General features: G+C 61.0%; 92 protein-coding genes and 2 pseudogenes (2 of these 94 cut by a window edge). 48 read left to right on the top strand and 46 right to left on the bottom strand.

The genetic code is table 11. The features are described 5' to 3' along the window. Positions 1-196 carry the 3' portion of a bifunctional nitrate reductase/sulfite reductase flavoprotein subunit alpha gene (locus tag P3S72_RS14660; RefSeq protein ID WP_276192801.1) on the top strand. Its footprint begins 3,860 nt before the window's first position, so only the last 196 of its 4,056 coding nucleotides appear in the window; its start codon lies beyond the left edge, outside the window; the stop codon is at positions 194-196. A 25-nt stretch (positions 197-221) separates the two neighbouring features. On the opposite strand, the gene P3S72_RS14655 is transcribed toward P3S72_RS14660, so the two are convergent. Then, positions 222-1,013 (bottom strand): nucleotidyltransferase domain-containing protein, encoded by a 792-nt coding sequence (locus P3S72_RS14655; RefSeq protein WP_247402709.1) that lies wholly within the window; start codon positions 1,011-1,013, stop codon positions 222-224. Positions 1,014-1,602: 589 nt separating this feature from the next. Here P3S72_RS14655 and P3S72_RS14650 point away from each other — a divergent pair. Next, on the top strand, positions 1,603-2,523 hold the full coding sequence (locus P3S72_RS14650) for a bifunctional helix-turn-helix transcriptional regulator/GNAT family N-acetyltransferase (RefSeq protein ID WP_276192800.1): 921 nt from the start codon (positions 1,603-1,605) through the stop codon (positions 2,521-2,523). 33 nt (positions 2,524-2,556) lie between these two features. On the opposite strand, the gene P3S72_RS14645 is transcribed toward P3S72_RS14650, so the two are convergent. Beyond that, positions 2,557-3,960: an MFS transporter gene (locus tag P3S72_RS14645; protein ID WP_276192799.1), complete on the bottom strand. Its 1,404-nt coding sequence runs from the start codon at positions 3,958-3,960 to the stop codon at positions 2,557-2,559. Positions 3,961-4,112: 152 nt separating this feature from the next. After that, on the bottom strand, positions 4,113-4,634 hold the full coding sequence (locus P3S72_RS14640; protein ID WP_276192798.1) for a GNAT family N-acetyltransferase: 522 nt from the start codon (positions 4,632-4,634) through the stop codon (positions 4,113-4,115). Between the two features lie 153 nt (positions 4,635-4,787). On the opposite strand from P3S72_RS14640, the gene proP reads away from it, so the two are divergent. Then, the gene (gene proP, locus P3S72_RS14635; RefSeq protein WP_276192797.1) at positions 4,788-6,290 is read left to right on the top strand and encodes a glycine betaine/L-proline transporter ProP; all 1,503 of its coding nucleotides are present in this window, start codon (positions 4,788-4,790) and stop codon (positions 6,288-6,290) included. 233 nt (positions 6,291-6,523) lie between these two features. On the opposite strand, the pseudogene P3S72_RS14630 reads toward proP, so the two are convergent. Then, a pseudogene (locus P3S72_RS14630) lies at positions 6,524-7,012 on the bottom strand (MFS transporter); the annotation flags it as partial. A gap of 350 nt (positions 7,013-7,362) precedes the next feature. Here P3S72_RS14630 and vgrG point away from each other — a divergent pair. The 4 genes from vgrG (at position 7,363) to P3S72_RS14610 (ending at position 15,939) form a co-directional block, all read left to right on the top strand. Continuing rightward, positions 7,363-10,080 carry a type VI secretion system tip protein VgrG gene (vgrG, locus tag P3S72_RS14625; RefSeq protein WP_276192796.1) on the top strand — a complete coding sequence of 906 codons (2,718 nt, stop codon included), beginning with the start codon at positions 7,363-7,365 and terminating at the stop codon, positions 10,078-10,080. After that, positions 10,077-11,888 carry a phospholipase gene (locus P3S72_RS14620; protein ID WP_276192795.1) on the top strand — a complete coding sequence of 604 codons (1,812 nt, stop codon included), beginning with the start codon at positions 10,077-10,079 and terminating at the stop codon, positions 11,886-11,888. Before vgrG ends, P3S72_RS14620 begins: the two co-directional genes overlap by 4 nt. Next, positions 11,888-13,171 (top strand): DUF6396 domain-containing protein, encoded by a 1,284-nt coding sequence (locus P3S72_RS14615; protein WP_276192794.1) that lies wholly within the window; start codon positions 11,888-11,890, stop codon positions 13,169-13,171. The genes P3S72_RS14620 and P3S72_RS14615 overlap by 1 nt, the downstream gene beginning before the upstream one ends. A 191-nt stretch (positions 13,172-13,362) precedes the next feature. Then, a complete protein-coding gene (locus tag P3S72_RS14610) occupies positions 13,363-15,939 on the top strand; it encodes an EAL domain-containing protein (RefSeq protein WP_276192793.1) in 2,577 nt (858 codons plus the stop codon). An 18-nt stretch (positions 15,940-15,957) separates the two neighbouring features. Here the strand turns inward: P3S72_RS14610 and P3S72_RS14605 are convergent, their stop codons facing one another. Then, the gene (locus P3S72_RS14605; protein WP_276192792.1) at positions 15,958-16,779 is read right to left on the bottom strand and encodes a helix-turn-helix transcriptional regulator; all 822 of its coding nucleotides are present in this window, start codon (positions 16,777-16,779) and stop codon (positions 15,958-15,960) included. Positions 16,780-16,882: 103 nt separating this feature from the next. On the opposite strand from P3S72_RS14605, the gene P3S72_RS14600 reads away from it, so the two are divergent. Continuing rightward, complete coding sequence (locus tag P3S72_RS14600) at positions 16,883-18,094, top strand: MFS transporter (RefSeq protein ID WP_276192791.1); 1,212 nt, start codon at positions 16,883-16,885, stop codon at positions 18,092-18,094. 92 nt (positions 18,095-18,186) lie between these two features. Here P3S72_RS14600 and P3S72_RS14595 read toward each other — a convergent pair whose 3' ends face one another. After that, a complete protein-coding gene (locus P3S72_RS14595) occupies positions 18,187-18,609 on the bottom strand; it encodes an MAPEG family protein (RefSeq protein WP_276192790.1) in 423 nt (140 codons plus the stop codon). Next, on the bottom strand, positions 18,602-18,907 hold the full coding sequence (locus tag P3S72_RS14590) for a DUF2834 domain-containing protein (RefSeq protein ID WP_276192789.1): 306 nt from the start codon (positions 18,905-18,907) through the stop codon (positions 18,602-18,604). Before P3S72_RS14590 ends, P3S72_RS14595 begins: the two co-directional genes overlap by 8 nt. Before the next feature lie 83 nt (positions 18,908-18,990). On the opposite strand from P3S72_RS14590, the gene P3S72_RS14585 reads away from it, so the two are divergent. Together P3S72_RS14585 and P3S72_RS14580 are read left to right on the top strand one after the other, a co-directional pair. Then, positions 18,991-19,779: a helix-turn-helix domain-containing protein gene (locus P3S72_RS14585; RefSeq protein ID WP_276192788.1), complete on the top strand. Its 789-nt coding sequence runs from the start codon at positions 18,991-18,993 to the stop codon at positions 19,777-19,779. A 54-nt stretch (positions 19,780-19,833) separates the two neighbouring features. Beyond that, positions 19,834-21,543 carry an amidase gene (locus P3S72_RS14580; protein WP_276192787.1) on the top strand — a complete coding sequence of 570 codons (1,710 nt, stop codon included), beginning with the start codon at positions 19,834-19,836 and terminating at the stop codon, positions 21,541-21,543. A 57-nt stretch (positions 21,544-21,600) separates the two neighbouring features. Here the strand turns inward: P3S72_RS14580 and P3S72_RS14575 are convergent, their stop codons facing one another. The 3 genes from P3S72_RS14575 to P3S72_RS14565 all read right to left on the bottom strand — a co-directional run bounded on the left by P3S72_RS14575 (position 21,601) and on the right by P3S72_RS14565 (position 24,013). Beyond that, positions 21,601-22,338: a CPBP family intramembrane glutamic endopeptidase gene (locus P3S72_RS14575; RefSeq protein WP_276192786.1), complete on the bottom strand. Its 738-nt coding sequence runs from the start codon at positions 22,336-22,338 to the stop codon at positions 21,601-21,603. Beyond that, a complete protein-coding gene (locus P3S72_RS14570; protein WP_276192785.1) occupies positions 22,335-22,547 on the bottom strand; it encodes a DUF6434 domain-containing protein in 213 nt (70 codons plus the stop codon). Before P3S72_RS14570 ends, P3S72_RS14575 begins: the two co-directional genes overlap by 4 nt. Before the next feature lie 140 nt (positions 22,548-22,687). After that, complete coding sequence (locus P3S72_RS14565; RefSeq protein ID WP_276192784.1) at positions 22,688-24,013, bottom strand: PLP-dependent aminotransferase family protein; 1,326 nt, start codon at positions 24,011-24,013, stop codon at positions 22,688-22,690. An 89-nt stretch (positions 24,014-24,102) separates the two neighbouring features. On the opposite strand from P3S72_RS14565, the gene P3S72_RS14560 reads away from it, so the two are divergent. After that, the gene (locus P3S72_RS14560; RefSeq protein ID WP_276192783.1) at positions 24,103-24,993 is read left to right on the top strand and encodes a DMT family transporter; all 891 of its coding nucleotides are present in this window, start codon (positions 24,103-24,105) and stop codon (positions 24,991-24,993) included. Positions 24,994-25,047: 54 nt separating this feature from the next. On the opposite strand, the pseudogene P3S72_RS14555 reads toward P3S72_RS14560, so the two are convergent. The 9 genes and pseudogenes from P3S72_RS14555 to P3S72_RS14515 all read right to left on the bottom strand — a co-directional run. Then, positions 25,048-25,200: pseudogene (locus P3S72_RS14555) on the bottom strand (transposase); the annotation flags it as partial. A gap of 81 nt (positions 25,201-25,281) precedes the next feature. Further along, on the bottom strand, positions 25,282-26,133 hold the full coding sequence (locus tag P3S72_RS14550; protein ID WP_276192782.1) for a VOC family protein: 852 nt from the start codon (positions 26,131-26,133) through the stop codon (positions 25,282-25,284). A gap of 62 nt (positions 26,134-26,195) precedes the next feature. Further along, complete coding sequence (locus P3S72_RS14545; RefSeq protein WP_346429955.1) at positions 26,196-27,524, bottom strand: FAD-binding oxidoreductase; 1,329 nt, start codon at positions 27,522-27,524, stop codon at positions 26,196-26,198. Next, on the bottom strand, positions 27,521-28,252 hold the full coding sequence (locus tag P3S72_RS14540; protein WP_276192781.1) for an ABC transporter ATP-binding protein: 732 nt from the start codon (positions 28,250-28,252) through the stop codon (positions 27,521-27,523). The genes P3S72_RS14545 and P3S72_RS14540 overlap by 4 nt, the downstream gene beginning before the upstream one ends. Further along, positions 28,249-29,049 carry an ABC transporter ATP-binding protein gene (locus P3S72_RS14535; RefSeq protein WP_276192780.1) on the bottom strand — a complete coding sequence of 267 codons (801 nt, stop codon included), beginning with the start codon at positions 29,047-29,049 and terminating at the stop codon, positions 28,249-28,251. Before P3S72_RS14535 ends, P3S72_RS14540 begins: the two co-directional genes overlap by 4 nt. Position 29,050: 1 nt before the next feature. Beyond that, positions 29,051-30,037: a branched-chain amino acid ABC transporter permease gene (locus P3S72_RS14530; protein WP_276192779.1), complete on the bottom strand. Its 987-nt coding sequence runs from the start codon at positions 30,035-30,037 to the stop codon at positions 29,051-29,053. A gap of 10 nt (positions 30,038-30,047) precedes the next feature. After that, positions 30,048-30,965 carry a branched-chain amino acid ABC transporter permease gene (locus tag P3S72_RS14525; RefSeq protein WP_276197878.1) on the bottom strand — a complete coding sequence of 306 codons (918 nt, stop codon included), beginning with the start codon at positions 30,963-30,965 and terminating at the stop codon, positions 30,048-30,050. Next, positions 30,962-32,077, bottom strand: a complete 1,116-nt coding sequence (locus tag P3S72_RS14520; protein ID WP_276197877.1) for an ABC transporter substrate-binding protein — start codon at positions 32,075-32,077, stop codon at positions 30,962-30,964. The genes P3S72_RS14525 and P3S72_RS14520 overlap by 4 nt, the downstream gene beginning before the upstream one ends. 391 nt (positions 32,078-32,468) lie before the next feature. Further along, positions 32,469-33,218, bottom strand: coding sequence for a GntR family transcriptional regulator (locus P3S72_RS14515; protein WP_276197876.1), 750 nt, complete (start codon positions 33,216-33,218; stop codon positions 32,469-32,471). 108 nt (positions 33,219-33,326) lie between these two features. Between P3S72_RS14515 and P3S72_RS14510 the strand changes: the two genes are divergently transcribed. The 4 genes from P3S72_RS14510 to yghX all read left to right on the top strand — a co-directional run bounded on the left by P3S72_RS14510 (position 33,327) and on the right by yghX (position 37,520). Next, positions 33,327-34,445 carry a DUF2817 domain-containing protein gene (locus tag P3S72_RS14510; RefSeq protein WP_276197875.1) on the top strand — a complete coding sequence of 373 codons (1,119 nt, stop codon included), beginning with the start codon at positions 33,327-33,329 and terminating at the stop codon, positions 34,443-34,445. Between the two features lie 54 nt (positions 34,446-34,499). Continuing rightward, on the top strand, positions 34,500-35,681 hold the full coding sequence (gene metC / locus P3S72_RS14505; protein WP_276197874.1) for a cystathionine beta-lyase: 1,182 nt from the start codon (positions 34,500-34,502) through the stop codon (positions 35,679-35,681). 412 nt (positions 35,682-36,093) lie between these two features. Continuing rightward, complete coding sequence (locus tag P3S72_RS14500) at positions 36,094-36,588, top strand: hotdog domain-containing protein (protein ID WP_276197873.1); 495 nt, start codon at positions 36,094-36,096, stop codon at positions 36,586-36,588. A 44-nt stretch (positions 36,589-36,632) separates the two neighbouring features. Continuing rightward, positions 36,633-37,520: a YghX family hydrolase gene (gene yghX, locus P3S72_RS14495; protein WP_276197872.1), complete on the top strand. Its 888-nt coding sequence runs from the start codon at positions 36,633-36,635 to the stop codon at positions 37,518-37,520. Positions 37,521-37,543: 23 nt separating this feature from the next. Here the strand turns inward: yghX and P3S72_RS14490 are convergent, their stop codons facing one another. Together P3S72_RS14490 and P3S72_RS14485 are read right to left on the bottom strand one after the other, a co-directional pair. Continuing rightward, positions 37,544-38,728, bottom strand: a complete 1,185-nt coding sequence (locus tag P3S72_RS14490) for a DUF2252 family protein (protein WP_276197871.1) — start codon at positions 38,726-38,728, stop codon at positions 37,544-37,546. Positions 38,729-38,788: 60 nt separating this feature from the next. Then, positions 38,789-39,667 carry a LysR family transcriptional regulator gene (locus P3S72_RS14485; protein ID WP_276197870.1) on the bottom strand — a complete coding sequence of 293 codons (879 nt, stop codon included), beginning with the start codon at positions 39,665-39,667 and terminating at the stop codon, positions 38,789-38,791. A gap of 128 nt (positions 39,668-39,795) precedes the next feature. Between P3S72_RS14485 and ampC the strand changes: the two genes are divergently transcribed. Beyond that, positions 39,796-40,947 carry a class C beta-lactamase gene (gene ampC / locus P3S72_RS14480; RefSeq protein ID WP_276197869.1) on the top strand — a complete coding sequence of 384 codons (1,152 nt, stop codon included), beginning with the start codon at positions 39,796-39,798 and terminating at the stop codon, positions 40,945-40,947. A gap of 130 nt (positions 40,948-41,077) precedes the next feature. After that, a complete protein-coding gene (locus P3S72_RS14475) occupies positions 41,078-41,566 on the top strand; it encodes a GFA family protein (RefSeq protein ID WP_276197868.1) in 489 nt (162 codons plus the stop codon). A gap of 75 nt (positions 41,567-41,641) precedes the next feature. Here P3S72_RS14475 and P3S72_RS14470 read toward each other — a convergent pair whose 3' ends face one another. From P3S72_RS14470 to miaE, 3 genes are all read right to left on the bottom strand, one after another. After that, positions 41,642-42,919, bottom strand: a complete 1,278-nt coding sequence (locus tag P3S72_RS14470; protein ID WP_276197867.1) for an ATP-binding protein — start codon at positions 42,917-42,919, stop codon at positions 41,642-41,644. Beyond that, complete coding sequence (locus P3S72_RS14465) at positions 42,920-43,627, bottom strand: winged helix-turn-helix domain-containing protein (protein WP_276197866.1); 708 nt, start codon at positions 43,625-43,627, stop codon at positions 42,920-42,922. It lies immediately after the preceding gene. 187 nt (positions 43,628-43,814) lie between these two features. Beyond that, on the bottom strand, positions 43,815-44,417 hold the full coding sequence (miaE, locus tag P3S72_RS14460; RefSeq protein WP_276197865.1) for a tRNA isopentenyl-2-thiomethyl-A-37 hydroxylase MiaE: 603 nt from the start codon (positions 44,415-44,417) through the stop codon (positions 43,815-43,817). A 149-nt stretch (positions 44,418-44,566) separates the two neighbouring features. On the opposite strand from miaE, the gene P3S72_RS14455 reads away from it, so the two are divergent. Continuing rightward, positions 44,567-45,430: a universal stress protein gene (locus P3S72_RS14455; protein WP_276197864.1), complete on the top strand. Its 864-nt coding sequence runs from the start codon at positions 44,567-44,569 to the stop codon at positions 45,428-45,430. Positions 45,431-45,433: 3 nt separating this feature from the next. Here the strand turns inward: P3S72_RS14455 and P3S72_RS14450 are convergent, their stop codons facing one another. Beyond that, a complete protein-coding gene (locus tag P3S72_RS14450) occupies positions 45,434-45,904 on the bottom strand; it encodes a DUF1289 domain-containing protein (RefSeq protein ID WP_276197863.1) in 471 nt (156 codons plus the stop codon). Positions 45,905-46,300: 396 nt separating this feature from the next. Between P3S72_RS14450 and acnB the strand changes: the two genes are divergently transcribed. After that, the gene (gene acnB / locus P3S72_RS14445) at positions 46,301-48,901 is read left to right on the top strand and encodes a bifunctional aconitate hydratase 2/2-methylisocitrate dehydratase (RefSeq protein WP_247401616.1); all 2,601 of its coding nucleotides are present in this window, start codon (positions 46,301-46,303) and stop codon (positions 48,899-48,901) included. A 51-nt stretch (positions 48,902-48,952) separates the two neighbouring features. Here acnB and P3S72_RS14440 read toward each other — a convergent pair whose 3' ends face one another. Both P3S72_RS14440 and P3S72_RS14435 read right to left on the bottom strand, forming a co-directional pair. Beyond that, positions 48,953-50,605, bottom strand: a complete 1,653-nt coding sequence (locus tag P3S72_RS14440; protein ID WP_276197862.1) for a SulP family inorganic anion transporter — start codon at positions 50,603-50,605, stop codon at positions 48,953-48,955. Between the two features lie 144 nt (positions 50,606-50,749). Continuing rightward, a complete protein-coding gene (locus tag P3S72_RS14435; RefSeq protein WP_276197861.1) occupies positions 50,750-52,027 on the bottom strand; it encodes a serine/threonine transporter in 1,278 nt (425 codons plus the stop codon). Positions 52,028-52,512: 485 nt separating this feature from the next. On the opposite strand from P3S72_RS14435, the gene P3S72_RS14430 reads away from it, so the two are divergent. The 5 genes from P3S72_RS14430 (at position 52,513) to P3S72_RS14410 (ending at position 57,694) form a co-directional block, all read left to right on the top strand. Beyond that, on the top strand, positions 52,513-53,037 hold the full coding sequence (locus P3S72_RS14430) for a cysteine hydrolase family protein (protein ID WP_276197859.1): 525 nt from the start codon (positions 52,513-52,515) through the stop codon (positions 53,035-53,037). 141 nt (positions 53,038-53,178) lie between these two features. Beyond that, positions 53,179-54,132: a 2-hydroxyacid dehydrogenase gene (locus P3S72_RS14425; RefSeq protein WP_276197858.1), complete on the top strand. Its 954-nt coding sequence runs from the start codon at positions 53,179-53,181 to the stop codon at positions 54,130-54,132. A gap of 129 nt (positions 54,133-54,261) precedes the next feature. Beyond that, on the top strand, positions 54,262-55,329 hold the full coding sequence (locus tag P3S72_RS14420) for a phosphotransferase family protein (protein WP_276197857.1): 1,068 nt from the start codon (positions 54,262-54,264) through the stop codon (positions 55,327-55,329). A 31-nt stretch (positions 55,330-55,360) separates the two neighbouring features. Next, complete coding sequence (locus P3S72_RS14415; RefSeq protein ID WP_276197856.1) at positions 55,361-56,128, top strand: SDR family oxidoreductase; 768 nt, start codon at positions 55,361-55,363, stop codon at positions 56,126-56,128. A 132-nt stretch (positions 56,129-56,260) separates the two neighbouring features. After that, positions 56,261-57,694 (top strand): PLP-dependent aminotransferase family protein, encoded by a 1,434-nt coding sequence (locus tag P3S72_RS14410; RefSeq protein ID WP_276197855.1) that lies wholly within the window; start codon positions 56,261-56,263, stop codon positions 57,692-57,694. Between the two features lie 18 nt (positions 57,695-57,712). On the opposite strand, the gene P3S72_RS14405 is transcribed toward P3S72_RS14410, so the two are convergent. Continuing rightward, positions 57,713-58,342 carry a DNA-3-methyladenine glycosylase I gene (locus tag P3S72_RS14405; protein ID WP_276197854.1) on the bottom strand — a complete coding sequence of 210 codons (630 nt, stop codon included), beginning with the start codon at positions 58,340-58,342 and terminating at the stop codon, positions 57,713-57,715. A gap of 217 nt (positions 58,343-58,559) precedes the next feature. Here P3S72_RS14405 and P3S72_RS14400 point away from each other — a divergent pair, with 217 nt between their 5' ends. From P3S72_RS14400 to P3S72_RS14390, 3 genes are all read left to right on the top strand, one after another. Then, a complete protein-coding gene (locus tag P3S72_RS14400; RefSeq protein ID WP_276197937.1) occupies positions 58,560-59,885 on the top strand; it encodes a C4-dicarboxylate transporter DctA in 1,326 nt (441 codons plus the stop codon). A 169-nt stretch (positions 59,886-60,054) separates the two neighbouring features. Then, positions 60,055-60,756 (top strand): FCD domain-containing protein, encoded by a 702-nt coding sequence (locus P3S72_RS14395; RefSeq protein ID WP_247401638.1) that lies wholly within the window; start codon positions 60,055-60,057, stop codon positions 60,754-60,756. Between the two features lie 17 nt (positions 60,757-60,773). Beyond that, complete coding sequence (locus tag P3S72_RS14390) at positions 60,774-61,460, top strand: GntR family transcriptional regulator (RefSeq protein ID WP_276197852.1); 687 nt, start codon at positions 60,774-60,776, stop codon at positions 61,458-61,460. 130 nt (positions 61,461-61,590) lie between these two features. On the opposite strand, the gene P3S72_RS14385 is transcribed toward P3S72_RS14390, so the two are convergent. Then, on the bottom strand, positions 61,591-66,459 hold the full coding sequence (locus P3S72_RS14385; RefSeq protein ID WP_276197851.1) for an NAD-glutamate dehydrogenase: 4,869 nt from the start codon (positions 66,457-66,459) through the stop codon (positions 61,591-61,593). Between the two features lie 1,084 nt (positions 66,460-67,543). Here P3S72_RS14385 and P3S72_RS14380 point away from each other — a divergent pair. From P3S72_RS14380 to P3S72_RS14330, 11 genes are all read left to right on the top strand, one after another. After that, positions 67,544-68,557 (top strand): DUF6543 domain-containing protein, encoded by a 1,014-nt coding sequence (locus tag P3S72_RS14380; protein ID WP_346429967.1) that lies wholly within the window; start codon positions 67,544-67,546, stop codon positions 68,555-68,557. An 84-nt stretch (positions 68,558-68,641) separates the two neighbouring features. Then, positions 68,642-68,992 carry a hypothetical protein gene (locus P3S72_RS14375; protein ID WP_276197849.1) on the top strand — a complete coding sequence of 117 codons (351 nt, stop codon included), beginning with the start codon at positions 68,642-68,644 and terminating at the stop codon, positions 68,990-68,992. A 147-nt stretch (positions 68,993-69,139) separates the two neighbouring features. Beyond that, positions 69,140-70,099, top strand: a complete 960-nt coding sequence (locus P3S72_RS14370) for a MoxR family ATPase (RefSeq protein ID WP_017739127.1) — start codon at positions 69,140-69,142, stop codon at positions 70,097-70,099. Positions 70,100-70,104: 5 nt separating this feature from the next. After that, positions 70,105-71,037, top strand: coding sequence for a DUF58 domain-containing protein (locus P3S72_RS14365; protein ID WP_276197936.1), 933 nt, complete (start codon positions 70,105-70,107; stop codon positions 71,035-71,037). Beyond that, positions 71,034-71,528, top strand: coding sequence for a DUF4381 domain-containing protein (locus P3S72_RS14360; RefSeq protein ID WP_276197848.1), 495 nt, complete (start codon positions 71,034-71,036; stop codon positions 71,526-71,528). The genes P3S72_RS14365 and P3S72_RS14360 overlap by 4 nt, the downstream gene beginning before the upstream one ends. Continuing rightward, positions 71,521-72,609, top strand: a complete 1,089-nt coding sequence (locus tag P3S72_RS14355; RefSeq protein WP_276197847.1) for a VWA domain-containing protein — start codon at positions 71,521-71,523, stop codon at positions 72,607-72,609. Before P3S72_RS14360 ends, P3S72_RS14355 begins: the two co-directional genes overlap by 8 nt. Then, a complete protein-coding gene (locus tag P3S72_RS14350) occupies positions 72,606-74,345 on the top strand; it encodes a tetratricopeptide repeat protein (protein ID WP_276197846.1) in 1,740 nt (579 codons plus the stop codon). The genes P3S72_RS14355 and P3S72_RS14350 overlap by 4 nt, the downstream gene beginning before the upstream one ends. Next, positions 74,342-75,982, top strand: a complete 1,641-nt coding sequence (locus P3S72_RS14345) for a BatD family protein (protein ID WP_276197845.1) — start codon at positions 74,342-74,344, stop codon at positions 75,980-75,982. The genes P3S72_RS14350 and P3S72_RS14345 overlap by 4 nt, the downstream gene beginning before the upstream one ends. A gap of 966 nt (positions 75,983-76,948) precedes the next feature. Continuing rightward, complete coding sequence (locus P3S72_RS14340; protein ID WP_276197844.1) at positions 76,949-78,190, top strand: exonuclease SbcCD subunit D C-terminal domain-containing protein; 1,242 nt, start codon at positions 76,949-76,951, stop codon at positions 78,188-78,190. After that, positions 78,187-81,825, top strand: a complete 3,639-nt coding sequence (locus tag P3S72_RS14335; RefSeq protein ID WP_276197843.1) for an AAA family ATPase — start codon at positions 78,187-78,189, stop codon at positions 81,823-81,825. The genes P3S72_RS14340 and P3S72_RS14335 overlap by 4 nt, the downstream gene beginning before the upstream one ends. Continuing rightward, positions 81,822-82,415 carry a glutathione S-transferase gene (locus P3S72_RS14330; protein ID WP_276197842.1) on the top strand — a complete coding sequence of 198 codons (594 nt, stop codon included), beginning with the start codon at positions 81,822-81,824 and terminating at the stop codon, positions 82,413-82,415. Before P3S72_RS14335 ends, P3S72_RS14330 begins: the two co-directional genes overlap by 4 nt. A 45-nt stretch (positions 82,416-82,460) precedes the next feature. On the opposite strand, the gene P3S72_RS14325 is transcribed toward P3S72_RS14330, so the two are convergent. The 3 genes from P3S72_RS14325 to P3S72_RS14315 all read right to left on the bottom strand — a co-directional run bounded on the left by P3S72_RS14325 (position 82,461) and on the right by P3S72_RS14315 (position 84,245). Next, entirely contained in the window at positions 82,461-82,640 is a 180-nt protein-coding gene (locus tag P3S72_RS14325; RefSeq protein ID WP_247407075.1) for a hypothetical protein, read from the bottom strand. A gap of 155 nt (positions 82,641-82,795) precedes the next feature. Then, on the bottom strand, positions 82,796-83,971 hold the full coding sequence (locus tag P3S72_RS14320) for a lactonase family protein (protein ID WP_276197841.1): 1,176 nt from the start codon (positions 83,969-83,971) through the stop codon (positions 82,796-82,798). Beyond that, a complete protein-coding gene (locus P3S72_RS14315) occupies positions 83,958-84,245 on the bottom strand; it encodes a DUF5629 family protein (RefSeq protein WP_276197840.1) in 288 nt (95 codons plus the stop codon). The genes P3S72_RS14320 and P3S72_RS14315 overlap by 14 nt, the downstream gene beginning before the upstream one ends. A 141-nt stretch (positions 84,246-84,386) precedes the next feature. On the opposite strand from P3S72_RS14315, the gene P3S72_RS14310 reads away from it, so the two are divergent. The 3 genes from P3S72_RS14310 to P3S72_RS14300 all read left to right on the top strand — a co-directional run bounded on the left by P3S72_RS14310 (position 84,387) and on the right by P3S72_RS14300 (position 90,533). Then, a complete protein-coding gene (locus tag P3S72_RS14310; RefSeq protein WP_276197839.1) occupies positions 84,387-88,376 on the top strand; it encodes a DUF6543 domain-containing protein in 3,990 nt (1,329 codons plus the stop codon). Positions 88,377-88,427: 51 nt separating this feature from the next. Next, positions 88,428-89,590 (top strand): IS3 family transposase gene (locus tag P3S72_RS14305; protein ID WP_276194115.1). Its coding sequence is split into 2 segments (ribosomal slippage): positions 88,428-88,683 and positions 88,683-89,590, totalling 1,164 coding nucleotides; the frame shifts between segments, so codons are not numbered across the junction. A 40-nt stretch (positions 89,591-89,630) separates the two neighbouring features. After that, positions 89,631-90,533, top strand: a complete 903-nt coding sequence (locus P3S72_RS14300; protein ID WP_276197838.1) for a hypothetical protein — start codon at positions 89,631-89,633, stop codon at positions 90,531-90,533. Between the two features lie 49 nt (positions 90,534-90,582). Here the strand turns inward: P3S72_RS14300 and P3S72_RS14295 are convergent, their stop codons facing one another. Together P3S72_RS14295 and P3S72_RS14290 are read right to left on the bottom strand one after the other, a co-directional pair. Next, complete coding sequence (locus tag P3S72_RS14295) at positions 90,583-92,958, bottom strand: RND family transporter (RefSeq protein ID WP_276197837.1); 2,376 nt, start codon at positions 92,956-92,958, stop codon at positions 90,583-90,585. 15 nt (positions 92,959-92,973) lie between these two features. Then, positions 92,974-94,014 (bottom strand): YCF48-related protein, encoded by a 1,041-nt coding sequence (locus P3S72_RS14290; RefSeq protein ID WP_276197935.1) that lies wholly within the window; start codon positions 94,012-94,014, stop codon positions 92,974-92,976. Between the two features lie 310 nt (positions 94,015-94,324). Here P3S72_RS14290 and P3S72_RS14285 point away from each other — a divergent pair, with 310 nt between their 5' ends. Beyond that, positions 94,325-95,440 (top strand): Gfo/Idh/MocA family oxidoreductase, encoded by a 1,116-nt coding sequence (locus P3S72_RS14285; RefSeq protein ID WP_276197836.1) that lies wholly within the window; start codon positions 94,325-94,327, stop codon positions 95,438-95,440. Between the two features lie 54 nt (positions 95,441-95,494). Here P3S72_RS14285 and P3S72_RS14280 read toward each other — a convergent pair whose 3' ends face one another. The 11 genes from P3S72_RS14280 to P3S72_RS14230 form a co-directional block, all read right to left on the bottom strand. Continuing rightward, entirely contained in the window at positions 95,495-97,198 is a 1,704-nt protein-coding gene (locus P3S72_RS14280; RefSeq protein ID WP_276197835.1) for an AMP-binding protein, read from the bottom strand. Positions 97,199-97,229: 31 nt separating this feature from the next. Next, on the bottom strand, positions 97,230-98,528 hold the full coding sequence (locus P3S72_RS14275; protein WP_276197834.1) for an acetyl-CoA C-acetyltransferase: 1,299 nt from the start codon (positions 98,526-98,528) through the stop codon (positions 97,230-97,232). Further along, complete coding sequence (locus tag P3S72_RS14270) at positions 98,525-99,415, bottom strand: MaoC/PaaZ C-terminal domain-containing protein (protein ID WP_276197833.1); 891 nt, start codon at positions 99,413-99,415, stop codon at positions 98,525-98,527. The genes P3S72_RS14275 and P3S72_RS14270 overlap by 4 nt, the downstream gene beginning before the upstream one ends. A 3-nt stretch (positions 99,416-99,418) precedes the next feature. Next, complete coding sequence (locus P3S72_RS14265) at positions 99,419-100,762, bottom strand: 3-oxoacyl-ACP reductase (protein WP_276197832.1); 1,344 nt, start codon at positions 100,760-100,762, stop codon at positions 99,419-99,421. A 71-nt stretch (positions 100,763-100,833) separates the two neighbouring features. Then, the gene (locus P3S72_RS14260) at positions 100,834-103,359 is read right to left on the bottom strand and encodes an acyl-CoA dehydrogenase (protein WP_276197831.1); all 2,526 of its coding nucleotides are present in this window, start codon (positions 103,357-103,359) and stop codon (positions 100,834-100,836) included. A gap of 280 nt (positions 103,360-103,639) precedes the next feature. Then, complete coding sequence (locus tag P3S72_RS14255; protein ID WP_276197830.1) at positions 103,640-105,094, bottom strand: outer membrane protein transport protein; 1,455 nt, start codon at positions 105,092-105,094, stop codon at positions 103,640-103,642. Between the two features lie 69 nt (positions 105,095-105,163). Continuing rightward, the gene (locus P3S72_RS14250; RefSeq protein ID WP_276197829.1) at positions 105,164-105,670 is read right to left on the bottom strand and encodes a protein activator; all 507 of its coding nucleotides are present in this window, start codon (positions 105,668-105,670) and stop codon (positions 105,164-105,166) included. Between the two features lie 130 nt (positions 105,671-105,800). Then, a complete protein-coding gene (gene praB, locus P3S72_RS14245) occupies positions 105,801-106,295 on the bottom strand; it encodes an alkane oxidation protein activator PraB (RefSeq protein ID WP_276197828.1) in 495 nt (164 codons plus the stop codon). A 134-nt stretch (positions 106,296-106,429) separates the two neighbouring features. Then, the gene (gene praA, locus P3S72_RS14240; RefSeq protein WP_276197827.1) at positions 106,430-106,924 is read right to left on the bottom strand and encodes an alkane oxidation protein activator PraA; all 495 of its coding nucleotides are present in this window, start codon (positions 106,922-106,924) and stop codon (positions 106,430-106,432) included. Positions 106,925-107,058: 134 nt separating this feature from the next. Further along, positions 107,059-108,339: an alkane 1-monooxygenase gene (locus tag P3S72_RS14235; protein ID WP_276197826.1), complete on the bottom strand. Its 1,281-nt coding sequence runs from the start codon at positions 108,337-108,339 to the stop codon at positions 107,059-107,061. A gap of 294 nt (positions 108,340-108,633) precedes the next feature. Beyond that, positions 108,634-109,632, bottom strand: a complete 999-nt coding sequence (locus tag P3S72_RS14230) for an alpha/beta hydrolase (protein WP_276197825.1) — start codon at positions 109,630-109,632, stop codon at positions 108,634-108,636. Positions 109,633-109,898: 266 nt separating this feature from the next. Here P3S72_RS14230 and P3S72_RS14225 point away from each other — a divergent pair, with 266 nt between their 5' ends. The 5 genes from P3S72_RS14225 (at position 109,899) to P3S72_RS14205 (ending at position 114,144) form a co-directional block, all read left to right on the top strand. Continuing rightward, the gene (locus tag P3S72_RS14225) at positions 109,899-111,437 is read left to right on the top strand and encodes an NAD(P)/FAD-dependent oxidoreductase (protein ID WP_276197824.1); all 1,539 of its coding nucleotides are present in this window, start codon (positions 109,899-109,901) and stop codon (positions 111,435-111,437) included. After that, positions 111,434-112,324, top strand: a complete 891-nt coding sequence (locus tag P3S72_RS14220; protein WP_276197823.1) for an SDR family NAD(P)-dependent oxidoreductase — start codon at positions 111,434-111,436, stop codon at positions 112,322-112,324. The genes P3S72_RS14225 and P3S72_RS14220 overlap by 4 nt, the downstream gene beginning before the upstream one ends. 14 nt (positions 112,325-112,338) lie before the next feature. Beyond that, complete coding sequence (locus tag P3S72_RS14215) at positions 112,339-113,193, top strand: metal-dependent hydrolase (RefSeq protein ID WP_276197822.1); 855 nt, start codon at positions 112,339-112,341, stop codon at positions 113,191-113,193. 333 nt (positions 113,194-113,526) lie between these two features. Beyond that, positions 113,527-113,793: a hypothetical protein gene (locus P3S72_RS14210; protein ID WP_276197821.1), complete on the top strand. Its 267-nt coding sequence runs from the start codon at positions 113,527-113,529 to the stop codon at positions 113,791-113,793. A 21-nt stretch (positions 113,794-113,814) separates the two neighbouring features. Beyond that, positions 113,815-114,144, top strand: coding sequence for a DUF6388 family protein (locus P3S72_RS14205; RefSeq protein WP_276197820.1), 330 nt, complete (start codon positions 113,815-113,817; stop codon positions 114,142-114,144). Between the two features lie 44 nt (positions 114,145-114,188). Here P3S72_RS14205 and P3S72_RS14200 read toward each other — a convergent pair whose 3' ends face one another. Continuing rightward, positions 114,189-115,010 (bottom strand): aldo/keto reductase, encoded by an 822-nt coding sequence (locus P3S72_RS14200; RefSeq protein ID WP_276197819.1) that lies wholly within the window; start codon positions 115,008-115,010, stop codon positions 114,189-114,191. Positions 115,011-115,116: 106 nt separating this feature from the next. Here P3S72_RS14200 and P3S72_RS14195 point away from each other — a divergent pair, with 106 nt between their 5' ends. Continuing rightward, positions 115,117-115,343, top strand: partial view of a DUF1543 domain-containing protein gene (locus P3S72_RS14195; RefSeq protein ID WP_276197818.1) — the beginning only. Its footprint extends 268 nt past the window's final position; only the first 227 of its 495 coding nucleotides appear in the window; it begins with the start codon at positions 115,117-115,119; the stop codon falls past the right edge of the window.

Genomic DNA, 115,343 nt, shown 5'->3' with positions numbered 1-115,343 from the left:
CGGCGCCGAGCTGTGGCGCTGGCTGCAGGAAGGCGCGCAGTTGTACATCTGCGGCGATGCCAGCCACATGGCCAAGGATGTCGACCAGGCCTTGCGCCAGGTTGCGCATCGTCACGGCGGGCTGGGCGTCGAGAGCGCCGTCGATTACTGGCGGCGGATGAGTGAGCAGAAGCGTTATTTGCGGGATGTCTATTGAGCCGCGACAGCCGCCGTCGTGCCGGTTACGAGGCAGCGTCGCTAGCCTGGCAGGCGACCATCCAGGTCACAAACGTCAGCAGGCGCGTGGAAAAGGCCTCGCGCTCGGCGCTGGGGTTTCGTGCCTCGAACAGGAAGAAGGCAATCGTGATCCGCATCGCCGGGTATTGCTGAATGAACATTGCGACGTGCTCTTCCAGTGTTTGGGGCCACATCAGCGCCTCTTGCGCACGTAATATCTGCGTGGCCCGGATCAGTTTACGTGCGGCCTCGCGCTGCAAGGGCAGTCGCTCTGAGTCAGTGCCGGCCTGGGCGATACGCGAGTGGTAGTCGCTGAGCACCTGCTTGAAGTCGCCATTGACGGCCAAGGCAATTGCACGCGACGGCCGGAACCGCTCGAAGTGCTGAGTCAGGTCGTTGCCCCACACACAGCGGCAATGATGCTTGAGCCTGTATCCCCAGCGGTTGAGGTGTTCAGGCGCCAGTACTTCAGTGCGGTAGCCGATGTCGAAGTCGATCTTAATGACCTGCGGATGCCGTTGCTCCAGGGCGCACCGCAGCGCCTCCAGTCGCGTCAACACAGCGGCTGCAGGGGGCTCGCTTAGCACCAGGGTGAGGTCCAGGTCAGAGACGCCGGGGCAGGCATCACCTCGGGCCACACTGCCGTATAGATAAACACCATCCAGAGCCCACGCCGGCGCGGACAGGGTCGCGCAGACATCGGCCAACACCGCCTGAAACTCGAGCTGCACCGGGCCGCTGGGGGCAGCCTGGATGAATCCCTGCGCGTCGACGCCAAGGGGACGTTCGGTACTCATAGGCATGGCACGGTTCCTGTTCTCGGGCCACGAAGCATGCCATCTTTCAACCCGTTCGACTGCCTCGATAGGCCTAAAACCCCAAGGGCTTTAAAAACATCTGGACACGAACAACCGTGAACTTTCTTACAGTTCCCGGATTCCTTTCCTAGGCGAAGTCATCACGCCCCCGAATCCAGTGGGCGCCGCGCGATAATAAGAAGACGCGCGGGCGTCCGGTAGGTGTGACTGTGGCCCGAAAAGGTGCGCTGATCATCGCGGACGACTTGGCCAACGCCGTATGGCGCGTCACGCGCAACAAGTAGGCCACGATGGCAGGGGTGTGCTGGGCGGCGTGATCATGGCCGTTCGTATCATCCTGACGGGCGCAACGCTCGACACCTGACGGGAGGTTCATCGATGACCATGGCGCGTGACGCAATTGCATTACCCGAAACCTTCGATTTGCCTGGCCAAACCCTGCGCTGGGGGCACCTCGGCACGGCAGGACTGGCGCTGATGAGGGTGGGGATCGGCTGAATTAAACGCATTGACATGGTTGCCTCAGGCAATTATATACTTGCTAAAGGCAACCATCAGAGCGCGCACCATGTCCACTCCCCTGCTTGTTCAGCGCGCCGGTATCGTGCGCGGCTTCAACCGTTTCTATACGCAGCAGATCGGCGTGCTGCAGGAACACCTGCTGCACAGCGACTTCTCCCTCACCGAAATCCGCGTGATGTACGAACTGTCCTCACGCGGCGACCTGACCAGCACCGACCTCTGCCAGATGCTTAGTCTGGATGCGGGTTACTTGAGCCGGCTGATCAGCGGATTGGAGAAGAAGGGTTTGATCCAGAAAGTCCGCTCGATCACCGATGCGCGTGCGGTGCAACTGCACCTCAGTGACCTGGGCCGGTCCGTCCTGGCCCCGCTGGAACAGCAAACCCAGCAAGAAGTCATTGCCTTATTGAGTGCCTTGCCCGAGCCGCAACAACAGCAATTGACCGCAGCCATGCAGCGCATTCAAGCGTTGCTGCAAGGCACCGCCCCGAGCTACCTGTTGCGCGACCCGCTACCCGGCGACATGGGCCTGGTGGTGCAGCAGCAATCGGCACTGTATGCGCGTGAATACCAATGGAACTGGGCGTTCGAAGCACTGGTGGCGGAGATTGTCGCCAAGTACCTGCGCGGGTTCGACCCGACCTGTGAGCGCTGCTGGATCGCAGAGAAAGAGGGCGCGGTGGTGGGGTCGGTGTTCGTGGTGCGCCATGACGACAGCACCGCCCAACTGCGCATGCTCTACGTCGACGCGAGTGCGCGGGGCCTGGGCATCGGCCGGCGCCTGGTGGATGAATGCCTGCGCTTTGCCCGAAATGCCGGGTACACGCGCATGATGCTGTGGACCATGAGTGCACTGACCGACGCGCGCAAGCTCTACCAGAAAGCCGGTTTTGAGCTGATTGAGGAAGAGCCCACCCTCAGTTTTGGCCAGCCACTGGTCAGCCAGACCTGGGCGCGTGCGCTGTAGTGCGGGGCGCGGACGATTCGAGCCCCGCCCGGTTTACAGATCGGTGATTTCCTTGTGGCGCGGCACGAGCGTCTTCATCACGCTCCAGGCCACCAGATACGCCAGCGCACAGATCGCGAACATGATCATGTAGCCGGTATGGATATCGCCGATGGACTTGTAGTAGTCAAACACCCAGCCGCCGACCTTGGTCATCACCACCCCGCCCAGGCCGCCGGCCATGCCGCCGATGCCGACCACCGAGGCCACGGTTTTCTGCGGGAACATGTCGGACACGGTGGTGAAGATATTGCACGACCACGCCTGGTGCGCCGACGCGCCCACGCCGATCAGCAACACCGGCACCCAGAAGCTGATGTAGCCCAACGGTTGCGCCAGCAGCACCACCAGCGGGAACAGTGCGATGACCAACATGGCTTTCATCCGGCCGTCGTAAGGCGCATCACCACGCGCCATGAAGTAGCTGGGGAACCAGCCGCCGCCGATGCTGCCAACCATGGTCATGCTGTACAGCACCGCCAGCGGCATGACGATATCGGCGCCTTTCATGCCGTATTGCGCCGACAGGTAAGTCGGCAGCCAGAACAGGAAAAACCACCACACGCCGTCAGTCATGAACTTGCCGAAGGCAAAGGCCCAGGTCTGGCGATAGGTCAGCAGCTTGAACCACGAGACTTTTTTCGACGCCGCGCCTGCAGCCTGCGCGGTGAACGGCTGTGCAGTCTGGTCACTGCGGATGTAGGCCAGTTCCTCGGCCGACAGACGAGTTTGCTGATCGGGTTTTTCATACACCGCAGCCCACACCGCGACCCAGACAAAGCCGAGCATGCCGATGACCATGAACGCGGCTTCCCAGCCCCACATCCCGGCGATCAGCGGCACACAGATCGGCGCCAGGATCGCGCCGACGTTGGCGCCCGAGTTGAAAATGCCGGTCGCCAGCGAGCGTTCTTTCTTCGGGAAATACTCAGCGGTCGCCTTGATCGCAATCGGGAAGTTGCCCGCCTCACCGATCGCCAGCACCGCGCGGGAGAGCATAAAGCCCGCAATCGATACCGGAATCACCGCCAGGCCAATCGCAGCGCTCACGGCCGCGATCCCCTCGCCCATCGGCACCGCGAACGCATGCATGATGGCGCCGGTGGACCAGATGGCAATCGCCATGACGTAAGCCGCCTTGGTGCCGATCTTGTCGACAAACCGCCCGGCGAACAGCATGGAAATCGCATAGACAAACTGGAACACCGCCGCGATGTTCGCGTAATCGGTGTTGCTCCAGCCAAATTGCGTCGACAACTGCGGCGCCAGCAGGCTGAGCACCTGGCGGTCGAGGTAGTTGACGGTGGTGGCGAAGAACAGCATCGCGCAGATGGTCCAGCGATAGTTGCCTACCGCTTGGCCAACGCGATGGGCGTTGATGGGCTCGTTCAAGTTCATGGCATCACTTTTTATTTTTGTTAGATAGGACACATGTAACGTCATATGTCGTCGTACAACTGCGACTTTTATATCGGGCGCCCTCCGCGCTGTCAATCTGAAAGATTGCCGTTTATCTAGGTGTTATGCGGATACAGCGATGAGCATGAAAATCAGGTTATAGGACGACAAGCCCGAAACACCACGCTCGGTGCCTCACCGGGGACATCGTCGAGCACGCCCCAGCGTTGCATGCCAATCTTTTCAAGGACCCGAATCGACATCCTGTGATCAGGCCGCACCAACCCGAACACTTCAGGCAAATCAAGGGTGTCGAATGCCTGCGCCAGCGCATCGCGGCCCAGCTCGGTGGCGTAGCCCTGCCCCCAGGCCTCGACGGCAAAGCGATAGCCCAGGTTGATGCGCTGCTGCGTCAGGTAATGCAGGGGCGCAACTCCCCCAAAGCCGATGACGTGCTGCGGCGCGTCCCGCAGGGCAATGGCCCACCAGCCGTAGCCCTGGGCGGCCCAGTGTTCGCGCCAGCGGTTCAGCAGGCGTTGCGCGTCTGCAAGACAGGTCATGGGGCCGGCGGGATTGAACAGGTTGGTCTGCGGGTCGCCGAAGATCGCGAACAATCGCTGCACGTCTTCAGGTTGCGGTTGGCGATAGATCAGGCGGGAAGCGATGACAGGCATGGGGTTGACTCCCTTGGGAACTCATGAAGTTCAACTCATCGGCACAAAAACGCAAATAGTGGTGAATTATTTGGTGTCCGCTTGTATCTCAACTGACAGAGCGGTGCCATCGTAGCGATGGCACCACCCCAGTTCAGTTTCAGAGTGGTCCGCATGAAATTACGTAAGAAAAGCGTCAAACCCATCGGGTTGAAAGACATCACCATCGTCGACGACGCCAAGGTGCGCAAGGCGATCACCGCCGCTGCATTGGGCAACGCCATGGAATGGTTCGACTTCGGCGTATACGGGTTTGTCGCCTATGTGCTTGGCAAGGTGTTCTTCCCCGACGCCTCTCCCAGCACACAAATGATCGCCGCACTGGCCACCTTCTCGGTCCCCTTCCTGATCCGTCCCCTGGGCGGCCTGTTCTTTGGCTCGCTGGGCGACAAATACGGGCGGCAAAAAGTCCTGGCCGCGACCATCGTGATCATGTCCCTGAGCACCTTCGCCATCGGCTTGATTCCCGGCTATGCCTCGATCGGCATCTGGGCGCCGATCCTGCTGTTGCTGTGCAAGATGGCCCAAGGCTTCTCGGTGGGCGGTGAATACACCGGCGCCTCGATCTTCGTCGCCGAATACGCCCCGGACCGCAAGCGCGGGTTTCTCGGCAGTTGGCTGGACTTCGGCTCCATCGCCGGCTTCGTGCTCGGCGCCGGTGTGGTCGTACTGATTTCCAGCGTATTGGGCGAAGCGGACTTCGAAGCATGGGGCTGGCGCCTGCCGTTCTTCCTGGCCCTGCCCCTGGGCATTATCGGCCTGTACCTGCGCAATGCGCTGGAAGAAACGCCGGCGTTCCAACAGCACATGGACAAACTCGAACAAGGCGACCGCGAAGGCCTGACCCACGGCCCAAAAGTGTCGTTCAAGGAAGTCGCCACCCAGCACTGGCGCAGCCTGCTGACCTGCATCGGTATCGTCGCGGCCACCAACGTGACCTATTACATGCTGCTCACGTACATGCCGAGCTACCTGTCGCATAACCTGCATTACAAAGAAAACAGCGGCGTGCTGATCATCATCGCGATCATGGTCGGCATGCTGTTCGTGCAGCCGTTCATTGGTTTTATCAGCGATAAGATCGGCCGCAGACCCTTCATCATCGCGGGCAGCATCGGCCTGCTCTTCCTGTCGATCCCCGCGTTCATGCTGATTACCAGCGGCAAGATCGGCCTGATCTTCAGCGGCCTGCTCATCCTGGCCATCGTGCTCAACTTCTTTATCGGTGTGATGGCATCGACCCTGCCGGCGATGTTTCCCACGCACCTGCGCTACAGCGCCCTGGCCAGTGCGTTCAACGTCTCGGTGCTGATCGCCGGCGTGACCCCGACCGCAGTGGCCTGGTTGGTGGAAAGCACCAACGACCTGTACATGCCCGCCTACTACCTGATGGTGTTCGCCGTGGTCGGCCTGGTCACCGGCCTGACCATGAAGGAAACCGCCAACAAGCCCCTGCGCGGCGCCGCTCCGGCCGCTTCGGACATGGAAGAGGCCAAGGAACTGCTGCAGGAACACCACGACAATATCGAGCAGAAAATCGAAGACATCGATGCCGAAATTGCCGAGCTGGAAGCCAAGCGCAACAACCTTGTGCAGCAGCATCCCCGGATCAACTGAAACCTGACCGTTCGGGGCGGGCCGGCACCGCCCCCAACAGGACTCACCCCATCACTGGCGTGTTCACGCGTCAGCGCAGCACAATCATTACGGGGCAATCGAGCGCGATGCCGGCGCACCAATCTTTCTCCCGCGATGGCCGCCTTTTCGGCGCGCCGTGCGCGTTGGGCTCGTGGACGATGCTGTTCACACGGCCGATTAGCTGCATCTTTTTCGCTAACTTGACGACGCCTGAGCATGCCGATGACCATGAACGCTGCTTCCCAGCCCCACATCCCGGCGATCAGCGGCACACAGATCGCCAGCACCGCACGGGAGAGCATAAAGCCCGCGATCGATACCGGAATCACCGCCAGGCCAATCGCAGCGCTCACGGCCGCGATCCCCTCGCCCATCGGCACCGCGAACGCATGCATGATGGCGCCGGTGGACCAGATGGCAATCGCCATTACGTAAGCCGCCTTGGTGCCGATCTTGTCGACAAACCGCCCGGCGAACAGCATGGAAATCGCATAGACAAACTGAAACACCGCCGCGATGTTCGCGTAATCGGTGTTGCTCCAGCCAAATTGCGTCGACAACTGCGGCGCCAGCAGGCTGAGCACCTGGCGGTCGAGGTAGTTGACGGTGGTGGCAAAGAACAGCATCGCGCAGATGGTCCAGCGATAATTGCCTACCGCTTGGCCAACGCGATGGGCGTTGATGTGCTCGTTCAAGTTCATGGCATCACTTTTTATTTTGTTAGATAGGACACATGCAACGTCACATGTCATCGTACAACCGTGGCTTTCATATCGAGCTCCGTACACGCTGTAAATCTGAAAGATTGCGTTTATCTAAGTGTTATGCGGATACAGCGAAGAGCATGAAAATCAGGTTGTAGGACGACAAGCCCGAAACACCACGTTCGGTGCCTCGCCGGGGACATCGTCGAGCACGCCGCATACCCTTTCTGGGACGGGGCTCGAAAATACGTTCAGGAAGTGCCTGTCTCGTAAAGGCGAATCTTCCGACATTAATCACCGATACCAAATCTTTACTCTTCGGGCTTTCGCGTCTAGGAGTAAAAGGAATGGCTTCCAGCGTATTACCGAGCGTTTTCTTCGACCATAGTCGGCACACACTCACTGTTCGCGATGTTGACGAGTCGCTCGACGTCCTGGCCTTCAAGGGTACAGAGGGCCTGAGCCAACTGTTCAACTATGTTGTGGAGTTCACCAGCACCAACGGCGACATTACCGCTGAAAAGATGCTTGGCCAAAACGCTCGTTTCAGTCTGTACGGGGCGCCGCAACCGCCGCGCATTCGGGGCCTGAGCGTGCCCTCGATCAAACCGCTGCGTGTCTTGCACGGCGTAGTCACCTGCTTCAAACGCCTGTCCGGCTCCGCTGATGAAGCCCGCTACGAAATCACCCTGCAACCGCACCTTGCCCTGCTTGGGCGAGGCCGACAGTTCCGCATTTACCAACACCAATCTGTACCGCAAATCGTCGAAAGCATCCTGCGCAGCCGCCACGATTTTGAAGGCCAGGACTTCCTTTTCAGCCTGGTGCGTGAATACCCCAAGCGCGAACAGGTTATGCAGTATGGCGAGAGCGATCTGGCCTTCATCTCGCGCCTGCTGGCTGACGTCGGCATCTGGTACCGATTCACCAGCGACGAACGCCTGAATATCGACGTGGTGGAATTTCACGATGACCAGCGTCACTACCAGTTTGACGTGGAGTTGGCCTACCGCCCGCAATCCGGGCTCAGCAGCAGTGGCCAGGACGGTGTGTGGGCCCTGCAATCGAGCCACCACGTGGTGGAACAGCACGTCAATATCCGCACCTACCATCACCGCGTGGCCAATGCTCACCTGAACGGTGACATCGACCAAACTCGCGGCGCCAACGGCACCTACGGCGAGGCTTATCACTACGCCGAACCCTACACCGTCATGGGCGACCGCTATGCCCATGACGAAGACCTGCAAAGCGAAAGCGGTTATTTTTACGCGCGCCTGCGCCACGAGCGTTACCTCAACGGCCAAACGCAACTCAGCGGCGTCAGCAGCAGCGCAACCCTTGCTCCAGGGCAGGTACTTAAAATCTCTGGCGGCGCCCCACAGGCTTTCGCGCCAGGTGCGGTGATCACCCAACTGATCAGCCGCGCCGCTCGCGACGCCAGTTACGAAGTGACGTTTGAGGCCATTCCCTACTCGGAAACGGTGTGCTTTCGCCCGGAGCTGCAAGACAAACCGCAAATCGCCGGCACCGTCCCGGCCCGCGTCACCAGCTCGCAGGCCAACGACCCCTATGGCCACATCGACATCGAAGGGCGCTACAAGGTCAATTTCCTGTTCGACCGCGACGCCTGGAAACCCGGTGAAGAAAGCCTATGGCTACGCCTGGCCCGACCCTACGCTGGGGATACCCACGGCCTGCACCTGCCGTTGATCCCCGGCACCGAAGTCGCCATCGCCTTTGAACAGGGCGACCCGGACCGGCCTTACATCGCCCACGCGCTGCACGACAGCCAACACGTTGATCATGTGACTTTGCGCAATTACAAACGCAACGTGCTGCGTACTCCGGCGAATAACAAGCTGCGCATGGATGACACGCGGGGGCAGGAGCATATCAAGGTCAGTACTGAGCACAGTGGTAAGAGCCAGCTCAACCTGGGGAATTTGGTTGATGCCAAGCGCCAACCGCGAGGCCAGGGCGCGGAATTGCGGACCGATGGGCATGCCGCTATTCGTGCGGGCAGTGGGATCTTGATCAGTGCCGACGCGCAACCCAAGGCTCAGGGACATATGCTGGAAATGAGTGCCACGCTGGGTCGGTTACAACAGGCAAGTGACCAGTTGGAAGGATTATCGGCCGATGCCCAGGCCGCCAATGCAGACCCCGCGGATGCGCAAGCACAACTGAAATTGATGCGAGATCAGCTCGATCAACTCAAAGCCTCGGTTGTATTACTCAGCGCCCCCCAAGGCGTTGCGGTAACCAGCGGCCAGCACCTGCAATTGGCCGCTCAAAACAACCTGATGATCAACGCTGGGGCCGAGGCGGATATCAGTGTGATCAAGCGCCTGTTCATCGGCGTGGGACAAGGGGTAAGCCTGTTCGTGCGCAAGCTGGGCATCCAATTGATTGCCAACCAAGGCCCGGTAAAGATCCAGGCACAAAACGACGCGCTGCAACTGATGGCCCGTCAGGGTTTGGAGATCATCAGCAGCGAAGATGAAATCCGTATCGTCGCGAAGAAGAAAATCACCCTGAATGCCGGTGGCAGCTACATCACCCTCGATGCGAGCAGCATCGAGTCCGGGACCCTGGGCGACTACCTGATCAAAGCGGCGTACTTCGAAGCCCTCGGTCCAGCCAGCCAGAAAGCCGCAGATCCGGAGTACCCACAGAGCCTGTTCAAACAACCGCTGCGGTTCAACGTGCCGCAAACCCCCAATGCCTCTGATCAAGGCTGGACAGGCATGCCCTACACTCTCTATGCCGACGGTGCAGTGCTTAAGCAGGGCGTGTTGGACAAGTCCGGGCAAGTGTTGATCGACCACGCGGTCGTGACGCAGCAGTACCGAATGGTGTTGGCCAACGACGTGACCTACCAGATCCCGGTGCCCACCGACTATCGCAATACCGGGCAAGCGAACCTGGCCAACAGCGGTTTACACAACCACCGCCCGCAAACGGATACCGAGGTGAGCCAACCCGCCTCGCACACGGATCACCGTGCCCGGTACGCCGCCGTGATGGGCACAGCCAATGACCAGGAAGGGAAAACTTCATGACACAGCCCGACATCGTTGTGCCCGTCGCCCTGCAACATTCCCAGCAGGCCACCTGTACCGCGCCCTGGTACGTGCAGGGGAGTGAATATCACCCGGTGGAGGCCACCTATCAGCCGCTGATCAACGGTGAAGAAACCTTCGAGGCCGTGCATCTGGCTATCGCCAAGGCGACTAAAACGGTCGACATCATCTGTTGGGGCTTCCAGCCGTCGATGTTCTTTATTCGTGACGGCAAGCACCCGAGTATTGGCGACCTGCTCAAGACCAAGGCTCGAGAAGGCGTCAACGTTCGCGTATTGGGCTGGGAAATGCCGCTCAACGCCGCCGGCCTTGCGGACGAGGCGAACCTGCCGGGCAAAGGCACGGTGCGCATTCAGGATCGGGCATTGCAAAGCTCCACCCAGGCCCAATACGACACGGATCGCCGCTGGTTTACCGACTGCGCGGTCTCGGACGGTAAAGCTGCGCAACCGGCGGCGAAGGGGCTTCCGGTGTTCGTCAGCCGAGGTTTCGACCTGACTGATCGGGCCGGAATTGCCCATTCGGTGAAATATGACAGCCTTGATCCCGAGATCAGTACAAAGATGCGTCAGGTACTGAAGTGGACGGCCAGCCACCACCAGAAGAGTGTGCTGGTCGACTACGAACTGCCGGACCGCGCCGTCGGGTTTGTCATGGGCCACAACATCCTCGATGAGTACTGGGATAATGATAAACATTCGGCGCTGCACCGAACCGAAGACAGTAAACCCGAACCCAATCGCGGCCCGCGTGGCAACACTCCGCGCCAGGACATTTCCAGTCAGCTCAGCGGGCCGATCCTGGAGCACCTGCACCATAACTTCGCCAGCGCCTGGCGCAAGGAAACCGGCGAGGATTTGCTCCACCTTCGCCAAGCCAAGCAAGTCGGACCGCAACTGCAATGCACGCCTGGCGCTACTCGCCAGTTGGCGCAACTGTTGCGCACCCAGGCACAAGCGGGCAAGCGCGATATCGAGAAGCTCTACCTGAACGCGGTCAACAATGCGACCCAGTTCGTCTATATCGAGAACCAGTACTTTCGCTGGCCGCCATTGGCCGAAGCCATCAAGGCGACGGCCGAAGTCCAAACCGGCGCTGGGCGTGATCCGGGCGTGCATGGCGCCTTGCACCTGTTCGTGATCACCAATGCGACCGATGACGGCATCGGGGCGGGCACTGTGAATACCCAGCGCATGCTCGAAAGCCTGGGGCGCGCCAACACGATTCCGGAAGTGACCAAACTGCGGCGTATCGAACAGGTAAAAGACGCCGCTCCGCCGCGGCCAACGCCTGATCCACGCGATCACGTCGGGCAGAGGGAGCTGGCAAAGTGGCAGGCCGAACTGGATCAAAAAACCAAGGAAATTGAGGACAGCACGATTGTTCCGCAGGAGGTGCCGGGCTTGAAGGTTCACCTCTGCTCGCTGGTGGCGCCTGATTCGCCAGCGGGAAAATCCTGGATGCCGGTGTATATCCACTCCAAGCTGATGATCGTCAATGACGTGTTCACCACCCACGGTTCGGCGAATATCAACACGCGCAGCATGCAGGTGGATAGCGAGCTGAACGTTGCACATGAATGGATGAGTGTGACGCGGGCGTTGCGGCGCCGGTTGTGGGATCTGCATACGGATGGGCGGGGGGCGCAGGATGAGCCGGAGGAGGCGTTTGATGCTTGGACAGACATCATCCATGAAAACAAAGAACGTCAATCGAAAAAGTTGACACCTAAATCTTCGCTCGTCGGTTTTTATTACGGTAAAGCCACCCTGAAGGACCTCGACTGATGCGTCGACTCGTTCTGCTGACCAGCCTGCTGCTAGCCGCCTGTAATAACGGTGGTGCCCTTAATCAACTGAACCGGGACATCCCCATGAATCCGATCACCGAGGCCAAGCAAAAACTGACCTTCGCCTGTGTACACGAAACCATCCCTGATCCGTCGATGGAAGCCGATGTGCTATTCCAGTACGCCCGTTGGTTGCAGAAAAATAACCAGCTCAAACAAGACAAGAGCGTCGACATCGAAATTGAGCGGCTGTATCGCATTGCGGCCGAGAACGAACATTACAAGGCCAATATCAATCTGCAGAACGGAGCGATGCGTGGAAAATTCAAGCTTCGGGGCGATGAGCATCTGCGCCTGAGCCAGCGACTGATCGACGCGGATGTGGCGACAGGTTATTACTTTGTCGGGATATTCCTGCAACAGGGGTCTGCGGGTTTGAAGCAGGATGAGGAAATGTCACTGCGCTACTTCCGCAAGGCCGCTGATCATGGCAGTGCCCAGGCTCAGCAAATCGTCGGAGATAAGTTGGCGCCGATTAGAATTGCACCAGAGATAGCCCGGCAGATGCGCCGCTGTGCGGCGGAGCAAGGGAATGGCGAAGCAGCAGTGGCATTGGGTATCGATCTTAAAATCGAAGGCCAATATGAAGCCGCTCTAGAGGCATTCCAGCTAGGGGTGGCAGCTGGTACCAGTACCGCGGCCTCCCGCTTGCACAAAGGTTTTCGTAATCCGCCACCGTCCGATTGGCTTTACTATCTCGGTCAACAGGAAGACCTCGAACGCGCTGAGCGCTATGAAAAAATCTGGCGAATTCTCGCAAGATACTCCTACGCAAACCCCAAAGTCCCCGAAATCAACGAAATCCTCCCCCTGCCTCCCGCCAAACTCCCCACCTGGGACGGCAAACTGCAATGGCTGGAAGCACGCCTGGCCAATGTCCCGCCAGAACAGCCCAGCGAAGCACTGATCCAGCAGTTGGCCAAAGCCAAGCTTCTTGAACCGACAACCGGCAGAGCCACGCCCGACTCTCCCGCGTTCATCAAGGCCAGCTACCCCGAACCGACCTGCACCAGCGGCCAGGCCTGCCCCCAGACTGGCTACTGGCGGGCATTCAGCCTGAGTCGCGATGCTTACTCGCGGCTCAAAGATGGCGTTATCCACCGTTTCGAGAAGAACGAGATCATGCCCACCCTGCGGGTTGAGAGTCATAAGTCGCGGTTTTTGCTGCCCGACATCATCACAGTCAATGAGGAAAGCATCGAATGGCGGCTGTTGGGGTAAGGTTCCATGCAATTACTCACCAAGCGCAACAGCATCCTCGGATCAACTAAGGGCCGCTGGGCCACGCTTGAGTCAAGTGCAGGGTAGTGGGCGCACCGCCACCCACCGCACCTGAAGCACTCATTTTCTCCGCAAGGCGGCCGATAGCCTGTCACCCCCCCCCGACATGCAGCTGCGCCCTGCGGGAATCAATGCCAAATACCCTCGCCCCGTTCGTTCGCAAGCTTTCCCAGCGCACCAGCCTGTCGCTGGCGCGCACGTCGCTGTTCCAGTGCGTGGCGCTGCTCGCCTGCGTGTTTGCAGCGGCCGGCTATTCGCTGGTGTACCTCGCCCACGAGCTGGACCGATTCGAAGACAGCGAAAGCGCCTTCTACACCCGCAAGGCGGTGCATTCCCTGGAAAAATCCCTACGCCTGACCGTCAAGGATTACGCGTTCTGGGGCGATGCCTATAAATACCTGCACGTTACCGTGGACACGGATTGGGCCTATGCTCGCGAAAACGTGGGGCCCACGCTGTTCCATGATTTCGGTTTTCAAGGCGTGTTTGTCGTCAACGACCTGGACCGCACGGTGTACGCGGTGGTCGAGGGCAAATTGCAACCGATTGAGCTCACCGAATGGCTCGGCCAGCCCATCGCGGCGATGCTCGAACAAGCACGCGCAGGCGCCACGACGGACACACCGGTCACGAGGTTCATTAACGTGCGCGGCAGCCCCACGTTGGTGGCGGCAGCGGCGATAACGCCAGGCACTGACCCCACCGTGATAGCGGACGGGCGAAAAGCCTCCGTATTGTTCTTCATCGATATCCTCAACAGCGCCAAGCTGACCGAAATCGGTAACGACTTTGGCGTCGATCACCTGCATATCGCTAAACCCGATGAAATCGGCAAGACCTTGTTGTTCTCCCTGAGTGATAACGGCGCCGCCGGCAGCCTGCATTGGCAGCCCGAGCGGCCCGGTGTGCGGTTAACGACTGTTGGCCTGCCGCTGCTGGGTCTGGCTGCGCTGCTGGTGTGCCTGATGAGCTGGCTGATTATGCGCCGCACCACGACGGACGCCCAAGCCCTCGATACCAGCCACACGTCGCTGCAAGACAGTCAAAACGCGCTGGCCACCAGCGAAGCGCGCTTTCGCGATGTGGTGGAAGCCAGTTCGGACTGGGTCTGGGAAATAGACGACCTGTGGCGCTTCACCTATCTGTCGGAGCGCTTCGAAAGCGTCACGGGCCTGGACCTCCAGGCCTGGATCGGCGCCCCCCTGCACGCCCTGCTGGACACCGATGACGGCGCCCTTTCGCAGTGGCTGAGCACGGCCAAGCGGCGCGCGGACACCAGCATTCAGTGTCGCTACGTCGACGCCCAGGGGCGTGAGCGCACCACCCGGTTGTCGGCGCGGGAAATGCCCTGCGGCGGGTTTCGCGGGACCGCCACCGATGTGACCGAAGAAGTCGAAGCGCGGCGGCGCATCGAGTTCCTGTCCCTGCACGACGCTCTCACCGGGCTGCCCAATCGCACGCGCCTGCAAGCGTTTCTGGACGGAAAACTCAAAGCGTTGCCTACCCTGGAGCACCCTTTGGTCATGCTCAGCCTGGACCTGGATCGGTTCAAGCCGGTCAATGACTTGCTCGGGCATGCGGCCGGTGACCGGGTGCTCAATGAGGTATCGAGCCGCCTGGCCGATTGCGTGCGCCACGGTGACCTGGTCGCTCGCGTCGGCGGCGATGAATTTGTGCTGATCCTCATCGACGCCGGCGCCCAGGACGAAGTCGAAGCCCTGTGCCGGCGCTTGATCGAGTCTGTCGAACGGGTCATCAGAGTCGACGAGCAGGACGTGTTCATCAGCGCCAGCATCGGCATTGCCCTCGCGCCCAATGACGCCAACGGGGTCACCGAGTTGCTGCGTTACGCCGACATCGCCCTGTACGAAGCCAAGGCTGCGGGGCGTAATACCTGGCGGTTTTACTCCGGTGAAATGAACGCACGGATCATCGAGCGTCGCCGCCTGGAAAGCGACCTGCGGTTTGCGATCAAGCACGCAGAACTGCGCCTGCACTTTCAACCGCGCTATCGCATCAGCGACGGGCAAATGGTCGGCGCCGAAGCCCTGGTGCGTTGGCAACACCCGCTGCACGGCCTGATCGCACCGGACACCTTCATTCCAATTGCCGAAGAGTCGGGGTTGATCCTTTCGCTGAGCGACTGGGTGCTTGAAACCGCCTGCACGTGCGCCGCGCAGTGGCCTGAGCATCTTTTTGTGTCGGTGAACCTGTCACCCACCGAATTCAAGCGCGGCAACCTGGTGGAGCGCGTGCGGTACGCCCTGGATAAGTCGGGCATCGAGCCGACACGCATGGAACTGGAAATCACCGAAAGCGTGATGCTTGACGATGCCGTCGGCGCGCTTGAGGTCATGCACACCCTCAAGCACCTGGGTCTGCGCATCGCCATGGATGACTTCGGCACCGGCTACTCCTCACTGAGCTACTTGCGCGCGTTCCCGTTCGACGGGTTGAAAATCGACCGCAGCTTCTTGAACCGGCTGGAGGACAGCGCCGATGACAAGGCCATTATTCAGGCCATTGTCGGCTTGGGACGCGCCCTGTCGCTGACGGTAACGGCAGAAGGAATTGAAACCGCCGAACACCTGGCACTGCTCAAGGCAGTGGCCTGTGACGAAGGTCAAGGCTACTTCCTCAGCCGACCGCTGGATATCGACGCCTTCAACAGCCTGCTGGACGTGTACGCGAGCACCCCGCCGTGTTAACGCTCGACGAGGCGGGCGCTAGCGAAAAAATTGACTCGGCGTCTTGCCAAACTGTTTTTTGAACATGCTGGTAAAGGCACTGGGGCTTTCATAGCCCAGCTCAAACGCCACATCGATAATTTTCTCGCCCACCGCTATCCGCTCCAGTGCCAGCAGCAACCGCGCTTGCTGGCGCCACTGGCCGAAGGTCAGGCCGGTTTCGCGGCGGAACAGGCGCTGGATGGTGGTTTGGTCCAGGCCTAGGCGCTCGCTCCAATCCGCCACGGTCGAGGCATCGCCCGGGTCATCCTGCAACGCCAGGCAAATCCGGCGGATGCGCGGGTCTGCAGGCTGGGGAAGGAACAGCGGCAAGGCCGGCAACAGGGCGAGCTCGTCGAGGATCAGGTGCATGATCCGGGCGTCGCGCGAATCTTCGGCATACGGCGGCTTCAAACTGACCGAGGCTTTGATCAGCTCACTGAGCAGCGGTGAAATGCTGACGGCCTTGGTTTCGCTCGGCAAGTTCGGAAAACTCGCGGGGCGCACAAACACACTGCGCATTTTCAGAACACCGACGCAACGCAGCGAATGCACATGCCCGCTGGGCATCCAGAAGCCGCGATTGGGCGGCACCGTCCACTGATTCTGCGCCGAATGCACCACCATCACGCCTTCGGTGGCGTACAGCAGTTGATGCTTCTCGTGGCTGTGCTCGGGGATCACCCAGTTATCGGCATAGTCGGTGGCCGAACTGATGACGGCCCACTCGCCCTCATCGATCTCTCGCAGAAATTTGTCCAGTGTTTTGATGGCTTCGCCCCTTTTGCGATGTTTGCTGCCCGAATTTCGCGAGACAGGCATCGGCGGCAAATCTAGCATAAACACCGAGTTCACCCATGGAGCGGCGGTTTAAATCATCGCTGCCCGCCTCCCCGTCGTTCACTGCCTTGTATGGAATGCCTGCATGTCGACCTTGACCGCGTCTCCCGCTGCCACCTCCAGCCCGCCCCACGTCAGCCCCTTGGTCATGCGCGTTCTCGGCGCCTGCGCCCTGGCGCATCTGATCAATGACCTGATCCAGGCCGTGCTGCCATCGATCTATCCAATGCTCAAGGCCAACTACGGACTGAGCTTCACCCAGGTCGGCCTGATCACCCTGACCTTCCAACTGACGGCCTCCCTGCTGCAGCCGTGGATCGGCTACCACACCGACCGCCACCCAAAGCCCTGGCTGCTGCCAGCGGGCATGGTGTGTACCTTGGCCGGCATCTTGATGCTGGCGTTTGTCGGCACGTTCCCGGCGATCCTGCTCGCGGCGGCGCTGATCGGCGTCGGCTCGTCGACCTTCCACCCGGAAACGTCACGGGTGGCCCGCCTGGCCTCCGGCGGGCGCTACGGCCTGGCGCAATCGACCTTCCAGGTCGGCGGCAACACCGGTAGCGCGCTTGGCCCGTTGCTGGCGGCGGCGATCATCATTCCCTACGGCCAAGACCATATCGCCTGGTTCGGCCTGTTTGCCGTGTTCGCGATCCTGGTGCTGCATGGCTTGAGCCGCTGGTACCGCAACCACCTCAACCTGTTCAAGCTCAAGCAAGGCAGCAAAGCCACCCACGGCCTGTCGAAAAGCCGCGTGACCTTCGCCCTGATGGTGCTGGCCGTGCTGGTGTTTTCCAAGTACTTCTACATGTCCAGCCTGACCAGCTACTTCACCTTCTACCTGATCGAGAAATTCAACCTGTCGGTCGCCAGCTCCCAGCTTTACCTGTTCCTGTTCCTCGGCGCAGTGGCCGCGGGCACCTTCTTTGGTGGGCCGATCGGCGACCGGATCGGGCGCAAGACCGTCATCTGGTTCTCCATCCTCGGCGCAGCGCCGTTCACCCTGGCGCTGCCCTATGTCGACCTGTTCTGGACCGCGATGCTCAGCGTGGTGATCGGTTTCATCCTGGCCTCGGCGTTCTCGGCCATCGTCGTCTTCGCCCAGGAGCTGGTGCCGGGCAATGTCGGGATGATCGCCGGCGTGTTCTTTGGCCTGATGTTCGGTTTCAGTGGTATTGGCGCGGCACTGTTGGGGCTGCTCGCGGACAGCCATGGCATCGCCTATGTCTACACGCTGTGCTCGTTCCTGCCGCTGGTGGGGATTCTGACGATCCTGTTGCCATCGACCAAGGGCGTTTGATCGGTTGAGCCTGCCACCCGCGTGACGGCATTCGGCGGGCAGATCACACGGGGCCGGCGCCGACAGCTAGCGCTTGAGGAGGCCGGTTACCTTTAGACCATTCTGGCGCCGAGCATACCGCCCAAGCCGATCAGACTCGCCACGCCCACCCCATACGCCAGCGTGCGCCAAGGCTGGTACTCCCTCAGATACATGACCGTGTGTACCACCCGCGCCAGGGTAAAAACCCCGAACAGCACACCCGTGGCTACCACAGCGGTGCCCGACGCGACACACAGCCCTCCGACGACAAAAAACAGCGGAATGTTCTCCAGATCATTGGCCCACGCCTTGCTGGCTCGGACGACTTGCGGCAGTTCCTCTGGCTGCGGCGTGCGGTTGAAGAAAGCCGCATCTTCCGGGTTAGTGAACACCCGCCCCCGAATGCGGAAGAAGCCCTGATAGCAGGAAATCGCCAGCATCTTCAGGCACAACACCAGCACGCACAGTGCGTAGACACGCAAAAGCTCATTCATCCCGCAACCCATTGATGACGATATACAGCAGCGGCCCTACCGAAACGAACAGCGCCGTCAGCACCCAGTAAGGCAGCACCGATGCCGCCGACCGCCCTCGCCGCCGGGCATCGCGGTACATCCACACACCGGCCAGCAGCGCCATCAGATACAGGTCGATCACCACTTGCGCGGTGTCCGGCTGCGACAGCAGTTGCAGTCCAAACGCCAGCAGCGACTGCTGCGCAGTCAGCATCGTCATCAGCGTATACAGCGAAAACCCGAGCAAAGCGGCCAGGGCAATATAGGGTCTGTGCATGGTCTCTTCCTTGAAGTGATCGAGGCCCACGATAGTGATAAGGTTCAGCCCCTCGCAATGACCTCGGAGGTCATGGTCACGCCATGGACAACCCCGTTACCGCCGGCGAACACGTGCGCCGGCTACGCCGACAGGCGCATTTGAGCCAGCTCGACCTGGCCCTGATCACCGGGATTTCGCAGCGCCACCTCAGTTGCCTGGAAACCGGCCGCGCCAAGCCGAGCCCCGGCACCCTGCACAATCTGCTGACCGCGCTGCAGGCGCCCCTCGACCAGTGCAACTGCGTATTCCTCGCCGCCGGCTTCGCCCCGCGTTACGCCGCCACGCCGCTCGCCTCGCCGGCCATGGCGGCGATTCGCGAAGCGGTCAGCCATGTGCTGCACGCCAACAACCCCGCGCCAGCGATTCTGCTCGGCAGCGAGTGGCAAGTGCTGGCGGCCAATACCAGTACCGCCGTGCTCTTTGGGTTGGTCGGGATCAACCCGGATGCGGCGGATGGGGTGAACCTGCTGAGCACCTTGCTGCAATCGGGTGGCCTGGGCGATCACCTGATCAACGCCGAAGAAATCCGCACCCTTGCCTGGCAACGGGCAACCCGCGAGGCCTTGGGTAACCCGGCGCTGGCCGCGCTGTTGGCCAGCCTGCCGGTGCCCGTCCACACCGAGCTACCCACCGCCATGCCGCCACTGGTGTTGACCCGTGTGCGCTCGACCCAGGGCGAGCTGAACTTTCTATCGACCTTCACCACCTTCGGCATGCCCCAGGACATTACTCTCGCCTCGCTGCGGATCGAGCATCTGATTCCCGCCGACGACTTCACGTGGCAGGTCATGCGCCGCGCTTTCGAAGATTATTCGCCGCTGGTTTTGTGAAATATCTGTCCGTAGACTGCCGCCATACCCCCACTTGAAGGCGGCGAAAAAAACGTGATGCAAGTTACCGAAGTCTCCATTGCCCAATTGCGCGCAGCGCTTGAGTCCGGCCAGACCACGGCCGTTGAGCTGGTCCAGGCTTACCTGGCGCGGATCGACGCCTATGACGGTGCGCAGACAGCGACCGCGCTGAATGCCGTGGTGGTGCGCAACCCCGCAGCCCTGGAAGAAGCCCAGGCGTCCGATGCACGCCGGGCCAAGGGCGCCACACTGGGACCACTGGATGGCATTCCCTATACCGCCAAGGACAGTTACCTGGTCAAGGGCCTCACGGCGGCGTCCGGCAGCCCGGCGTTCGCCAAGCTGATTGCCCATCGCGACGCCTTCACCATCGAGCGGCTGCGGGCCGGTGGCGCCATTTGCCTGGGCAAGACCAACATGCCGCCGATGGCCAATGGTGGCATGCAGCGTGGCGTGTATGGCCGCGCGGAAAGCCCGTATAACGCCGCCTACCTGACGGCACCGTTTGCCTCCGGCTCGTCCAACGGCGCCGGCACCGCGACTGCTGCGAGCTTCGCGGCATTCGGCCTGGCGGAAGAAACCTGGTCGAGCGGGCGTGGCCCGGCGTCCAACAATGGCCTGTGTGCCTATACCCCGTCGCGTGGGGTGATTTCGGTGCGCGGCAACTGGCCACTGACCCCGACCATGGACGTGGTGGTGCCTTATGCACGCACCATGGCCGACCTGCTGGAAGTACTCGACGTGGTGGTCGCCGAAGACCCCGACACCCGTGGCGACCTGTGGCGCCTGCAGCCTTGGGTGCCGATCCCCAGCGTCGCCTCGGTGCGCCCGGCGGCTTACGCTGAACTGGCCGCGACAGCCGAATCCCTCGCGGGCAAACGCTTTGGCGTACCACGCATGTACATCAACGCCGACCCCGACGCCGGCACCAGCGAGAAACCCGGCATCGGTGGCCCGACCGGGCAAAAAATCATCACCCGCGCCAGTGTCATCGCCCTGTGGCAAGCCGCCCGCCAGGCCCTTGAAGCCGCCGGGGCCGAAGTCATCGAAGTGGATTTCCCGCTGGTGTCCAACTGCGAAGGCGACCGTCCCGGCGCGCCGACGGTGTTTACCCGTGGCCTGGTGTCCAAGGAATTCCTACACGATGAGTTGTGGGAACTGTCCGCGTGGGCCTTCGATGACTTCTTGCGTGCCAATAACGACCCGAGCCTGAACCGCCTGGCGGATGTCGACGGGCCGAAGATTTTCCCCCATGACCCTGGCACCTTGCCCAACCGCGAGGACGAACTGGCCGCCGGCATGGACGAATACGTGCGCATGGCCCAACGCGGGATCACCCCGTGGGACCAGATCAGCACCCTGCCCGACGGCTTGCGCGGCCTCGAACAGACCCGGCGCATCGACCTGGAAGACTGGATGGATAAGCTCGGCCTCGACGCGGTGATTTTCCCTACCGTGGCCGACGTCGGCCCTGCGGATGCCGATGTGAATGAAGCCTCCGCCGATATCGCCTGGAGCAATGGCGTGTGGGTCGCCAACGGCAACCTTGCCATTCGCCATCTGGGCGTGCCGACCGTTACCGTGCCGATGGGCGTGATGGCGGATATTGGCATGCCGGTCGGGCTGACCTTTGCCGGGCGTGCCTACGATGACTCTACGCTGCTGCGGCTGGCATCGGCGTATGAGGCCACCGGCAGCAATCGCCTGATTCCGCCGCGTACACCGGCACTCACGCCACGCTGAGTGCGTTGAAAATGTGGGAGTTGGCTTGCTTGCTCCCACATTTGCAGCGCATTTCGCTTAAGCAACCAGCGGCACGGCAATCAACAGGATCGCCGTGCCATGGGCGAGCGTCGCGGCCAACACACCATGACGCATGCGCAACAATGCGCAGGCCAGCCCCTCGATCAGGGTAAAGAGCAACACCGGCCAGCCCAGTTGGGTGACGCTCAGGGCCAGAAAGGCATGGCAGGCCGCGAACGCCACGCCGCTGATCAAGGCCGCCCGCAGCGGCGTCAGTTGTTGCTCCAGATACCCCTGCAGATAACCGCGAAACAACACCTCTTCCAACGCATTGGCGCCATAGGCCAACACCACCATGCCTGGCAGCCACACCCAGTAGTCGTGGATCGCTTGCGTATCCACACCTTGGTAAAGCCGCAGCGGTACGCCGATCAGGCAGCCTACCGCCAACCCGGTCGCCAGTCCGACGGCGCAATTGCCTTTGGACCACAGGACCAACCGCGACAAGTCCGGCGCCACCCACGCGAGCCCGGCAACCAGCAACAGCGATAGACCGCCCAGCGCCGCCAGCACAAAGGCATTGGCGGTGAATGCAATCTGCACGTCGTCACTGATCGACCACATGCGCAACGGCGTCATCGCATCGCGCATCAGCACAAACGCCGCCAACAGAATCAGGATGCGCATCGCCGTCATCGACCTGGGGGTGAGTGCAAACCACACGCCGAACAGCAGCAGGCCTGGCGTCAAATGGGTGCCGTAGTCGATCAGCACCGCCATGCCTTGGGTGATCACAAGCGCTCGTTTCGACGCTGCCACTCATCCACCATGTCGCCCAGGGTTTTGGCCGTGTCGTTGCGAATCCAGGCCATGAATGCGCGGTCGAACTTGAACCTCGGGCCGCAGTGTTCAAGCATGAAACGGCGCACGTTCTGGGTGTTTTTGTAGTGACGGGTGATCGGGGTGCTGCGGGTGAGGGGGTCGCTGTGCCAATTAAAGTCCATTTTTTCTCCCAAGGTAGTTCGGTGTTTTGCCAGTAGCATAGCGATGTGCCACTTAAGCAGGAAGTGGCGGATAGCGTCAGCACGCATTATGGCGCGCGGCTTCACGCTCTGACTGCGGTGGTGAGCCGCCTAAGCTAAGTTCACCATGCCACCACCTTGCGTACCGCCACCAACGCCTCGTGCAGCGCCGTCATCCCCACCGAACCCAACGCCAGGCGCAGCGCATGGGGCACATGGGCGCCGACGGCAAAGGGTTCGGCGGTGGATACGGCAATATTTTCGCGCTGCAAAGTCATGGCGATCTGATCGGCCCGGGCATCCTCCGCCAGGGGTAGCCAGAGAAAATACGACGAGGGATGACTGATGTACGCCAGCCCCTTCAGCACCTGTGCCGCCAATGCCTGCCTCGCCTGGGCATCCTGGCGTTTTTGTGCTTCCAACTGGGCGACCGTGCCATCGTCGAGCCAGGCCACCACAATCGCGCTCATCACCCCCGGCACATTCCAGGTAGTGGCCATGATACTGCGCTCCAGAGCCTTCACCCAAGCCGCCGGGGCTGACACAAAGCCGACCCGCAGGCCAGTGGCGACGCTTTTGGAAAGGCCGCCGACATACACCGTGCGTTCCGGTGCGAGTGTCGCCAAAGGCGGTGGTGCATGTTCTGCCAAAAACGCGTAGGCGGCGTCCTCGATGATCATCAGATTGTGCTGACGGGCGATGGCCACTAGTTGTTCGCGCTGCTCCAGGCCCATCACCCAGCCCAGCGGATTATGCAGGGTCGGCATGCTGTACACCGCACGTACCGGACGTTTGAGACACAGGCTGTGCAGATGATCGAGGTCCGGGCCGCTGGCGGTGACCGCGATCGGCAACATTTCCAGGTGCAGGGTCTCGGCCAGCACCTTGAACCCCGAATACGTCAACGCGTCGACGGCGATCACATCCCCCGGCTTGAGCAGCGCCATCAGCGTCACGGCCAACCCATGTTGTGCGCCGCTGACCACTAGCACTTGGTCAGCCTCGACCGTCAGCCCACGACTCAGCAGATGACGCGCCACCGCCGCACGCTCATGCTGGCGCCCGGCGTGGGGCTGGTAGCGCAACAACGCCTCCAGATCCCCCGACAGCGCCAGTTGACGCAACGCCGTGCGTAGCAGATCGGCCTGACCCGGCAATGACGGGTAGTTGAAATTCAGATCCAGCATGCCCGGCGCCACGCTCATCTGCCCACTGCCCTGCCCCGGTGGCAGGGAAATCTCGCGCACGAACGTGCCGCGACCGGTTTCACCACTGACCAGGCCCATGGCCGCCAGCTCGGCATACACCCGGCTGGCGGTGACCAGCGCCAGGCCATGGCGCGCGGCCAGTTGTCGATGGGTGGGCAGGCGGACGCCGGGCAATAGCCTGCCGCTGCGGATGTCCTCGGCAAAGGTGTCGACCAGGGTTTTGTAACGGGCGCGGGGCATCGGCGATGTATCCATGACAATTTTTTGATTGTCTTAATCTTCATGCCTAGCATGGCCCGCACGCAACTTCTCCTTTTCGGGCCCTCGTCATGGAACGTACCTCACCGCTCAATCCCCTGGCCAATAGCACGCAGGGCTGGATCAATGGTTTTATCGGCGTGGTGATTTTCAGCGGTTCGCTGCCGGCGACGCGCCTGGCGGTGATGGAATTCGAGCCGGTGTTCTTCACCCTGCTGCGCGCCACCCTGGCCGGCGTGCTGGCGCTGTGCTTGTTGTGGTTATTCAAGGAAAAGCGCCCAGCGCGCGCGCAATGGATGCCCCTGGCCATCGTTGCCCTCGGCGTGGTCATCGGTTTCCCCTTGCTGACGGCGCTGGCCCTGCAATATGTGACCTCCGCGCACTCCATCGTATTCATCGGCCTGCTACCGCTGGCCACCGCAGTCTTCGGCGTACTGCGCGGCGGCGAGCGGCCACGCCCGGTGTTCTGGCTGTTTTCGATCCTGGGCAGTGCGCTGGTGATGGGCTATGCCGTCGCCCAGGGCCTGAGCGCCGCCCCGACCGGTGACCTGCTGATGCTGCTGGCGGTGCTGGTCTGCGGCCTGGGTTATGCCGAGGGCGCCAAGCTGTCGCGCAGCCTGGGCGGCTGGCAAGTAATCTGCTGGGCGCTGGTGGTGTCGTTGCCGGTGGCGCTGCCGTTGAGCCTGATGCTCGCGCCGCCGACCTTCACCGGCATCAGCCTGCCGGCATGGCTGAGCCTGGGCTATGTGGCGCTGTTCAGCATGCTGATCGGGTTTGTGTTCTGGTACCGGGGGTTGGCGCAGGGCGGCATCGCTGCGGTCGGCCAGTTGCAGCTACTGCAACCATTCTTCGGCCTGGCGCTGGCAGCGGGCCTGCTGCATGAGCAGGTCAGCCTGGGCATGGTGCTGGTGACGGTCGCGGTGATCGGCTGTGTGGCCGGGGCCAAGCGGTTTGCGCGCTAGCCTCTGCTGCCAGGGCATTATTCCCAGATGCGGTAGCGAGACCTAGACGGCAAGGTTGACATTGATGCCGTTGCGCCGAGCGACTACCGAAACGCTTTGCCCAGGCTCAAGGCTCTCGCGAACCATGGCCAGTCTTTGCTCCGCGCTCCAGCGGCGTCAGCGCTCCTGGCCCAGAAGCGCCCCACTCTTGTCGTCGCTGTTAGTCATAAATATAACCGCTTGCCTATCCCTTATCGTAAGAGGGAAACGGTGTTCTGCCTTTCATGGGGCTCGTTCAGTGGAGCCAGTTCACAGGTGAAACAGAAGCGTCACTCCGTGACAGTACTGTCCGCTTATCCCCAGTGTGGTGGGTGAGATATCGACGAAAGAAATGCCGTTTTTCTGCAAGATAGCGCGTAAAGGCGTAAGGCTCTTAACGCTGAAGCCTATGGCTCCGTAATAGGCATTGGGGCGGTTCGCCAGCGTCAGACCGGGATAGCAGGCATTGAAAGCGGCTTCGCTGGTGAAATGTAAAGGCACATTACCGGTATCTATTTGCAGACCAGGCGTAAACAACGAACTGGGTGCACAGTCACGGTCAAATACTTGACCATAAGCTGTTGCGAGTAGTTTCACTTGGTCAGTGATGACTGTGACACTCGCCAAGCCAATTACGCCGTTAGAATGATGGGTGTATTCGCTACGCCAGACGACGTCCCTAGTAAAATGTTGGCAGGCAAAAACTCGACCCGCTGGGGTCGACTCCAAGTCGACCTGGGTGATACGGAAGCGCGCATCACGGCTGCCCTCCGGCAATTGGACTGGCCGCGAAAAGTCCAAAGGCGAGCCGCTGCCAATGTTAGAACGACTCAGCTCATCGTGAAAACCTGACGCGTCGTCGGTCATTAATGCCAATGCGCATAGCCCATCTCCTCCGTCCTCCACAAATGACTGGAAATAGCGTGTTGCCGGATGCGGACGCGGTACGGTAAGCAACTCAAAGTAGTCGTCCTCAAACATTACGCAGTGATTTTCCGATCCCATGGAGTGGTAACCGCGGGGGGTGAGTGTAAAGCCCAACTGGCCATAGGTTTCTGCAACGGCGTCCATGCTGCTGGCGGCGATCACCACATGGTCGATACCTTGGATATGCTTACGCATGCGCAATACTCAATGAGGAGGTTTTGGGGCAACGTTGTACTTCCAACTACCGCTGGGGGCGCTCAATCACGACCGTCTCTCCATCGGTATCCAAGCAGGCCGAAGGGGGCAACCCTTTTGGCTAAACTATGCGAAAAAATCGGTTCGAGTGCAGCAAAAGGCAACGGTGATTTTGATTCAGGTAAGCCTTTGACTACATCGGCTAACGCGCCACCGATGGCGGTTGCCAGTGCAAGCCCCCGACCGTTGCATCCAAGCCACGCATAGACCCCATCAGCCAGCTTATGCACATGGGGGACGGCATCGGCAGTGATTGCCAGGTTACCGTGCCAGATGTGCTCGAAAGGCTTGGGCCCCAACTCGCAAAGTGCTGGGAACATGTCCTTCAGCCGCGTCCCTATACGTCGCTGCAAGCGCTCTTCAAAATTATTATGCAGAACTAACGCCCCTCCCGTTATCAACCGCCCTACGCTATCGAATCGACAGAAATGCAAGTCGCCATGCGTGTCGGACATTGCATGGTTAAACGGTAGAATTCCTGCACGAAGTCCTTCGGGTATTGGCGCGGTTGCCATCTGATATGAGCGAATTGGGATGAATGTGCGATCCAAGCCCGGCCAAAGTGAATTGGAAAATGTGCTGCTGTAGGCGTGGGTAGCGATGATGACTTTTTTGGCAATGACCACGCCATCCCTGGTTTCAACCCGCCAGTTTGGGCCTGCGGGCAAGATGCCCAGTGCCGGACTTTGTGTATAGATGCGTGCACCGAATTTCATGGCCGCAGCCGCAAGGCCTCGCACTAGTCCCAACGGGTTAACGTGCCCCCCTGTGGGGTTTTGCCAGCCACCGTGCCAGTAATTAGACCCGGTGATGGCTGTAACTTGATCACGGTCGAGCAATTCTACCGGAGCGCCACGCAGCCTCCATTGTTTGCAGCGAGCGCTTACCAATGACATCCGACTGGGTCTATGTGCAGGCTGTACCCAGCCATTCTGAACGGCCTCACATTCGATTCCATACTTTCGGATCAGGTCGAATACCGTGCTCGCGGAGTCACGGATCAGCCCGATAAATGCCTCGCCTTTTTGAGCTCCGAATACCTTTAAAAGCAGGTCTGGATCTGCACGGGACAAACAGGGGATCACCTGGCCATTATTACGGCCTGAGGCGCCCCAGCCAAGTTCAGCAGCCTCCAAAACTACGACATCGACACCTGTTTCAGCTAATTGCAAAGCAGCAGACAAACCGGTGAAGCCAGCACCTATCACGACTACGTCGGCTCTAAGATGAGCGTGGGACAACTGCATGGTCTGTGAAGCTGACTTGGCGCTCTCCGTCCATAGTGAAGGCGGCAACGGAGCGTCCGGGGGTATAGGTTCTAGCTGACTCATGCCGCATGTCCTCCTAAGTAAGCTGCGCGAACTCGCGCATCGTTGGCCATCTGCTCAGCAGGCCCTGAGAGTGAAACCGTGCCTGAGTCAAGGATGTAAGCGTAATCAGCCACGCGCAGTGCAGCACGAGCATTCTGCTCCACCAGCAGTACTGCCGTTCCGCCGGCGCGAATGGTTTGAGTAAGGTCGAAAATCTGACGTATCACCTTGGGTGCCAGACCCAGGGAGGGCTCGTCCATCAAAAGCAGACGGGGACGGCTCATCAGCGCTCTGGCCACGCAAAGCATTTGCTGCTCGCCGCCAGACATCGTTCCGGCTTTTTGTAGCAGGCGCTCCTTCAGGCGAGGAAAAAGCACCAACATTTGCTCAAGCGACTCGTTGAACTCTCGATAGGGACGCTTGCCCGCACCCAGGCGCAAGTTCTCCAGCACACTCATTCCGAAAAAAATCTGACGCCCCTCTGGCGCTTGGGCAAGACCTTTGGTGACGATCTGGTGCGACGACTTGTTGGTGATGTCCTGCCCATCGAAAACAATGCGACCTGAGGCGACGGGATAGATACCGGAGATCGCTCGCATCAGCGTGGTTTTGCCTACACCATTGCTGCCTAACACGCTGACGATGCTGCATGGCGCAACTTCCAGTGACACATTCTGCAAAATGGTTTGCGGTCCAATGCGCACTGTCAGGTTCTCGATACTCAGGATAGGTTGAACGTGGGGATTCAAAGTTCATCCTCCTCTGTTCCCAGATAGGCTTCCAGAACCGCTGGATGGGCTGCTATATGTGCGGGTGGTCCATCCGCAATTTTGCGGCCCGACGCCATGACCATTATTCGATCACACAGCGACATGACGAACCCCATGTCATGCTCCACCAACATCACCGACAGCCCCTGGTCGGACAGGCTTCGGATAAAAAACGCCAGTTCCGCTGTTTCTGTGTCGTTAAGTCCTGCTGCCGGCTCATCCAGAATCAACAGCTTTGGCTGTAAGGCCAACGCGCGGGCGATTTCCAGGTATTTGCGCCGTCCGTAAGAAAGGTTCGCCGCTAACATTCCTGCTTGGTCACACAGCCCGGTCCGCTCCAGTGCTTGCCAGGTCAACTTGCTAATGCGATTGGACAATGTTCGCCGCCCGAAAAGGCTGCTCCACGGCGAATGCCCGACCACGCCCAGAGCGCCGATTGAAACGTTGTCGAAAACGCTCATGTTCGGCAGCACCCGAAGATTTTGAAACGTGCGCGCTACGCCCATTCGCGCAAGATTGTCGGGGGCCAGGCCGGTGACACGCTCACCGCAAAAATGCACCGTGCCCGAAGACACTCCGGTTATCCCGGTAATGAGGTTAAAGAGCGTCGTTTTTCCTGCCCCGTTGGGGCCTATCAGCCCCACCCGCTCACCGAAGCCTACGTGCCCGGTAAAGCCTTCGACGGCGGTCAGGCCGCCGAAGCGACGGGTGACGTCTTCCATAAGCAGCAGTTGAGCAGGTGCACTGTGGGCCTTCACCGATGTCGTCATGTTCATTTCACCGCCAGCCCAGTTGTTGTGAGGGTTTCCACGCCGCATTCAGGTGCTTACGCGCCAGTGCCATGGCACTGACTTCGCCACAGATGCCACGGGGCAAGAACAGGATGCAGAGAAACATCACCAGCCCTACGCCAATCATTCGATAGTCACCGAACGGCCTTAGAACTTCTGGCAGCCCAACGAGCAGCAACGCACCTATCAGGGCGCCTGGAATACTCCCCAACCCTCCGACAACAACCATTGCCAAGATCAGTATCGACTCAGAAAAGCGGAAGTCGCCTGGGGAAATATATTGCGTTGTGTGCGCCCACAGCGCGCCGGCGACCCCGGCAAAAAAGCAGCTGAACGCAAAGGCCTCGGTCTTGATGCGCACCACTTTCAGCCCCATTGCCTGGGCGCACTGATCGTCCTCACGCAGTGAGCGCAAGGCGTTGCCGTAATAGGAGTGCGTCAATCGGTGCACGGTAAAAACTGTCGCGATCAGCAGACCCGCACCAGCAAAATAGTTAGCCAGATTGCCGCTTTTGAACACGCCCGCCAGGGCAATTCCTGGAATCCCCGAGATGCCCATCGGGCCGTGCGTAAAATCGACCCAGTTGAGCAGCGTTACATGGATTATCTCGCCGACGGCCAGGGTGGCGACGGCAAAGTAAATACCGACCAGGCGCATAATTGGCAGGGCCAGCAAGATGCCCACCCCTGCCGCGGCCAGGCCCGCTGCCGGGATGGTCAGGTAGAACGGCCAATGCCAGGCAGTGGCCGTCATTGCGGCGGTATAGGCGCCTATGCCGTAAAACCCGGCATGGCCCAATGAGAGCAAGCCGGTGGTACCTGTGATGAGGTTGGCGCTCACCGCCAGAATCGCGAAGACCATCATGGTTCCTGCGACGCCGAACCAGTAGCTTGCGTTGAGCCAGTACAGGAAGGCCGGCACGACGACTAGCATCAGGATCAGCATCGCGGCGACTGTTTTTTTCGATGTCATTGCAGCCTCCTTAAACGCGCTCGCGGGCAGCGCCAAAAATACCGGTGGGGAAGAAAATCAGCGTCAGCAGCAGAAAGGCGTAGGCCACCAGGTCACCCCAGCCTTGGGCCAGATAACTGGTGGTAAACGTTTCAGCGATACCCAATATCAGTGCGCATATCACCGCCCCTGGAATCGAGTGCAACCCGCCCATGACCATCGCCACGAATGCCTTGATACCCGGCGCGAAACCCATCGCCGGAAATACCGCACCCTGGTACAGGCCAACGACGATGCCGGCACTGGCCCCCAGCATTGAGCCAACGGCGAACGTCGCCATGATCACGTTTTCGGTGTGGATGCCGACATACATGGCGCCTGCCGGGTTGCTGGCCACTGCACGGATTGAGCGCCCAATGTGGGTTTTGAACAGCAATAGTTGCAATCCGACCAACATTGCCATTGATAAGCCGAAAATCAGGAACTGACCGCTGGCAAACGAGAAACTGCCGATTTGAACCGGGCTGATTAGCAGGTAGTCCTGCGGCACCACCTGCATGTTGGCGCCGAATATTTTTTCGACGCCCTCACGAATCACAATCGACAGTGCCAGCGAGGACAGCAGCGTGGCCTCGCGAATAGCTTTAGATTTCATCGACGCCTCGTCGCGAAACCGTCTGAATGGGCGGAACGCCAATCGGTCGAGCGCCAATCCCATCACCGCACCGAAAGCCAGTACGAAAATAATCACGACAAACAGCGGCGGTGCGAATGTGGTAATCAGCAGTAACCCAACGAAAGCGCCCAGCATGTAAATTTCGCCGTGGGCAAAGTTGACGACGTTGAGTACTCCGAATATCAACGTGAACCCGATCGCCATCAGGGCATAGACCAATCCGATCGAAATGCCGTTGATCAACTGTTGTATAAGGAAATCGGTTTCCATCATTGGATGACCTTGTAAGCGCCATCGCTAACGATCATGCGATTCAACTGCTTGGTCACTTCGCGAGTGACCGGGTCGAACGTGGTTGCGCCAGTCACCCCTGGGTAGTCATGCGTCGCTGCCAGTGCATCACGAACCTTGGCCCGAGTCGGCTCGGGGCCTGCTGCAACAATCGCGTCGAGCATGATGTTAGTTGCATCGTAAGCCTGCGCGGCAAACATGCTTGGCTCGCTGCCATACCGCTGGCGGTAGCCCTCTACGTAGGCCCTGACGCTAGCGTCTGCACTTTGCGCGACGAAGGTGCTAGGCATCATCAAGCCGTTGGCCGCAGGCCCCGCCAGTTGCAGAAGCTTGGGCTCATACAGTGGCGAACCACCGTAGACGACGGTTTGCACGTTCATCTGTGTGCGTTGTTGCAGGAAGCTGGCGGCCTCTTCATAAAACATGAACAGCACGATTGCATCAGGCTTAGAGCGAGCCACCTTGGTCAGTATTGAGCGAAAGTCTCGGTTGCCCGGGTTAAAGAACTCGGTATCCACCACCTCATTTCCAAGCGTGGCAGCCTCCTCACTGAAGTTCTTCACTGAGCTTTGACCCCAGTCGTTTTGAATACCAATAACGGCGTAACGCTTAAGGTTGTTCTGCGCCATCCATTTGGCTATGAACGGCGACTCGACCGCCATTGTGGTGATGTTACGAAACTGCCAGTCGCTGATCTTGAGGAAGTCGGGGTGGGAGGCCGATTGGGACAGCTGCGGTACATGTTGTTCGGCGTAAATCTGCCCTGCTGCCATGGATACGGTTGAGTTGAAGTCGCCAATCACGCCTAAAATATGGGCGTCGTCGGAGAATTTTCTCGCGATGTTCACGCCTTCTTTTGCGTCGCTTTTGCTGTCTTCGTACTTGATCACCACCTTCGTGCCAGGCAGCTTTCCAGACGCGTTGAATTGCTCAAGCGCCATATCGGCCGAGTTCTTGAAAAGCGTGCCGTATTGCGAGTTATCGCCGGTCAATGGCAGTTGGTAGCCGACTGCGATTTCGTTTTGTGCGCTGGCAAGACTTGCAAAGGCACACAGCCCTATTGCCAGAAATTCATTGACGGTTCTACGGAGCATGAGCAGATCCTTTTCGCTGGAAGGACAACGTTTAGATCGTATGCACGTCTGCTCGGGTCGATTTACTGACCGGAAATCATCTGTGAAATGATCTGATGGCTCTCGTAACATGTTACGAGTCTGTTTTGATGCACAGCAATAGCTGTGCCACACACAGAAATTCAGCCCATATCGGGCTAAGAGGGGCTCTGCTGCGCGGCTGGCGGATCAGCAATCCTGAACAATCGCCGACACGAAGTTGCACCATTGCAATGCAATGGGAGGCGAGGGGGCGACGTTAAGGTGCGCCGCTGCTTGGAGAGGTACGGGCTTTACACGATGCGGCGATCAAGCTCGAGACACTGCCGGTCTGTCAGCTTGCAGTGTCTCGAGCAATCAAGGCGGGGGGAGCTCAGGTGCTCAATGAAAGTGGCCCAGCCGGGCCACTGGTGATGTTTACATCCAGCAGGCTGGACGAAGACATCAGGGCGTCGAGCACCATTGCCCTGGATGAGATCAATTCCATGCGCGCCACTGTTTCTGCGCCTTTTGAGTCTCCAGCCGTCAGCGCTGCAATAAGCGATTCATGCTCGTGTCGCATTTCGTTGGTGCGGTCGCGCAGCGCCAGGCCTAGGTGAAACAACCGCTCCATTTCACTCAGAACGTTGGCTAGCATCTCCACTAGGCGCTCATTGCCTGAGGCTTGCGCCACCACCAGGTGAAACTCGGTATTGGCTTGAAGGAAGCGGTCTTCGCTGTCTCGATCGCCTGGCTCGTAACTCCTTGAGCACGCTTGGTCGAGACGCCGCAGGCCCTCTTCATCGACCTTGCCTGCCGCCATGCGAACCGTGGCTAACTCAATGATTTCGCGTATCTGATACAGCTCGTTGATGTCGCGCAAAGTGATGGGTTTGACCTGATACCCCTGGCGATGCATCGGGCGAACCAGCCCTTTGGCCGCCAGGCGCTCCAGCGCAGCGCGAGTAGCCGCTCGCTTAAGCCCAAAGCGGGTTTCTATTTCGGCTTCGGATACATGCACACCGGGCATCAGTTCGCAGCGCACGATAGCTCTGTGCACTGCATCGAACGCCGCATCGCTTTGCCTGACGCGTACACGACCCGCAACAACAGGGGGGGCTTCCACTTCGATTTTTTTGGGCATTTGAGGACCTTTTTTGCGTGCGCGGCATTTTAGCAGTTTACAGGGAGTATTCGTAACATGTTACGATCCGGCCAAATCCATGTGCCGCTTTGCATTCAAGGATCACTCATGCGCGAAGTCTCCCTCGCTTTGACATCAAGTTGTTTCTCGCCCGATTACGCTACGGCCCGAGCTAAATTTCAAATGGCTGCGGCCCAGGCAGGCGCCGTACTGCATGTTTACCTCAACGACGATGTAGCGGCACCCAACGGCGGTAGCCTGACCACCGACGTTGCCATAATCGGGCCGCCAGAGAGCACGCGGGCATTGATCATAGTGAGCGGTACTCACGGCCCGGAGTGCTTCATCGGTTCCGCTGCGCAAATCGCTTTTATGCAAGCCCTCGGTGCTCACGCGCAGGCACTTGACGTTCAGGTGGTACTGATCCATGCGATCAATCCGTGGGGGGCTGCTCATATGAGCCGGTGCACCGAAGGCCTCGTCGACCTCAATCGAAACTTCGTCGATTGGACGCAGCCTGTTCCCCAGAACCTTGAATATGAGTATCTGCACCCCTGGATTGGCCCGCATGAACTTGGCGTGAGCGCTGCCAAGGAGGCCCAGCGCACTATCAATGCATGGATCGATGACAAGGGCATGCCTGCCTTTACCGATGCCAGTATGCGCGGGCAATACGCGCATCCAGAGGGCTTGAGCTATGGTGGCAAGGGGCCTGAATGGTCCCATCTGACGCTTCAGTCAATTATTGAACAGCACCTTTGTGGTGCTGAAAAAGTCGCTTTAATTGATTGGCATACGGGGCTTGGGGAGTCAGGAGAACCGTTTTTCCTTTGTTTCAATGACCGCAATAGCGAGGCATGGAACCGGGCATGCGAATGGTGGGGTCAAGCCAATATCGAAAACCCCGCCGGTTTTGATGGGGCGGCACGCCCGCAATATACCGGCTTGCTGTTTCAAGGGGTTTCCCGATTCGTAGCACCGGCTCAATTGACTGGCGCGGTGATCGAGTTTGGCACCGTACCGCTGGACAAGCTTCAACAGGCATTGCAGGCCGACAGGCGTCTACACGGCGGTTCGGTCTCCGATCCTATTGAGCGTCAAGCTTTGCTTACGCAAGTAACTCAGGCGTTTTCACCTGATGCTGTGAGCTGGCAGCAAAGCGCCCTAAGTCATGCTGTTGCCATTCAACAGCAGGCCCTGAATGGGCTAATCGCGTGGCGGGACTGAACAGCGTCGCCTCTGCACTTACCTTTCCACGTCCCTGCTGCTGAGATTAAACAAATGCATCATCCAGATACCCTCGTAGTCACTACCGGTCGCGATTCCGAGCGTTTCGGTGGACTCGTAAATACTCCGGTTTTCCGTGGCTCGACCATACTCGTGCCCAGCTTTGATGCTTGGGAAGAGTGCAAGCGCGACGGTAATCCTTATGCACATTACGGTCGGTTTGGTACCGAAACAACACGTGCCTTTGAGTCAGCTATTGCCGAACTGGAAGGGGGCTATGCCAGTCTTGTATTTCCATCAGGACTTTCGGCCTGTACGCATGCGGTGATGGCTTTCGTGGCCGCGGGTGATCACATTTTAATAACTGACAATGTGTACGGGCCAACCCGCATGTTTGCGGACAGGGTGCTGACTCGCATGGGCGTCGAGGTGGAATATTTTAACCCCATTGAAGTGGAGGATCTAACGTCAAAACTTCGAACAAACACAAGTGTGGTGTTTGTTGAATCCCCAGGATCGTTGACCTTTGAAATCTCGGATATACGTGCTGTGTCTAATGCCGCCCACAGCGTCGGCGCAAAAGTATTGTTGGACAACACGTGGGCGACCCCCCTTTATTTCAAGCCATTCGATCACGGGGTAGACATTTCAATTCAAGCGGCCACTAAATACATCGTCGGTCATTCAGATGCCTTGCTGGGTACCGCCACTGCCAATGAAGGCGCGTGGGAGCAGTTGCAGGCCAGCGCCCATGATTTTGGCGAAACTGCGGGGCCTGATGATATTTTTCTAGGTCTGCGTGGTATTCGTAGCCTAAGTGTACGATTGCAACGTCATTGGGAAAATGGTTTAGCCCTGGCTCAATGTTTGCAGACGCATCCAGCGGTAGCCCAAGTGCATCATCCTGCACTGGTTAACGATCCGAGCCATGATCTCTGGAAGCGCGACTTCAGAGGCGCGAGCGGTCTATTTTCTTTGCAATTGAAAAGCACGGACATAGAACGCGTTAGGTGTTTCTTCAACAGCCTAAAACACTTTGGAATTGGTTTGTCTTGGGGGGGCTATGAAAGTCTGGTTTTACCGATTGGCAAACCTCCCCGAACTGTAAAAAGTTGGGAGAGATCAGGTTATCTTGTTCGAGTACATGCCGGTTTAGAAAATTTAAACGATCTGCAATCTGACGTGATTCAAGCGCTTGACCAGGTCGTTGCAAAAATCTCTGTCACTGTGGCGTAAGTGACTTTCCGAGAAAGTATTAACTGTTGAAGACCATTCAATCTGTTCAGTCGACAGTGAGTTTCAAGGTAACTTCCGATTCATGAAGTGAACCATTTTGAATCGCTCTGGGTTTCGTAGACACCTCTATGCCTCTAGTGGACTGCCACCGGCATTGTAGACATCTCCAGCCACCTGCCCCTGAAGCTAATACACACACGCAAGCCGTCCCGGATGTCGTGATTGCGCAAACGCCGTTGATTAACGGCGCGGCTTGGAAAGTCCGTGCGGAGCCGAGAGTGCATTTATTTTGTGAGTCCAGTAGGCTTTTCTCATCTTTTCTGTGAGTCCCTCGCCGGGCATTCACAGAAAAAAATGATTTTCTCCCAGCGTTTGCTGGACCTCCTGAATCATCTATTTTGTGAACCTACACATGCACACCCCTTCACTGCAAGACACCACCGCCCCCGAAGGTATCTGCTACGGCTGCGGCGGCAGCAACCCCCACGGCCTGCATATCGAGAGCCGTTGGGATGCCGACGGCGTTCACGTGGTCGCCGAGCACCAACCGGAAGCGAAATACAGCGGCTGGCCGGACCTGGTCTACGGTGGCCTGATCGCCATGCTGGTGGACTGCCACTCGAACTGGACCGCCATGGCCTACCACTATCGTGCCGAACAACGTGAACCCGGCAGCCTGCCGCGTATCGACTGCGTGACCGGCCATCTCGGCATCAAATTCATCAAGCCCACGCCCCTGGGTGTCACGCTGACCTTGCGTGCCCGGGTCGAGGGCGATGTGGGGCGCAAAAGTCGCGTGGTCTGCGAGGTGTATGCCGGCGATGTACTCACGGCGATCGGCGATTCGGTGTTCGTGCGCGTCGATACCGGGCAACTCGCCGCCGCCGCCCACGGTCGTAATGAGTGATCCTGGTCTACATTGACTGGCACCGCTAATCGAGGACAGCACCGATGACTCGTCTCACCGCCAAAGACTTTGCCCCCGAACTGCTGGAGCTCTACGACGGCTACGCCCACGGCAAGATCAACCGCCGCCAATTTCTCGACCGCGCCGCATTGTTCACCTTTGGCGGGCTGACCGCGTCGGCGCTGCTCGCTGCCCTGAGCCCCAACTACGCCCTGGCCGAGCAAGTGAAATTCACCGACCCGGACATCGTTGCCGACTACATCACCTACCCCTCGCCCAAGGGCAACGGCACAGTGCGCGGCTACTGGGTACGCCCGGCCAAGGCCACCGGCAAAGTGCCGGCGGTGGTCGTGGTGCATGAAAATCGTGGGCTCAACCCCTATATCGAAGACGTCGCCCGGCGCTTGGCCAAGGCCGGCTTCATTGCGCTCGCGCCGGATGGCCTGACATCGCTGGGAGGCTACCCCGGCAACGACGAAAAAGGCGTAGAGCTGCAACAAAAGGTCGACCCGACCAAGCTGATGAACGACTTCTTCGCCGCCATCGAGTGGCTGATGCACCACGACAGCAGCACCGGCAACGTCGGCATTGTCGGCTTCTGCTATGGCGGCGGCGTGGCCAATGCGGCGGCCGTGGCTTACCCGGAACTGGGCGCCGCCGTGTCGTTTTACGGGCGTCAGCCGCAGGACAAGGACGTGCCGCGCATCAAGGTGCCGATCATGCTGCATTACGGCGAACTGGACACGCGGATCAACGAAGGCTGGCCGGCCTATGAAAAGGCCTTGAAGGCGGCAGGCACCCCCTATGAAGCGTTTAGCTACAAGGGCGCCAACCACGGTTTTCATAACGACTCGACGCCGCGCTATGACGAGGCCGCAGCGAACCTGGCGTGGCAACGCACGCTGGGGTGGTTCAACCAATACCTGGCCTGACAGCCCTCTCAATGTCTGCGGGCTCAATGTTCCAACGCGTACCTGCGGCAATGGTTGAGGTAGCCCTGCTCATGCCGACCCACCAGTTGCACCACGCTGGTCCACAGCCATGACGGCGCATCCAACTGCTTGGAACGGTTCTCCTGCAGCACCGCCATCCATTCCTTGCGTGTCGCGCGGTCCATCTGGCGGGCATGGGCGATGCCGACCACCCGGGCCAGGTAGCCGGCGGCGTGCATGGCATCGGTCTCACTCAGTTCGTCGAGCTCCAGCTTCATATCCTGCGGCAGCAGTTCGCGGATGAAAAAACCATGCTCCAGAAAACGCGTCGCCACCATGCGTTCACCCAAGCCAGGGGAGAGCTGGCGGGCGCCCTCCACCACCCGCCGCCCATTGTCCCGTGGCATCTTGGCCCGCGCGGCACGCGGTGCAGCGGCGCCGACCGCCTCCTTGATGTCGATCAGGCAATACGCCTGATCGTCCTGGTCGCCCACGCCGAGCAATGCGGCATAGCGCAATAACCCCAGCGAGCTGCAGCCCTTGACCCAATAGGCGCAGTCCAGCAACTCAACCTTGGCGCCCTTGGGGCGGCCCTTGAGCGAGGTGACCAATTGCTGAATGTCACCAGAGGCACAGACCGTTTCCAGCGCGCTTTTTTCCGCCCGCGACAGCGACCAGAAATGCTTGCCCAAGGGGATCGTCGGCCGCACGTTTTCGATGCGCTCACGGGCCAGGTTCTTCCAGGTTCGCTCCACGGCGCTGCGCATACCGGCCTTGACCTGGGACGGGCGCGGCGGCGCTTCGTCGGGCTTGTCCTTGAAAGCCTGTTCATAGCCCACCATCATTTCTTCGAGCATGCGGGCGGTGGTCACCCCCGGTAAGTCCGAGCCGCGCGCGGCAGTGGCCAACGACAGTGCCAACCGCACCAAGTCATGGGTCGGATTGCCGATCACCGCCTGGTCAAGGTCGCGGATATGCATGTCGATACGGCCCTTGCTGTCGCCGGTAGGCCCCAGGTTGCCCGCGTGGCAATCGCCGCAGATCCAGATCGCCGGGCCGAGTGGCAGGCGCCGACCCGGCTGGCTGTGCAACCACTCGTAAAACTGTACGGTACTGCCGCGCACATAAGCGTGGGCGGAGCGCGCCATCTTCAAGTTTCGCAGTTGGATGAGGTGGGGCATACGGGCGGAGGGACGCGGGGTTTTCATGAAGGCACTCGGTAGGGGCTACGGTAGAGGTTAACTCGCGACAAATGTTTCATTTTATTTCTAAACCTCCGCAGCCGCCTCCGACAGCCACCCCTTGAACGCCAGCATCGCCGAGGTTTCGGCGCGTGACTGCAAGCGCGTCAACCAGTAACTGCCGGTGCTGATGCCTACGTTGAAGGGCTGCCGGATCGCATCACTTTCCAGTTGTCGCGAGAACATCAGCGCAGGGGCCAACGCCACACCGACGCCCTGCAACGCCGCTTCCATCATCGCCAGTGACGAGTCGAACACGATGCTGCGCGGCACCAGGGTGTCGGCAGGCAGCCCGGCGGCCTGGAACCACAGGCTCCATTCATCAGCACGATAGGAACGCAGCACCGTCTGTTTCAACAGGTCGGCCGGCGTATGTAATTGCTCGGCGATTGACGGTACGCAGAGCGCCGTCAGCGGCGCTTCGAGCAATTGGCAGGCGTCGGTGCCATGCCAGGCCCCGGCGCCGAAACGTATCGCGTAGTCCAGGCCTTCGGCGGCGACATCGACGCGGTTGTTGTGGGTCGACAGGCGCAGATCGATAAACGGGTAGCGGCGCTGAAAGTCCGGCAGGCGCGGCAACAGCCAGCCCACCGCAAAGGTGCCGACCGCCCCGACGGTGAGCACTTCGCGGTAATGCCCGCCCTCGAACTGGCCCAGGGTATGGGCAATACGGTCAAAGGATTCGCGCACCACCGGCAACAACGTCTCGCCTTCGCGGGTCAGCATCAGGCCACGCGGCAGGCGCTTGAACAGGCTGATGTTCAGTTGCGCCTCCAGGCTCTTGACCTGATGGCTGACCGCTGCCTGGGTGACGCACAACTCGATGGCGGCCCGAGTAAAACTCAGATGCCGGGCGGAGGCCTCAAATGCGCGTAGCGCGTTGAGGGGCAGATGGGAGCGCAGCATGCTTGACCCTAATTATTCTAATGGCTGGGGCGAGATAACATCGTTTGCCCAGGCCCGGCGAACTGTCTAACGTTGCCACGCCCGCGCAGGCTCTTCATTCAATCGATCACACTCATGGAAGCGATATCATGCCCCAACAATCCGTGTTTGGAGTGCGTCATTTAACGGCGCTGGCGATACTTCTCGGCGCCGGCCAATGCCTGGCCGCCGACCTGAAGGCCGTGGTAGACGCCAGCGTCAAACCGTTGATGCAGCAGCAGGCCATTCCCGGCCTGGCGGTGGCGGTGGTGCAGAACGGCAAGGTGCAATACTTTAACTACGGTACGGCATCGAAGGAAGCCCAGCGACCAGTCAGCGAAAACACCTTGTTTGAAATCGGCTCGGTGAGCAAAACGTTCACCGCGACCCTGGGGGGTTACGCCCAGGCGACCGGCAAGCTCAAGCTGTCGGACAAGGCCAGCCAATACTGGCCCGCGCTGGCCGGCAGCGCCTTTGACCAGATCAGCCTGCTGCAACTGGCGACCTACACCCCCGGCGGCCTGCCGCTGCAGTTTCCGGACGCGGCCGACAGTGCCGACGCCATGCTCGGCTACTTCCAGCACTGGAAACCCACCTACGCCCCAGGCGCGCAACGCCTCTATTCCAACCCGAGCATCGGCCTGTTTGGCTACCTCGCGGCACAAAGCCTGGGCCAGCCCTTCAATGTTGCCCTGGAGAAAACCCTGCTGCCCAAGCTGGGCCTGAGCAACACCTACGTCAGCGTGCCCGCCGAGCAGTCAGGCGAATACGCCCAAGGCTACGACAAACACCACAAGCCCGTTCGCGTAAGCCCCGGCGCACTGGCCAGCGAAGCCTACGGCATCAAGACCAGCACTCACGACCTGGCGCGCTATGTGATCGCCAACATGCACCCGCAAACCCTGGAAAAGCCGCTGCAACAGGCCATCGCCAGCACCCACACCGGCTATTACACCGTGAACGGCATGACCCAAGGCCTGGGCTGGGAGTACTACCCCTACCCCATCGCCCTGCAAGCGCTGATTGACGGCAACTCGACACCGATGGCAATGGAACCTCACCGCCCCCATTGGCTGGCGACACCGCAAGCGCAACCGGCCAACGTGCTGTACAACAAAACCGGCTCAACCGGTGGTTTTGCTGCCTACGTGGCGTATGTACCCAGCAAGGACATGGGCGTGGTGATCCTGGCAAACAAGAACTATCCGAATGCCGAGCGGGTCAAGGTCGCCCATGCGATCTTGAGCGCGCTGGATAACTGAAGCCTGAACCAGGGCGCCGAGGGCGCCCTCCTCTCACCGGCTGCCATCGCCGACCATTCGTGCCCTGATCGCGACCTTGATGCCGCAAAGCGCCTAGACTGCGGAGTCACCTTGCCAGAGGAGACTGCCCATGCAACTCGAAGGTTCCTGCCATTGCGGCGCCGTGACGTTCAGCCTGACCAGCACCCATCCCTACCCTTACCAGCGCTGCTATTGCTCGATTTGCCGCAAGACCCAGGGCGGCGGCGGTTACGCAATCAACCTGGCGGGCGACAGCAACAGCCTGAAAGTGCGCGGGCGCAAGCTGATCTCGATCTACCACGCCCGGCTCAAGCCCGAGGGCGCCAGCCGCGCCCATGCCAGCGGCGCCGAGCGGCATTTCTGCTCACAATGCGGCAGCGCGCTATGGCTGTTCAGCCCGGAGTGGCCGGAGCTGATCCATCCCTTTGCCTCGGCCATCGACACGCCATTGCCGGTGCCGCCGCAACACACGCACCTGATGCTCGGTTCCAAGGCGCCCTGGGTCGAAGTCAGCGTGCGCAAGGGTGACCTGCAGTTCGATGAATACCCGCAGGAGTCAATCGCGCAGTGCCATGAACGGTTGGGGCTTAGCCGCTAACCGTCCGTGACGGCCGACTCGCAGGCGCGATTTTACCGTTGCGCCCAGCGTTGATCGCCCTCGCATTCCAGAGCGTCAAGCGTCATACGCCCACCTCATCCGAAACGACGCCCCGCCCCACTCGGAGTCTTGCACTAGCACCTGCCCGCCATGCCATTGGCAGACCCGCTGCACCAGCGCCAGGCCCAGGCCGAAGCCACCGGTGCGGCGGTCACGGCTGGCGTCGAGGCGTATGAACGGCTGGAAGATCTTCGCGCGGCCCTCCTCGGGTATGCCCGGGCCATCGTCACAGACCCGCACTTCATAACCGCTGCCGAACTTGACCAGCGACACTTCTACCCGGCGGTCGGCGTAACGAATGGCGTTGCGCAGCAGGTTGATCACCGCACGCGCCATGAAGCGCGGTTCGATTTGGATAACGTCGACTTCACAGGTGCGCAAGGACAACTGCACGCCTTCCACCTCGGCCTCCAGGGCGACGCTGCCGATCACGCTGTCGAGCCAGCTCTGGGCCTCGATAGCCTCCCGCGTGACCTGGGTGGCGCCGCGCTCCAGGCTGGCGTAGGTCAACAGCTCAGAGACCATTTCCTCCAACTCGCCGAGGTCGGCGTACATGTCGGCGATCAGTGCACGGCTCTGCCGGGGATCGGCCTGTTGTTTGAGCTGATCAAGCTCGAACGACAAGCGCGCGATAGGCGTGCGCAGTTCATGGGAGACCGCGTTGGTCAGCTCACGCTGGTTGGCAATCAGGCTTTCGATGCGTTCGGCCATCTGATTGAAGTGCCCGGCCAGTTCGCGCACGGTGGAGCGACGCGGCAACAGGATGCGCGAGCAGAGGTCGTTGTCGCCGAAGCGTTGGGCGGCCAGGCGGATGTGTTCAAGGTCGCGCCAGTGCGGGCGTACCCAAAAGTACAGCACAAGAGCCAGGCACAACCCGAGAAAACCGTAGGCCCACAGGTACAGCCACTTGGGTTCCTCCGGCAGTTTTATTTCCAGCAACTGCGGGCCCGTGTCGATGCGGGTGAGGAACTCCTTGAAGTCCCCGCGCACCACCAGCAAGCCGTCGCCCAGAAGTTTTTGTTCGCGCTCGGTCAGTGCCAGGGAGTCCTTTTCCACCAGTTTCAGAGGCAACCCATAGTGGGGTTGCAACTCGGCCAGCCGAGCTTGCCGCGCTTCGCCACGCAACGGCCGCAGTTGCTCGACCAGGCCGTAGGCCGGGCCACGCAGGGCTTCGCGGTTATAGGTCTCGTTGGCTTCGGGCAGCAACTCGTCGAACGTGTAGTTGACCAGCCAGATCGCCCCCGCCAGGCCCAGGGCCAGAATCACATACAGGCGTAGAAACAGGCGCAGCATCTAGACCTCCCACGCAAACGGATTGAACAGATAGCCCTTGCCCCAAATAGTCTTGATGCACACCGGTTCACGGGGGTTATCGTTGAGCTTGCCGCGCAGTTTGCTGATGTACACGTCGACGCTGCGGTTCAGGCCGTCAAAGGCGATGCCGCGCATGCGGTTGAGGATGTCATCGCGGGAGAGGATCTTGCCCGCGCTGCTGGCAAGCAACCACAGCAACTCGAATTCCATGGTGGTGAGGTCGATCTTCTCGCCGCCCAGGCTGACCACCCGGCAACTGCGGTCAATGGCCAGCCGCCCGAACTCGATGGCCCCGCGCACCGTCGGCTCCGGCGCCTGGCGACGTTGCAACGCACGCAGGCGGGCCAGCAGTACCGGCGGTTTGATCGGTTTGATCACGTAGTCATCGGCGCCGGACTCCAGGCCGAGAATATGGTCCAGGTCATCTTCCTTGGCGGTGAGGATCACGATCGGCGTGTCGGACACCGTGCGAATCTCGCGACACACATGCAGGCCGCTCTGACCGGGCAGCATCAGGTCGAGCACGACAATCTTTGGCTTGAAATCGAGGAAGACCGCCAAAGCTGCATCGCCGCGATGCACCACCCGCACCTCAAAACCGTGCTGGGCCAGAAAGTGCGCGACCAGCCCTGCCAGCTTCTCATCATCCTCAACGAGCAGGACCTTGCCCAGACCCAGGTTTTCCATAAGCTCTCAGTGTGCGACGCAGATTGAAGTGCGCGCAGTATAGGAGGCAAGCTGTCCGGCAGCAGCGCTTGGTCGGCCACGCGCGATGAAACTTCATGCTTTTAAGAGTTTTTAACAAATAGCCTGCAATTTTTAACCCCATTACAGGCAGTGATATGCGCAAGGATGACCTGGATCAGCCGTCGCCTCAGGCCGGCACGCCACTGTGAAAGCGGAACTCGACGTCCGGTGACTCGATCAGCGCCTGCTCGGCCGCCCTCACCCGCTCGATCACCTGGGCAACGTCCTTGGCATCGCCGTACTGGTACGCCAGCTTCAAGTAACCCTGGTAGTGCCGCGCCTCGCTTTTCAGCAGGCCGAAGTAGAACTTGCCGAGTTCTTCGTCCAAATGCGGCACCAGGGCCTCGAAACGCTCGCAACTGCGCGCCTCGATAAAGGCCCCAACCACCAGGGTGTCCACCAGTTTGACCGGTTCATGGGTGCGCACCACCTTGCGCAACCCCGAGGCATAACGCCCGGCGTGCAACTGGCGCAACTCGACCTTGCGCTTCTTCATCAGGCGCATGACCTGTTCGTGGTGGACCAGTTCTTCGCGTGCCAGGCGCGACATCATATTGATCAAGTCAACATGGCTGTGATACTTAGCGATCAGGCTCAAGGCGGTGCTGGCGGCCTTGAATTCACAGTTCTTGTGGTCGATCAACAGGGTTTCCTGATCGGCCAGTGCGGCCTGGACCCAGGCGGCAGGGGTGGGACAGCCGAGGAATTCGTGGATTTCGGGCAGGTTCATCGGGCTCACGGGCAAAGGATCACAATAGGCCGCCGATTATACCGACCGCGCCGCAGACCACCAGCCACTGGCCTTGATGTGTATCAACATGACGTCTGGCGGGCAGCAACTATAGTTGTTCAACGCCCCCTTTCTGGAGAGTCCCGACCATGCAAGCCATCCGCAGCATCCTGGTGGTCATTGAGCCCGAGCATTCGGAAAGCCTGGCCCTCAAGCGCGCCAAGCTGATCGCCGGGGCCACCGGCGCGCATCTGCACCTACTGGTGTGCGACAAAAAGCATGAGCATTCGGCGCTGTTGAGTCTGCTCAAGTCCGGCCTGACGGAAGACGGCTACAACGTCACGACCGAACAGGCGTGGAATAGCAGCCTGCATGAAACCATCATCGACGTGCAGCAAGCCGAAGGCTGTGGCCTGGTGATCAAGCAGCACTACGCCGACAGCCCACTGAAAAAGGCGCTGCTGACCCCAGCGGACTGGAAGCTGTTGCGCTACTGCCCTGCGCCGGTCCTGCTGGTCAAGACGGCAACCCCATGGAGCGGCGGCGTCATTCTTGCCGCCATCGATGTGGGCAATACCGACGCCGAACACCGCGCGCTCCACCACATGATCGTCGACTATGGCTTCGACATTGCCAGCCTGGCCAAGGCATCGCTGCACGTGATCAGCGCTCATCCATCGCCTATGCTCTCGGCCGGCGACCCGGTGTTTCAACTCAAGGAAACCATCGAGGCGCGCTATCGCGATCAGTGCAAGGCATTCCAAGCCAAATTTGATATAGATGATGCCAACCTGCATATCGAAGAAGGCCCGGCGGATGTGCTGATTCCCCATACCGCCTACACATTGAAAGCGGCAGTGACGATCATCGGCACCGTGGCGCGCACCGGGCTGACCGGGGCGCTGATCGGCAATACGGCGGAAGTGGTGCTGGATGCACTGGAAAGCGATGTGCTGGTGCTCAAGCCACAGACACTGACGGATCAGCTGGAAAAGCTGGCCAACCAGGCCTGATCGTCAGGCACCCAACACATCCTTGAGAAACCCCGGCGCGATATAGCGCTGGTAATGCGCCTCGGACAGGATAAAAAACTCACGGTCGATGGCGTCGCGCAGCGCAGGCAGGCTCCACTCGCGAAACTCCGGCAGCAGCACCATGCCATAGGCCTCCAGGTTGGAAATCACCCGCGCCCCGCGGGCGATCAACTGGTATGCCCAGCAGTACTCTGACTGATGCGGCACAAAGCGAATCTTGCGTTGTTCCAGTTGGCCGCGCAGGGTCTTGGGGTCGAAAACCTCCAGCTTGCCGGCCATGACCTGCACCAGCAGTTGCTCAAGCCGTAGCCAGACCGCGCGTTTTTCCTCTTCGTTATAGCCATTCCACTGGATCACTTCATGGTGGAAGCGCTTGCATCCGCGACACACGAGGTCACCGTAAACCGTGGAGCACAGGCCTACGCAGGGGGTCTTGATGGTGTGGTTGGACATGGGTGGCAACACGCAAATCAGCGAAACAGTGCGCCATGTTAGCCCTTTGTCTAAGGTTCATCACCCCGCAAACTTGGCTTGGCAACTTACCTTTAGAAATTATTTGCCGTAGAATCAACCGGCCTTATAAGGCGCCAATAATCCGCTGGAAGCTGTTTTCAAAGCGTCACGAGCACAGTCGATCCTTCAGAACGGTATTGGCGATGGTCAATGACCCCGCAGGTCAAGCCAGCGCCAACCCTCATCAGCTCCGTTCTGCAGGCGTAAAACTTTGAAAGCAGCTTCTGTGAGGAATGTCGGCAGCGCAGGCTTTGCGGCCCAAAAGGCCCCCGAGCGCATGCGTGCCGTTCATTTCTGGATGAGCGTCCCGTGGGACCACTGATGAGGGTAATAACTGTGCTTGAAGCGTATCGCAAACATATCGAAGAGCGTGCAGCCCTGGGTATTGTTCCCCAGCCGCTTAATGCCGAACAAACCGCAGGCCTGGTTGAGCTGCTGAAAAATCCTCCGGCTGGCGAAGAAAAATTTCTCGTTGACCTGATCACCAACCGCATTCCACCAGGTGTTGACGAAGCAGCCTACGTCAAAGCCGGTTTCCTGTCTGCCCTGGCCAAGGGCGAAGCCACTTCTCCCCTGATCGACAAGAAACGCGCTGTTGAACTGCTTGGCACCATGCAAGGCGGCTACAACATCGTGACCCTGGTCGAGCTGCTCGACAGCGCCGAACTGGCGCCAGTTGCCGCCGCTCAGCTCAAGCACACCCTGCTGATGTTCGATGCGTTCCACGACGTGGCTGAAAAAGCCAAGGCCGGCAACGCACACGCCAAAGCCGTGGTCCAGTCCTGGGCCGACGGCGAGTGGTTCAAGAACCGCCCGACCCTGGCCGACAAGATCAGCCTGCGCGTGTTCAAGGTCACCGGCGAAACCAACACCGACGACCTGTCGCCTGCGCCGGACGCCTGGTCCCGCCCTGATATCCCGCTGCACGCCCTGGCGATGCTGAAAATGGCTCGCGAAGGCATCGTGCCGGACGAGCAAGGCAAAACCGGTCCGATGAAGCAGATCGAAGAAATGCGCGGCCAAGGCTTCCCGATCGCCTACGTCGGTGACGTGGTCGGTACCGGTTCGTCGCGTAAGTCGGCGACCAACTCCGTGCTGTGGTTCTTCGGTGATGACGTTCCTTACGTGCCGAACAAGCGTGCCGGTGGCTTCTGCTTCGGCAGCAAGATCGCTCCGATCTTCTACAACACCATGGAAGATGCGGGCGCACTGCCGATCGAGTTCGACGTCACCAACATGAACATGGGCGACGTGATCGACCTGTACCCGCATGCTGGCAAAGTCTGCAAGCACGGTACCGATGAAGTCCTGACCACCTTCGAAATGAAGACTCCGGTGCTGTTGGACGAAGTCCGTGCCGGCGGCCGTATCCCGCTGATCATCGGCCGTGGCCTGACCGAAAAAGCGCGTACCGAACTCGGTCTGCCACCGTCCGACCTGTTCAAGAAGCCAGAAGCTCCGGCCGAAAGCACCAAGGGTTTCACCCTGGCGCAGAAGATGGTCGGCAAGGCTTGCGGTGTGGTTGGCGTTCGTCCAGGCACCTATTGCGAGCCGAAGATGACCACCGTGGGTTCCCAGGACACCACCGGTCCTATGACCCGTGACGAACTGAAAGACCTGGCGTGCCTGGGCTTCTCGACCGATCTGGTGATGCAGTCGTTCTGCCACACCGCGGCTTACCCTAAGCCGATCGACGTGACCACCCACCACACCCTGCCTGACTTCATCATGACCCGTGGCGGCGTGTCGCTGCGTCCAGGCGATGGCATCATCCACAGCTGGCTGAACCGCATGCTGCTGCCGGACACCGTCGGCACCGGTGGTGACTCCCACACCCGTTTCCCGATGGGCATCTCGTTCCCGGCCGGTTCCGGCCTGGTAGCGTTCGCCGCAGCCACTGGCGTCATGCCACTGGACATGCCGGAATCGATCCTGGTGCGCTTCAAAGGCAAAATGCAACCTGGCATCACCCTGCGTGACCTGGTTCATGCCATTCCTTACTACGCGATCCAGGCTGGCCTGCTGACCGTAGAGAAGAAAGGCAAGAAGAACGCCTTCTCCGGCCGCATCCTGGAAATCGAAGGCCTGGACAACCTGAGCATCGAACAAGCCTTCGAGCTGTCCGACGCCTCGGCTGAACGTTCGGCTGCCGGTTGCACCATCAAGCTGTCGAAAGATTCGATCACCGAGTACCTGAACTCCAACATCACCCTGCTGCGCTGGATGATCGGCGAAGGCTACGGCGATGCACGCACCCTGGAACGTCGCGCCCAAGCGATGGAAGCCTGGGTTGCCAACCCGGAGCTGATGGTGGCCGATGCCGACGCGGAATACGCCGAAATCATCGAGATCGACCTGGCCGACATCAAGGAGCCTGTGCTCTGCGCGCCAAACGATCCGGACGACGCCCGTCTGCTGTCCAGCGTTGCTGGCGAGAAGATCGACGAAGTGTTCATCGGTTCGTGCATGACCAACATCGGTCACTTCCGCGCTGCCGGTAAACTGCTGGATCAGGTCAAGGGTCAGCTGCCAACCCGTCTGTGGCTGTCGCCGCCGACCAAGATGGACGCTCACCAACTGACCGAAGAAGGCTACTACGGCATCTACGGCAAGGCTGGCGCGCGCATGGAAATGCCGGGCTGCTCGCTGTGCATGGGTAACCAGGCACGTGTAGAACCGAATGCGACCGTCGTGTCGACCTCGACCCGTAACTTCCCGAACCGTCTGGGCGACGGCGCCAACGTCTACCTGGCTTCGGCCGAGTTGGCGTCGGTGGCTTCGATCCTGGGTCGCCTGCCGACCGTCGAGGAGTACATGGAATACGCCGCGAAGATCAACACCATGGCCAGCGATGTGTATCGCTACCTGAGTTTCGATCAGATCGCCGAGTTCCGTGAAAGCGCTGCAAACGCCAACATCCCGGTGCTTCAAGCCTAAGGGTGTGTTGATGTAAAGGACGCCGCGTATCGCAAGATACGCGGCGTTTTTTTATGCCTGTGGATGGGCCTGCAAGGCCAGTTGCACCGCACCATCGACGCTCAAGCCGCTGAGCAAAACCTCTGGCGCCTGCGCCTCAGGCAGCATCTGCAATACTTCATGGGCATCATGTCGCACCCGCGCCAGCACCAGTTGCTTGCCCTGTGCGCGTGCCTGGGCAAAAAAAGCGGCCAGCGCTTCGATGCTGGTGCCGTCGAGGTCGTGGGATTCTTCCAGACTCAACACCACCCTCTGCGCAGATGACTGGCGCATCAAGCGCAGGGCAGCGCCGAGGATGCGCTCGGCATTCGCGAAAAACAGCGCTTCGCTCGGCCGTATGATCAATACGCCGGGGATGGTCAGCGCATCGGCATGGTGTAGGCGGTCCACGAAGTCATGACTGTCGCCCAGCCGCCCAAGCACCTGGATATCCGCTGCCGACATCTGGCGCAACATCAACACCACGCTGATCGCGACCGACAATAACAAGCCATCCAGCACACCGAGCACCAGCACGGCCGCCACCGCGCACACCGCCAGCAAACGGTCGCGCCGCCACAGGAAGTAACGCCCCAGGGGCTGCAGGCTCAAACCGCGGCCCAAGGCATAGATCACCACCGCCGCCAACACCGGCTCCGGCGTGAGCGCAACATACGGCAGCACCGTCAACACAATTACCAGGATCACCAGCGCCGCGACAATCCCCGCCCAACGCGAATAGGCGCCAGCCGCCTCGTTCGCCGAGGTCGCCGAATACCCGGCGCCCGTCGGCATGCCGTGGAACAAACCGGACACCAGGTTAGCCGCCCCCAGTGCCAGCAAATCGCGGTTGGACGACACCCGGTCGCCATGTTTAAGGGCGAACGAACTGATCGAGCCGTAGGACTCTGCGTACAAAATCATGACCAGCGCAAACGCCAACTCGCCCAGGCGCAGCCAATCGGCAAACGGCAGCACCGGCAAATGCCCCAGCTCCAGGCGCAGGTCAATCAGACCGATCAGCGCCACTCCCTGGGCCTGCAGGTTCAGGCTCTGGCCGGCAACAATGCCCAGCACTATCACCACCAGCCCACCGGGCAGGCGCGGAACGCGGGCGCATAACCACAACACCAGCAATGCCACCGCAGCCACCATCGCGGCGGGCCAGTTCCAGTGCGGCAGTTGCTCCAGTAACTGCGGCAGGAAGCGGATCAGGTTGTTATCGGTCAGGTGGACACCCACCACACCGGCCAGTTGCTTGAGGATGATGGTCAGCGCCAGGCCGAAGGCAAACCCGCGCAACACCGGCTTGGCGATAAAAGAGGTGACACCACCGAGCTTGAACAACCCGGCCAAGAGAAAAAACACGCCAATGATCAACACCAGCCCGAACGCCAGGGACAGCCTCAGCGCCGGGTCATCACCCGCCAGGCTGGCCGTTGCCGCCGCCAACACCGCCGCCGACGACGAGGTCGCTGAGACAATCGCGAAGCGGCTGGTGCCGAACAGGCCGTAGCACACCAGCCCGGCAAACAAGGCAATCACACCGGCCTGGGGCGGCAGCGCGGCAATGCTGGAATAGGCCACCGCCTCCGGCAGCAGTAAACCGGCAATCGATAAGCCGGCGAGTATGTCCTGGGTACGCTTCGACGCAGCGACAACGGGCGCATCGGTTTCAGTGTTCAATCGGCCCCACCCATCCTGGATAAAAAAGTGCTCCAGCTTAGCGCCCATTGCCGCGCGGCGGTTGCGCCGTGTCAGGTTTTGCGAGCGAAAAAAAGGGCCGATTCGCCATGTCTGCGAATCAGCCCTGGTCGGTGCAGCGCGCTGTCAGGACATCAGCGAGTAAATCAACGCGGTAATCGCCACCAGGCCGACCGCCGTGACAAACACATTGGACGCCTGCCCACGGTACTTGGCCATCGCCGGCACCTTGCGGATCGCGTACATCGGCATCAGGAACAGGATCGATGCAATGATCGGCCCCCCCAATGTCTCGATCATGCGAAGGATGCTCGGGTTAAGCGTGGCGACGATCCAGCACACCACCAGCATGAAGGCGGCGGTCATGCGGTCCAGGCTCTTCGGTGCAGGACGGCGGCCGGTTTTAGCGACCAGGCCCTTGAGGCCTTCGCTGGCGCCGATGTAGTGGCCCAGGAACGACTTCGCAATCGCCACGAACGCAATCAACGGCGCGGCGAAGGCAATGGTCGGGTTGTCGAAGTGGTTGGCCAGGTACGACAGGATCGACAGGTTCTGCGCTTTCGCTTCGGCCAGTTGTGCCGGCGACAGGGTCAGCACGCAACTGAACACGAAGAACAGCACCATCACCACCATCAACAGGTGCGCGCGCGACAGGATCTGCGAGCTGCGCTCATCGGCGTTCGCGCCGTACTGACGTTTCTGGTCCACAGCAAAGGCCGAGATGATCGGCGAATGGTTGAACGAGAACACCATCACCGGAATCGCCAGCCACAAGGTGCTGAGCAACGCCGAAGGCGACGGGACCACGCTGGCGGTGCTGAGGATGCCACCATTCCAGTGCGGGATCAGGTACACCGCCAGAAACAGCAAGGCGACGATGAACGGATACACCATCACGCTCATGGCCTTGACGATCGCCTGCTCACCGCAGCGCACCACGGCCAGCAGGCCGAGGATCAGCACAAACGCCAGGATCGCCCGTGGTGGCGGCATGATGTGCAACTGGTGCTCCATGAAGCTGCCGACGGTGTTGGTCAGCGCCACGCTGTAGATCAGCAGGATCGGGAAGATCGCCAAGAAGTACAGCAAGGTGATCAGCGCGCCTGCCTTGACGCCGAAGTGCTCTTCGACCACGTCGGTGATGTCGGAGCCTTCACGACCGGACAGCACAAAACGCGTCAGGCCACGGTGGGCAAAAAACGTCATCGGGAAGGCGAGCAGCGCCAGGATCACCAGCGGCCAGAAGCCGCCGAGGCCGGCGTTGATAGGTAGAAACAAAGTGCCGGCACCAATCGCCGTGCCGAATAGGCCAAGCATCCAGGTGGTGTCCTGACGGCTCCAGCGTGTAAGGATTACAGGTGTCGTGACATAACGTTCGTCGACGCTATTGGCCTGATCATTCATCCGATCGGATCTCCGCATTTCCACAGCAGGGACGAGTCAGAAAAACCTGACAGGCAGCGTCCCAACCATAACAGGGGCGCGATTGTCCGGGATTCTTTTGAATAAGCAAAGGCTTAGCTGAGGAACGGTTAAGCGGTGCAGAGGCTCAAGAGCGAGGTTTTCGGCTATTTTTGCGCGCTCAACGTGGAGAGCATCAGCGGCAGTGGCGTATCAGATGAATCCGTTATGAGTGCCCGAAACATCGTTATGCCTTGTAAGAGAATACCTGCGACTGTTGACTGTCAAACGCATGCCCAGCATGATCGGCCCATGAACCTATTTCAGCTACGCCTCACCCGCACCACCACAACGACCGCTTCCGGCGGGTCGTGCGGTTGCCGTGGGGACTTGAACTAGACACCTCACAGATTCAACCCAAGGCCCCGCCAGCAATGGACGGGGCCTTTTTATTGCGCCTCCATCTGGCACACGCAAGGAGCAACACCATGGCTGACGCCCTGTTGATCATCGATATGCAAAGCGGTTTGTACGATGGCCCGGACCAACCCTTCGAACGCGAACGCGTGCTGGCGACCATTAACCAACTGATCCGTCGCGCCCGCACCGCCGGCGCACCGATCTTCGTCGCCCGCCACACTGGCCCGGCGGGTTCACCGATTGCAGCGGGCAGCCCGTATTGGCAGGTGTGGCACGCACTGGATGTCGATGAGGCTCGTGACCGGTTCTTCAATAAAACCCGTCCCAGTTGTTTCCTCGGCACCGATCTGGCGCAGCGACTGCGCGCAACACAGGTCAATGAACTGGTGATTGTTGGGATGAAAACCCAGTTCTGTATCGATACCACTTGCCGCGTAGCCGCAGAACTGGGGTTCTCGGTGATCCTGCCAGAAGATGGCCATACCTGCATGGACACCGCAACGCTGTCGGCGGCGGCGATCATCGAACATCACAACGCCACATTGGCCGGAGCGTTTGCGCAACGCGTGAGAGCCGCTGAGGTGAGCTTCTGACAACGTAGAGACCGTGAGAGCGAGCTTGCTGTGGCGAGGGCACACGCTCGGTGTCACCATGATTTTTCTGCTCCAACAAAACGATTTTGCCTACAAATCCCGCATACTCTTGCTCTCAAACCCTTCAGGAAGAGCCTTCCGATGACAACCACTGTTCTGGTTCTGGTTGAAACCATCAACGAATACCTGCCCATCATCGAAAGCAATGACTTTCATGTGATCCTGGCGCCGACGCCCGCCGAGCGTGCCCACGCCATCAAGACCCATGGCGGGCAGATCCAGGCTGTGCTGACCCGTGGTCCGCTGGGCCTGTATGCCGAAGAAATCGCCGCGCTGCCGCTGCTGGAGATCATCTGCGTGATCGGCGCCGGCTATGAACATGTCGACCTGCAGGCGGCGAGCAATCGCGCGATTGTGGTGACCAACGGTGCCGGGGTGAACGCGCCGTCGGTGGCGGACCACGCCATGGCCTTGTTGCTGTCATTGGTGCGCGGCATTCCACAAACGGACGCGGCAGTGCGCGACGGCGAGTGGCCCAAGGTGATGCGCCCTTCCCTGGGCGGCAAGCAACTGGGGATTCTCGGGCTCGGCGCGGTGGGCCTGGAGATCGCCAAGCGCGCCGCCTTAGGGTTCGGCATGCAAGTGAGCTACCACAACCGCCAGCCGCGCGATGACGTGGACTACACCTATTGCTCAACCGCCGTGGAGCTGGCACACACCTCGGACTTCCTGATCCTGGCCACGCCCGGCGGCCCGGGCACGCGCCACTTGATCGATCGGCACGCCCTGGATGCGTTGGGGCCGAACGGCTACCTAGTGAATATCGGCCGTGGCAGCGTGGTGGTGACCGCCGACCTGATCGACGCCCTGGAGCAACGCCGTATCGGCGGCGCGGCACTGGATGTGTTCGACGACGAGCCCAAGGTGCCCGAGGCCCTCAAGCGCCTGAGCAATACTGTGCTGACCTCCCATGTGGCCGGGCTGTCACCGGAAGCCGCCCACGATACGGTGCAACGGGTGGCCGATAACCTGCTGGAGTACTTCGCCGGCCGTCCGGTACTGACGCCGGTCGCCTTGCCCCCGCCCGAAAAATGACCGATCAGGCACGCTGATCATCATCCAACACGCGAACCTATTAAGCCGCCCCAACCTTGTGGCCGGGCGGCTGTGCGCATTAGATTAGCCAATAGTCCGAGGCCTTTAGAATAAGCAGAAGGGATAAGCATGGCGCTGAACGACCAATCGACCCAGATCCGCCCAGGCGAAGAACTTGATGCCAGCCTGATCGATCCCTATCTCAAGGCCCACATTCCGGGCCTGAGCGGCGCGGTCAAGATCAGCCAGTTCCCCGGCGGCGCGTCCAACCTGACCTACCTGCTCGAATACCCGGGCCAGGAATTCGTGCTGCGCCGCCCGCCGTTCGGGCACAAGGCCAAGTCCGCCCACGACATGGGCCGTGAATTCCGCATTCTCAATCAACTTAAAGACGGTTTTCCCTACTGCCCCAAGGCCTATGTGCATTGCACCGACGAATCGGTGATCGGCGCCGAATTTTATGTGATGGAGCGCGTCAACGGCATCATCCTGCGCTCCGACCTGCCGTCGGAACTGGGCCTGGACGCGAGCAAGACCGAAGCGCTGTGCAAAAGTTTTATCGACAAGTTCGTCGAGCTGCACCAGGTGGACTACAGCGTCTGCGGCCTGGCTGACCTGGGCAAGCCCGAGGGTTATGTGGAGCGTCAGATCCGTGGCTGGAGCGACCGCTACGAAAAAGCCCTGACCCCCGACGCGCCCCGCTGGGAGGCCGTGCGCGCCTGGCTCAACGACAAGATGCCGGCCGACCACCCTACCTCGAGCATCGTGCATAACGACTACCGCTTCGACAACGTGATCCTCGACCCGCACAACCCGATGCAGATCATCGGCGTGCTGGATTGGGAGCTGACCACCCTCGGCGACCCGCTGATGGACCTGGGCAACACCCTCGCCTACTGGATCGAAGCCGCCGACCCGGCGCCCGTGCAACTGATGCGCCGCCAGCCGAGCAACGCACCCGGCATGCTCACGCGCCGCCAGTTCGTCGACTACTACGCCGAGCGCTCGGGCCTTGAGATCGACAATTTCGACTTCTACTACACCTACGGCCTGTTCCGCCTGGCCGGCATCGTGCAGCAGATCTACTACCGTTTTTTCCATGGACAGACCCAGGACAAACGCTTTGCGCAGTTCATTCAGATGAACAAGCTGCTGGAGCAGATGAGCCTGAATGTCATCGGCAAATCCGCCCTCTGATCGACCGAGCCAAGACCCACAAGGAACCCCCATGTCCAAGACCAACCTGTTCGACCTCGACGGCAAGATCGCTTTTGTCTCCGGCGCCAGCCGTGGCATTGGTGAGGCCATCGCCAAGTTGCTGGCCCAGCAAGGCGCCCACGTGATCGTCTCCAGCCGCAAGCTGGAAGGCTGCCAGCACGTGGCGGATGCGATCATCGCCGACGGCGGCAAGGCCACTGCGGTTGCCTGCCATATCGGTGAAATGGAGCAGATCACCCAGGTCTTCGCCGGCATCCGCGAACAGTTTGGGCGCCTGGACATCCTGGTCAACAATGCCGCGACCAACCCGCAATTCTGCAACGTACTGGACACCGACCTGGGCGCCTTCCAGAAAACCGTGGATGTGAATATTCGCGGCTACTTCTTCATGTCGGTGGAAGCCGGCAAGCTGATGCGCGAAAACGGCGGCGGCAGCATCATCAACGTGGCCTCTATCAACGGGATCTCCCCGGGCGTGTTCCAAGGCATTTATTCGATAACCAAGGCCGCCGTGATCAACATGACCAAGGTGTTCGCCAAGGAATGCGCCGACTTCGGCATCCGTTGCAACGCCCTGCTGCCGGGCCTGACCGACACCAAGTTCGCCTCGGCGCTGGTGAAGAACGACGCGATCCTGAAAATGGCCCTGGCGCAGATTCCGCTCAAGCGCGTGGCGGACCCAAGCGAGATGGCCGGCGCGGTGCTGTACCTGGCCAGCGATGCCTCCAGCTACACCACCGGTGTGTCGCTGAACGTGGACGGTGGCTTCCTGTCCTAACCACATAAGCAGCACAATCCCCAGGTGGGAGCAGGCCCGCTCCCACTTTTTTTATCGCGTTGTCCTACCGCCCCTTTGGAGCAAGCGTCACCTGCGAGTAGTCTTGGAGCGACTCAGCCCCTCAGGACAAACATGGAACTGCACGTGATCATCAACGGCCGCAAGGACCTGGCCGAACAGCTTTACCAGCAACTGCGCGAAGCCATTGACTCCGGCCGCCTGGCCACCGGGGCCCAGTTGCCACCCAGCCGCCTGCTGGCCAAGCAACTGGGCGTGTCACGCAAGACCGTGTCCGACACCTACGCCACCCTGACCTACGAAGGCCTGCTGGTGGGCAAGACCGGCCGTGGCACGTTCGTCAGCCGCCGCGCGCCACCGAGCGAACGCCTGCAAACCGCCACCGACCTGGCCTGCGCCAGCAACCTGGCGAAGTGGCAGGCACTGCCCTCGGCCATGCGCCACCCAACACACGGCAGCCCCCTGCGCTACGAATTTATCGGCGGCGCCACCAGCCGCCAGCAATTCCCCCAGGATGAATGGCGGCGCTGCACCCAGGACGCCCTGCGGCGTATTGCCCAGAACAGTGGCTTCTACAGCCAGCCCGAAGGCCTGCCGGCGTTACGCAGCGCCATCGCCGGGCATATTGCGTTCTCCCGAGGGGTCAAATGCAGCGCCGACGACATTGTGGTCACCAACGGCGCACAGCAGGCACTCGACCTGATCGCCCGCGTGGTGCTGGAGCCGGGTAGCATCGTCGCCATGGAAGACCCCGGCTACAGTCCGGCGCGCCAGTTGTTCATGGCGATGGGGGCAAACGTTATCGGGGTGCCCATCGACGATCAGGGCATTCAGGTCGACCAGGTCCCCGACGGCGCGCGGCTAATTTATGTGACGCCGTCCCACCAGTTTCCCCTCGGCATGCCCATGAGCCTGGCGCGCCGCGAAGCCCTGCTGGCCCGCACGTTCGAGCTGGGGGCGATCGTTATCGAAGACGACTACGACAGCGAATTCCGTTACGAAGGCCGCCCCACCGACTCCCTGCAAAGCATGGACACACGTGGCGTGGTCGCCTACGTCGGCACCTTCTCCAAAACCCTACTGCCGGAGTTGCGCCTGGGCTATGCGGTTCTGCCGCCGGCGATTTATGGCGCGGTGCTCAAGGCCAAGCAATTGACCGATCAACACAGCTCCACCCTGCCGCAATGGGCGCTGGCCAAATTCATCAGCGAAGGCTACCTGCTCAAGCACATTCGCCGCTGCCACAGCGTGTATGCCGGGCGCCGCGAGCGCATTCTGCAACGCCTGGCGGGTGACCTGTCGCCGTGGTTCGACGCGGTGCCCACCGTGGCCGGCTTTCATATGGCAGCGCTGTGCAAGGTGGCGGTGGACATCCCGCGGCTGCTGGAACTGGCACGCCAGATGGAAGTGGGCCTGTATCCACTCGATGTGTTCTTTCACGATACGCCGGTACGCCCGGGCCTGATCATCGGCTTCGGCGCCATCGAAACCCTGGACATCGACCCGGCCCTGGACAATGTGCGTGACATTCTCCAACACATTGGCTAACGGGCCTTCCCGCACGATTCAGGGGCGCCTGAACAGGCGGCGTTGGTCTTCGACCCGCTCACGGCAGACACAGCCTTCAAGGTGATCATTGACCATCCCCATCGCCTGCATCAACGCGTACATCGTGGTGGGCCCCACGTAGGTCCACCCGCGTTTCTTCAAGGCCTTGGACAACCGCACCGACGCCGATGACGTCGGATTGGCCTTCCAGTAAGCCAGGTCCACCATCGCCGGGCGCTCTTCAGGCGCCGGTTCGAATGACCAGAGCCATTTCGCCAGCGAACCGCTCTCCTGCACCAACTCGCATGCCCTGCGCGCATTGTTGAGGGTCGAGACGATTTTCGCACGGTTGCGCACAATGCCTGGATCAGCCATGAGCCGCTGGATATCCGCCTCGCCGTACTGCGCCACCCGGTGAAAATCAAAACCGTCGAACGCCCGCCGAAAGTGCTCGCGCTTGCGCAGGATGGTGATCCACGCCATCCCCGCCTGAAAACCCTCCAGGCAAATCTTCTCGTACAACTGAATGTCGTCCGCCACCGGCACACCCCATTCGTGGTCGTGGTAATGCGGATATTCCGGCGCAGCGGTACGCCAACTGCAATGGGTCAGCCCCGCTTCGTTGGTGGTCAGCCCTGGTTTGTCCATCCATCACCTCGCGTGCTCAGGCGCGGATGATAAGCGAAAAAATTTGCCCCCCGCCAACCGCTCAAGCGCCGCCCTCACAGAGCAACTGGTCAGACCGCAACCCGCCAAGCGCGGAATATTTACTTGTGATCGGGAAAAACCCAAGCGTAGACTGGCCACGCACTGGACTTACCGGTAAGACCACAACAATTAAGCCCTGGAACCACCAGGGCACCGCATAGAGATCCCTCCCATGCTCAGATGGTGCTCGCGTTCGATTTTCCTGCAAGTCTTGATAGGTCTGATGCTCGGCATCATCTGCGGCTTGGCCCTCCCCGAATATTCCTCGCAACTCAAACCCTTGGGTGACGGCTTTATCAAGCTGATCAAGATGCTGATTGGCCTGATCGTGTTCTGCGTGGTGGTCAGCGGTATCTCCGGCGCCGGCGACTTGAAAAAGGTCGGGCGCATCGGCTTGAAGTCAGTGATTTACTTTGAAGTGCTGACCACCGTCGCCTTGGTGATCGGCCTGATCATGGCCTTCAGCACCGGTATCGGCACCGGCGCAAATATCCACCTGGAGCAATTGTCCTCCGCCGGCCTGCATGAACTGGCCGACAAGGGCCAGCACATCAAGGGCACCAGCCAGTTCCTGATGGACCTGATCCCCAACTCGGTGATCGGCGCATTTGCCGACAACAACGTGCTGCAAGTGCTGCTGTTCTCGGTACTGTTCGGCAGCGCGCTGAACCTGGTGGGCGAAGCCGCTTCGGGCATCTCGCGGCTGATCAACGAACTGAGCCATGTGATCTTCCGCATCATGGGCATGATCGTGCGCCTGGCGCCGATTGGCGTGTTCGGGGCGATCGCCTTTACCACCAGCACCTACGGCCTGGATTCGCTGCAACACCTGGGCAGTCTGGCGGGTCTGTTCTACCTGACCTGCTTTGTCTTCGTCTCGCTCATTCTTGGCCTGGTCATGCGCCTGTCCGGCCTGCGCATGCTGCCGCTGCTCAAGTACCTGCGCGAAGAGCTACTGATCGTGATGGGCACCGCGTCATCCGATGCGGTCTTGCCACAGATCATGCGTAAACTCGAGCACCTGGGCATTGGCAGCTCTACCGTGGGCCTGGTGATTCCGACGGGGTATTCGTTCAACCTCGACGGTTTCTCGATCTACCTAACCCTGGCCATCGTGTTTATCGCCAACGCCACCGGCACACCGCTGTCGATGACAGACCTGCTGACCATCCTGCTGGTATCGTTGATCACCTCCAAGGGCGCGCATGGCATTCCGGGCTCGGCGCTGGTGATTCTGGCGGCGACACTCACGGCCATCCCGGCGATTCCGGTGGTCGGCCTGGTGTTGGTGCTGGCCGTGGACTGGTTCATGGGCATCGGCCGCGCATTGACCAACCTGATCGGCAACTGCGTCGCCACCATCGCCATTGCGCGCTGGGAAAAAGACATCGACATCCAGCGCGCGAACAAGGTGCTCGACGGTGAGCAGGGGTATGCGTTCCAGGCTAAAAAACCGGTAGTGCCAGCGCATCAGGAGTTCTGATCCATTTGCATGATCGACGCAGATCACCTGTGGGAGGAGGCTTGCCCCGATTGCGGTGGATCAGCCTCATCGCAGGTGACTGATACAGTGCTATCTGGGGCAAGCCCGCTCCCACACTTAATCGTCGCCTTTGTGGCAATTGTATTCGCAACATCAAGGAGCCATCGACGTGATCACCCCCTCAACCGTCGTCAATTCAGTCGTAGAAAAACTCCGTGCCGCCCTGGCGCGGGGCCAGTGGCGCCGGGGCGAAATGCTGCCCGGCCAGCGTGAACTGGCCGAACAAATGGGCATCAGCCGCCCGAGCCTGCGTGAAGCCGTGATCGTGCTGGAAACCCTCGGCCTGGTGCGCGCCATGCCCGGCAAGGGCGTAGTGGTGTTGGAAACCAGCATCAGCGAGCCGCAATCGAGCGACGCCGTGGCCGACGCCAGCCTCGAAGACATCCTGCAACTGCGCTACACCCTGGAGCCGTTCATTGTCGGCCTGGTGGCCCAATCCATCAGCAGCAAGGAAGTCGGCCAACTGCGCCTGACGTTGATGGACATGCGCGAAGCCTTGGACGCCGGCGACGCCGAAGCGGGCATGAACGCCTACATCGGTTTCCACGAAGAACTGTTCGCCCTCACCTCCAACCCGATCTTCCAGAACGTAGTGCAGCAAACCAGCAACGCCCTCAAGCAAAGCGCCCAGGTGCTGCGCAATTCTCCCGAACACCTCGCGGAGCGCCTGCAGGAAAACGACGCCGTGGTGCGCGCCATCCGCAACAAAAACAGCGCGCTGGCAAGTGCCGAGATGCGCCGACACATCCTCCAGGAAGGCCTGCGCATGGGCATTCGCTTGAACATCCCGGACGACCACCTGGGTAGCTGATTTTTTGGAGACCGGCCATGACCGCCCACGCCCTGCAACGCGATCCCATCCTCCCTGCCCTGCGCCTGGTGGCGGGTAAAAAGCCCTCGGTGGATGACATCTACCCTCGGCTGTTCGACGCCATCCTCGAACAACGCATCGGCCCCTCCAGCCGGTTTACCGAAGACGGCCTGGGCGAAATCTTTGGCGTGAGTCGCAGCGTGATTCGCCGGGTACTGGCCAAGCTATCGCTCCAGCAAGTGGTCATCCTGCGCCCGAACCAGCGTGCCCAAGTGGCTACGCCAGATGCACAGCAAACACGGCAGATTCTGGAAGCGCGACGCCTGACGGAAATGACCGTGGTGCAACTGGCCTGCGCACAGGCCACGCCCGCGCAGATACGCCAACTGCGCGAGCTGATTGCCCGCGAACGCGAGTGCATCCAGGGCGACCAGCGCGGGCCGGCGATTCGCTTGTCGGGGGAGTTTCACCTGCAATTGGCGGCCATTGCCGGCAATGGGCCGCTGGCACAGTTCCTCAATAGCCTGGTGCCATTGACGTCGTTGATCATTGCGCAGTTTCAAGCGAAAGCCTGCACGTACTGCGCGTGGCAGGAGCATGTAGCAATCGTGGAGGCGGTGGAGCAACAGGATGTCAGCGCAGCCGTGTCGTTGATGACCCAGCACCTGGATCAGCTGGAAACCAAACTACTCAAGCACCACTGATCTCCAGTAAACGCACAAACAAAATGTGGGAGGGGGCTTGCCCCCGATAGCAGCGTGTCAGTCAACAACTACATGACTGATACACCGCTATCGGGGGCAAGCCCCCTCCCACCGTTGCTTTACCGCTGAATCAAGCCGGCTGCAGCACCGACTGACCACTCAACGCCAAGTCGAGCAACTCACGGTTGGCCACCGCATACATGGCGTAGTCCGTGCCAACCGCCGCACGGATTTCCACCATCATTGCGCGCCAACGATCGGCCATGTCCTGGTGCTGCTCAAGCCACAGGGCCACGCGGGCTTCCATGTCTTGTGGCGCGTCGGCCATTTGCAGTACGGAAATGGTGATCGCCCGTTGCTGCCAGTCCACGTCGTCGCGGAAGGCTTCGCGGGCCGCAGCCTGCCAGTTGTTGGCCACCGGCAGATCGCTGATCTGCTGCAGGTACCACGGCAAGTCCAGGGCGCTGCCGACGGCGAAGTAGGCCTTGGCCACTTCGGCGGCGTCATGCCCGGTCACGTCGGCGGCTTCGATGATCGGCAGCAAGGTATACAGGTGGGTAGTGCCTGCAACCATGCGTGCCAACAGCTCGGGTACGCCGGCTTCGGTGTAGGCCTGATAGCGGTTCTGCCAACCCTCGCGGGTCGGGCCTTCCAGCAGTTCGTCGAGCTTGAGGCCCAACGCCGCCAGGTGCGGACCGAAGTGTGCGGTGTCACGCCCGGCGTCCTGCTCGTTGCGACGGCTGCGCAGGAACCAGCGCGTAGCGCGACGGCCCAGGCGCATCAGCTCGTCCATCAACTCCAGTTGCACGTCGGCAGAAACCTGGTGGTCCAGGGCTTCGATCTGACGGAACCAGTGCGGGAGGTGGAAGATGTCACGCACGATCACATAAGCGCCGGCCACGTTCGCCGGGCTCATGCCGGTCGACTCTTTGAGTCGTTGAACGAAGGTGATGCCCATGTGGTTGACCAGATCGTTGGCGATCTGGGTGCTGACGATCTCGCGCTTCAGACGGTGGCGACGCATCGCCTCGCCGAACTTGGCGACCAGGCTCGGTGGGAACGCGGTCTCCATGTCACGGGTCAGGTACTCGTCATCCGGCACCTGCGACTTGAGCAGGGCTTCCTTGAGGTCGATCTTGCTGTAGGAGATCAACACCGACAGCTCCGGACGGGTCAGCCCCTTGCCGGTGGCGGCGCGCTCGACGAGCTGTTCCTCGGTCGGCAGGTACTCGATGGCACGGTCCAGCTTGCCACGGCTTTCCAGGTCGCTCATCAGGCGCTTGTACTCGGCGGCACGCTCGTAGGCACGGCGGGCGGCCAGGGACAGGGCCTGGGTTTGCTTGTAGTTGTTGCCCAACACCAGGCTGCCGACTTCGTCGGTCATGCTCGCCAGCAACTGGTTGCGTTGCTTGTCGGTCATGTCGCCGGCCTGCACCACTTCGTTGAGCAGGATCTTGATGTTCACTTCGTGGTCGGAACAGTCCACGCCACCGGCGTTGTCGATGAAATCGGTGTTCGAACCGCCGCCATTGAGGCCGAATTCCACACGCCCCAGTTGGGTCATGCCGAGGTTACCGCCCTCGCCCACCACCTTGCAGCGCAGCTCGTTGCCGTTGACGCGCAGCGCGTCGTTGGCCTTGTCGCCCACATCGGCATGGCTTTCGGTGCTGGCCTTGACATAAGTCCCGATCCCGCCGTTCCACAACAGGTCCACCGGCGCCTTGAGCAAGGCGTTCAGCAGTTCGGTCGGGGTCAGCTTGTCGGCCTTGATGTCGAAGCGTTCTTTCATCTGCGCCGAGATGGCAATGCTCTTCGCGCTGCGCGAGAAGATGCCGCCGCCTTCGGACATGATGCTGGTGTCGTAGTCGGTCCACGCCGAACGCGGCAGCTCGAACATGCGCTGACGCTCGACGAAGCTGGTCGCCGGGTTCGGGTTCGGGTCGATGAAGATATGCAGGTGGTTGAAGGCCGCGACCAGTTGCAGCTTGTCGGACATCAACAGGCCGTTACCGAACACGTCACCGGCCATATCGCCGACGCCAACCACCGTGATGCTGTCTTCCTGCACGTTGATGCCGCGCTCACGGAAGTGACGCTGCACGCCGACCCACGCGCCCTTGGCGGTGATGCCCATTTTCTTGTGGTCGTAACCGGCCGAACCACCGGAAGCGAACGCGTCGCCCAGCCAGAAGCCGTAGTCGATGGCGATGCCGTTGGCGATATCGGAGAACGTCGCGGTGCCTTTGTCGGCTGCGACGACCAGGTACGGGTCATCACCGTCATGCCGCACGACGTTGACCGGCGGCACCAGGGCGCCGTCCTTGAGGTTGTCGGTGATGTCCAACAGGCCGGAAATGAAGATGCGGTAGCAGGCGATGCCCTCGGCCGCGATCTCGTCGCGGCTGCCGCCCAATGGCAGGCGACGCGGCAGGAAGCCGCCCTTGGCGCCCACCGGCACGATCACCGAGTTCTTCACTTGCTGGGCTTTTACCAGGCCGAGCACTTCGGTGCGGTAGTCTTCTTCACGGTCGGACCAACGCAGGCCCCCACGCGCAACGTTGCCAAAGCGCAGGTGCACGCCTTCGACGCGTGGCGAGTAGACGAAGATTTCAAACTTCGGCACCGGCTTGGGCAGCTCAGGAATGGCCCGCGGGTCGAACTTGAAGCTGAAGTACGACTTGTTCTGGCCGTTGGCGTCGGTCTGGTAGAAGTTGGTGCGCAGCGTGGCCTTGATCAGGTCCAGGTAGCGACGCAGGATGCGGTCTTCGTTGAGCACCTGAACGTCGTCCAGGGCGCTGAGAATCGCTTGTTCCAGGCGTTGCTGCTTGTCTTCCAGGTCGTCGGCGGCGAGCTTGCGTGCCAGGTAGAAGCGCGTCTTGAACAACCGGGTCAACTCGCGGGCGATGTCGGTGTGGTTGTTCAGGGTGCTGGCGATATAACCCAGGTCGAAGCCCAGGCGGATCTGCTTCATGTAACGGGCGTAGGCACGCAGCAGCGCCACGTCGCGCCATGGCAGGCCGGCGGTCAGCACCAGGCGGTTGAACGCATCGTTCTCGGCGTCGCCGTGGACGATATGCACGAACGCGTCCTGCAGGGTGTCGTTGAGCTGCTGGATATCCAGGTTCACGCCTTCGGCGGCGATGAAGGCAAAATCGTGAATCCAGAACTCACGCCCCTTGGCGTGACGCAGACGATACGGGAACTCACCCAGCACGCGCAGGCCGAGGTTTTCCAGGATCGGCAGGACGTCGGACAGCGCCAGCGGGGTGTCGGCATGGTAGAGCTTGCAATGCAGCTCGCGCTGGCCGGACACCTGGCCCAGCGGCTGATAGAAGCTCATCACCAACGGGTTGGCTTCGGTCAGGCTGAGCAAGTGCTGCATGTCGACCACGGCCGAATGCGCGGCAAAACGCTCGCGGTAGCCGGCCGGGAAGCCTTTCGGGAAGTCCGCCAGCACGTTGGTGCCGTGGGCTTCGCCGAAACTTTCGACCACCAGGCTGGAGTAGTCGTCCTGCCAACTGCGACAGGCCTGCACCACTTCTTTTTCCAGTTGCAGCGTGTCAATGTCCAGGCGGTTCTTCGGGTCGACCCGCAGAATCAGTTGCACGCGGGCCAGTACGGACTCGGAAAAGAACGTCCAGAACTCGCAGTCCGAGGCTTTCAGGCGATCCATCAGCACTTGCTGGATCTTCTGGCGCACTTCGGTGGAGTAGATGTCACGCGGCACGTAGGCCAGGCAGTAGCAGAAGCGACCGTAGGGGTCTTTGCGCAGGAACACGCGGATCTTGTTGCGCTCCTGGATCTGCACGATCGACATCACGGTGCTGAACAGCTCATCGACCGGGGTCTGGAACAGGTCATCACGCGGCAATACTTCGACCACCTGCGCCAGTTCCTTGCCCAGGTGAGCCTTGGCCTGGAAGCCCGAACGGCGTTCGATTTCGGCGACCTTGCGGCGGATATAAGGAATCACCCGCACGCTTTCGCCGTACACCGACGAGGTGTACAGGCCCATGAAGCGGCATTCCTTGATGACCTTGCCGTCGGCGTTGATCTCACGGATCGACACGTAGTCCGGATAGGCCGGGCGGTGAACGCGGCTAGGGTGTGCGGCCTTGGCGAACGACAACACGGCCGGCTCGCGCAGGTAGGACACGGCGTAGTCTTCGATGCGCAGGTCGTCGGCGGTGAGGCCGGCGCGCAGCAGCTTGGTCAGACCGAGGAAGGAGCCGGCGTCATATTCGATATGACCGCCGTCGGCCTCGTCACGTACCACGAACTCTTCATAACCGAGGAAGGTGAAGTGGTTGCCCACCAGCCATTCCAGGAAGTTCTTGATCTCGGCTTTTTCTTCGCCGTCGATGCTGAACTGGCTGGCGTCGATACCGGCCAACAGTTCCTGGACCTTGGCTTTCATTGGCTCGAAATCGGCCACGGCCACGCGCACTTCGCCCAGTACCTGCTCCAGCTCTTTGCTCAGCACGCTCAGTTCGGCGACGTTGGCGCAGCGGTCGATTTCCAGGTACATCAGCGATTCTTGCTGGATGCCTTCGCCCTGGGTGCCTTTAGGCAGGATTTCCAGCAACTCGCCCTTCTTGCCACGACGCACGCTGAGCACGGTGGTTTGCAGGGTGTGGATGCTGTAGCCACGGCGGTTCAGCTCGGTACGCACCGAGTCGACCAAAAATGGCAGGTCATGGTGCAGCACTTCGACCGCAGTGTGGGTCGACTGCCAGCCATGACGTTCGTAATCGGGGTTGTAGACCCGCACCTGGGGTTCGGTGTGGTCGAAGCGCTCAAGCAGGCGCCAGGCAGACAGGGTGCAACCGGCCAAGTCGGAAAGGCGACGTTGGGTCAGTTCGTCCAGGGAAATGATGCCGAAAAATTGTTCAGCGAACAGCGCCACTTGTGGCAGTGCCTGTTCACTGATGTGCTGCGCCAGTGCCGCTTGCAGTTGATGCTGGAAGTCGGCCTTGCTGGCTGCGGTGAAGAACGCCATCTGTGGTACTCCGCTTGGGCTTGTTATTGATGGAAGCGTCGCGTGTTATCCCCTTGCGGGGAGACCGTCAGCTCTGTTCGCAGGTAACGATGTAAGCACCATAAACGAATCAGGGTGACAGGTGGGTGAAGCTGGACAAGACGATCAGGTCACATACAACTTCCATTAGACGTACACCTTGCCAGGCGACGGTGTGACGGGCAGGTCTGGCTCCCGACAGAGGGCACATCCGTTGCGCAGCTTAACGAGTGTAGGAAGACAGCTGCTTGCGGCGCTGCGACATATTCGGTCATCGGCTGGCAATGCAGGGTTGCACAAAGAGCAACCACACGCTCCAGACTACAAAAAAACCGGTCACCGGCGCAGGTATCAAGCCAATGATAGCTAACACACTCGAAGCCCGTCGGCACATACCTACAGCACATCAAGCAACAGACCTCGAACATCAGGGAACTTTTCCTGCGCCAACCGCCAATCAAAAAAACACAGGGAGCGTGGCTTACCGACCGTCATCTATTGCAGGCCCGTCATGATTACGCCAACAGCTCCCTCGCCCATCATTTCGCAATCCACCCCGTCACCGGACACCATCAAACCGCCGATTTCGTTCGCCGACAGCGGCGTATATTCTGCCGAGTGGGATAAATATAATCAGCCGGCCGCCAGGCCGCAGCCGAGCAGTGACCAAGAGCGGTTCGAAACGTGGAAGCTGCAAAACGCAAGTTGGATTAGATGTTGATCCAGATAAAACCTACTTGACGACCATCGCTTACGACCACACTTCGTACACGCGCCCCCGCAAGGGATATATCATAAAAAAAATCTCACTCCCCGATGCAGCCATGCGAAACATTCAGGGCGAAGAACTACCGTCAGGCATGCCGCTGTTTAGATATTCAACTTATAAGAACGGCAAGCCCAGTTTTGATATACAAGAAAACTCAAGGCATTCTAAAGACCAGCCCAGTATCAACGGCGTCTTCGATGCGCCTGACGGAGAAAGGATTTCAACGCACTACACAGGTCTTTATACCGAGCCCGACAGTTCGTCCCCCAACGCATACAGCGCTGAAACCAGGTTCCCCTGTCGCCTGACGACTTTATGAAAATGACGTGGGACCACGCCTATAAAAAGCCATACGACACGTACATTGATCACTATTGGGACACGAACCGAAAAGCATATCCGACGCGTATAAAGTTTAATTTCTTACACGCCGCCAGCCAGCAATATCACCATCACTCCCTAAGCAAGGAAGACCTGCGCCTCGCTGAGCGGGCAGCCGCAACGCCACACGGCAAATCATTCGCACAACTCACACCTGCCGATCTCAACAAGCCCTACCAGCCAGACCCTGACCTGGAAATAAAACTCCTCAGTTACAGCGGTGCCCAGTCTTCAGACGTATTCTATGTTCGAGACAAGAAAACCCAGAGAACGCTGCTCTCCATGCCAGGCAACGCCTCTCAAATCATTCCGTCCGACTCACCCAAAGAAATGAATAAGTGGCTCGGCGCACACATTGCCGACCCCAATAATGAACACTCATTTTTAAGTCATTTCCTTATGGACGACGCACCCAGCACCCTGTTTTATGGCGGCATTCAAAAGCGCTTGCAGATCCACCAACACCTGGCAAAAGAACAAGGTGCCGAGGCTTACTACGAACGGCTCCACGCTTGGAAAGAGGGCGGCATGTTCGCCGGAAAGACAGTGGACGACCCCTTCAAGGAAACTCAGAAACGCACCGAGTCTGCCACTCGATCAGACGCGTACTATCAATTCGTGCTCAATACAGACCATACAAAAAACACCGTCATCAAAGCGTTGGGGTATCTGAGTTTGGGCACCACAGTGCTCGCGCCACTAGGGTTCGCATGTCCCCCTGTAGGTTATTTACTGACCGCCGTCTCGTTAGCGGCGGGATTGGGGCGGGTAGGTATCGGAATAGATGACACTGTCAATAACCGGCCGGGCGGACCTGATCGCATACTCGACGGAGCCTGGCGAACCGTGACGCCCATCGCGACAAGTGCACTTGGCAACGCCGCGGCGCCCTTCGCCAACGCGGTTAAAAACTTTTCACTCAAACCATGACGCACGGATTGAATTCATACCGACATAAATATGGCCGCAGTGGCAGAATCCTGCTTTTGCGGCCAATAAACTCATAGGACTGCCATGCAATTGATCACGACCAACCTGATCGTCAACCCATGTGACGACGAAGAAGACAACATGGCCATGCTCTGCTGCCACGGTCAAAGCGGCGAGATGTTCATGCTGACCCGCTACCCCGATGAAGATGAAGTGGAGCTGACCTGGGATTACGAGCCGTCCACCCTGGATGGGCTGAAGGTCACGCTGAGTGACACGACGTTACGGGTAGAGCTGGCAGCGGGTGATGCCGACGCAATGGGTGGCAAGGATCACCTGGAGATCACCCACGCCACAGCCGCATCGGACCTGGCCGAGGTGGAGGAAACCTTGCAAAACATCCTCAAAGGCACTGGCACCTACGTCCGGGCGTGATTACCTCCCACACAAAATTCCTACAGGTTTTGCCAAAAATACTCGTTACGCCGTTAGTCGCCACCCCCCTCGATGCATTAAAGTAAGCCTCCCAAGCCCGGCGTTGCTTCTCGACCACCGGGCTCATCTCTCCAGGAACCGTCATCGATGGAACATCGTGAAGCGCTGCTTGCGCTGCGAACTTTTCTTTCTACGCAGATTCTCGGCCAGGAAAAACTCATCGATCGCCTGTTGATCGCCTTGCTTGCCGACGGCCATATGCTGGTAGAAGGCGCGCCGGGCCTGGCCAAGACCAAGGCCATCAAGGAGTTGGCCGAAGGCATTGAAGCGCAGTTCCATCGTATCCAGTTCACCCCCGACCTGTTGCCCGCCGACATCACCGGTACCGAGATCTATCGCCCCGAAACCGGCAGTTTCGTGTTCCAGCAAGGACCGATCTTTCACAACCTGGTGCTGGCGGACGAAATCAACCGCGCCCCGGCCAAGGTGCAGTCGGCCTTGCTCGAAGCCATGGCCGAGCGCCAGGTCAGTGTGGGCCGCAGTACTTACGAGCTGTCGCCGCTGTTTTTGGTGATGGCCACGCAAAACCCCATCGAGCAGGAAGGCACCTACCCGCTGCCCGAAGCCCAGCTCGACCGTTTCCTGATGCACGTCAAGATCGGTTTCCCGGACGCTGCCGTGGAGCGGCGCATCCTGCAGCAGGCCCGTGGCGAGGCGCTCAATGGCGAAACCAAGCCCGAGCGCCGCGTCAGCCAGCAGGCAATCTTTGCCGCTCGCAAGGAAATCCTCGGGCTGTACATGGCCGATGCGGTGGAGGAATACCTGGTGCAACTGGTCATGGCCACACGCACCCCGGCCAAATTCGACCCGGAAATGGCCGAGTGGATTGCCTACGGCGCCAGCCCACGCGGCTCGATCGCCCTTGACCGCTGCGCCCGTGCCCATGCCTGGCTGGCCGGGCGAGACTTCGTCAGCCCGGAAGATATCCAGGCGGTGCTGTTCGACGTGCTACGCCATCGCATCATTCTATCGTTCGAGGCCGAAGCCGCCGGGATTGACCAGGACCGCGTCGTGCAACGCATTCTCGACGTCGTTGCCGTCGCTTGAAATCGATAAACGCAAGCTTGGGAATCCGCGTCACGCTCGGCGAATTGATTGAGATGCGCCACCGCGTGCGCGAAGTGCAGCTGTTTTCCACGCCGAGCCAACGCAGCCCACTGATCGGCCTGCACCACTCCAAGCTGCGCGGGCGTGGAGTCGACTTCGACCAGGTACGCGTCTACCAGGCCGGCGACGATGTGCGCACCATCGACTGGCGCGTGACTGCGCGCACCCAGGAGCCGCACACCAAGCTGTTCCACGAAGAGCGCGAACGCCCGATTTTCATCATGGTCGAGCAAAGCTGCCGCTTGTTTTTCGGTTCAGGACAGATGTTCAAGTCGGTGCTCGCAGCCCAGGCGGCCAGCCTGATCGGCTGGGCGGCGCTGGGGCATAACGACCGTGTCGGCGGGCTGGTCTTCGGCGACAACGAGCACTACGAAATCAAACCGCGACGCAGCAAGCAAAGCCTGCTGCAACTGCTCAACCGCCTGGTACGGGTCAACCAGAGCCTGAACACCGAAAGCAGCCCCGAAACCGACGCCTTGGGCATGGCCCTGCGCCGTGGCCGTGAAGTGCTGCGCCCGGGCAGCCTGGTGATCGTGATCTGCGACGAGCGCGCACTGACCGAAGGCGCCGAACAACAACTGAGCCTGCTGTCACGCCACTGCGACCTGCTGCTGTTGCCGATCTCCGACCCGCTCGACCATGCCCTACCCGCCGCCGGGCTGCTGCGCTTTGCCGAACGCGGCGCGCAACTGGAACTGGACACACTGAACGTCGATTTGCGCCAGGCCTACAAGGCCCAGGCCGAAGCGCGTATCGCACGCTGGGAGCTGCTCGCGCAGAAACTGCGGGTATTGCTGATGCCCTTGAGCACCCAGAGCGAAATGGTCGAGCAACTGCGCGAATACCTCAACTCGCAACGCCCGGGTAAAAAGCAATGAGCAGCCTCGACCAACTGCAACCGCTGATCGCCCCGCCTGCGATCGGCTTCTGGCCGCCCGCGCCAGGCTGGTGGCTGTTACTGCTGGTGATCCCGCTGCTGGGCTGGGGCGTGTGGTCGCTGCGCCGTTTCCTGCCCACGCGGCGCCCGGTGTCCCGCGCCGAACAACCGCTGGACCCGCTGCGCATCACCGCCCTGGCCGAACTGGCCCTGATGCCCAAACCCTACGACGGCGCGCCGGCCGGCGCCTGGTTGCAGCAACTTAATGGCTTGCTCAAGCGCCTATGCCGCAACGACTACCCCTACAGCCAGAGCCACACCCTCAACGGCCGCAAATGGCTGGCGTTTCTCGATAACCGCTGCCCCGCCGCCGGCCTCACGCGCTGGATGGTGCTGGTGGAAGGCGCCTATAAGCCCGAATGCAAACTCGACGACAAAGCCATCGCCGGCCTGACCCAGGCGGTCGACACCTGGATTCGCAAACATGTTTGAGTTCGCCTGGCCGTGGATCTTCGCCCTGTTGCCACTCCCCTGGTTGATGCGCCTGCTGCTGCCGGCAGCCGACAGCGGTGAGCCAGCGCTGAAAGTCAGCTACCTCAGCGACCTCGAAGGCCTGGCGGGCCGCCGCGCCCGCTCGAACCTGCCGGGCTGGCGGCAACAGGCGCCTTTCGTCGTGCTGTGGCTGCTGCTGTTGAGCGCCGCCGCCCGCCCGGAATGGCTCGGTGAACCGCTGCCGATTGCCGCCAGTGGCCGCGATTTGCTGGTGGCCGTGGACGTGTCCGGCTCCATGGATTTCCCCGACATGCACTGGGAGGACGACGACGTCAGCCGCCTGACCTTGGTCAAGCACCTGCTCGGCGATTTTCTTGAAGGGCGCGAAGGCGATCGTGTCGGCCTGATCCTGTTCGGCAGCCAAGCGTACCTGCAAGCGCCGCTGACCTTCGACCGCCGCACGGTACGCACCTGGCTCGATGAAGCGCGCATCGGCATTGCCGGCAAGAACACCGCCATCGGTGACGCCATCGGCCTGGCCTTGAAACGCCTGCGCCAGCGCCCGGCGCAAAGCCGTGTGCTGATCCTGGTGACGGACGGCGCCAACAACGGTGGCCGGATCGACCCACTGACCGCCGCGCGCCTGGCCGCTGAAGAAGGGGTGAAGATCTACCCGATCGGTATAGGCGCCGATCCTGAACAAACCGGCTCCCTCGGCATTCTGGGCGTCAACCCGAGCCTGGATCTCGACGAGCCGGCGCTCAAGGCTATCGCCGAGGCTACCGGCGGCCGCTACTTCCGTGCCCGCGATGGCGCAGAGCTGCAAGCGGTCAAGGAGACCCTCGACCAACTCGAACCCGTCGAACAGCAACCCACCCAGGCCCGCCCGGCGCAGGCGCTGTACAGCGCCCCCCTGGCATTGGCGCTGATCCTCAGCCTGTTGCTGGTGGTGCAGGAGCGCTGGCCGAACAACGCTCTGCAACGGCTGTTCAATAAACTGTCGAGCAAGGGGCATTTTCTGCAACAGCACCCTGAATGGCGCCAGCGCCTCAAACGCCTGCGTTTGCGGAGGCGTCGATGATGGACCTGTGGCCGCACTGGTTCCGTCCCTGGTGGCTGTTGCTGCTGCCGCTGCTCGGCTGGTTGCTGTGGCAACTCTGGCATCGACAAAAACGCGCCGGGCGCTGGCAGATGATCCTGCCGCCGGCGTTCCATGCCGTGCTGCTCAGCGGTGGCAACGGGCGCGAAAGCAAATCGCCGTGGGTAATCCTCGGTATCGCCTGGCTGCTGGCGGTGCTGGCCTTGCTCGGCCCTAGTTGGCAGCGGGTGGAACAGACCAGCCAGAAGCCTTCCGATCCGCTGGTGGTGCTGCTCGAACTGACCCCGCAAATGCTCGCCACCGACAGCCCGCCCAGCCGCCTGGAACAGGCGCGGCGTAAGCTGTATGACTTGTTGCAGGCGCGCAGCGACGCACAAACCGCCATCGTCGTGTATGCCGGCAGCGCCCACACCCTGGTGCCGCTGTCGGACGACCTGGCCACCAGCCGCAATCTGCTCGAAGCGCTACGCCCCTCGTTGATGCCTGAACCCGGCCACCGTGCCGACCTGGCCGTGGAGAAAGCCCTGGACCTGCTCAAGCACGGCGGCCTCGGCCAGGGCCGGTTGTTGCTGATCGGCTCATCGCTGTCCAAGCAGGAGCGCCAGGGCATCCGCTTGCTGCTGCAAGGCGGCCAGGCGCCAAGCCTGTCGATCCTCGGCATCGGCAGTCGCGAAGGCACCCCGGTGACCCTGGAGAGCGGCGAGTTCCTCAAGGACGAACAGGGTGCAATCCTAGTACCGCGCCTCGACAGCCCGACCCTCAAAGCCTTCGCCGACGAAATGGGCGGCCGCTACCGTGCCGCGCGCCTGGACGACAAGGACCTGCGCCAACTCGGCATGCTCGACGCACCGCAAGCCCTGCGCAACGACGGCCAACTGCTGCACCTCGACACCTGGGCCGACCAGGGTTACTGGCTGCTGCTGCCGCTGTTGCTGCTGGCGGCCTGCGCCGGGCGCCGTGGCTGGCTGTTCTGCCTGCCATTGCTGCTATTGGGCGTGCCGCAACCGAGCTATGCCTTCGAACTCCAGGACCTGTGGCTGCGCCCCGACCAGCAAGGCCAGTACCTGCTGAAGAAAAAACGCCCCGCCGAAGCCGCCGAACACTTCAAAGACCCACAATGGCAAGGCGTAGCGCTGTACGAGGCAGGTAACTACGCCGAGGCCATCAAGCGCTTTGCCGAGGGCAGCGACGCCTACGCCCACTACAATCGCGGCAACGCGCTGGCCAGGTCCGGTGAACTGGAAGCGGCCATCGACGCCTACGAGCAGGCGCTGGAAGCCCAGCCTGATCTGCTGCCGGCCCTGAAAAACAAGGCACTGGTGGAAAGCCTGATACAGCAACAGGCGCAGCCCGAGTCGACCAAGCCTGCAAAAAACGAAGATGACGAAACCATCCAACCCGGCCAAACTGCGCAACCGGGCACCAGCGGGCAAAGTGCCACGAGTGGCGAGCCATCGTCCCCCAGCCAGGGCGAGGCCGGCACCGGCGATACCCAGGCCGGCGCCACGCCACAAGCGGGCGGCAATGACGTGCCAGGCAGCGAACTGGGGGATGAGCAAACCACCACCCCGCCGCTGCGCCCGAGCGACGCCAGCCTGGACGGTGAACATCGCCAGGCCCTGGAACAATGGCTGCAGGAGATCCCGGACAACCCCGGCGAACTGCTGCGCCGCAAATTCTGGTACGAACAGCAACAGCATCAGGACAAGACTCGATGAGCCGCCGCACCACCCTTCTGCTTCTGCTCGCGCTATCGGCAGGCCACGCCCAGGCGGCGAACCTGGTCGCGAGCGTCGACCGCAGCCGCCTCAACGCCGGGGAAACGGTGGAACTGACGGTGGAATCCAGCGACGTCACCCAGTTCGGCAAACCTGACCTGTCGCCGCTGGATGCGCAGTTCGAAGTCAGCGGCACCCGCCAGATCAACCAACTCACCACCCTCGGCGGCGATAACCACGCCACCACGCGCTGGATCATCACGCTGCTGCCAAAGGAAAACGGCACCGTGGTGATCCCGCCGTTGCAAGTGGGTGAATACACAACCCAGCCGATCAGCCTGCAAGTGTTGGAAACCACCAGCCAGGACACCAACGCCGAACTCGCGCCGGTGTTCGTCGAGTCCAACCTCGACCAGAACAGCGTGTACGTTCAAGCCCAGACACTGTTGACGGTACGCGTGTATCACTCGGTGTCGCTGTACGACGACAGCAGCCTCACACCGCTGCAGATTCCCGATGCGCGTATCGAGCAACTGGGCGAATCGCGCACCTACGAGAAAGTCATCAACAGCATTCGCCATGGCGTGATCGAAACCCGCTACGCGATCTACCCGCAGCACAGCGGCAACCTGACGATTGCGGCGCAAACCTTCAGCGCAACCTTGGTGGAGTCGCGCCCGCCGCAGGAGAACACGCTGCAAGGCACCAAGCCGGGCAAGCTGATTCACGTCAGCACCGCGCCCATCGAGTTGACGGTCAAACCCAAGCCCGAGTTGTATCCCGCCGATGCGCCGTGGCTACCGGCACGCAGCCTGACCCTGAGCGAAAACTGGAACCCCGAGCCGGACCACGTGCAGATCGGCGATTCCCTGACCCGCAGCTTGACGGTCAAGGCCGAAGGCCTGTCCAGCGCACAACTGCCGGGGCTGCCGAGCACAGAGATCAATGGCCTGCGCCGCTACCCGGACCAACCGGTACTCGGCAACCAGAACAACGACCGTGGCCTGATCGGCAGCCGTGAAGACCGCGAAGCGCTGGTACCCACCCGCGCCGGCGCCCTGGAATTGCCGGCGGTGGAAGTGGTGTGGTGGAACACCCATGAAGACCACCTCGAACGCACCAGCCTGCCCGCCCGCACCCTGCAAGTGGCGAATAACCCGAGCCTGGTGGTGGACACGCCTGCCACACCGACCGTCATCACCGCCCCCGACGATAGCCGCCTGTGGCTGTGGCAACTGAGCACCCTGCTCCTCGCCTGCACTACATTGCTGGGTTTCGGCCTGTGGTGGCATGCGCGTCGCCAACCGGCGGTGCAGCGCGCCGCACAAACCGGCCCAAGCCCGCGCACCCTGCTCGACGACCTCAAGCGCGCGACCCAGGCCAACGACCCCCAGGCCACCCGCCAGGCCCTGGACGCCTGGGCCCGGCAACAACCAGAAACCCTGGCCGACATGGCAGCGCGCTTCGTGCCGCTGTCCGACGCGCTGGACGGCCTGAACGGCGCGCTGTACAGCGAAAGCGGCCACTACTGGCTGGGTGAAGAACTGTGGCGCGCGGTAAAAGCCATCCCGATGGCCGAACGCGCGCAAGACCCGGCCACCGATACCACCAGCTTGCCGCCGCTGTATCCCAAATAGCCGATCTGATACGTCACGAATCGAGAGTCGGGCCGGGTGGTGGGCCAGTCAACACTGAGCAAGCGGACCCACCGCCACCCCGATAGCGGTGTATCAGTCAATTATGATGTCGGCTGACACGCCGCCATCGGGGGCAAGCCCCCTCCCACACTGGATCTGCGTCGCCTGATCGGCATGGCCCGAACCCTGCCTGACCGCGCCCCGGATTGCCTGCCAGCCAAGACATAACGCACACCGCGCCCCCCTGTGGGAGGGGGCTTGCCCCCGATAGCGGTGTATCAGTCAATTATGATGTCGGCTGACACGCCGCCATCGGGGGCAAGCCCCCTCCCACACTGGATCTGCGTCGCCTGATCGGCATGGCCCGAACCCTGCCTGACCGCGCCCCGGATTGCCTGCCAGCCAAGACATAACGCACACCGCGCCCCCCTGTGGGAGGGGGCTTGCCCCCGATAGCGGTGTATCAGTCAATTAGATGTCGGCTGACACGCCGCCATCGGGGGCAAGCCCCCTCCCACACTGGATCTGCGTCGCCTGATCGGCATGGCCCGAACCCTGCCTGACCGCGCCCCGGATTGCCTGCCAGCCAAGACATAACGCACACCGCGCCCCCCTGTGGGAGGGGGCTTGCCCCCGATAGCGGTGTATCAGTCAATTAGATGTCGGCTGACACGCCGCCATCGGGGGCAAGCCCCCTCCCACACTGGATCTGCGTCGCCTGATCGGCATGGCCCGAACCCTGCCTGACCGCGCCCCGGATTGCCTGCCAGCCAAGACATAACGCACACCGCGCGCCCCTGTGGGAGGGGGCTTGCCCCCGATAGCGGTGTATCAGTCAATTAGATGTCGGCTGACATGCCGCCATCGGGGGCAAGCCCCTCCCACACTGGATCTGCGTCGTCTGGAGCAGCCCGCTCGCAATACAGGTAAACTGCCCTCCTTTTCATCTTCTCCACGGAGCTCGCCTTGCGTCTGTTTCACACCTCCGACTGGCACCTTGGGCAAAACCTGCATGGCCAGGAACGCGACTTCGAACACGCCTGTTTCCTCGAGTGGCTGCTGCGCCAGCTCGGCGCGCACACGCCGGATGTGCTGTTGATCGCCGGCGATATCTTCGACACAGTCAACCCGCCGCTCAAAGCCCAGGAGCGCCTGTACGATTTCATCATCAGCGCCCACGAACAAAACCCCGCTCTCACGATTGTGATGATCGCCGGCAACCACGACTCCGGCTCGCGCATCGAATTGCCCGCACCGTTGATGCGCCGCTTGCGTACCCACGCCTTGGGCCGGGTGTTGTGGCTGGATGACGGGCAACTGGACGCCGAGCGGTTGCTGATCCCGCTGCCCGGCGCCGACGGCAAGATCGCCGCCTGGTGCCTGGCGCTGCCATTCCTGCGCCCGGCGGAAGTCACCGGCGCGCAGTTGGGCGACGATTACCTGCGCGGTATCGGCCAGGTGCATGAATGGCTGATTGCCGCAGCCAACGCCAAACGCGAGCCGGGCCAGGCGCTGGTTGCCATCAGCCACGCGCACATGGCCGGCGGTTCGGTGTCGGAGGACTCCGAGCGCAGCCTGATCATCGGCAATGCCGAAGCGCTGCCCGCCAGCCTGTTCGATGCCAGCGTCAGCTATGTAGCCCTCGGCCATCTGCACAAGCCGCAGCGGGTCAACGGCGAAGAACGCATTCGCTACAGCGGCTCGCCGATCCCGTTGTCGTTTTCCGAAATCGGCTACCAACACCAGATTCTCGACGTGACCTTCGACGGCGAAGCCCTGCTCAGCGTCGAACCGCGCCTGATCCCACGAGCGGTCAACCTGCAACGCCTGGAAGCCGCGCCCCTGGCCGACATCCTCAAGCAGCTCGGTGACTTGCCGGACATCGACCTGCTCGCCGAAACCCAGCGCCAGCCCTGGCTGGAAGTGCGGGTACGCCTCGACGAACCGCAGCCCGACCTGCGCCAGCAAATCGAAACCGCCCTGCAAGGCAAAGCCGTGCGCCTGGTGCGCATCGCCGCCGAGTACGCCGGCAAACGCGGCAGCGACGACTCGAACGACGAGCGCTTGATCGAACTCGACCAGCTCACCCCTCAGGAGCTGTTCAGCCGCGCCTGGCAGGACAACTACGGCAGTGAAGTGGATGAACAGACCTTGAAGGATTTCGCGGTGCTGCTCCAGGAAGTGCAACAGGAGGGCGAACAGCCATGAAGATCCTCGCCATCCGCCTGAAAAACCTCGCCTCCCTGGCCGGCCCGTTTGAGATCGACTTTACCGCCGAGCCCCTGGCCAGTGCCGGTTTGTTCGCGATTACCGGGCCGACCGGCGCGGGCAAAAGCACCCTGCTCGACGCGCTGTGCCTGGCGCTGTTTGGTGCCGTGCCGCGCCTGGGCGATACCGGCCAGGCCAAGATGCCCGACGCCGACAGCGATATTTCCATCGGCGACCCGCGCACACTGCTGCGTCGCGGCACCGGCGGTGGTTATGCCGAGGTGGATTTTGTCGGCGTCAACGGCCGCCGCTACCGGGCGCGCTGGGAAGCCAACCGCGCCCGCGACAAAGCCAGCGGCAAGTTGCAGAACAGCCGGCAGAGCCTGATCGACCTGGACAGCGACCAACTGCTGGCGAGCCAGAAAACCGAATACAAGACCCAACTGGAATTGGCCCTGGGCCTGAACTTCGAGCAGTTCACCCGCGCCGTGTTGCTGGCGCAAAGCGAGTTCAGCGCCTTCCTCAAGGCCAACGACAACGAGCGCAGCGAACTGCTCGAAAAGCTCACCGACACCGCGCTCTACACCCTGCTCGGCCGTCGCGCGTTCGACAAGGCCAAGGACGCCAAGGACGCCCACAAACAACTGCAGGACCAGGCCACCGGCGTGGTGCCCCTGGCCCCGGAGGCCCGCGCCGAACTGGACCAACAGTTGGCCCAGGCGCAACAACAGCTCAAGACCGAGCAAGCCCAGCTCAAGCAACTGGAGCTGCAGCACACCTGGCTCAAGGAACTGCGCGAATGGCAGGAGCGCAAGCTCGGCGCCGTCGAACAGTTACAGCAAGCCCAGCAACACTGGGACAGCCAAGATCCACAGCGCGAAGACTTGAGCCGCCTGGAACAGTTGGCACCGCAGCGCCATCACTTCGCACGCCAGGCGGAACTCGACACCGTGCTTACGCCGCTGGCGGCGCACATTCAAGCGCATATCGAGCAGCAAACCGATCTGCATGAGCGCCAGGAACACGCCCAACAGCAGCAGGCATCCGCCCAAACGGCGCTGGCAGCGGCCCTGAAAGATCAGGCCGACGCCGTGCCTTTGCTGCGCCAGGCCTTCGAGGAACAGAACACCCTCGCCCACTTGACCAAGGAACTGGCCAAGCGCAGCGAGGACCAGCAACAGCACGAAACGGCCTGCGCCGAAGGTCAGGCCTTACTCAAGGGCTTGCAGGAAAAGCACAGCCACGTCGCCGAGCGCCTGCAACGCCTGGCCACCGGCCTGGAACGCAGCGCCGCCCTCGCGCCGTTGAGCGAGGCCTGGAACGCCTACCGCGACCGCCTGCAACAATTGATGCTGATCGGCAATCGCCTGAACAAGGGCCAGGCCGAACTGCCGCAGCTTGAACAGCGCGCCACCGCCGCCGCCGAGAAGTTCGCCCAACAACGCGATGCCCTCGACCTGCTGTACCAGGAAGCCGGTGCCGAGCCTCACGCCGTCGCCGAACAGATCCAGTTGCTTGCCAGCCTGCTGCAAGACAATCGCAAGCAGCAACGCGCCTTTGAAGACCTGACCCGGCTGTGGGACAGCCAGCAACAGCTGGACGAGCAAGCGGCCTTATTGACGCAGAAACTGTCAGACGCCCAACAACAACGCGACCGGTTGAACCAGACCGGCCTGCACACCAAAGCCGAACTCACGGTCGCCGAGCAAACCCTGACGGTGACCAAGCAGTTGCTGGAGCGCCAGCGTCTGGCGCGCAGTGCCAGCGTCGAAGAGTTGCGCGAGCAATTGCAGGATGGTCAGCCCTGCCCGGTGTGCGGCAGCCATGAGCATCCGTATCACCAACCCGAAGCGTTGCTGCACAGCCTCGGTCGCCACGACGAAAACGAAGAGGCCATGGCGCAGCAAGCCGTCGACAGCCTCAAGGAAAAACTCACCGAACTGCGCGGCGAAGTCGGCGGCTTGATCGCCCAGCAAAAAGAATTCCTGCAACAACAGGAGCAACTGACGACGCAACAGCACGCCCTGGCGCCCAGCCTGGACGCGCACCCGCTGTCGGCCTCGTTGTTCAATCAGGACGCCGCCCGGCGCAGCGACTGGCTGGCCCAGCAGCTTAGTCAACTGACGCAAAACATCAGCCAGGACGAGCAACGCCAAGGCGCGCTGCTCAACCTGCAACAAAACGCCGGGCGCCTGCAGCAACAGCTACAAGCGGCCCAAGACGCCGGCCAGCAAGCCCGACAGTTACTGATCGACCAGCAACGCGAGCTGGCCAACGACCGCGAACGCCTCGACGAAGAACTGCAGGCCTTCGCCAGCCTGTTGCCGTCCGAGACCCTGGAAGGGCTGCGCAGCGAACCGGCGGCGACCTTCATGCTGTTGGACCAACAGGTCAGCCAGCGTCTCGAAGAGCTGGCCCACCAGCGCGATGAACTGGCCGAGCAACAAGCGCGTCAGCAGGCGATCGAGAAAGCACACACCCATCAGCAGCATCGCCAGCAGCAGCTCGACGCGTTGCGCCAGCAGGTCAGCGAACTGGCCGCTCAGCAACACGCGGCCGAGGAAAAACTCAACGGCCTGCTCGGTCAGCACCCGCGTGCCGAAGACTGGCAACAGCAACTCGAACAGGCGGTGGCGCAGTCACGCCAACGCGAAGCCGACGCCAACCAACAGGTGCAGGACATCCGCAACGCGTTGATCCAACTGGCCGCCGACCTCAAGGCCCAGCAGGACCGTCAGCACACGCTGCAAGCCGAACAGCAAGCGCTCGCGGCGCGCTTGCGCGAGTGGCGCGCCCTGCACCCCGAACTGGACGACGCCGGGCTCAAGCGCCTGCTGGCCTTCGACGACGCCCACGCCAGCGCACTGCGCCAGCAGCTACACAGCAGCGAAAAAGCCGTCGAGCAAGCCAGTGTGCTGCTGCAGGAGCGCGAACAACGCCTGGCCGAGCACCAGGCGCTGCACAACGGCAACCTGCAAGCAGAACAGTTGGACAGCAGCCTGGCGGCGCTCAACCAGCAACTGGCCGACGGCGAAAAACACTGCGCCGAACTGCGCGCGCGGCAATCCGAAGACCAGCGCCGCCAGGACGCCAACCACGCCCTGGACGAACAGATCGCCAAGGCCTATGACGAATGGCAACGCTGGGCGCGCCTCAACGCGCTGATCGGCTCGGCCACCGGCGACACGTTCCGCAAGATCGCCCAGGCCTACAACCTCGATTTGCTGGTGCACCACGCCAACGTGCAACTGCGCCAACTGGTGCGCCGCTACCGCCTCAAACGCGGCGGCAGCATGCTCGGCCTGCTGGTGATGGACACGGAAATGGGCGACGAACTGCGCTCGGTGCATTCATTGTCCGGCGGCGAGACGTTCCTCGTCTCCCTGGCGCTGGCGCTGGGCCTGGCATCGATGGCGTCGAGCACCTTGAAGATCGAGTCGCTGTTTATCGACGAAGGTTTCGGCAGCCTCGACCCGGAATCCCTGCAGTTGGCCATGGACGCACTGGATGGCCTGCAAGCCCAAGGCCGCAAGGTGGCGGTGATTTCCCACGTACAGGAAATGCACGAGCGCATCCCGGTACAGATCCAGGTCAAGCGCCAGGGCAATGGTTTGAGCACCGTGGAGGTGAAGTGAGCGAGGCGCTGCTGTACTCGTTTCGCCGTTGCCCCTATGCGATGCGCGCCCGCCTGGCTTTGCGCTATTGCGGCGTGCCGGTGCGGATTGTCGAAGTCAGCCTCAAGGCCAAGCCGGCCGAGATGCTCGCGCTGTCGCCCAAAGGCACGGTGCCGGTGTTGAGCGTCGACGGCCGGGTGATCGACGAAAGCCTGGACATCATGCGCTGGGCCTTGGCGCAAAACGACCCGCAAGACTGGTTGCTCCAGGGTGATCCGGCGGTACTGGCGCTGATTGCCGAGAATGACCAGGGCTTCAAACATCACCTGAATCGATACAAGTATGCCGAACGCTACCCGGAGCAGCCGATGGAACATTATCGAGCCGAAGGTGAGGTGTTTTTGCAGAAGCTGGAGGGCTTGCTGACAGACCGCGCGTATGTGCTGGCCGATCACCCGAGCCTTGCGGATATGGCCGTGGCGCCGTTTGTGCGGCAGTTTGCGCATGTCGATCGGGCGTGGTTTGCGCGCACGTCATACCGGCGGGTGCAGGCGTGGTTGCAATGGTTTCTGGAGTCGCCGCTGTTTATCGCGGTGATGGCAAAAACCTGAATCGGTCTAAACGAGTGTGGGAGCACGCCTGCTCCCACATGTCGCTCAGTACTGGGTTTTGTGATCCAGTGCTGCGTAGAAGTTGGCACTCTGTTGCAGGTATTTCTGGGTGTAGGCGCTGGTGCTGGATTGTTTGCCGATGACGTTCACGCTGGCGGCAGCCGGCAACGCAACAGTGGCGGAAACAGCAGAAGCGGCGATGATCGAGAAGAGATTGAAGTTCATGTCGGTAACCCTTGTGTTCGTTTGGTTGAGTGGCCGTGGAGGCCTTGGAACTCAACTTACGCCCGAGGGTTGGGCCTTAGAAATGCTTTGAAACAGTAGCTGTTATCAATCGAATTAATAAAGAGGATCAGGCCCCGCTGCGCGGGGCCTGTGGCTTATTGACGCAGCAGGAACTTGAGGTCGCTGGGCGCATCGATCGGCAGTTTTTGCACGGTTTTACCGAGCAGGCCGGTTTTGGGGTCGCGTTCGACCACCACGATTTCATTGCTTTTCTGGTTGGCGATCAGCAGGAACTTGCCGCTCGGGTCCAGGCTGAACTCGCGCGGGTGGTCGCCTTCCACGGAACGGCGCTGCAGTTCCTTGAGGTGTGCGGTGGCCGGGTCGATGCTGAACACCAGCAACTGATTGGCCGTGCCGCGATTGCTCACATACAGGAACTTGCCATCGCTGGAGGCGTGCAACGCCGCGCCGGCCTTGTCGGCCACCGGTTGCCCGGCGGCGAAGTCCACCAATTGGGTTTGCTTGAGCTGGCCGTCGTGGTAATCGAACACCGCGACCTGGGCGCTCATCTCGGTGGTCAGCCACGCGTGTTTACCGTCGGCGCTGAACAACAAATGACGTGGACCGCTGCCCGGTGGCAAGGGCACCGACGCCGGGTTGGCCGTGGTCAGAGGCCGTTCCGGGTTGGCCTTGGGGTCGTAGTGGTAGGCAAACACCTTGTCCGCGCCGAGGTCCTGCACAAACACGTACTTGCCATCCGGCGACGGCACCACCGAATGCACATGGTTGGACGCCTGGCGCTCCGGGTTGACCCGGCTCGCCGGGTGCCCGCTCAACTGCACCGGCGCCGACAACTTACCTTGGGCGTCCAGCGGCAGAATCGCCAGGCTACCGCCCGGCTCTTCGAGCACCGAGTAATTGGCGACGAACAGGTAGCGGCCATCGGCGGCCACGCTGGAATGCGTCGGCTCGCTGCCCAGGCTTTGTACCTGGTTGATCAGCGTGAGCTGATGGTTCTGCGGGTCGATGCGGTAGCTGCTGACGCGACCGACCGCGTCCTGTTGGCCGGGGCCGTTTTCATTCACCACAAACAGATGCTGCTGGTCTTTGGAGACCGTCAGCCAGGACGGGTTGGCCGCTTTCGCCGCCAATACCGGCTTGCCCTGGAACTGCCCGGTGCGGCTGTCGAATTGCAGACGATAGATCCCTTCGCTGCTGCCCGCGGTGTAGCTGCCGACCAACAGTTCATAGGTGTCGGCCGGTGCCGCCTGCACCGACATCGCCCCGACGCTGCCCGCCATCAACAAGGGCCAGAACTTACGCATCAGCATCCGCTTCATCCTCATCATGGTTATTGCCGGTGACGGCACTCATGCAGACCAGGCGGTGCTCGCCCACATCACCGGTCAGCGTCCAGCTTTGCAAGGTCTCATCGAAGACCGCCGCCTGCAGCTGTTCCAGGCTGAAACTCCAACGTTTTTGCACACGGCCATCCATGGCGATGATCAGCAGCTGTTCATTATCCAGGGTGAAGTCGAAGGCGTGCAGCCCGTCGATTTCAAGCATGTCGCTGGTGGCAAGGACGGCCGTCAAAGTAGTAGTCATCACAGTCTTTCATCAGGTTCAAAGGGCTAATGATAGGCCACTTTGGCGCCGGGGCCTAAAACCATAACCGGCTACCGCATCGGCACAACACTGCGGATTACCGTGCAAGGGCGCGTCTTTATTCAACGTAAAGGAATACCCATGCCAGACCGGAATGCCCCCCTCGCCGCCCACCCGACCCGACAAGCGGTTGAAGCTCAGTTTTTCAATCGTCCGACACTGCGCTCAGTCACCGCGCAGATGCTGGCCCGCAACCTGACGGAAAAATACCCGCCGCTGACCCATCCCCTCGCAGACCTTCGCCTGGCCGTGCCCCGCGACGGTGGCGGTCGGGCCTTGCTGCCGTTATTGGACGTCGCACTGAACCACCTTGCCGACGGCAGCTTTCCCGATGTGTCGACGCGCCAAGGCCTCGACAGCTACTTGAGCACCCCCAGCGGCACCCGGCTCAGCTATCCGGCCAATGGCTCTCGCGCCGATGAACTGCTGGTCATCGAAGCCATGATTCGAGAGCTGCCGTCGATTCTGTTTATCGGTTTTCAAGAAGCCTTGGCCGCCTATTGGGGCCAGGACAGTGGCGCCGGCGGCAGTCGCTGGCAGTGGCTGGCCGACGTGCTGCAAGGCGCGCTGCTTGACTGCGCCACGCGCCAGCCCGGTGTCGCCGCCCGCCCACTGAACATCCTCGGCACACTGGCTCGCTACCCCGACCGCGCAACCCGCGCACGCCGCCCGGCCCCCGACGACGCGATTCATGCGTATACCCTGGAAACCCATCTGACGCGGGCCGGCAGCCTGCTCACCCTGCAGGCGAGCGCGCTGCTGGTGGTGTGCCGCGAGCAGGTGTTGCTGTGTCGCCTGTCCGGTGAAATTGAGTCCTACCCCGATCTGGATACGTTCGGCCAGGCCTGGGGCGAGCACCTGCAACAGCGTTACCGTGCCGACAGCATCACCTGGCAGCAGTACGAACCCGACGGCAATATTTTCGAGGTGCAGGCCGCGCTGATCCTCAACCAGCAACTGGAGGACCTGGCCGCCATTCAACTCCCGGCCCACACCACGGTGCAGGCATTGGCGCAGCAGTTTGCCGTGGCCACCCAGCCGGCGCGTGTATTTGCCAGCGCATCCGTCACCGCGCTGGCGACCCTGTCAGCCATCCAGGCCAGCCTTCCCGACTGGCTGCAACGCGCCAGCGCCGCCGACCGCCTGGCCTACCGCGAATGCCTGCTTGAACAGGCCGGGATCAAGCGCCAGACCCTCAGTGACTCAGACTTCGATGGCCTGGAAACCCTGCGCAGCTACGCCACCGAACACTTGAACCATCAGCTGTGCCTAGACCGCTCCGTCGCCCTGGGTGGTCAGCGCACCTGCAACGACGCGGCACGCGCTGCCGGTTACCGGGCAGACGATTTGACCCTGACCTTTCATGTCGCGGTGGGCAGCCTCGAGGGCGGTTACATTGAGCCGGTCACCATGAGCCTGGTGGATCTGGTGCTGAAGAACCTGTCGGGAAGCCCCAAAGGCCGCATGACGCTCAGCCATCGCACCGGCCGTGCGCTCGAAGCGTGGTTAACGCCTGACTACATCCGGCAACTGGTCGAACGTGTCGACATTGGTCAGAACTACCCCGCCTACCTGCGCCAGGAACTGATGAGCGACACCGACGCGGCGCGCAAACGCCAGCGGCTGTTCGCGCAACAGCGGCCCGTTCACCTGAAAATTCAAGCGCTGGAGCACGCGATCAAAGGCGAAGCGGGCCTGACCACGCGCGGCGTGCGCTGTGTGCGTGCGCTGATCGCCCCCAACCCGCTGGCGCGCCGGGTCGATGGCGACGAGATTGTCATCCGCACCCTGGCCTTTCTGCGCACTCCCGCTGCCACGGCGGACGTGGTGCACAACATGTTCATCATCGAACCACTCGACACCCAATTGGGGCCGCACCTGCTGTACCGTCCGGCCTATCGCGAAGCGCTGCTCGAGTTCGCCAGCCGCGCGCATCTGCTGGCGGCCATTGTGCAACCCGGCGCGCTACAGCAGAGCGTGCTGACCTGGTTGGCTGCCCCGGCCAGGGCGATCTACAGCAACGGGGGTTTTACCCAGCCGCACGCCGTGCGTATCGGTATAGGCTCGGAGTTCGACCGGCTGCCCGAGGTGCCCAAACCCGCAGCATTGGCGAAGGCCGGCGACCCGAGCAGCGATGAAGTCCTGCAAGCACTCCACAAGGGCAGCCTGATGGAGTATCTGTTTGGCTGCGAAACCCGCCAGTTGCTGGACCAGGCCGAGCGCGAGTCGACGTCGACTACACAGAGCCGCTGGGCGTTGATCCTGGAAGGCATGCAGCTGGGCTTCAACACCTTGTTGATGGCCGTGCGCGGGCCGTTGGCGTCGATTGGCTGGCTGATCCAGGCGACGCAAAGCCTCACCCAGGACCTGCCCGCGCTGGAAAGCCATGACCCTAGGGCAAAGGAGCTGGCGTGGGTCGATCTACTGCTCAATATCGGCATGCTGCTGGTGCATCAAGGCGCACTTACCGCGCACACCGACACCCCGCCGCTCGAAGAACAGGCCCTGACTCGCGCGCCCTTCAGACGCCCGCCACCCGGCCAGCCCATCAGCCATCCAGCGGTGGTGAAACAGGGCAGCATCGGCCTGCCCTCCGAACCACCCGGCGGTGGCCGTACTCTGTTGGACTTCGACCATTCGTTGGCCGGCGACACGGCCTGCGCCGCGCTGCTGGAGAAACTGCGCGCCGTCAACGTGCCGTGGCCCGTCCCCGCTCCCGCCCCGATCAGCATCGGGCCTCACCAAGGTTTGTACCGCATCAACGGCCGGTGGCATGCCTCGGTGGCGGGGCTGTTATTCAGGGTCAGCATTGTCCCGGGCTTTGGTGACGTGTTCATCATTCATCCAGAAAAAACCGAGCATCCCGGCATTCAGCTAAGAACTGACGGCAACGGCCATTGGTCGCTGGACCGTGGCTTCAAACTGCTAGGCGGCGGGCCCAAGCGATTGGCGGCCTTGCGCGAGGAAAACCAGCGCAGGAAAGCCGAGGTACTCGCACGCGTGCAGGCACTCGGCGAAGACATGCAGCACCTGATGGCGCCGTTCCAGGCATCCGCGACGCAGATATCACCGGCCCTGGAAGCCTTGCGCACGCAACGCAAAACCGCGCAGTTGGTGTGGAACCTGCTGCAAAAAGCGACAGACCAGCAAAGACCCGCCCTCCAAGCACGGCATCTGAAGGAAGCACTCAAGCACCAGACACTACGGACCGAGTTTCAGGTGCTGCTGGAGAACCTGGAAATGCTGTTTGCGCAATCACTGACCCCGCGCCTGGAAATGGTCCAATTGGGCGTGGAGCTGGAAAAGGTCGGCGGCGCCGGTATGCATGTGCATGACCGCGCGAAAATCCTCAAGACGATTTGGGATCAACAACTGTTTATCCAAGAGATGCTCGTGGCGCGGTTGAACGCTGTGCGCTTTTCCGGCGCAGGCGAACCCATGGCATCGATGGCGCGTCGGATGTTCGTGAATAACTTGCTCGGCGACTCGACCGTCTACGACGAATATGTGCGCAACGCCATCGAATCCGCGAACATTCGCCAGCACATGGCCGAGGTCTCCAGCGCCATGGAGACCACCCTGGAACAGCTGGAAAGCGATTCACTGGCGGGGCGCACGATACGCCAAGAACTGCTGGCACAGATCGTGTACCCGCAGCATTTTTTCCCCGACAACCTGCGGCTCAACGCCCTGGATTACCTGGCGGCCAGCAGCGTTGAGATGACCGACGTGCGCCTGCCGCCGCAGGAAGAGCTATACGTCAAGCGCCTTGAGCAAACCGACCTGAGCGAAGTGCTGCTGTCTCACGTCGAGGTGCGCAGCAGCACCGAGTACACCCTTGCCGAACAACGGGATGTGTACGAGACCGTGCTGAAAAAGTACCGCCGTTATGAAGAGGCGATCCGCGCACTCAAGGCGCTCAACCCGAGCCGCCTGCGTCCGCAGGCCGAGCGCCTGCTGGCGGGCCTCGAATACGCCCAGGCGCTGGCGCAAAGCGAGCTGGAAGCGGTGGTGCGCAAGCAGGAAGAGCTGGAGGTGGTGCTACCGCTGTCGAAAACTGTAGTGGTCTAATGAAACCGGACACCCATTTAGGCGAGAATGCTCGCCAGATCGAGGTGTCAGATGACCAAACAACGCCGTTCCTTTTCCGCTGAATTCAAGCGCGAGGCTGCCGACCTTGTGCTCAAACAAAACTACAGCTACATCGAAGCCAGCCGTTCACTCGGCATTGGTGAGTCGGCATTGCGCCGCTGGGTTGACCAGATTCAGAAAGAACATAAAGGCATCACTCCGCAGAGCAAGGCACTGACGTCGGAGCAGCAAAAAATTCAGGAGCTGGAAGCCCGGATTGCTCGGCTTGAGCGAGAGAAATCAATACTAAAAAAGGCTACCGCGCTCTTGATGTCGGAAGATCACGAGCGTTCGCGCTGATTGACCAGTTGAGCGCCCATGAGCCGGTTGATTGGCTGTGCAAGGTGTTTGACGTCACTCGCTCGTGTTACTACGCCCAGCGCCTGCGGCGCCGCACGCCCGATGTTGAACGGCTTCGATTACGTAGTCGCGTCAGTGAGCTGTTCTCGCAAAGTCGCAGCTCTGCGGGCAGTCGTAGCATTCTGTCGCTGATGCGTGAAGACGGTGAGCAACTCGGTCGATTCAAAGTGCGTAGCTTGATGCGCGAGCTTGATTTAGTCAGCAAACAACCCGGCTCCCATGCCTACAAACGAGCAACAGTAGAAAGACTCGATATCCCGAACACATTGAACCGCGAGTTCGATGTGGCAGCGCCCAATCAAGTCTGGTGCGGCGATATCACCTACATTTGGGCGCAAGGAAAGTGGCATTACCTGGCTGTCGTCTTGGATCTTTGTATGCGTCGGATCGTGGGTTGGGCGCTGTCGGAAAAGCCAGACGCTGAGCTGGTGATCAAAGCGTTGGATATGGCCTACGAGCAGCGTGGCAGGCCTTCGGATCTGCTATTCCACTCGGACCAAGGATCGCAATATGCAAGCCGACTCTTTCGCCAGCGGTTGTGGCGATACCGCATGCGCCAGAGCATGAGTCGACGAGGAAACTGCTGGGATAACGCACCGATGGAGCGCGTATTTCGCAGCTTGAAAACAGAATGGATACCGACCGTGGGCTATCGAACTGCGCAGGAAGCACAGCGCGATATCAGCCATTTTTTGATGCATCGCTACAACTGGATTCGGCCTCACCAATTCAACGAGGGGTTGGCACCAGCGCGGGCCGAGGAAAAACTTAACGTCGTGTCCGGGATTAGTTGACCACTACAAAACCCTGCGGCCCAAGGCGCCGACAAAACGCGTGTTCAAAACCCGTAAAAAAGACTATTTGATCGGCGAACTCAAGCCGGCCGATGCGCAGAACACCGAGGAGCACTTCACCCTCACCGATACGCTGACCGGTGAAGCCGTTGCCTCATTCAACCAGCACGCGGATGGCTGGGAGACGACCGCCGAGCAGCCGGCCCAAGCCCCCATGCCAGCCCCACAAGGCCGCACGCTGGCAACGCTCAAAGGCCTGGCCCAGACGCTGATCGAGCAACGCAGCGGCATTGAACGCGTCATAACCTGCGACCAGCAAAAACTTGATTCGCCCCTCACCCGCCAACAGGTCAACCCTGGCGACTGGGACGAGCTGCTCACCGGGCACGCGAACAAGCTCTGCGCACTCGCCGATGAAATCAAACGCGACCACCTCGATAAACCCTCGGCCCAGGACCTGATCGATGAATACCAGGCCCAGGCCCGCGACATGGCTCGGCTGGCGCAACGGGTGTGCAGCGAGGGCTACAAGCGTCAATGGCCGACCCAGGAGGGCCTCGAGTATCTGTGGCAGCACCAGCAGATCGATATCAACCTGACCAGCCTGGCCGACCCGCAACGGCCGACCCTCAGTGGCGACTTCTTCACCGAGTACGCGGTGTACGACAAAGCGAAAAAACCGCCGGTGGTGCTGTGGTATGCGCACTTCCATTACGCCAGCGCCGACGCCCCGCCCGCCCGCTATACCCGCGCCCATCTGAAACTGGCGGAGCAGCGTAAATACACGCAGAAGGATTTGCTCAAGCAACACGTGCAAGCCAGCTTGCGTAGCCCCCAGGAACCGGGCGCCGAGCCGATCAGGCGGATTGTCTACGTGTTGATCACGCCGCCCGTGGACCAGCTGTTCCTGGCGATCGCGCCAGCACCGCGCGCAAGCCAGTGAGCGCGGTGTGACATTGACGGTGAGGGCGAAACCGCCCCCACCAACGCACTCAATGGGCGAATAGCGAATTGCCTTTCTGCCCGGCCAATTTCTCCGGTTTGATCAGGAACCTTGCCAGCGCCGGCAGCAGCCACAGCGCACCGAACATGTTCCACAGCAGCATGAAGGTCAGCATCAGGCCCATGTCGGCCTGGAACTTGATCGCCGAGAAGATCCAGGTACACACGCCGATCGCCAGGCACAACCCGGTAAACAGCACGGCCTTACCTGTGGACTTGAGCGTCTGGTAGTACGCCTCTTGCAGCGGCAAACCGGCGCGCAGGAAACTTTCCAGACGGCTGTAGATGTAAATGCCGTAGTCCACGCCGATCCCCACGCCCAGGGCCACCACCGGTAAAGTCGCGACCTTGACGCCAATGCCCATGAACGCCATCAGCGCGTTGCCCAGTACCGACGTCAGCACCAGCGGCAGCACGATGCACAGGGTCGCCGCCCAGGAGCGGAAGGTGATCATGCACATGGTCGCTACGCACAGGTACACCAGGGCCAGGATAGTCAGCTCCGACGCCTTGATCACCTCGTTGGTGGCCGCCTCGATCCCGGCGTTACCGGCGGCGAGGATGAATTCCAGGCCGTCCTTGTTGTTTTCCTTGGCGAAGTCCTGCACCGCATGCACGGCGCGGTCGAGGGTTTCGGCCTTGTGGTCGTTGAGGAACACCAGCACCGGCGCCAGCGAACAGTTGTTGTTGTACAGGCCATCGGCGCGGGCGATGGAGTTGTTCAGCACGTCCGGGTTGCGCGACAGGGTTTCCCATTTCAGGTTGCCCTCGTTCATGCCCTTGATCATCTGCTTGGACACGGTCACCAGCGAGATCGCCGACTGCACGCCCTCGGTGTTCTGCATCTTCCACATCAACTGGTCGATGGGCGCCATGGCTTCATAGCGCGAACAGCCTTCGGCCTTGGTCTTGACCATCACCACCAGCACGTCGGAACTGGTGGAGTAATTGCTGATGATGAAGTTGTTGTCCTTGTTGTAGCGCGAATCCGGGCGCAGCTCTGGCGCGCCTTGATCCAAGTCGCCGATCTTGAGGTTCTGGCTGTACCAGAGGCCGCCGCCAAACGCGACCAGCGCCAGGGCGACGGAAATCGGCGCGACTTTCGGGCTGGCGAAATTCGACAGCAGGCGCCAGAACGGGTGTTCGCGATTCGCGTCTTTCTTGCTCCTGGCGATGGCGCGCTTGCTGATACCGGCATAGGAAATCGCCACCGGCAGCAGGATCAGGTTGGTAAACACGATCACCGCCACGCCGATGGACGCGCCGATGGCCAGTTCCCGGATCACGCCGATGTCGATGATCAACAGCGTAATGAAACCCACCGCATCCGCCAGAATCGCGATCATCCCTGGCAGGAACAGTTGGCGGAAGGTACGCCGTGCGGCCGTCAGCGCGTTGTCCGCGTCGCTCGATTGCAGGGCGATACCGTTGATCTTCTGCACACCGTGGGAAATACCGATGGCAAAGATCAGGAACGGCACCAGCATCGAATACGGGTCGAGCCCAAAGCCGAAGAAGTGCATCAAACCCAGTTGCCAGACCACGGCCACCAACGTGGTGCTCAACACCGCGACGGTGCTGCGCAAGCAGTTGGTGAACCACAGCAATAGAACCAGGGTGATGACGAAGGCAATGCCGAAGAACAGCACGACCATCACCAGCCCGTCGATCAGGTCGCCGACCTTCTTGGCGAAACCGACGATGTGGATCTTGACGTTGGGGTTCTGCGCTTCGAATTTGGTGCGGATCTTGTCCTCCAATTCATGGGAGAACTTCCGGTAGTCCAGCGCCAGCAACTTGCCCTGGTCCTGCGGGTCCGGGTAGGACTCCAGCAGCGGGATGTCGACGATGCTCGACTTGAAGTCGTTGGACACCAGCCGCCCGACCTGGCCGGACTTGAGCACGTTGTTGCGCAACTGATCGAGGCTTTGCGGCGAACCGTTGTAGCTCTGCGGGATCACTTCACCGCCGGCAAAACCTTCTTCGGTCACTTCGGTCCAGCGCACGCTGGGGCTCCACAGCGACTTGAGGCCCGAACGGTCGACGCCGGAGATGTAGAACACCTCGTCGTTGATCTGCCGCAGGGTCTCCATGTAGTCCTTGGTGAAGATGTCACCGTCCTTGGCCTCCACCGAAATACGTACCGTGTTGCCCAGGTTGGCCAGGTCGTTGCGGTGCTCCATCATCTTCTCGATGAAGGGGTGCTTGAGCGGGATCATCTTTTCAAAGCTGGTGGATGGGCGAATCAACGTCGCCTGCCAGAACAGGAAAATGCTCACCAGCAGGCAGATGACGATCACTGCCGGGCGGTTGTTGAAGATCAGGCGCTCAAGAAAGGTCGCTTTATCGTTGTGATGACTGCTCATTCTTTCCCCGCCTTCTTATTGTTTTGTGGGTTCGGCGCCGGTTGGCGTAGCAACACGAACACCACCCTGCCCGACCAGAACCAAGTTGCCATTGCCCGCCGCCGTCACCGCCGAGAGTGAAATACGGTCCGGGCGATTGAACACGCTGAAGGTCTGGCCGTCGTCATGGCTGACCACCACGCTGCCGCCGTTGCCAACCACCACCAGCGCGCCGTCAGCGAGCAAGGTCGCCCCGGACAAGCCGAACTCCAGGGCGCCGCGCGCCGCCTTCAGTTCGACCTGCTCCCAGGTGCTGCCGAAATCCGTGGAGCGGTAGAGGTTGCCGCGCAAGCCGTAGGCCAACAGGGTGTGCGGTTGGGCGGTGGCGATCACGCCGAACAGCGAGCCCTTGTAGGGGCCTTCGAGTTTTTCCCAGGTCTGGCCGTCGTCGCTGGAGCGGAACATGCTGCCCTGCTCGCCGACGATAAACAGGCCGGCGTCCTTGATAGAGGCGATGGCGTTGAGGTGGAACTGGTCTTCGTTGTCGAGGCGGTCGCTGACGTCCTCCCAGGTTTTACCGCCGTCGGTGGTTTCGATCAGCGCCCCGTAGGCGCCGACGGCGAGGCCGTGGTGGGCGTCGTTGAACCACACGTCGAGCAACGGCGCTTCGCGCTTGAGGTCCTGGTATTGCTGGGTCCAGGTGGCGCCGCCGTCGGTGCTGGCCAGGATCTGCGCATCGTGGCCGACGGCCCAACCTTGCTGGTCATCGACAAAAAACACCGCCGTGAGCAACTGGCGGGTGGGGACTTTGGCTTGGGTCCAGGTGCTGCCCTGGTCATCGGAATAGAGGATATGCCCGCGATCACCGACCGCCACCAGACGCGAGCCTGCGTGGACTACGTCGATCATCAGGCCTTTGGCAGCCTTGGGGGATTCAATCGCCAACACCGGCTGTAAGGGGGTATCGCTGGCTGCCAGCACGAGTGCCGGCAACGCGGCACCTGCAAACAGCGAGAGCGCTGTGGCCAGCAACGCAACCCTGCGTGCGGCGCGTGGGCGGCAAACAACCCAACCCATGACAGGCTCACTCATAGACCTTTCTCCCATTTATTATTGTTAGGTCGTCTTACCTTCCCGGGCTCTGAAACCTGCAATCTAGAGCGCCTAGAGGAAGCAGGGGCCATCCTATCGGGGTTTCGAATCGTCTGACAATCGACGCTACGTTATCTTTTGTTAACTGGCGGCTTTTGGCCATGCGCTGAATGTAACCACATCAACCGCAATGATGCGGGCGCAGGAATGAATTATTTTTTCCACATCTTGAATTATTTGAATTTATATTCCATTAATAGCCTCCCTGAAAACAATAATCCAAAGGACCACGGCGATGCGCGAACTCGGAATCGGCCTGATCGGCACTGGCTTCATGGGCCGTGCCCATGCCTTGGCGTTCAATAACGCCCGCACGGTATTTGAACTGCCGGTCAGCCTCAAACTGGCCGCCCTGGCCGATGCCGACACCGAACGCGCCCAGCGCTGCGCCAACGCCTGGGGGTTTGCCCAGGCCCATGGCGACTGGCACGCACTGGTCAACGACCCCACGGTCGATGTGGTGGCGATCACCACGCCGAACCATTTGCACTACCCCATGGCCATGGCCGCGATCGCTGCCGGCAAGGCGGTGTACTGCGAAAAACCCCTGGCCGTCAGCCTGGAGCAGGCCGACGCGATGCGCCGTGCGGCCAGTGCGGCGGGTGTGGTGACGCGAGTCGGCTACAACTACCAGCACAACCCGATGATCGGGTGGGCAAAGCAGATCATCGCCAATGGTGAACTGGGCGAAATCATCAGTTTCCAGGGCGAGTTCAGCGAAGACTTCATGGCCGACCCGGCCTCACCCTGGTCGTGGCGCTGTGAAGTGGAACACGCCGGAGGCGCCCTGGCGGACCTGGGCAGTCACTTGCTGTCGATGGCACGCTATCTGGTGGGCGATGTGGTCAGCGTGTGTGCCGATACGCAGACCGTGCATGCCCTGCGCCCAGCCGTCAAAGGCGGCGACACACTCAAATCCATCGCCGTGGATGACCAGGTGCACGCCCTGTTGCGCTTCGCCAACGGCGCGCGCGGCACGGTGAGCAGCAGTTGGCTCAAGCACGGCTACAAGAACCACCTGGGTTTTGAGATCAGCGGGACTCAAGGCACGTTGGCCTTCGATCAGGAGCGTTTGAATGAACTGCGCCTGTGCCGCAAGGGCCAGGACGGTTTCCAACGCTTGCTGGCCGGCCCCGCCCTGCCCGGCTACGCGGCATTCAGCCCGGCCGCCGGCCACCAACTGGGCTACAACGAATTGAAAACGCTGGAAGTGCAGGAGTTGATCATGGCCGTGGCCGGCCAAGGTGCGGACGGCAGCGACTTTGAAGCGGCGTGGGCGGTCGAGCGGCTGGCGACGGCGATTCGGGTGGCGGCTCGGGAACAACGCTGGGTCAACATCAACGCAGTCTGAAAATGTGGGAGGGGGCTTGCACCCTCCCACATTTAGATCACCTACAGATTCAAATTAGCGTAGCGCGCGGCGCAGCACCTTGCCCACTGTGGTCTTCGGCAATTCGGTGCTGCGAAACTCCACGTACCTCGGTACCTTGTACCCCGTCAGGTATTCCCGGCAATGGGCCAGGATCTGTGCCTGGGTCAGGTTCGGGTCCTTGCGCACCACGATGATCTTCACCCGCTCGCCGGTCACGCCATCTTCCACGCCGATCGCCGCCACTTCACCGACGCCGGGGTGCAATGCCACCACGTCTTCGATTTCATTGGGGTACACGTTGAAGCCCGAGACCAGGATCAGGTCCTTCTTACGGTCGACCAGGCGGATATAGCCGCGCACATCCATCACCCCGATATCACCGGTCGACAGCCAGCCCTCGGCATCCAGCACCTCGGCGGTTTCCTTGGGCCGCTTCCAGTAGCCCTGCATCACCTGCGGGCCGCGCACTTGCAGTTCGCCCTGCTCGCCAAGCTCGGCCAACTGGCCGTCTTCACGCATAAAACGCACCCAGGTCGATGGCAAGGGCACGCCGATGCTGCCGGTGAATTCCATCTCGCGCATGCGTGAAATATCGATGGGGCTGATGCTCACCACCGGCGAGCATTCGGTCAGCCCGTAGCCTTCGATGATCGGCAGCCCAGTGACTGCCTTCCAGCGCTTGGCCACTGCCGTGTGCGTGGCCATGCCGCCGGCGATCACCATGCGCAGGGCGGAGAAGTCCCGCGCACAAAACTCCTGGTTCTCCAGCAGGCCGTTAAACAGCGTGTTGACCCCGGCAATCCCGTTGAAGCGCTCCTTACGCAGGATCATCTGCACGCGTTTCACGTCCCGCGGGTTGGCGATCAGGATGTTGCGCCCGCCCAGGCACATGAACATCAGGCAGTTCACCGTCAGGGAAAAGATGTGATACAGCGGCAGCAAGGTGACGTTGGTTTCCTGCTGATCCTGGTCCAATTGGTTGCCGACCCAGGCCTTGGCCTGCAGCAGGTTGGCGATGATATTGCGGTGGCTGAGCATCACGCCCTTGGCGTCACCCGTGGTGCCGCCGGTGTATTGCAGGAAGGCCAGGTCGTCGAGGTGCATGTCCACCGGAAAATGGTTCAGTGCCTGTCCTTGTTTCAGCGCCTGATTGAACCGCACCGACCCGCGCAGGCTGAACTTGGGCACCTGCTTCTGCACGCGGCGCAGGATGAAGTTCATCGCCGCGCCCTTGAAGGTGCCGAGCAAGTCGCCGATGGCCGCCACCACCACGCGCTTGACGCTGCTGCCGGGGATGACTTTTTCCAGGGTGTGGGCGAAGTTTTCGAAAATCACCACGGTCTCGGCGCCGCTGTCCTTGAGCAAATGCTTGAGCTCATGGGCGGTGTACAGCGGGTTGACGTTGACCACCACCGCACCGGCCAGGATCGTGCCCAGCAGGCAGATCGGGTACTGCAAGCAGTTGGGCATCATCAGCGCCACGCGGTCGCCCGTCTTCACGCCCTGGCCCTGCAGCCAGGCGGCAAACGCGACGCCTTGCACCTGCCAGTCGGCGTAGGTCATTTCAGTGCCGATGCTGACGTAGGCGACCCGCTCGCGGAATTTTTCCAGGTGCTCCAGGAACACCTCGCGCAGCGACGGGTAGTCCTCGATAGCGGCATCGATGTCCGCCGGGACGCCGGGCAAGTAAGCGTTCAACCACACCCGTTCAGTGTGTTCCAGGCTGATAGCGTTCATGGCAGTCTCCTTGTTGTTGTTTTTGATAGCGCTACTTTTCGACGATGGCGGTAATGCCCAGCCCGCCCGCCGCACAGATCGAAATCAGGCCGCGACCGCCGCCGCGCTCGTGAATGGCCTTGGCCAACGCCGCTAATTGCCGGCCGCCAGTGGCGGCGAAAGGATGACCGCAGCCCAGGGAGCCACCGTTGACGTTCATCTTCGCGCGGTCGATGACGCCCAGCGGTGCGTCCAGCCCCAGCCGTTCGCGGCAGTAGTCGGCGTCTTCCCAGGCCTTGAGTGTGCAGAGCACCTGGGCGGCGAACGCTTCGTGAATCTCGAAGAAATCGAAGTCGGCCAAGCCCAGGCCTTCGCGCTTGAGCATGCGTGGCACGGCGTAGGCCGGGGCCATCAGCAGGCCTTCGCTGCCGTCGACAAAATTCACCGCCGCCGTCTCGCCAGTGCGCAGGTAGGCCAATACCGGCCAGCCGTGTTCGGCGGCCCACGCCTCGCTGGCGAGCAACACCACCGAGGCGCCATCGGTCAGGGGCGTGGAATTGCCCGCCGTGAGCGTGCCATGTTGCCGATCGTAAGCCGGGGCCAGGCCGGCGAGTTTTTCCAGGCCGGTGTCGGCGCGCAGGTTGTTATCCCGCGCCAGGCCGCGATGGGGGCTGATCAGGTCGTCGAAGAAGCCGCGCCGGTAGGCCGCGTCCAGGCGTTGGTGGCTGGTGAGGGTCAATTCATCCTGGGCCAGGCGCTTGATCTGCCAGCGCTTGGCCATTTCTTCGCAGTGCTCGCCCATGGACAGGCCGGTGCGCGGCTCGCCATTGCGCGGCAGCAGCGGCTTGAAGAACATCGACGGACGCACCTTCAGCAGCGCCTTGACCTTGTCGCCCAGGGCCTTGGCGCGATTGGCCGCGAGCAAGGTGTGACGCAGTGCTTCATTGATGCCGATGGGAGCGTCGGACGTGGTGTCGGCGCCGCCGGCGATGCCCACCTCGATCTGGCCGAGGGCGATTTTATTCGCCACCAGCAAGGCCGCTTCCAGGCCGGTGCCGCAGGCTTGTTGCAGGTCGTAGGCCGGGGTTTGCGCGGACAGCGTGGTCGATAACAGCGACTCACGCGCCAGGTTGAAATCCCGCGCGTGCTTGATCACCGCGCCAGCGGCAAACTCGCCCAGGCGCTGGCCGTGCAGGTTGTAGCGGTCGACCAGGCCTTGCAGCGCCGCCACCAGCAAATCCTGATTGCTGTCGTGGGCATACACCGTGTTGGAACGGGCAAACGGAATACGGTTGCCGCCGATGATCGCCACACGGCGAGTCGGGGCCGGGTTGAAGCTGTAGTCACTCATTTAAGGCTCTCATTCCAGATGAACAACCCGCGCATATGGGGTCTATCCCCGGCAACATTGCGCACTTCAAATTCACGGCGCGGGCCGGTTACCGGGCGATTCCACAGGGCAACCTGGCCGGGCAGGAAGATCGGCAGCTTGAAGTCGCAATGGGCTTCGGCCTGGTCCAGGCCACCGGGTGGCTGCTGGGCGGCCAACGCGCGGCCCAGGGTCCACATGCCATGGGCGATGGCGCGGCGAAAGCCAAACAGTTTCGCGCCGATCAACGAGGTGTGGATCGGGTTGAAATCCCCCGAAACAGCGGCAAAACGCCGCCCCAAATCGGCTGGCAGCACCCAGCGCTGGGTGCGCAGCAGGCCCTCTTGCTGTAACGGCAGTCCGTCATTCCAAGGCTCCCCCAAGGGATTTTTAATCTCCCGGCGCAGGTACAGGCTGTCGCTTTCCCACACCAGGGTGCCGGCACTGTAGGCGCGGGTCGCGATGCTCAAGGCCTGCCCTTTGGGGTGGGCGACCCAGCGCTCGCAAAACACTTCCAGGCGCAGGGCCTGGCCTTCGTGCAAGCGCTGCTGCTGACGAATACGGTTGGCCAGGTGGACCATGCCGCTGGCCGGGTATGGGAAGCTCGGCCGGGTCAGCAACATCAGGTGCAACGGGAACGCCAGCACATGGGGATAGGACAGCGGCACGCCCTGCTCACGCCGGAAACCACAGGCGCGGCCATAGGTGGCGATGTCGGCGGCCGACAACGCCACCGCCGAACGTACCAGGCGCGCCTTGGGCAACTCAGGCGCGCCGTCGAGCTTGGGTTTGCGCAAGGCGCGCACGCTGTCCAGCAGCAACTCGATGCGCGACGGCGGCGGGTCGATGATCTGCGTCAAGTAGTCCATGATTCAAGCTCCCAGCAGGCTTTGGCCGCACACGCGCACGACTTGGCCGTTGACGCCGCCGGACGCCGGGTGAGCCAGCCAGGCGATGGTTTCGGCCACGTCGGTCGGCTGGCCGCCCTGGGACAGCGAATTCATGCGCCGCCCCGCTTCGCGGATCAACAGCGGGATCTTTGCGGTCATCTGGGTTTCGATAAACCCGGGCGCCACCGCATTCACCGTGACCTGTTGCGCCGCCGCTAGCGGTGCCAGGCCATGGACCAGGCCGATAACCCCGGCCTTGGACGTGGCGTAGTTGCTTTGCCCAAGGTTGCCGGCGATGCCGGAAATCGACGACACACACACGATCCGCCCACCGGGGTTCAAGCCCTGGCCTTCCAGCAGCGCGTTACTCAGTTGCAACGGCGCTTCCAGGTTGACCGCCAACACACTGCGCCAGGCCACTTCGGTCATCTTGGCGATGGTCTTGTCGCGGGTGATCCCGGCGTTATGTACCACCACGTCGAAGGCGCCATATTGGCTGACATGCGCCTGCAACAGCGACACCGCCTCCGCTGCGGTGATGTCCAGCGCCAGCGCGGAGCCAGCAACACTGGCGGCGGCCTGCTGCAGCGCGTTCTGCGCCTGAGGCACGTCCACGCACACGACATGCGCGCCGTCCCGCGCCAACACCTGGGCAATCGCCAAGCCGATACCACGGGAAGCGCCGGTGACCAGGGCGCGTCGACCGGCGAAGGGCTTGTCCCAGTTGACCGCCACCGGGCCGTCCACCGGCTTTTCCAGGCGCACCACCTGCCCCGACACATAGGCCGAACGGCGCGACAGAAAGAAGCGCAGACTGCTGTCCAAGGCGTCTTCGGCCCCCGGCGCGACGTAGATCAATTGCACGGTGATCGCCCGGCGCAGTTCCTTGGCCAACGAACGCACCAAGCCTTCAAGGGCGCGCTGGGCGATGGCCTGGGGCAAATCCTTGCAGTGTTCCGGGGCGGTGCCGAGCACCACCACGCGGCCATGCTGGGCGAGGCGCTTAGCGTTGGCGTGGAAAAATACGTAGAGCTCATCGAGCTGCTGCAGGTCGACTACGCCGGTGGCATCGAACACCGCCCCCTGCACCTTGACCGTGGACGGCGCCTTGAGGGTCGCCGCCGTGGCGGCGACCGTGTCGGTGGCGCTGAAAATCTGTTGCACTTGCGCAGTCAGGCGCCCTGCCCCAGCGACGATCACCGGGTTGGCCAGGCCTTGCTGGCCACTGCGATGGCGTTGCAGCGGCAACGGTTGCGGCAGGCCGATGGCCTGGGCCAGGCGTCGGCCCCAGGGGGAATTGACGAACGAAAGGTAGCTGTCACTCATATAAACATCCACTCTCAATACGGTATCGGCATGAGCGCCCGAGCCATCTGGGCGCGTTCATTCAGTGCCACTCAATTGACCGAAGCATTCTCGCCCTGGCTGGTACGACGCTTGGTGGACGGTTCCAACACGTGCTTACGTTGCTGCAACGCCTCCAGCAGGCCGAAGTCCTGCGGGAAGTCGTCGACCTGGATGGCATGGTCGGCATATTCCACATAGCGCGCGAGCAAGGCGTCTTCATCGCTGCTGATCAAGTCCAGCGCCCGCGCCTTGACGCGCCAGGCGGCAAAGGCCGTGGCGGCGATCGGCATCGGTTCAAGCAAGCCCTGCTTGACCGCAGGCTTGAGCCGCGCATCGATCAGCTCCACCTGCGGCACCAGGCGGAAAGCCAATTCGCCGTAGGCCAGCTTGTCGATTTCCGGACGTGGGATGTAGGAATTGGCCAGCAAGCGCTCACGGGTTTCGCCGGGGGTCTGCACCACATCCGCCACCTGAGCCAGCAGCCGATCCGAGGGTTTGCGCAACGGGATGCCAAACGGAAAACTCAAGCCGCGCACCAGCGCTGCCGCGGCTTTCGACGGATAGTTATCGAGTGTTTCGGCGAGGGCTTCATGGGCGCGCAGCAACGCATCCTGGGCCGACCAATGCACCAGCGGCAAATCCGCCTGCGGCCGGCCGTCATCTTCAAAGCGCTTGAGCACGCAGGACAGGATGTACAACTGCGACAGAATATCGCCCAGACGCCCGGTGATACTTTCCTTGCGCTTGAGCGCACCGCCGAGCACGCCCATGGAAACATCCGAGATCAACGCCAGCACCACCGACAGCCGATTGGCCTGGCGATAGTAGGACGCCAACGCCGGGTCGGTCTTGACCGGGGCGCCAATCAAGCGCCCGCCGGTCAACGCATGCACCGCTGCGCGTGTGGTGTTGGCCAGGACAAAGCTCACATGGCCGAACATCGCACGGTCGAACGCCTCCAGCGCCTTGCGCCGGTCGGGGTTACGCGCGGCCTCCATCTCGCGGAACACATAGGGATGGCAACGAATCAGGCCCTGGCCAAAGATGATCAGGCAGCGCGTCATGATGTTCGCGCCTTCCACCGTGATCGCAATCGGGCTTTGTTGATAAGCACGGGCCAGGAAGTTATTCGGGCCCATACAGATGCCCTTGCCCGCGACGATATCCATGCCGTCGTTGACGATCATCCGCGCACGTTCGGTGACGTGGTACTTGGCGATGGCGGAAATCACCGAGGGTTTTTCCCCCGCATCCAGGGACGCCACCGACACCTTGCGCACCGCATCGCAGGCATACAAATGCCCGGCCATGCGCGCCAACGGCGCCTGCACGCCCTCGAACTTGCCGATGGGCAGGCCGAACTGTTTGCGCATCGCCGCATAGGCACTGGTGCCGCGTACCGCGACCTTGCCCAGGCCGACGTTGGCCGATGGCAGGGAAATCGCCCGGCCGGCCGCCAGGCATTCCATCAACATGCGCCAGCCGTTGCCGACTTGTTCGCGGCCACCGATCACCCACTCCAGGGGAATGAACACATCCTTGCCGGTGGTGGGACCGTTCTGAAACACCGCGTTGAGCGGCCAGTGACGGCGACCGCTGTTGACGCCGGGATGGGACGTCGGGATCAGCGCACAGGTGATCCCCAGCGAGCCGGGCTGCCCGAGCAAGCCATCCGGGTCTTCGGCGCGAAACGCCAGGCCGAGCACCGTGGCAATCGGCCCAAGGGTGATGTAGCGCTTGTCCCAGGTCACCTTGAAACCCAGCACTTCCTCGCCTTCGTGCAGACCTTTGCAGACGATGCCCAGGTCTGGAATCGCCCCGGCGTCGGAACCGGCATACGGGCTGGTCAGCGCGAAACACGGGATGTCTTCGCCACGCGCCAGGCGCGGCAGGTAGTAATTGCGCTGGGCATCGGTGCCGTAATGCAGCAGCAGTTCCGCCGGGCCCAGGGAGTTGGGCACCATCACCGAAATCGCTGCCGCCGAGCAGCGTGTCGACAGCTTCATCACCACTTGCGAATGCGCGTAGTGGGAGAAGCCTTTGCCGCCGTACTGCTTGGGAATGATCATGCCGAGGAAACCGGCGTCCTTGGTGTACTGCCAGCCTGCGGGGGACATGTCTTGCCAGACCTGGGTGGTTTCCCAGTCGTTGGCGATGTCGCACAGGGTTTCGACTTCATTGTCGAGGAACGCTTGTTCCTCGACGCTGAGGCTGGCCGGCGCGGCTTGCAGCAAGCGTTGCCAGTCGGGTTTGCCGCTGAACAGCTCGGCGTCCCACCACACGGTGCCAGACTCAATGGCCGCGCGCTCAGTGTCGGACATCGCCGGCATAATTGTACGAAACAGGCTCAGAGCCTTGTTGGTCAACAGGCTGCGACGCAGCGGTTTGACTGTCATCAACAACGCGGGCAACACCACCAACAGCGCCACGACGGTGGTGCCGAAAACGGCGACCACGTTGAACAGGTAGCCGGCCGCCAGCCAGGCCAGGCCGGCGCCCAGCCAGTGGATAGCGGCGGCTTGTCGATACGCCAGGGCAATCGCGGCTGCGAAACCCACCAATAACCAGATCATCATGGGGATACCTCTACTCGATTCAGGGTGTGGCAAACGCTTGTGCAGATCGATATGAACTGCGGCGTAGGGCCACACTAGAAACTTGGAAAGCTAAATTAAAATTTAGTTTTGAAATTTTTATTTAATGCTTAGACGAAACAATCAGCGGCTGAATGACTCAGCCGCCACGGTCGGCAGGTGAAAAAATCGGCCCCGCTTGCGTGCGCCCAGTGATGAACAGAAACTCAGGATGCGGGCACCCGGATGCGCCAGGTGCCCTCTCCTTAGTCCCTCAACTGCGTCAGAACTTGTACGTCGCGGACAGGCTGACCACATCACCGGACGACTCCGCCTTGCCATCAAGGCTTGCGCCCCCCAGGCGATCGACATTCTTGGTTTTCAGATTGACCTCCTGCACGAACTGGTGGGAATAGGCAACATCAACACTCAAACCTTTAACCTGCTTGACCTCGTACCCGGCCCCCAGCGACAGGAATGTACGATCACCGTCCGGGATCCGTGGGTCACGGGTTGAGTTGCGAGTCGGCGTCTGGTCAAGCGCTACCCCCGCACGCAATGTCAGCTCGTCAGTGACACGGTAGTCACCCCCGAGGGAGTACATCCAACTGTTTTTGTAGTTATAGGGAATCGACACAATGGTCATGTCACCGGACTTCAGCGTCAGGTCCTTGAACGACGACCATTCGGTCCAGGTCACGCTCGCCCCCATCGTGAAGCGATCGTTGAACTGGTGCACCCAGTCCAAGCCAGCAGTGGCTGGGATGTCCAACTGAGTACTGGCATGGGCACCGTCAGGTTGCAGTTCCAACCCAGGGTATGCCGTATTGACCAGCGTGCCGCTGCCGCCAAATGGGCTCGGTTGGGTCATCAGGTTGTAGGAGAACTTATCGGCATAAATGTTGTATTTGCCGGTCATCTTGTTCTTGATTTTGGCGTGGTAGTTCAAGCCCAGCGTATCTTGATCCGTCGGCTTCCATACGACACCGGTAAACCAGCCGACCGAAACGTTATCGACCTTGACGCGCATCAACGCAGTACCGACATCCGATGGGAAATTGATGCCGCCAAGCACCGAGTTGGAAACGGCCGCGGCGGACAACAAGTCGATGTTCTGGCTGACAAAGCCCTTGCTGTGTTGCACGATCAGGCCGCCACCGATAGCGAACTGGTCGTTGACTTTGAACGACAGGGAGCCCGTCAGGCCTATGGTTTCAATCTTGGTATCAACAGCGAAGTCACGCAGCTTGGAGTCTTCATCCCAAGTGGAACGCATGCCTTGCGGCACGACTTGGCTCAAGCCGAAAGCAAACCGATCACCCAGGGGCATTACCATGAAACCGGTCGGCAACCAGGCCGTAAACCCACCTTCGCCGCCGTCGTTGTTATTGACGGTGGTGGCCGTGGAATCGGGGAAACCATTTGCGTCCAACGGGGTACTGGAAATCGGATTACCCGCATAGTCGGAAGCAGTGCCTTTGTATTTGATCTTGATGCGCGCGTAATCAACCGTCATCTGCGCGACATTCTGGTCAACAAACGCCATGGCCGCCGGGTTGTTATAGGCAGAACTTGGATCGTTCTTAAATAGCGAGCCACCGGCAAACGCCCTGCCCCAGCCTGGCGCGCCATACGTCGGTGTGGAGAAGCCCCCGGCCTGCACCGGGGCGGCAACTATCACCCCTCCGATTAACGCCAACCCCAGCAAAACCCGCATCTGTTGTTTTTTATTATTCATACGGCACTCCTTATTGTTATTTCACTGAACCGGCGCCGGCCGGTTCGTCTTGCCAGTTGGGTCGCCCGGTCAAGGATTGATCGTCAGCGCCGGCGACGGCTTGAAGCTGAAAGTGGTGATCCTGCAATTGGCATTCACCATAAAAGGGCTGGCGATGCTGAAGGTGTTGTTGGCAGCGCTCCACTGTGTCGTCAGCACACTGGGGGTGTCGCAATTGTCGTAAGCCGCCTTTTCACTGAAACCGGAAAGCGTGGCGGTGTTGGCATTTGTCGGTACAAGCGTCCAGGGCAAGTTCAGTGGCCCGGACAGGGTGCAGAGGACGTTAGTGCCATTGGCGGGCGTAAAAGTGGCACCGGTAATACTGGCGCTGGAGCCGTCAGCGGCAACTTGGCCCGTCAGTGCGAGGTTGCAGGGGACGGGTGTAAATACCAACAACTTGACCGCCGTCGCAATTGAGCCGGTAGCGGTAAATGATGCACCCGCCGGGGCAAAAGTTGCCGCGCTGGCCATGCTGGATGTACACGCCAGGCCAATCAGCAACGCAGTCAAAGAAACTCGAGTGGTGAAGTTGTGCATTGTCTAAGTCCCAGCAGTTGGAAGACTATCCAAAATTCCCATGCAGCTCAGCCTGCCTTGAGTAAACAGACGCCTCACCTGAGGCGCCTGTCTTTCAACGGGTGATCAGCCCTTCGTTCTCAAGCCGCCATCAAGGAACAATGGTCAATGCTGGCGATGGGGTAACACTCAGGCTTACCACGGTGCAACTGCCGGCCAGTGCTTGGTTGCTAGCGGTCAGCACACCGCCGCTGTAACCCACCGCAATGGTGGAAGGGCCGCAGTTGGAGGCGGGGTACAGAATCGAACCGGCGATGGTGTAACCCACGTTGGCGACAGAGCCCGCCGCCGGAGCGGTGGCCGTCAGAGTCCAAGGCAGGCCGGTGATTTTTGGCAGACCGCAAAGGCCGCCGCCGGTGATCGCAACACCTGTGATTTTCGCAACGCCAGTGGCGTCGACATTGCCAGTGAAAGTTGCCCCACAGTTAACAGTGGCCTGGTAGGAAGATGGCGACTTCACCGAAATCGTGCCGGGCGCGGTAAAGCTGGTACTCACTGGGCTGATGCTATAAGCATTTGCCATGGAGGCAGCCCCCATACACACAGTCAGCGCAGTCAACGACACGAGAGTTTTCAAACTTTTCATTATTTTTCCTCACATGTTATGGCGAATCATTTCGCCAGGGGTAATGGCCATGATCGAGAGGTCACGGAGAAACTGCAGAACTTCCCTTTCCAGCCAAATTTCAATTCAATTCCCGCTACAACAGTTGGATGTGTTTATTCGACAACTTTGAAGTTGGCCGGCATCTTGATCGACACCGCCTTGATCTTGCAGTCTTCGCCAATCGGCACATTGGCGGCTTCCAACTTGCCGGTGGCGTTATCCCAGGTGCCGTCGGCCGTGGACGGGCCACACTTGCCGCCCAGGCCGAAGGCGTGGACGTCCACGCTGATCTTCGACATCGAGCCGCTTTGGGTGTCTTTGGCCACTAATATCCACGGCAGGTTGATCGCTTCGACCCGGCTGCACTTGAGGCCACCGTCGAATTCGACCTTGTCGACATTGACGGACGAGCCATCGGCCGCCACCTTGCCGGCCACTTTGATAGTGCAGTCGGCACTGATCAGCTTGCCTTTGGAAAAGCTGATGGGGCCTTGGGCAGTAAACGCACTGCCGGCAGGTTCGATGCGCGCGGCCTGGGCCTGGTGATAGACAATCAGGCCCAACGCGGCCAATACGATATGGGTGGTGAACTTGGCAGGTGTTTGCATGGTGTACGTCCTTCCCTTGCTTTTATTTTTGTTGGGTCAAACAACTTTCTTGCAATGAAATCGAAAAATTCCAGGTGATAGAAAACGGCGCCACACGAAGATCCCGAGCGTGCTATTTAACGTTTCAATTCATATCAGAACGTTTTGCTTTTACCGCCGTACTGCGCCAGATACTGCAAACGTTTTGCGGGTTGAAGATTAGTCAAGGTTATATCCCCGGCATAATGCCTGAGGACTCGATGGTCCATGCGTCGTCGCCACAAGTACGGCACATAAGCCCAGACAATCATGCTTGCGTAACCGTAGGGAAGTTGCGGCGATTCATCAAAGTGACGCAACGATTGATAACTGCGTGTCGGGTTGGCGTGGTGATCGGAATGCCGTTGCAACTGGAACAGAAAGATATTGGTGACAATTCGATTACTGTTCCACGAGTGCCGCGGTGAGCAACGCTCATAACGACCATTGGGCAACTTTTGGCGTTTAAGGCCGTAGTGTTCGACGTAGTTCACCACTTCCAGCAACGAAAAGCCGTAGATGCCCTGGATGATCAGGAACGGAATCACCGCCGCACCCAACCAGGCAATCATCGCGCCCCACAACACCACGCTGTACATCCAGGCGCTGAGCACGGCGTTTTTCCAATGCCAGGCCGGCAGGCCGAGTTTGCTCAGGCGTTCGCGCTCCAGGTTCCACGCCGAGCGTGCGCTGCACCACACCGAGCGCGGCAGGAAAGCCCAGAAACTCTCGCCAAGACGCGAGCTGGCCGGATCTTCTGGGGTGGCGACACGGACATGATGGCCGCGGTTATGTTCGGTGTAGAAGTGCCCATAGAACGTCGGCGCCAGGGTGACTTTGGCCAGGAACACTTCCAGCGGCTTGGGTTTGTGCCCCAGCTCGTGGGCGGTGTTGATCGCGATGCCGGTCGCGGCGCCCGTCGACATGGCCATGCCCAGGTACGTGAACGCGCCGATCTGACCGTGCAACTGGGTGCGCGAGGTGATGTAGGCGGCCGTTTTTGCCAGCCAGTTCGAAGGTTCCAGTGCGGCGGTGGCCTGGAGCAAACCGCCGTTGATGATCCAGTCGATGCCGCCGGCAGCCAGCCAGCCGGTGATCACCACCGAAGCGATGACGAACAGCACGCCGGTGTAGACGATCCAGCGGTAGTAGCGTTGGGATTCGAGGTGGCTGACGGCGGACTCGGGCGGGTTACTGACGTCTTCGCCCAGCAGGCCATCGATCAGTGGGATGAGGCCGAAGATGACCAATACGCCGACCCACCACAGGTGTTGCATACCGGTGGTGATCGCCAGCGTGCCGGAGAGCAAAGGCGTTGCCAGGGGCAGGATGCCGAGCCACCACAGGTGGCGCTTGCCGTCGGCCCAGACTTGCGGGGTTGCCAGGGTGCGACTCATGGCAACCTCCAGACAAGGCAGGTGCAAAACAGGTTCGAGGAGCGCTCAAGGCTCCGGGAAATCAACCATGCGATAAAAGACGTTTTTTTCATTGTTATTCGCTCTTAGGCATTTCAAAAATCATTTCAAAACAAACATTGAAATATTTTTTTAAATAAATAACGCGGAATCGTTAGGTCGTCAACTAGTTTTTCAAGGCCTTATTGACGTGACCGAGCAGTCTCTTTTTCAGCCGCAGGGTCAAGTGTCTAGGACAGGCATTGACGCCGTTCAACCGCAGGTCGGAGGGCACAACTATTTGCTCGCCAGGGCGAACGGAGGATGCAACACCGTGGCGTTTTGCACCGGCCGGGCACGTTTAGCCACCTGTTCCACCACCGCCACCACGCGCTCCGTGGCGGTGATCGGCAGCATATGGCCGCGCCCCTCCACCAACTGCAGCTTGACGCCGGGCACCAGGCTCGCCAGGGCCTGGCCGTGCTTTTGAAAGTCCAGCACCTTGTCCTTTGCGCCGTATATCAGGCCAATGGGCAGGGTCAGTTGCGGGTACCGCTTGACCATGCCCGGCAGGTGATCGTTGACCTGGGTGATCTCGGTGGAGGCCGCGTAGAAGTTGGCCGGGCGCATGCCGAGCAGCCCACCGCCGCGGGTGGCGAAGTCCGCTGGAGCGGGATCGGGGGCGAACACGCCTTTGACCACCGAGCCTTTGGTCAACAGGCCGATAGGCAGGGTCAGGGTATGGGACAGCCAGCGACGCAACCCCGCCGGGCGCACCGCCAATGACAGGAACACCAGCGGCAATAGGCGCTGGGGATGGGTCAACGGTGCCACCAAAATCAACCCCGAGACCGCGTGGGGATGGTCAAGGGCCAGTGCCAGGGCAATCGCACCGCCGAGGGAATGCCCCAGCACCAGCGGTTTTTCAAGGCCCAGCGTCTGAATAAAGGCAGCGATTTGCCGGGCCTGGGCCGGCAGGTCTGCCGCCGTACCCGGATGCCGGGTGGAATAGCCCGACCCCGGTCGGTCGACGCTGATGACGCGAAAATGCTGGCGTAACTGGCCGGACAAGGCGTAGGTCAGGTTGCGACTGCTGCCCATCAGCCCGTGAATCATCACCAGCGCCGGGCCTTTGCCCTCGTCGTAATAATGAAAGCGCTCGCCATCGACCTCGACGAAGCGCCCGTTGCCTGGAACGGCCGCTTCAATGCGCCGTGTCATCCAGGCACTGAAGCCCCCTAACAAAACGCTCGCTGCGACCAGCACACCCGCAGCGATAACCCATTCAACAGCCATAGCTCGGTCCTCTGCTTCCCTGCTGCCGACCGCCCGACCGGGATTGATCAGGGCCTCAGCCATCGTCCACACCCTGGACCTAAACTTCGTGCATACCGTCGGACACGTCGCACATGAGGAGCCAGGGACTAGCGTAGGCGAAATTTTCAGGTAGATTATTTAAAATCTTTTTTAAAATAAGTAATTCAATTTTTCTTTGCAATGGTGTTCTATCTAAAAGACAAAACAAAAACAGGAGCACATCCGATGCCCACGCAGGACAGCCTATGAATGCCCACAGTGATTCCATCGACATCGCCATCATCGGTTCAGGCTTTGCCGGCCTATGCATGGCGATCAAGCTCAAGGAAGCCGGGTTTACTGACTTCTTTATCGCCGAGCAGGCCGAGACACTCGGCGGCACCTGGCGCGACAACCACTACCCTGGGTGCGCCTGCGATGTGCAGTCCCATGTCTATTCGTTTTCGTTTGCGCCCAACCCGGACTGGACACGCCAATTCGCCCCGCAAGCGGAGATCCGCGCCTATCTGGAGCAATGCGCCCGACGTTTCGCGCTGGCGCCGTATCTGCGTTTCGGCATGGGCCTGCAACGGGCGGTGTTTGATGAGCAGCAACAACGCTGGCAACTGAGCTTCAGCGGGGGGCGCCAGGTCAGTGCGCGGGTGCTGGTGTCGGGGATGGGCGGGTTGTCGCGCCCGGCGCTGCCGGATATCCCGGGGCTGGACAGCTTCAAGGGCCCGCGCTTTCACTCCCAGCAGTGGGACCACGAGTATTCATTGAAAGGCAAGCGTGTGGCGGTGATCGGCACCGGCGCCAGCGCCATTCAGTTCGTGCCGCAGATCGCGCCGCAGGTGGCGCATCTCGACCTATTCCAGCGCACCCCGCCGTGGATCATGCCCAAGCCCGACCGGCCGATTTCGCGTGTTGAGCGCTGGGCGTTCAAGCACCTGCCCTTCACCCAACGGCTGGTGCGCGGCGCCTTTTATTGGGCGTTGGAAGGCCGAGTGGTGGGCTTTGCCCGGCACCCACGGCTAATGAAAATGGTGCAGAAAGTCGCCCTGCGCCACTTGCACAAACACGTCGCCGACCCTTCCCTGCGCAAGACGCTGACGCCGGACTACACACTCGGCTGCAAGCGCGTGCTGATCTCCAACGACTATTACCCGGCGTTGTCGCGCAACAATGTGCAGGTGGTGACCGACAGCGTGCTGCGCATCGAAGCCGATGGCGTGATCACCGCCGACGGCCTCAAGCACCCAGCCGATTGCCTGATCTTCGGCACCGGCTTCCAGGCCACCGACCCGCTGCCCCGCGACTGCATCATCGGGCATCACGGGGTCGACCTGATGGACGCCTGGCACGACGGCGCCCACGCCTACAAAGGCACCACGGTGCCGGGCTACCCGAACCTGTTCCTGATCATCGGCCCCAACACCGGCCTGGGGCACAACTCGATGATCCTGATGATCGAAGCCCAGGTCACTTACATCCTCGACGCGCTGCAACAGATGCAGCGCCACCGCATCGCCACGGTAGACGTCAAACCCGCGGTGGAACAGGCCTACAACCGCCAACTGCAGGACACACTCACGCGCACCATCTGGAACACCGGCGGCTGCCGGAGCTGGTACCTCGACCCCCGCACCGGCAAGAACACCACCCTGTGGCCGGGCTCGACCTGGCGCTTCAAACAAATCACCCGGCATTTTGCGCTCAAGGATTATGTCGCCAGCATGGCGCCGATTGACGCGGCTCCCCGCGCAACGGCTGCGCCACATTCCACCGCAGAAGGGAGCCTGTCATGAAGTCCTTCAACGGCCGCGTGGCGGCGATCACTGGCGCGGCATCCGGCATGGGCCGTGCGTTGGCCTTGGCCCTGGCGCGCGAAGGTTGCCACCTGGCGCTGGCGGACAAGAACAGCCAAGGCCTGGAACAGACCTTGGCGTTGATCAAGACGTCGACGCTGTCACCGGTGCTCGTGACCACCCAAGTGCTGGATGTGTCCGACCGCCAAGCCATGGAGGCCTGGGCCGCGCGCTGCGTCGCCGATCACGGCAAGGTCAACCTGATCTTCAACAACGCCGGGGTGGCGCTGTCGAGCACGGTCGAAGGCGTGGACTACAGCGACCTGGAATGGATCGTCGGCATCAACTTCTGGGGCGTGGTGCATGGGACCAAGGCCTTCCTGCCGTATCTCAAAGCCAGCGGCGCGGGCCATGTGATCAACACCTCCAGCGTGTTCGGACTGTTTGCCCAACCCGGCATGAGCGGCTACAACGCCACCAAGTTTGCGGTGCGCGGGTTTACCGAAGCCCTGCGCCAGGAATTGGACCTGCAACGTTGCGGCGTCTCGGCCACCTGCGTACACCCCGGCGGTATCCGTACCGATATCTGTCGCAGCAGCCGCATCGACGCCAACATGACGGGCTTTCTGATCCACAGCGAACAGCAGGCCCGCGCCGATTTCGAAAAGCTGTTCATCACCGACGCCGACCAGGCCGCCAAGGTGATCCTGCAGGGCGTGCGCAAGAATAAACGGCGCGTACTCATCGGCCGCGATGCGTATTTCCTCGACCTACTCGCCCGCTGCCTGCCGGCGGCCTATCAAGCGCTGGTGGTGTTCGCCAGCAAGCGTATGGCCCCCAAGCAACGCAAGCAGGTGCTTGAAACCAACGACGAACCCCGTCTCTGAACAGGAGCAAGCCCATGCTGCCGATCCGTCGCGATATCCGTTTTGCCTTGCCGGCCGAACGCATCAAGAACTGGCACGAACAAGGCCCGTTCATTACGCATTTTTTCAATGCACTGTCGCTGCTGTTTCCCCAGGGCGAGCTGTTTTTCATGGACAGCGTGCGCCACTACCGCCAACGCATCGATGACCCGGCGCTGACACGAGAGATCCAGGGTTTTATCGGCCAGGAGGCCATGCACAGCCGCGAACACGTGGCCTACAACGATTTGCTGCACGCCGCAGGCCTACCAGCACATCGCCTGGATCGGCGCCTGAAATTCTTCCTCGACCTGCAGAAAAAACACCTGCCGCCGTCGTTCAACCTGGCGGTGACCATCGCCCTTGAACATTACACCGCGATGCTCGCGGAAATCCTGCTGAGCGACCCCTCGCGCTTCGGCGATTCGCTCAAGGGCTACCAGCAGATGTGGTACTGGCACGCCCTCGAAGAAACCGAGCACAAGGCGGTGGCGTTCGATGTGTGGAACCGCGTGATCAAGCCGGGGCCCCTGCGCTACCTGCTGCGCACCGGGACCATGCTGACCACGACGCTGCTCTTCTGGCTGGTGGTGTTTGATTTCCACGTGCGCCTGTTGATTGCCGACCGCCAGGCCGGCGGGCACCTCCAAGGGTTCTGGCGCATGCTGAAGTTTTTGTATGGGCCCAAGGGCGTGTTCCCGCGGATGTTTCGGCCGTGGCTGCACTACTTCAAACCGGGCTTTCATCCGTGGGACCACGACAACCGTGCGCGCCTGGCGAGGATCGATGGCTTGGTCGAAGAGATCGAGCAGACCCAGCGCGAATACCGGTCAGCCCAAGCCGAGGCTTAGTGCGTACAAAACCTGGCAACTGATCGCCCCGCAGCGCCACTTGCAGCACCACGGTCGCCCTATCACCGAGGGTGCTCAAGATGGCGCGAACACTGTTCAAATTGCACTTCACCGAGCGTCTGGCCGCCTTGGCCAGTTTTGCGCTCGCACACCCGCGTTTGCGGGTTACTCAGCACGATCACTGACGTGTTCGCTATTGAGCAATGGAACTTTCTGACAAGAATCAATCCCTAAGCCAGCTTCAAGATGTAAAATCAGCAACTTTTCAGAATTCCCTGATGCTCCAACCAGGGAACAGGCTGAAGTCGCAAGCCGCAAGGAGGTAGGTTCGAGATGCAACACAAGCGGTCGAATACTATTCACCCACTGATGTTTAACGCCGTACTGTGGTTATGTGGGATTGCCCTGCTCTATCTGATCAAGGCGCTCGTGGAAGTGTTTTCAGGGCCCATCAGCGAAACCTGGATGGACCTGACGCTGGTGCTGACGGCGTACCTGTTGCTCTTCGTCCTTGACCCCATTCGAACCAGGATAAACCGCCGCCTGCACAAACGCGCCCGGCGTAGACAGGCTCGCCAGGACACCGGCACGGGTGCCTGACATTTTTCTAGGAGTAAACCCTTGTCCCAACCCGGCGATACCCATCAACGCGCGCTGGACAGATTCCTGCTTGAGCACCCGGATGTACTCACCCAACTGGACACCCTGAACCCACTGGCCGCCCAGGCCAAAGGCGAAACCCTGGCGCAATACCGCGCCGAACGCCTGCATGAAGCGTTCGAAGCCGAAGCCGAGCGCCAGGGGCTGTTTGCCTGGGAGCTGACCCTCAAGCTGACGGCCGAATCCGCCCAGGCATTCGAAGCGCAACGCCTTGAAGTGCATAAGGAAGTGGCGCAGATGGCGGGGATGAGCTGGGACGCCTACTGCGAGTTGCATGGCGTAAGCGGCTGACACCGCGTGCCATGAACCCGCAGTGCCACGCGGGTTTTATCACGTCACACCATCGCCAACGTATGCTTGCGCTTGGGCGCCCCGAACACCCGCTCGATGGCGTCGAGATCGTGCTCGTCCAGCACCAATTGAGCGGCCGCAGCGTTAAGCCGCACATGCTCCGGCGTAACAGCCTTGGGGATGGCAATCACCCCGTCCTGGCGCAACACCCAGGCCAGCGCGACCTGCGCGGCCGTCGCCTGATGCCGGTGGGCGATCTGCTTGAGGGTGGGGCTGGACAGCAACTCGCCGCCTTGCGCGATCGGACAGTAAGCCATCAACGGCAAGTGATGTTGTTGCCACCACGGCAGCAAGTCGAACTCTATGCCGCGTTCTTGAATGTTGTAGAGCACCTGGTTGGTCGCGCAGGCCGGTGAAGCGAGCTCCTGCAGGTCTGCCACGTCGAAATTGGATACACCCCAGCGGCCGATCTTGCCGGCCTCGCGCAAACGCTCGAACGCTTCGACGGTTTCTTCCAGCGGGTACTGACCGCGCCAGTGCAGCAGGTACAGGTCGATGTAGTCGGTGCCCAGCCGTTGCAGGCTGGCGTCGCACGCACGGGGCACGCCCGTGCGACTGGCGTTGTGGGGGTAGACCTTGCTCACCAGGAACACCTGCTCGCGCTTGCCGCGAATGGCCTCGCCGACCACGCTTTCGGCGCCGCCTTCGCCGTACATTTCAGCGGTATCGATCAGGCTCATGCCCTCCTCGATGCCACACTGCAACGCCGCGACTTCGGCGCGGCGCTGGTCCGGGTCTTCGCCCATGCGCCAGGTGCCCTGGCCGATGACAGGGACCGGAACACCGGCCAGATCGATGGTTCGCATGACAACCTCCTGATGCGTTCGCGGGTTAACAGTGTGGCATTCACCGGACAAAAGGGTTCAATCGAAGTATGGTTACCCTTTGCCAAATCGCCGGGAAGGGCCTGCAATGCTGTTTGTCGTAATGCTCGGGGGCAAGCACCCACGGGCCAGGATCGAAGTCCATGACGTGGTATTCGCCGTGGCGGATACGCTGGACGCCACCTACCCACAGTTGCGCGACGCCTGGTTTGGCAGCCCCAAGGGCGTGCACATCGATTCGTGGATGGCGGTCGATGGCATCGACGGCTGGAAAGTCGAGCTCAGCCACTTGGCGCCCCAGGCCGGCGCGCACCA

Origin of the sequence: Pseudomonas sp. D3 (genome assembly GCF_029320995.1) — a bacterium.
GTDB lineage: Bacteria > Pseudomonadota > Gammaproteobacteria > Pseudomonadales > Pseudomonadaceae > Aquipseudomonas > Aquipseudomonas paraveronii.
Note: the sequence above shows the minus strand (reverse complement) of the source record. Positions and strands in the feature narration are given on the sequence as shown.

What these genes read in the sequence shown, in the direction of transcription:
- P3S72_RS14655 (WP_247402709.1), bottom strand. Translation starts at nt 1,013, where the DNA reads ATGAGTACCGAACGTCCCCTTGGCGTCGACGCGCAGGGATTCATCCAG.
- P3S72_RS14650 (WP_276192800.1), top strand. Translation starts at nt 1,603, where the DNA reads ATGTCCACTCCCCTGCTTGTTCAGCGCGCCGGTATCGTGCGCGGCTTC.
- P3S72_RS14645 (WP_276192799.1), bottom strand. Translation starts at nt 3,960, where the DNA reads ATGAACTTGAACGAGCCCATCAACGCCCATCGCGTTGGCCAAGCGGTA.
- P3S72_RS14640 (WP_276192798.1), bottom strand. Translation starts at nt 4,634, where the DNA reads ATGCCTGTCATCGCTTCCCGCCTGATCTATCGCCAACCGCAACCTGAA.
- proP (WP_276192797.1), top strand. Translation starts at nt 4,788, where the DNA reads ATGAAATTACGTAAGAAAAGCGTCAAACCCATCGGGTTGAAAGACATC.
- vgrG (WP_276192796.1), top strand. Translation starts at nt 7,363, where the DNA reads ATGGCTTCCAGCGTATTACCGAGCGTTTTCTTCGACCATAGTCGGCAC.
- P3S72_RS14620 (WP_276192795.1), top strand. Translation starts at nt 10,077, where the DNA reads ATGACACAGCCCGACATCGTTGTGCCCGTCGCCCTGCAACATTCCCAG.
- P3S72_RS14615 (WP_276192794.1), top strand. Translation starts at nt 11,888, where the DNA reads ATGCGTCGACTCGTTCTGCTGACCAGCCTGCTGCTAGCCGCCTGTAAT.
- P3S72_RS14610 (WP_276192793.1), top strand. Translation starts at nt 13,363, where the DNA reads ATGCCAAATACCCTCGCCCCGTTCGTTCGCAAGCTTTCCCAGCGCACC.
- P3S72_RS14605 (WP_276192792.1), bottom strand. Translation starts at nt 16,779, where the DNA reads ATGCCTGTCTCGCGAAATTCGGGCAGCAAACATCGCAAAAGGGGCGAA.
- P3S72_RS14600 (WP_276192791.1), top strand. Translation starts at nt 16,883, where the DNA reads ATGTCGACCTTGACCGCGTCTCCCGCTGCCACCTCCAGCCCGCCCCAC.
- P3S72_RS14595 (WP_276192790.1), bottom strand. Translation starts at nt 18,609, where the DNA reads ATGAATGAGCTTTTGCGTGTCTACGCACTGTGCGTGCTGGTGTTGTGC.
- P3S72_RS14590 (WP_276192789.1), bottom strand. Translation starts at nt 18,907, where the DNA reads ATGCACAGACCCTATATTGCCCTGGCCGCTTTGCTCGGGTTTTCGCTG.
- P3S72_RS14585 (WP_276192788.1), top strand. Translation starts at nt 18,991, where the DNA reads ATGGACAACCCCGTTACCGCCGGCGAACACGTGCGCCGGCTACGCCGA.
- P3S72_RS14570 (WP_276192785.1), bottom strand. Translation starts at nt 22,547, where the DNA reads ATGGACTTTAATTGGCACAGCGACCCCCTCACCCGCAGCACCCCGATC.
- P3S72_RS14565 (WP_276192784.1), bottom strand. Translation starts at nt 24,013, where the DNA reads ATGCCCCGCGCCCGTTACAAAACCCTGGTCGACACCTTTGCCGAGGAC.
- P3S72_RS14560 (WP_276192783.1), top strand. Translation starts at nt 24,103, where the DNA reads ATGGAACGTACCTCACCGCTCAATCCCCTGGCCAATAGCACGCAGGGC.
- P3S72_RS14550 (WP_276192782.1), bottom strand. Translation starts at nt 26,133, where the DNA reads ATGCGTAAGCATATCCAAGGTATCGACCATGTGGTGATCGCCGCCAGC.
- P3S72_RS14545 (WP_346429955.1), bottom strand. Translation starts at nt 27,524, where the DNA reads ATGAGTCAGCTAGAACCTATACCCCCGGACGCTCCGTTGCCGCCTTCA.
- P3S72_RS14535 (WP_276192780.1), bottom strand. Translation starts at nt 29,049, where the DNA reads ATGAACATGACGACATCGGTGAAGGCCCACAGTGCACCTGCTCAACTG.
- P3S72_RS14530 (WP_276192779.1), bottom strand. Translation starts at nt 30,037, where the DNA reads ATGACATCGAAAAAAACAGTCGCCGCGATGCTGATCCTGATGCTAGTC.
- P3S72_RS14525 (WP_276197878.1), bottom strand. Translation starts at nt 30,965, where the DNA reads ATGATGGAAACCGATTTCCTTATACAACAGTTGATCAACGGCATTTCG.
- P3S72_RS14520 (WP_276197877.1), bottom strand. Translation starts at nt 32,077, where the DNA reads ATGCTCCGTAGAACCGTCAATGAATTTCTGGCAATAGGGCTGTGTGCC.
- P3S72_RS14515 (WP_276197876.1), bottom strand. Translation starts at nt 33,218, where the DNA reads ATGCCCAAAAAAATCGAAGTGGAAGCCCCCCCTGTTGTTGCGGGTCGT.
- P3S72_RS14510 (WP_276197875.1), top strand. Translation starts at nt 33,327, where the DNA reads ATGCGCGAAGTCTCCCTCGCTTTGACATCAAGTTGTTTCTCGCCCGAT.
- metC (WP_276197874.1), top strand. Translation starts at nt 34,500, where the DNA reads ATGCATCATCCAGATACCCTCGTAGTCACTACCGGTCGCGATTCCGAG.
- P3S72_RS14500 (WP_276197873.1), top strand. Translation starts at nt 36,094, where the DNA reads ATGCACACCCCTTCACTGCAAGACACCACCGCCCCCGAAGGTATCTGC.
- yghX (WP_276197872.1), top strand. Translation starts at nt 36,633, where the DNA reads ATGACTCGTCTCACCGCCAAAGACTTTGCCCCCGAACTGCTGGAGCTC.
- P3S72_RS14490 (WP_276197871.1), bottom strand. Translation starts at nt 38,728, where the DNA reads ATGAAAACCCCGCGTCCCTCCGCCCGTATGCCCCACCTCATCCAACTG.
- P3S72_RS14485 (WP_276197870.1), bottom strand. Translation starts at nt 39,667, where the DNA reads ATGCTGCGCTCCCATCTGCCCCTCAACGCGCTACGCGCATTTGAGGCC.
- ampC (WP_276197869.1), top strand. Translation starts at nt 39,796, where the DNA reads ATGCCCCAACAATCCGTGTTTGGAGTGCGTCATTTAACGGCGCTGGCG.
- P3S72_RS14475 (WP_276197868.1), top strand. Translation starts at nt 41,078, where the DNA reads ATGCAACTCGAAGGTTCCTGCCATTGCGGCGCCGTGACGTTCAGCCTG.
- P3S72_RS14470 (WP_276197867.1), bottom strand. Translation starts at nt 42,919, where the DNA reads ATGCTGCGCCTGTTTCTACGCCTGTATGTGATTCTGGCCCTGGGCCTG.
- P3S72_RS14465 (WP_276197866.1), bottom strand. Translation starts at nt 43,627, where the DNA reads ATGGAAAACCTGGGTCTGGGCAAGGTCCTGCTCGTTGAGGATGATGAG.
- miaE (WP_276197865.1), bottom strand. Translation starts at nt 44,417, where the DNA reads ATGAACCTGCCCGAAATCCACGAATTCCTCGGCTGTCCCACCCCTGCC.
- P3S72_RS14455 (WP_276197864.1), top strand. Translation starts at nt 44,567, where the DNA reads ATGCAAGCCATCCGCAGCATCCTGGTGGTCATTGAGCCCGAGCATTCG.
- P3S72_RS14450 (WP_276197863.1), bottom strand. Translation starts at nt 45,904, where the DNA reads ATGTCCAACCACACCATCAAGACCCCCTGCGTAGGCCTGTGCTCCACG.
- P3S72_RS14435 (WP_276197861.1), bottom strand. Translation starts at nt 52,027, where the DNA reads ATGAATGATCAGGCCAATAGCGTCGACGAACGTTATGTCACGACACCT.
- P3S72_RS14430 (WP_276197859.1), top strand. Translation starts at nt 52,513, where the DNA reads ATGGCTGACGCCCTGTTGATCATCGATATGCAAAGCGGTTTGTACGAT.
- P3S72_RS14425 (WP_276197858.1), top strand. Translation starts at nt 53,179, where the DNA reads ATGACAACCACTGTTCTGGTTCTGGTTGAAACCATCAACGAATACCTG.
- P3S72_RS14420 (WP_276197857.1), top strand. Translation starts at nt 54,262, where the DNA reads ATGGCGCTGAACGACCAATCGACCCAGATCCGCCCAGGCGAAGAACTT.
- P3S72_RS14415 (WP_276197856.1), top strand. Translation starts at nt 55,361, where the DNA reads ATGTCCAAGACCAACCTGTTCGACCTCGACGGCAAGATCGCTTTTGTC.
- P3S72_RS14410 (WP_276197855.1), top strand. Translation starts at nt 56,261, where the DNA reads ATGGAACTGCACGTGATCATCAACGGCCGCAAGGACCTGGCCGAACAG.
- P3S72_RS14405 (WP_276197854.1), bottom strand. Translation starts at nt 58,342, where the DNA reads ATGGACAAACCAGGGCTGACCACCAACGAAGCGGGGCTGACCCATTGC.
- P3S72_RS14390 (WP_276197852.1), top strand. Translation starts at nt 60,774, where the DNA reads ATGACCGCCCACGCCCTGCAACGCGATCCCATCCTCCCTGCCCTGCGC.
- P3S72_RS14385 (WP_276197851.1), bottom strand. Translation starts at nt 66,459, where the DNA reads ATGGCGTTCTTCACCGCAGCCAGCAAGGCCGACTTCCAGCATCAACTG.
- P3S72_RS14375 (WP_276197849.1), top strand. Translation starts at nt 68,642, where the DNA reads ATGCAATTGATCACGACCAACCTGATCGTCAACCCATGTGACGACGAA.
- P3S72_RS14370 (WP_017739127.1), top strand. Translation starts at nt 69,140, where the DNA reads ATGGAACATCGTGAAGCGCTGCTTGCGCTGCGAACTTTTCTTTCTACG.
- P3S72_RS14360 (WP_276197848.1), top strand. Translation starts at nt 71,034, where the DNA reads ATGAGCAGCCTCGACCAACTGCAACCGCTGATCGCCCCGCCTGCGATC.
- P3S72_RS14355 (WP_276197847.1), top strand. Translation starts at nt 71,521, where the DNA reads ATGTTTGAGTTCGCCTGGCCGTGGATCTTCGCCCTGTTGCCACTCCCC.
- P3S72_RS14350 (WP_276197846.1), top strand. Translation starts at nt 72,606, where the DNA reads ATGATGGACCTGTGGCCGCACTGGTTCCGTCCCTGGTGGCTGTTGCTG.
- P3S72_RS14345 (WP_276197845.1), top strand. Translation starts at nt 74,342, where the DNA reads ATGAGCCGCCGCACCACCCTTCTGCTTCTGCTCGCGCTATCGGCAGGC.
- P3S72_RS14335 (WP_276197843.1), top strand. Translation starts at nt 78,187, where the DNA reads ATGAAGATCCTCGCCATCCGCCTGAAAAACCTCGCCTCCCTGGCCGGC.
- P3S72_RS14325 (WP_247407075.1), bottom strand. Translation starts at nt 82,640, where the DNA reads ATGAACTTCAATCTCTTCTCGATCATCGCCGCTTCTGCTGTTTCCGCC.
- P3S72_RS14320 (WP_276197841.1), bottom strand. Translation starts at nt 83,971, where the DNA reads ATGCTGATGCGTAAGTTCTGGCCCTTGTTGATGGCGGGCAGCGTCGGG.
- P3S72_RS14315 (WP_276197840.1), bottom strand. Translation starts at nt 84,245, where the DNA reads ATGACTACTACTTTGACGGCCGTCCTTGCCACCAGCGACATGCTTGAA.
- P3S72_RS14310 (WP_276197839.1), top strand. Translation starts at nt 84,387, where the DNA reads ATGCCAGACCGGAATGCCCCCCTCGCCGCCCACCCGACCCGACAAGCG.
- P3S72_RS14295 (WP_276197837.1), bottom strand. Translation starts at nt 92,958, where the DNA reads ATGAGCAGTCATCACAACGATAAAGCGACCTTTCTTGAGCGCCTGATC.
- P3S72_RS14290 (WP_276197935.1), bottom strand. Translation starts at nt 94,014, where the DNA reads ATGGGTTGGGTTGTTTGCCGCCCACGCGCCGCACGCAGGGTTGCGTTG.
- P3S72_RS14285 (WP_276197836.1), top strand. Translation starts at nt 94,325, where the DNA reads ATGCGCGAACTCGGAATCGGCCTGATCGGCACTGGCTTCATGGGCCGT.
- P3S72_RS14280 (WP_276197835.1), bottom strand. Translation starts at nt 97,198, where the DNA reads ATGAACGCTATCAGCCTGGAACACACTGAACGGGTGTGGTTGAACGCT.
- P3S72_RS14275 (WP_276197834.1), bottom strand. Translation starts at nt 98,528, where the DNA reads ATGAGTGACTACAGCTTCAACCCGGCCCCGACTCGCCGTGTGGCGATC.
- P3S72_RS14270 (WP_276197833.1), bottom strand. Translation starts at nt 99,415, where the DNA reads ATGGACTACTTGACGCAGATCATCGACCCGCCGCCGTCGCGCATCGAG.
- P3S72_RS14265 (WP_276197832.1), bottom strand. Translation starts at nt 100,762, where the DNA reads ATGAGTGACAGCTACCTTTCGTTCGTCAATTCCCCCTGGGGCCGACGC.
- P3S72_RS14260 (WP_276197831.1), bottom strand. Translation starts at nt 103,359, where the DNA reads ATGATGATCTGGTTATTGGTGGGTTTCGCAGCCGCGATTGCCCTGGCG.
- P3S72_RS14255 (WP_276197830.1), bottom strand. Translation starts at nt 105,094, where the DNA reads ATGAATAATAAAAAACAACAGATGCGGGTTTTGCTGGGGTTGGCGTTA.
- P3S72_RS14250 (WP_276197829.1), bottom strand. Translation starts at nt 105,670, where the DNA reads ATGCACAACTTCACCACTCGAGTTTCTTTGACTGCGTTGCTGATTGGC.
- praB (WP_276197828.1), bottom strand. Translation starts at nt 106,295, where the DNA reads ATGAAAAGTTTGAAAACTCTCGTGTCGTTGACTGCGCTGACTGTGTGT.
- praA (WP_276197827.1), bottom strand. Translation starts at nt 106,924, where the DNA reads ATGCAAACACCTGCCAAGTTCACCACCCATATCGTATTGGCCGCGTTG.
- P3S72_RS14235 (WP_276197826.1), bottom strand. Translation starts at nt 108,339, where the DNA reads ATGAGTCGCACCCTGGCAACCCCGCAAGTCTGGGCCGACGGCAAGCGC.
- P3S72_RS14230 (WP_276197825.1), bottom strand. Translation starts at nt 109,632, where the DNA reads ATGGCTGTTGAATGGGTTATCGCTGCGGGTGTGCTGGTCGCAGCGAGC.
- P3S72_RS14225 (WP_276197824.1), top strand. Translation starts at nt 109,899, where the DNA reads ATGAATGCCCACAGTGATTCCATCGACATCGCCATCATCGGTTCAGGC.
- P3S72_RS14220 (WP_276197823.1), top strand. Translation starts at nt 111,434, where the DNA reads ATGAAGTCCTTCAACGGCCGCGTGGCGGCGATCACTGGCGCGGCATCC.
- P3S72_RS14215 (WP_276197822.1), top strand. Translation starts at nt 112,339, where the DNA reads ATGCTGCCGATCCGTCGCGATATCCGTTTTGCCTTGCCGGCCGAACGC.
- P3S72_RS14210 (WP_276197821.1), top strand. Translation starts at nt 113,527, where the DNA reads ATGCAACACAAGCGGTCGAATACTATTCACCCACTGATGTTTAACGCC.
- P3S72_RS14200 (WP_276197819.1), bottom strand. Translation starts at nt 115,010, where the DNA reads ATGCGAACCATCGATCTGGCCGGTGTTCCGGTCCCTGTCATCGGCCAG.